Origin of the sequence: Sphingobacterium sp. UBA5996, assembly GCF_002429765.1 — a bacterium.
GTDB lineage: Bacteria > Bacteroidota > Bacteroidia > Sphingobacteriales > Sphingobacteriaceae > Sphingobacterium.
In genome coordinates this window covers 115,343-230,685 of the sequence record NZ_DJAS01000014.1, presented here as the reverse complement: position 1 = coordinate 230,685, position 115,343 = coordinate 115,343, and the positions used below count along the sequence as shown (strand labels likewise).

Genomic DNA, 115,343 nt, shown 5'->3' with positions numbered 1-115,343 from the left:
CCGATACCAAAAATATAGGTAAGGCCGATCACACCTCTTTTGTTTTTAGGTAAATCAATACCTGCTATCCTTGCCATATAATATTAAGCTATTATTTTTTTAATGAATTAACCCTGACGTTGTTTAAACTTAGGATTCTTTTTGTTGATTACAAAAACTTTACCTTTGCGACGGATGATCTTACAGTCCGCGCTACGTTTTTTTATTGATGCTCTTACTTTCATGATATTTATTTTTTCAAAAGCTTGTGCTAATACAAGGGCTTACTGCTATTTGTAGCGATAAGTAATCCTTCCTTTAGTCAAATCATACGGAGACATTTCCAATTTAACTTTATCACCAGGTAAAATTTTGATATAGTGCATACGCATTTTACCAGAAATATGGGCAATGATTTCATGTCCATTTTCCAACTCTACCCTAAACATAGCATTAGAAAGTGCCTCTCTAATTATACCGTCTTGTTCTATTGAGGCTTGTTTAGCCATATATTCTCGATTAAATTTAATTTAAAAGCCTGCGAACAGGAGTGCAAAGATAAATAAAATAATTGAAAACCAATTACTTTTTACCCAAAACTTTCTCAACATGTTCGAATGTCAGCAACACATCGGGTTCTCCTTTTCGGATTGCAACCATTTGTTCAAAGTGCGCTGATAATTTTCCATCCACTGTACTTACTGTCCAACCATCGTCCCAAAAACGAACCCCAGCACGCCCTGCGTTGATCATCGGTTCGATACAAATGACCAAACCTTCTTCCAGTTTTGGGCCAGCACCTCGTTTCCCATAATTAGGAACCTCAGGTTTTTCGTGTAAGTGGTAACCTACACCATGTCCTACCAGTTCCCGAACAATTCCGAATCCGAATTTGCTCACATATTCCTGGACAGCCGAAGAAATATCTCCAACACGCTTACCAGCAACAGCCTGCTCAACACCTTTGTACAATGATTCCTTTGTTACATCCAACAACAATTGTGCTTCCTCAGATATTTCACCTACACCAAAGGTATAAGCAGAGTCACTGATAAAACCGTTCAAATTAACACCTCCATCGACTGAAACAAGATCTCCGTCTTTAATTTCGTAATCGCTGGGAAAACCGTGTACAATTTGATCGTTGACAGATATACACAAAGAATATGGAAATCCCTGATAATTTAAGAACGCTGGCGTCCCTCCATTATCATGAATATACTCATAAGCTAATTTATCAAGAGATATAGTCTTTACCCCGGGCTTAATCACTTTTGCGATTTCACCAAGCAATTGCGAAAGAACATCTGCTGACTTTCGCAATTGCTCTATATCTTCTGCTGACTTATAAAATACTTTAGACATCTAAAGAAATTAAATTGCCGAATGATCCATTCCCTCAACAGACGCAGCCGAACGGCCTTTAATACGACCTGTTTTCATTAATCCATCGTAATGACGCATCAACAAATGAGATTCAATCTGTTGCAAAGTATCCAACACCACACCTACTAAAATCAATAAAGACGTACCTCCATAGAAGTGCGCAAATTGATTATTAATACCAAACAAACTTGCAATAGCAGGAAGAATAGCAATGATCGCTAAGAAAATCGCGCCAGGAAATGTAATATTTGATATTACGCGGTCTATAAAATTACTCGTCTCTAATCCCGGTTTAATACCCGGAACAAAACCTCCGTTCTTCTTCATGTCGTCCGACATCTGTTGAGGATTCACCATGATTGCTGTATAGAAAAACGTAAATGCGATAATTAACACCGCAAATGTTACGTTATACGCTACAGAAGTATAGTTACTCAACGAAGTCAAAAACTCCGATTGAAGATTTGGGAAGAACTGCCCCAAACTCATCGGCACAAACATAATTGCCTGCGCAAAAATGATAGGCATTACACCTGCAGCATTTACCTTTAAAGGAATATACTGACGCACCCCACCGACTTGCTTGTTTCCAACAATTTTCTTCGCATATTGCACAGGGATTTTACGAACCCCCTGTACGATCAAGATCGTAAAGATCACAACAAAGAACAAAGCCACAAATTCGAGCAACAATGGAATTGGACCACCACCACCTTTCGCCATTCTCGAAACCCATTCCGCAGTGATACCACTTGGCAATTGAGCGATAATACCAGTCATGATGATCAAAGAAATACCATTACCGATACCTTTATCTGTAATTTTTTCCCCTAACCACATCACAAATAAAGTACCGCCTGTCAAAACTACTGCAGTAAGAATAGTGAACAATGGATCTGCAATTGTCTTAGCACTTGGCTCGATCTGAGTACGCACATAGGCAAAAGCTTGAAGCAAAGTAATCCCTAAAGTTAAATAGCGAGTAATTTGGTTCATTTTTTGACGACCACTTTCCCCTTCTTTCTGCATCTTTTGGAAATAAGGAACCGCGATGCCCAGCAATTGAACAACAATGGATGCCGAAATATATGGCATTACCCCTAAAGCAAAGATAGCTGAACGGGAGAATGAACCACCCGCAAACATATCCAGTAAGCCCAATAAACCCTCTTTCTGACCAGAAGCCAGCGCATGAGGATTTACACCTGGTAATACCACGTGACATCCAATACGGTAAATCAAAAGAAAAAGTAAGGTATTTAGAATACGCGTACGTAAATCATCGATTTTCCAAATATTGGTTAAGGTTGTGATTAGTTTCTTCATTTATTAAATTTTAACGATAGAACCGCCTGCAGCTTCAATAGCTTTTTGAGCAGAAGCAGTAAACGCGTGCGCTGTTACTTCAACTTTAGCTTTCAACTCACCGCGACCCAAGATTTTAACTTTGTCATTTTTAGACACTAAACCATGAGCTTTCAATGCGTCGAAATCTACAGCTGTCAAATTGTATTTCTCGATCAACGCTTGTAAAGTATCTAAGTTTACACCATTATACTCAACACGGTTGATGTTTTTGAAACCAAATTTAGGCACACGGCGTTGCAAAGGCATTTGACCACCTTCGAAACCGATTTTCGTAGAGTGACCTGAACGAGAACCAGCACCTTTGTGACCACGTGTTGAAGTACCACCACGACCAGAACCAGTACCACGGCCAATACGTTTGCTACTTTTTACTGCACCTTTTGCAGGTTTTAAATTACTTAAGTTCATTTTTAAACTAAATTGTGCTAGCCCTTCGCTCTCACTAAACAGGTACTAGCGATTAAAAAATAATGATTATTAATAACAAGTAATGGAAGAAGTCAAAAGACCTCTTCCATATGCTAATATTAAATAGTTTCGATAGCTACTAAATGGTTTACTTTACGTACCATTCCAATAATTGATGGAGTAGCTTCAACTTCTACTGAGTGGTTGATTCTTTTCAAACCTAATGCCTCAATAGTTTTCTTTTGGCGCTCGCTTCTGTCGATAACGCTCTTTATCTGGGTGATTTTGATTTTTGCCATGATAATTAACCGTTAAATACTTTGTTCAAATCGACACCGCGGTGTTGTGCTACTGTATATGCATCACGCATATCTGATAAAGCTGCTACAGTTGCTTTTACCACGTTGTGCGGGTTAGAAGAACCTAATGATTTAGCCAATACATCTTTGATACCAGCAGACTCCAATACTGCACGCATTGCACCACCAGCCAAAACTCCTGTACCACCTACTGCTGGTTTAATCAAAACTGAACCACCAGAATATTTACCATATTGTGCGTGAGGAACAGTACCTTTGATAATAGGAACTTTTACCAAGTTTTTCTTTGCGTCATCGATACCTTTAGTGATTGCTTCAGTTACTTCTTTAGCTTTACCTAAACCATAACCAACAATACCGTTTTCATCACCTACTACAACAATTGCAGAGAAGCTGAAAGTACGACCACCTTTAGTAACTTTTGCTACACGTTGGATACTTACTAAGCGATCTTTTAATTCAATTTCGCTTGATTTTACTCTTTTTATATTGCTTAATGCCATTTTTTTCTATGATTAAAAGTCTAAACCGCCTTCGCGAGCACCTTCAGCCAAAGATTTGATACGGCCATGGTATAAGTACCCATTACGGTCAAAAACTACTTTATTAATACCTGCTGCTACTGCTTTTTCAGCAACCAATTTACCGACAGCTTTAGATTGTTCCACTTTGTTACCTGATGCAGCAAATTCTTTTGATAAGCTAGATGCAGCAACTAATGTTTTACCTGCATTGTCATCGATGATTTGCGCATAGATACCTTTGTTACTTCTAAAAACCGATAAACGTGGACGTTCAGACGTTCCAGCAAGGTTTTTTCTGATTCCTTTTTTGATTCTCTCTCTACGAGATGCTTTTTGTCCTGCCATGATTATTATTTTTTAGCTGATTTACCTGCTTTTCTTCTCAATACTTCACCTGCAAACTTAACACCTTTTCCTTTGTAAGGTTCTGGTTTACGGAAGCCACGGATTTTAGCCGCTACTTGTCCGATCAATTGTTTATCGGCACACTCTAAAGTGATTGTAGGGTTTTTACCTTTTTCAGCAGTAGTTAATACTTTAACTTCGTTTGGCAATACAAAAACAATCTGGTGAGAGAAACCTAAAGTTAACTCTAATACGTTACCAGTACTTGAAGCACGGTAACCTACACCGACTAACTCTTGCGTAGTTTTGTAACCTTCAGTCACACCGTGAACCATGTTAGCCAACAGGGAGCGGTATAGACCGTGTAATGCTTTGTGTTTCTTTTGATCAGTTGGACGTGTTACAACGATATTGCCTTCTTCTTGAGCAATCGTGATGTCACGGTCAACTTGTTGTGTTAATTCGCCTTTAGGACCTTTTACTGAAACTAAGTTTTTGTCCGAAATAGTAACAGTTACCCCAGCAGGGATAGCGATAGGCGCTTTTCCAATTCTTGACATTTCTTTGTGCTTTTACCTAGATTAATAAACGTAACATAAAACTTCACCACCAACATTTTGAAGTCTAGCTTCTTTATCTGTCATTACACCTTTAGATGTTGACAAGATAGCAATACCTAAACCATTCAAAACACGGGGCATAGTATCAACGCTTGCATACTTTCTTAAACCAGGTTTACTCACACGTGTCAACGTACGAATAGCCGGAATTTTGCTAATTGGGTTATATTTCAATGCGATTTTGATCGTACCCTGTACGCCATTCTCATCAAATTTGTAATTAGCAATGTAACCTTTATCAAAAAGAACTTTAGTGATTTCTTTTTTTAGGTTCGATGCAGGAATTTCAACAACCCTGTGGTTGGCCTTGATGGCATTCCTTACTCGTGTAAGGTAATCCGCAATTGGATCTGTAGTCATTATATATGAAAATTTGTGACAGCGGTTTCCCTCCCAACCGTTGGTATGGGACCTTCTATCTGTTAAACGATTTTAAAATGCAAAAAACCCGGCAATCCTAAGTTGAATTGCCCGGGCAAAATTAAGTATTTTTTTTTAATTACCAAGAAGCTTTTTTCACCCCTGGGATTTTGCCATCTAAAGCCATCTCACGGAATGTTACACGAGAGATACCGAATTGACGCATATATCCTTTAGGACGGCCAGTCAATTTACAACGATTGTGTAAACGTACTGGAGAAGCATTTTTAGGCAATTTATCTAATGCAGCGTAATCGCCAGCAGCTTTTAATTCTGCACGTTTTGCTGCATATTTAGCTACCAATTTAGCGCGTTTTACTTCGCGTGCTTTTAATCCTTCTTTAGCCATTGTTATTAGTATTTTGATTTTTAAATGGTAAACCGAATTGTTTCAACAATTCTAAAGCCTCGACATCATTTTGAGCAGAAGTCACGAAAGTGATATCCATACCTTGGATCTTGTTGATTTTGTCAATGTTGATCTCAGGGAAAATGATCTGTTCAGTGATACCTAAGTTGTAGTTACCACGTCCGTCAAAGCCTTTATCGTTAATACCGCGGAAGTCACGAATACGTGGAAGCGATACGGCTACCAAACGATCCAAGAACTCAAACATATTGTTGTCACGCAAAGTAACACGTGCCCCTACAGGCATACCTTTACGTAATTTAAAGTTCGAGATATCTTTTTTCGATTTTGTAGCGACAGCTTGTTGACCTGTAATTAAAGTCAACTCAGCGATAGCGTTATCGATTAATTTTTTGTCAGCTGTTGCAGCTCCTACGCCTTGTGAAACAACGATTTTCTCAAGTTTAGGAACCTGCATAATACTTTTATACTGAAATTTTTCTTGAAGTGCTTTACGGATTTCCTCCGCATATTTCACTTTTAATCTTGGTACGTAAGTCATTATTTAATTTCCTCCCCTGATTTTTTAGCGTAACGAACTAATTTACCATCTGCGTTTAACTTACGACCTACACGTGTAGTTGCACCCGTTTTAGGATCGATAACAGCTAAATTAGAGATGTGAATACCAGCTTCCTTCTCAATGATACCACCATTAGGATTAGCTGCACTTGGTTTAGTGTGTTTTTTCACGATGTTAGCGCCCTCAACGATAGCTCTATTTTTATCCACTAAAACAGTTAATACTTTTCCTTGAACACCTTTAGAGTTACCAGCGATAACTTTCACTAAATCACCTTTTTTAATTTTGATTTTGTGCGTAGTTGTTTTTGTTTTCTGTGCCATAATTATAAAACCTCCGGTGCTAATGATACAATTTTCATGAACTGTTTCTCACGCAACTCTCTAGCCACAGGGCCAAAGATACGTGTACCACGTGGTTCATCATTATTATTTAATAATACAGCGGCGTTGTCATCGAAACGGATATATGAACCATCTTTACGACGGATTTCCTTTTTCGTTCTAACGACTACTGCTTTAGAAACGGAACCTTTTTTCACGTTTCCTGAAGGCATAGCGCTTTTCACCGATACAACAATCTTATCTCCGATTGATGCATAACGCTTGCGCGTACCGCCCAATACACGGATTACTAAAACTTGTTTAGCACCGCTATTGTCAGCTACATTAAGTCTTGATTCTTGTTGTACCATGTTATTTAGCTCTTTCTATAATTTCAACTAATCTCCAGTTTTTTGTTTTACTCAGCGGACGAGTTTCCATAATTAATACCGTATCGCCGATACCGCAGGTATTAGTTTCGTCATGAGCTTTAAATTTAGTAGTTTTTTTAACGAACTTACCATAGATCGGGTGTTTCACTTTACGCTCCACTGATACCACGATAGATTTGTCCATCTTGTTGCTAACTACTAAGCCGATTCTTGTTTTTCTTAAATTTCTTTCCATTTCGACTTTAAATTTATGCCTCAGAGGCTGTTTCATTTTTAGCTGCAGCTTTGCGTGCACTGATCTCTGTACTGATACGAGCGATAGTTCTGCGTGCTGCTTTGATCACGTTAGGGTTCTCAATAGCTGAAACAGCATGTGCAAATTTCAATTTTGTAAGGGCTGTTTTCTCTTCTACAAGACGAGCTTTTAAGTCCTCATTAGATAATTCTAAAATTTCTGAATTTTTCATGTTTTTTCAGTTGTTATTTGGGTTATCATCGGTTTATATATAGCGTTAGGGGTAACGGCCCTAACGCTTAAATGATGACATTACCAAGATTTTATGCTTCAACGTAGTCTCTACGAATCACAAACTTAGTTTGAACCGGAAGTTTTTGAGCGGCAAGGCGTAAAGCTTCTTTGGCAATTTCCAAAGGCACACCTTCTGCTTCAAATAACATACGGCCTGGGCGTACTACTGCTACCCAGTATTCTGGAGCACCCTTACCTTTACCCATACGTACCTCTGCAGGTTTTTTCGTAACCGGTTTGTCAGGGAAAATACGAATCCAAACTTGACCTTCACGTTTCATATAACGTGTAACCGCAATACGAGCTGCCTCGATTTGACGACTAGTGATCCATGCTTGCTCCATTGTTTTGATACCGAAAGAACCGAAAGCTAACTCCGCTCCACGAGAAGCGTTACCTTTCATGCGGCCTTTCTGCATCTTTCTGAACTTCGTTCTTTTTGGCTGTAACATGTTCGTATACTTTTTAAATCTGCTTCTTCAGCAGGTTTTTGTTGTAATCTAAATAAAACTATTAATCTTTTTTCGGACCACGGTTGCTTCCACCACGGTTGTTTCCACCACGGTTATTTCCACCGCGACCACCTTTGTTATTGCGGTTGTCACGACGTTCGCCACCACCTTCGTGGTTGCCACGTGATTTTACACCAGATGCTTGACCAATGTTTGGAGATAAGTCACGTTTACCGTAAACCTCACCTTTACAGATCCAAACTTTGATACCAATTTTACCGTATGTAGTCAATGCTTCAGCTAAAGCGTAGTCGATATCAGCACGCAATGTGTGCAAAGGAGTTCTTCCTTCTTTGTATTGTTCAGTACGCGCCATTTCAGCACCGCCTAAACGACCAGAACACATGATTTTGATACCTTCTGCACCCATACGCATGGTAGAAGCGATTGAAGTTTTCATTGCACGACGGAATGAAATACGTGCCTCTAATTGTTTAGCGACACCTTCTGCTACTAACTTAGCATCTAACTCAGGGCGTTTGATCTCGAAAATGTTGATTTGAACATCCTTTTTAGTCAGTTTCTTCAACTCTTCTTTGATCTTGTCAACTTCTTGACCACCTTTTCCGATAACGATACCTGGACGAGCAGTGTGAATTGTAACAGTGATACGTTTTAACGTTCTTTCGATAACAACTTTAGCTACACCACCTTTTGCGATACGAACAGAAAGATATTTTCTGATTTTTTCGTCTTCAACTAATTTATCGGAATAGTTTTTACCTCCGAACCAGTTAGAATCCCAACCTTTGATGATTCCTAATCTGCTACCTATTGGATTTGCTTTTTGTCCCATTTCTCAATAAATTAGTTTTGTTCAACGTTTAATTTGCTATCAACTACCAACGTAACGTGATTTGAACGTTTACGAACTCTGTATCCGCGACCTTGAGGAGCCGGACGTAATCTTTTCAATTGACGACCACCACCTACTGATACTTCTTTTACAATTAGTTCGCTTTCTTCCACTGATTTACCTTCGTTTTTGGCTTCCCAGTTTTTGATTGCAGATAATAATAATTTTTCTACACGAGCAGCAGCTTCTTTACTTGAGTGTTTTAAAATGTATAATGCATTTTCAACACGTTGACCACGAATTAAATCTACCACTAAGCGCATCTTACGAGGCGAAGTCGGGCAGTTCAATAATTTGGCATCCGAAGCTCCTCCTTTTTGAGCTTTCTCTTGCTCTTTGCGTTGTCTAATTAAGACAGACTTTTTAAGTTTTTTTGTTGCTTCCATTACCTATTATTTTTTCTTTTCTGCGTGGCCTCTGAATGTACGCGTAGGAGCGAATTCACCAAGCTTGTGACCTACCATATTCTCTGTTACATAAACAGGGATAAATTTATTCCCGTTGTGCACTGCGAAGGTATGGCCAACAAAATCAGGGGAAATCATTGATCTACGAGACCATGTTTTGATAACTGACTTTTTGTTAGTTTCATTCATAGAAAGAACTTTTCTCTCTAAGTTGTGATCGATATAAGGACCTTTTTTAATTGAACGAGCCATTATTTTTTCCTTCTCTCAATGATGTAACGATTCGATGTTTTCTTCTTGTAACGTGTTTTGAAGCCTTTAGCTAATACACCTGTACGTGAGCGTGGGTGACCTCCTGAAGTACGGCCTTCACCACCACCCATAGGGTGATCTACTGGGTTCATCGCAACACCACGAACTCTTGGACGACGACCTAACCAACGTTTGCGACCTGCTTTACCTAACACTTGGTTAGATCTTTCATGGTTCGATACTGAACCAATCGTAGCAACACAAGTCAATAAGATCATACGTGTTTCGCTCGAAGGCAATTTGATGATGGCATATTTACCATCACGAGCAGACAATTGAGCATAAGTACCAGCCGAACGAGCAATTGAACCACCTTGACCAGGATTTAATTCAATGTTGTGGATGATAGAACCCAATGGAATGTTTGCTAATGGTAATGTATTACCAACTTCTGGGGCAACTTTATCACCTGCTATTACAGTTTGACCAACTACTAAACCAGCTGGAGCAAGAATGTAACGTTTTTCACCATCTGCATAATGCAACAATGCAATACGAGCCGTACGATTTGGATCGTACTCAATAGTAGCTACTTTTGCAGGGATATCTTTTTTATCGCGTTTGAAATCAATTAATCGGTATACTTTTTTATGTCCCCCACCGAGATAACGCATAGTCATTTTACCGGAGTTATTACGACCGCCTGATTTCTTGTTGATTTTAACTACTAACGATTTTTCAGGAACGTTTGTAGTAACATCAGAGTAGTCTGCGCCTACTCTAAAACGAGTACCAGGGGTTACCGGTTTGAATCTTTTAACTGCCATTTTTTATTATATAGTACTGTAAAAGTCAATAGTTTCGCCGTCTTTAATAGTAATGACAGCCTTTTTATACTTAGGAGCTCTACCAGATACGAAACCTGCTTTTGTGTAACGGCTTTTTGCTTTACCAGCTACTACTGCAGTGTTTACAGCAAGAACTGTAACACCAAACATAGCCTCAACAGCTGCTTTGATCTGGATTTTGTTTGCTCTGTGATCTACTTTGAAAGCGTAACGGTTTAATTTTTCCGTTAACAAAGAAGCTTTCTCAGTCAAGATAGGTTTTTTAATAATTTCCATATTACTTAGCTAATGCTTCCTCCAAAGATTTAACAGAATCTGTTGTCAACAATAATTTTGTTGCGTTCAATACATCATATGTATTTAAATCAGATGCAACAATAACTTTTGCTTTTTTCAAGTTTCTGCTTGATTTATAAACAATTTCATCGTAAGCTGGCAATACCAACAATGTTTTCTCATCAGCTACATTCAACGCATCGATTAAAGCAACATAGTTTTTAGTTTTGATAGCATCGAATTTCACTTCGTCCAATACCACAATGTTATTATCTTTTGCTTTGTAAGACAACGCTGATTTACGTGCTACTTGTTTCAATTTCTTGTTCAATTTGAACGAGTAGTCACGAGGTTGAGGACCGAATACACGACCACCACCATTAAACAATGGAGATTTGATAGAACCCGCACGAGCACCACCAGTACCTTTTTGTTTGTGTAATTTACGAGTAGAACCCGCGATTTCGTTACGTTGTTTAGATTTGTGAGTTCCTTGGCGTTGGTTCGCTAAGTATTGTTTCACATCCAAATAGATCGCATGATCGTTAGGCTCTAACCCAAATACCGACTCAGGAAGTTGCACCTTGGCACCTGTTTCTTTACCTGATAAATTTAAAACTTTAACTTCCATCTCTACTATTTGTCTACGATTACATAAGAACCTTTAGCTCCTGGAATGGAACCACTAACAACGATAAGGTTTTGCTCAGCGTAAACTTTCAACACCTGTAAGTTTTGAACTTTAACTCTGTCACCACCTGTACGACCTGCCATGCGCATACCTTTGAATACGCGTGAAGGCCATGATGAAGCACCTAATGAACCTGGAGCACGTAATCTGTTGTGCTGACCGTGAGTCGCACCACCTACACCACCAAATCCATGACGTTTCATTACACCTTGGAAACCTTTACCTTTTGAAGTACCGACTACATCTACGTACTCGCCTTCTTCAAAAAGAGTAACGTCAACTACGTCACCAAGTTGTTTTGCATCTGGGAAAGTTTTAAACTCTACCAACTTACGCTTAGGCGTTGTATTTGCTTTCGCAAAGTGCCCTTTCAAAGGAGCTGTCGTGTTTTTCTCCTTAGCTTCGTCGAAACCAAGTTGAATTGCCGAGTAGCCATCCTTTTCTTCCGTACGTATCTGCGTAACCACGCACGGCCCGGCCTGAATCACTGTACAAGGAATATTTTTCCCATCAGCGTTAAACAGGCTCGTCATTCCTACTTTTTTTCCAATAATACCTGACATGTTGTAAATTAATTAATTAAAAGTCCTTCGAAGCAGTAGGGCTTCGCTCAAGACATACTTTCCCCTTTAAGGGATTGCAAAGTTACAAACATTTTTATAACTGTCAAATAATTAATGAATTATTTTTTTTATTTTATCCTGTAGCAGGAAAACTGCCTTAACCCCTCCTGCCCCCCTTCGCCTATCAACAAGAATCACAAGGTTCGAAGAAAAAGAAATAAAAAAAATGAGTTTCAAAATTTATACTGCCATACAGTTGTCATTGGGCCACCTAAATTTGTGGCATATTACAACGCAAGAGGCGATGTAAATTTTTAAATTTTAAATACGAAAAAATGAGTACAGCGATCATTTCGAAACAAGAATTACTTGAACACTGGTTGGGCCATAGAAAACTGACCCGCCAAACTATTGAAAAATTTCCCGAAGAAGAATTGTTCAATTATAAAGTAGAAGGCATGCGAACTTTTGCGGATATGCTGAAAGAATTATTGGCAATTGCCGTTCCCGGCCTACAGGAGATCGTAGATAACAAAAGTGGTGAGCTAAACGAAAATTTCAGCTATTCAACAAAAGCCCAGCTTTTACAAGCGTGGGACGAGGCAACTCCAATACTCATCGATCTATTTAACAAGATCTCGGAAGAACGCTTTGCTGAGGAATTCAATTTGTTTGGACAGTACAAATCGCCGGTCGTCCACAGCATTCTTTATTTTATAGATAATGAAATCCATCACCGCGGGCAGGGATTTGTCTACCTGCGCTTGCTCGGCATTCAACCACCGTTTTTTTGGGAAAGGGGATAATTTCGGGCATACCCCGATCAGAATACTTGCCTGGATTCAACAGGGAGAACCTAGCAAGTATTCTTTCCCACTTCAATACAGCTGAAGCCTGCCTGCACCTTGTCATGATTAAGCTGTTCTAAAGCTGATGACAGCAATCGTTTTACCACTCCTTTCAACGACTCGGGCTCGATAATATTTCCTTTGTCAGCAAACATCAAATACCAACGTGCAAATCCATTTTCCATATTTACACATTCGAAATGCATTTCAACATAATCTTCCGCAATCACTTCCTGCTGAAAGCCGAAATAATGACGGTCCCATTCCATATACCTTGCCATTTCCTTATCCACCCGTACCACGACTTTAGTAGTCGGATCTTCATGTCGTTTGTTGAGAAAGAAAGATAGCTCAGGATGTTCTTTTCCAAAATCATCTGTAAGTATTCGGATATTATTTATACGGTCCAATCGAAATTGCCTATAATCCTTTCGTAGTTTACAGAATGCGAGGATATACCAGAATTTACTTTCAACAAAGATACCAACAGCTTCAATTTCCCTTTTCTCAGGATTTTTGTCCGATGGTTTGGTATAATAAATCTCTACGCACTTTTTTGCAGCGATACTTTCGATCAATATGTTGGTGCCATGCGTTAGCTTTTCGTTGAACTGATGTCGCCCACCCCGAACCAGAAATTTATCTCCGACTAGGGCAACTTGCTCTTTTTCGTTGCCTCTCAGTATCGCCTTCATTTTAAGCAATGCTGTGGCAAAATGATTGGCAAGATTCCGATCCGTATATTTTTCAACCAGTTTCTCTGCTGCGACAAAACTTAATGCTTCTTCTTTTGTAAATTGCAAGGGTGGCATTTTATACCCCTCCACTAAAGAGTATCCGCTTCCGGCTTCGCCATAGATTGGAACTCCAGCCTGCATCAAAGAGCGGATATCACGGTAAATCGTACGCTGGCTCACTTCAAAGCGTTCTGCCAAAGCCCCCGCTGTCACAACAGGTTTGGCCTGTATATGCATATAAATAGCGAGTATACGATCAAATCTTTTCTGGATATCCGTCATTGGGATAAAGGTACGAGTTATTCTATTTTCTTTAACTAATATAAAGATATGTTTTCACAGGTATAGCGCTGAATACTTTTTCAATTCATCACTCAAATCTCGCACAAATTCCCTTGAATTAATAACGAATCCAGCCTTGGAATCGATATCTCTCGCCTTCATCTATATAGTCGCCGTCTCATTGACATCTGTATTAAATCCGAAGCAGGCACCCTACTTTTAGTTAACCAATCCAATAAAGAAGAAATTGCTAAGGGGGATGAGTTCCTGCTGCGCAATTGGAGCTACTACGGGTTGATCAAATAATCAAATACAAGGCCAGCATGGCTGGCATAAACGTTATCGTTGAATAATTCAAAAATGGCAAAGCTTTACATCATAAAGCCTTGCCATTAAACTTATCTTTAAGCATAACACTTTATCTTTAAGCATAACACTTTTCTAATCCAGCTTATGTATTCCGTCGAAAACAATTATATAACCCCACAATAAATGGAATTCGAAAAGTCGTCTTGGAGTGTATCCCATACACCGACATAAACATGGCAATCGAATGCTTTCTTGCTTATCTCCTCAACTTCAAATGAGCAGGAACCCTGATTTACATTGGCAATAGATATTTTCAACCGCGACTCGCCCTCTATGTCTATCAATCCCACATTGATTTTATATATACTACTTCTATATTCATCATCTACAGTCCAGCTAAGATCAATCCGATCGCCATCCAAACTTACTTGACAGTTAGCTAATGGGTTAAGCGGACCTGAAAACAGGAGGAGCTTTTCAGGATTCACAAAAGGCTTATTATCTTCACCTAATTCAAGAGTTTCTTTAAAAATGTGGCGCTGCGCCAATTGGAAAGCTCCTACACGACTTCCTTTTGTCGCGAGTGATTGATAACCAAACTCTAGAATTACTTTATTGGCGCCAGCAAACTTACCTGCAACTTTTTGTTTTTCTCTATTTAAAAGTTCGGCCTCGCTCGGCGGAGACGTTCGTTTTTTTCTTTTGCCGCCACGTACGACATTTTGGCCTTTCAATAGATAAGCACTCACCGAACCAAATTTCCCAACAATAGCACCGTTCGGACCATTTTGTAAAATTGCCATAAGATTTTTCTCCTTTTGTCTATAATTGATGGTATATAACTTATTACTAATATAACATCAAATTCCCCATTAAAAGAGGAGTAACACTACTTTTACAAAGTATTAACAGGGGGTTAACAGGGGTAATATCCCTGTTATCCCCCTGTTATCCCCCTGTTAACCCTCTATAAATCCCTTGTCAATATAGGAATTGGTGTTAAATTGGTAGTCATTTGAGCGCACGAGATGGATGTACGAAATAAGTACTTCACTTTTTCCACAGGATGTTAACAACTTTGTTGAAAACTCAATAATCCTCTCGTCAGGGCTTGATAACCTTCTCTCCACGGAGCAATCGGTCATACCGCACCAATGCCTCCACATAGTAGTAATCGGCATAGGTCAAGGGCACATCAACTTCTGTTTTATGTGGGATAGAACCGACACTATGTTTTAAAATATACCCTCCGGCTTCTTTATAGTCTGCTTTGTAGGGTTTAGCAGAAAGCGACCGCAGCATTTGTTCAGCCTTTGATATATAGAGCTGGCTTTCACTACCTGTTGTGTATTGTGCCAGTTCCAGCAGAGCCGAAGCGGTCACCGAAGCGGTCGATACATCACGAAGATCTTTCTGGCTATAATATTTACTATCCGGAGTAAGCTTGTTCTGGTCCATATCCCAATAAGGTATGAGATCTTTTGGAAGATTGGGATGATTCAGGTAAAACTGCGCAATATGTCGAGCGTGCTCCAAATACCTCCTGTCGCCGGTCTCGCGGTACATCATCGTATAACCATAAAGCCCCCAGGATTGCCCTCTGGCCCATGCAGACTCATCAAAAGCTCCTTGCGCAGTCTTTCTCGAAATAATACTTCCATCTTGCGGATTGTAATCCACGACATGGTAGGAACTATAATCTTTTCGGTAATGGTTGACCATCGTTGTATTGGCATGCTGCACCGCAATATCCCGATAACGCTGATCACCTGTCATCTTGGAAACTTCCGTCAAAAATTCCAGATTCATCATATTGTCGATGATCACCGGATAGGTCCAAGACTGGCCATCCCAGTTTTTGCCACCGTCCCATGAACGAATCGTTTTCGGTGCTTCATGGAAACGTGTTGCCAACGACGCTGCACCAGTACTTAAAATTCCTTTATAGGACACCGAATCACCCGTCAAGCGCAATGCATTCCCAAAGCTACAATACAACATGAAGCCCAAATCATGTGTTCCTTTGTTATATTTTTCTTTCTCCAGTTGCTTCAGTTTACTTTTGGCTTCCGTCAAAAGCTTTTCATCCTTGGTATACTCGTATAGATAAAGCACTGTACCGGGATAAAAGCCAGAGCACCACCAGCTCGAACCCCAATTTACATATTTGCCATCTTTATAGGTTGTAGGCATATCCGATTCACCGATCGATGCTGCGAGATAGGCGATTTGTTTGTGTGCATCTTCTAAATTGGAGCGGACAAATTCTTTGTCGAGCGCCAATTTCACCGCCGTCAAGTTCCGCTGACTGGAACAGGAGACTCCCTGCATTCCCAGCCCAATTATCAAAGCCCCCGTAATATAGTGTTGTATATTCATTTTATCCAGTCCTTAATCTTTTGCTTTTTTATTCCTTTTTCGTTTTAATAACTTACATAATAGTCCTTCGGAAATTGCTCGGCACGCCAGCATTTTTGGGAAGTCCATGGTTGTGGAGCACAGGTCCAGAACTCATCCTCTGCCGGTAACCCCAAGGGCAGGAAAGAAAGGGAGGCCACATACATTGAACCTGCATTTGTATAGTAATCTGCGAGATTGGATTGTTTATCACCTACCACGCCCATACGCAGCCATCCCGAGGGCGCAAAGGTTTTGTCAATATAAATATGACGAAGTATCGTGGTTAATGCAGCCCTGACCTGTCCTTTCGAAATGTCTTCAGGCAACTTATTTTCCAAAGCAACTGTTGCCAGCGGCTGGAATGCGGCATTCTTATACGTTGAGGAACGTCCAACAACGACATAATGGCCTTCCGGCGATATCATGCGTTCCAGATGATGCGCATAGCGCTGCATGCGTTTATAGGCCCGCTCATACATCTCCTTGTATTTTCCACCAGCTGGGATATTATGACGCAGCGACTCCACCTGCATACAATGGATCACATAACCATTGTAGTGGTCAAAACTAAAATGGGCACCATCACTATACCAGCCATCTCCCACATACCATTCCTGATCAAATTTATTGACCGCATAATCGATCTTTTCCCGTACACATTCCTCTCCTATGCTGTAAAGAAACGTTTCTGTCATTGCGGCAAACAGCAGCCAATTGCTCTCATTCGGCTTAATCTTGCGCAATAGTTTGAACTCTTCAACGACTCTTTTTTTAGTCACTTGGTTTAAAGGTTCCCATAAAGCTTTTGGAGCCCTCAAAAAAGCCAGTGCAAGATGCGCTGCATCCACAAGAGTCTGAGAGGAAGGTCCTCGCCAAGTAAAATAATCCGGAGATTTGGGGTCTACCCCATATTGTATACCGAGCAGCGCCTGTTCTCTCAATTTTTTTCGCAGTTTCCCTTCCTCAGTTAGGTCATCCGGTAGGGCCAACCAAGGTGCCATTCCGGCCAACAAGCGCCCGAAGGCTTCCAGATATCCCACTCCGGGATCCCTGCTATCAAAAGTTGGACTTACCTCCATCGGCATATTTTTACGCCACTGTTGTTTACTAATATTGCTCAATATGGGGGCTGCCATCTTATGTAAGATAGATACCCAATAAGCCCGGTCATTTTCGGTCAAATTTCTTTTATCGTCTAAATTGTCTGCTTTTGCTTCGATTGGTAAAGACGCCGTTAATACGCCTACTCCAGCTCCGCCTAACAATTTTAATAAGGATCTTCTCTTCATTGATAAGGGTTTATAAATTAAAAATATCTATTGTACATAAAAATACTAGCCGAAGTAAACCAATCGCCCCAGCAAACGGCTGCATGAGCGATTGATAACAAACTTCCACCTTAATAAATCCATCCTGGTGTCGGTTTCAGATTTCTATTTAATTCTATTTCAGCCTTTGGAACTGGCCAAGTGTACCATTGATCACCTATCCATTCATAAGTAGTACCTCCAGTGTTCTCACTACCTCCCCACGCATGTTGCGAAAATTTCTGATCAAACTTTGTCTCTTTCAGCGTCTTCCAACGCATTTCATCAAAAAAGTTAACGCCCTCCCCAATTAATTCACGACGTCGTTCATCTCGTACATAATTACGTGCATTAGTTTGATTTGAAAAAGAAGAAGCCATTGTTGGAATTCCAACTCGATCCCTGACTTGTTTTACTTTTGCCATAGCACCGGATAGGTCATTCATCTCTACTAATGCTTCTGCCCACATCAACAAAACATCGGCATAACGAATAATAGGCTCGTCTACCGGATTTTGCTCACGACGGGCATATTCTAATCCTTCGCCCACAAACTTACGATGGATATACTTAAACTCGGCCTGTGCATTTGCACTTCCCGAAGTATAATAAGTGCTGGGCAAACTAGTATTCAAATTGGGTTCAGCTCCAGATTGGTCTACATAATACTTACCAGTGACGGGGAATCTATAGGTATACACACCTGCAGCAGTAGAATTGCTATTTACGCCTTGAAAAGATGCATAAGGTGTCAAGACATTATAAGCTAACCTTGGATCTCTATTTGCGTAGGCTGCTTTCAGTCGCGCCTCATTACCTTCTGGCAGATAAAATGCCCGCGCAGTACTATTCAATTTATTTAATTCCGTATTGATTACTGTGGTCACTGTTGGGTGAACATCATTTCCATTAACTTTTTGATCTCGTATAAAAAAGACTTTTCTATTGGGAGCGCCTAAAGCATTTACTGTATTCCATTCAGGAATGTAATCCGACCAACTAAACGGACGGACAGTAGTTCCGTCAATAATTTCCTCATATAAATTGACCAAAGCTGGAGTTACTTGTAAATCTGTCCAACATCCTCGACTATCTTTTGCTCCCTGTTGAAACGCCGCTGTGTATTTCTGCACAGCTGAACCATATCCCGATGGTTCCTCAATATACTGAACGCTCAAAATCATCTCTTCACAACGTTCATTTGCTACTTTGAACAATTGCTTATAATTGGCGAAAAGTTTATAACCACTCTCACCAACCTTTGCAAAGTCAGCGACAGCCAAATCATATTTTTTTGTCATAAGATAAGCACGTCCACGTAATGCATAGGCCGCACCTTTACTTACTCTCCCCTCCCCTTGAATTTGATTGTTTGGCAAAGCGCTTTCATTGATTGCATCAGTCAAATCCTTAATAATAAGCGCCCAAACCTCTTCTTCTGAACTTTGGCCTTTATTACCTTCTGCTGGACTAATAGGCTCGGTGTAAATAGGAACACCCAAACCATTCCGGCCATACAGTTCATTAAGCCGCATGTAAAAGAATGCCCGCAAGACTTTGCATTCAGCGACCAGCTTATTCTTTTTTTGCTGATCCATCGCTGCATCTGGTATGTGAACTATAGCATCATTAGCACGATGTACCCCATCATACAACCATTTCCATTGGAATGAAAAATAGGAATTACTTGGATTAACGGCACTGGAAAAAAGGTTGTTTAAATTATATTCCCCTTGTCCAGTCATACCAAAGGCCTCATAAGCATAATACCCAATATTGGCAGAGGTCCCTACAATTCCATCACTTCTTACCGGACGTTGTAACGAATAATAAACGCCTATTACCCCCTGATCAACCAACGTTTCAGATGACCACATTGTTCCCGACGATATTTTGTCATTAGGTGTAAGGTCCAATATTTTTGTACAAGACGATAAAGAACTTGCTATACCAATTGCTATGACAGATTTTAATATTTTTTTCATCTCTATTTTTATTTTATTTGACTAAACAGCGTTTAAGACGAAGACGTTAGTCTAGTCTTACGCTATTGAAAACTCAAATTAACTCATCCTTCTGTTCGGAGATTAAGTTAAAAAGTTACCGATACCCCAGCGGAATATAGCTTCGCAATCGGATAAACGATCAGTGAACCGCCTAGTTCCGGATCCACTCCCGGAAAATCTTTATGTTTAAAAGTCAACAGGTTTTCTCCTGTTACAAATACCCTTAAGTCCTTAATTTTAGCTTGATTTATCCATTTCTTAGGAAATGTATAGCCTAATTGCAAAGACTTTAACTTTAAATACGAGGTATTGTACAAATAGAATGTATTAGCCTGCATGATTGAACTTGAGGAAAGCAAACGTGGATATTTACCATTGATATTTGCATTTGGATCTGTAGCAGGATCATAATTATCATAATCGCTATTTGCTCTTACGGCATCATAGGAATAGTATTTTGTCCAAGCGTCTGCTGGCAATTGGTCACCTGTATTCGCTAATATTGATCCGTTTGATCCACGCTCATTAATATAATGGTAAGAGCCAACGCGACCAGCCAACAACATATTTAGATCAAATCCTTTGTATGCGGCTGTCAGATTTAGGCCAAACACAAATTTGGCAACAGAAGACTTCCCGGTGAATTCACGGTCATCATCATTACCGTACTTACCATCACCATTCGCATCTGCCATAAGCATTTGTCCATACCAAATATTTGCTGCCCCAGGCCCCACTGAATTGTTATTGAAAGAATAGTTTGCGGCAATCATGGATTTTACCCATTCCAGGTCGGCTTTAGTACGAATCATTCCATCTGTAGGTCCTCCATTGGGATCTACACTTCCATCAGATTTCATATAAGTTCCAGTACCGGCGTAAGGCCTCCTCAAAAACCATTCATCAAGCATATGCTGTTCTACACGACGTTCGTTTCCTCCCGTAGATACATCGGCTAAATTCGTATAGCGCCAAGTTGGATTACCCCAAATATCGAGGGTCGATGGATCTTGCTCATACTTTAATGTGCCTTTAAAACCCGAAACTCTGTTCATGTTATAGGAAATATTACCATTTACGCCATACCTAAACTCTCCAATTTTATCGTTCCAACCCAGATTAAGCTCTATCCCTTTATTATTCATTGAAGCAGTATTGGACATCGGTGCTTTGATATTACCCATTGTCAAATAAATAATAGCTGCAGTTAAGATATCAGAAGTTTTTCGGGAATACATATCGGCCTCGACACTCAAACGACGATTTAAGAAACTGGCTTCTAACCCAACATTGTATGTCGTTAGCTTCTCCCATGATAAACTTAGATTTTGGATAGTTTGCTGAATAACCCCATTCGCAACCGACTCGTTAAATACATTATTCACTTTCTGATAAAGAGTCTGCCAATCGTAATTTCCACTTATCGTGTTTCCTAAAGTTCCATAGGACCCTCTAAGCTTTAAGTAGTTAACCGTTGTTTTGGCTGGATCAAAAAAACGTTCGTTACTGATAACCCAACCCGCCGAGAAAGANNAAGAAGGAAAAAATCCGGTGCGATGTCCTGGAGCAAACTTAGATGACGCATCCGAACGAAAGTTTCCTTCGAACAAATATTTACCATCATAGGCATAGTTTACCCGACCGAAATAAGAAACCATGGCATTTTCCGCCCTTGCATTATCTCTTTTATTGTCATCAGATCCACCAATGGATTCCATCGCTCCCCCCGAATTTATATCTGTTACACTCCAATCAAGTAATCCACGTTGAGTAGCATTAAAACCACTTGTCTTCGAGTAATATTGTTCATAACCTGCTAATCCACCAACATCGTGTTTTCCAAAAGTATGCGCATAACGCAACAATGCATTCGCTGTATAACTGGATGATTTATAAGAAAAACGGTAAGTTGTTGCCTGATCCAAATTTCCTATCCCCTCTTTAGGCTTCTCAAAGCTTTCTCTAAAACTATACCTCGGCAAATTTTGGGAATAATTTTCATCCTCACGCATATACTCACTGTAGTTAAACCGTGCTTCCGCGACAATCCCTTTCCATAGATCAGCATTGGCATACCATGTACTATTGATACGTGTGTAATTGTTTTCACCTCCATTTGACGCTACCTGTTGTAGAATATTATCCTTATTTGTTGTGTTGGGATCTTCACTTGAGCCATATTTTCCCTCATAAATTGGTGTCATTCCAGGAAAAGCTTGCAGCAAATAGGTCATTGAGGTGCTACCTGGCTGCTTATACTCCTTTGTAGCATAGGTTTGTGTTCCAAAAGTAATTCTATCCGCAATTTTTGTTTCCAAATTGGTCCGAATGTTGAATCTTTTCATTCCCGTATTTGCCAACGTTCCAGGATTATTTTGGTATCCGGCGGACATGAGATAAGAAGATTTATCACTCCCTCCAGTTACCGAAACACCATATCGTTGATAATATTGTGGTTGAAAGAGAACCTGTGCCCAATCTGTATTTGGATAAGCTAACCAATTTGGAATACTATTCCCAGTGATTGGATTTGTATAAGTCCCGTTAGGATCGGCATTTGCTTTACGCCAATCTTCAATAGTTGAAAGTGTATAGTCTGGAGATGTTGAAGTTGGGTTTGCATTCACTTTAGCGATATTGTGTAGTTCCATCCAATCCGCTGTACTCGACATAAACTTTAAATCAGTTTGTGCTTGTTCACGTGCATATAAAGCGTTGAATGTTATTTTAGGCGCTTCACCTTTCTTTCCTTTTTTGGTGGTCACGAGAATTACACCATTTGCAGCACGAGATCCATAAATCGCTGCCGAAGCCGCATCTTTCAAAATGGAAATATTTTCGATATCATCTGTATTTAATGGAACCATATCGGCCACTGCACCGTCAACAAGAATCAGCGGATCATTATTATTAAATGACCCAGTACCACGAACACGAATAGAAACAGACTCACTTCCAGGATTACCATTCCCCTGCGTAACACGTATACCCGGCGCCGTTCCACCTAAGGCCGCCGCAAGGTTCATAATTGGCCTATTGGTGAGCTTATCTGCACCAACAGTAGCGACAGATCCTGTCAAATTGACTTTTTTCTGTGTACCATAACCTACAACGACAACTTCATCAAGCGCCGAAGTATTTCTTTCTAGCGTAACATTAATGACCGAACGTCCTTTAGGATTGATTTCTTGATCCTGATATCCTATGTATGAGATCAAGATTGTACCATTTTCTGAAACAGAGAGGGTATACTGACCCACCTCATTTGTAGAAGTAGAAGCACTTCCACCCTTTTCTCGAATCGTTACACCAGATAAAGGTGCTCCTTGACTGTCTGTAATCCGCCCCGTAATTGAAATTTTCTGCTGTGCCATACTCGCACCCACAGTAAACATCATCATAGCAGACAGTCCAACTTTGTAAAACTTTGCCATACTTTAGGAAATTAGTTTTATAATAAAAATTGGTTGTTTAATAAGCCAAAGATGAGTCTATGAGCAAATTATGGGGGGTAAAAATCTTAAATATTTGGGGGTAAAATCTTAAATTTGACACAAAGACCCCATAACCATGAGCATACTACCTATCTTGTGCCGACAATTTCTGCTGTTGATATCCATCATTTCCTTTTGTTATGCCCAAGATCTTAAATTTGAGACACTAAGCCAGGATAATGTATTGGATAAACAAGCGATATTGACAATTGCTCAAGATAGACAGGGTAAACTTTGGTTTGGCGGCGGAGCCAACCTTTTTGTATACGACTCCCAGAATATCACTAATATTTTAGTGCAGGATACTGCTTTTAAAAAAGTAGATTATATTAATAAGATTGGTATCAATGCAAAGAATCACCTGTTTATCGCTACGGCAACTCAATTATTTATTTTTGACATCGACAAACGCAAAGCTGTATTGAAACAGGGAAAACCTTTTCAGGAAAAAATCGTCGTCACCGACATCCAATTTTTATCAGACCAAATATTTCTATGCACGGACAAGGGACTCTTTCTGGCAATACCGACCGCCGGGACCTACAATCTCCAAAAAATTCTGGACCGTCCCTATGTACAATCCATTATTCAAACCAGCCCCACTACTTATATAATAGCAAGTTACAAAGGCATTGAGTCTTTTTCTCTGCAAAATGATCAGATCTCCCATATCCGGAATCTAATGCTGCCCCCGCTCCCCTTAAGAGAACGTATTTTCAGTACCCTATATCTTCATCAAAATGTGCTTTGGCTTGGGACAAAATTGCATGGAATATTCCAATTTAACTTCACGGATAACACCTGGAATAATTTGAATGAAACCAATAGTAATCTATTGAGCAATAACGTCCGGAAAATTGTGCCGACAAAAAATGGTGAACTACTGATTGGTACCTTAAAAGGACTCTCAATCTTTAACGGATCGGCACAGTTCGTAAACTATAAACATAATACTTCCGTCAAAAACTCATTGAGCCAAAATTCGATCTACGATATTTTTATCGATCGGCAACAAATCACTTGGATAGGAACCTATTTTGGTGGAATAAATGCTATTTACCCCAATCTTATCCCCATACAGCATTATTCAACCCGTTCGCTTTTTGGTCTTCGACTCAATAGCGATATTGCCAGTAGTTTCGCAGAATCAGAAAACGCCTATTGGATCGGAACGGAGGAAGAAGGAATCAATAAAATTGACAAGCGAACAGAAGCCACCTCTCCATTATCACAATTGACCCAGTCGAATCTGATTAAGGACTTATACACAAAAGATAACAAAATCTACGCCGCACAATATGGTGGCGGTTATTCCATTATCGATGCCCAATCTGGAAATGCGCAACACTTTTATCTGGAAAAAGATCGCCTAAATCTCAAAAATAACATCTACAGTATTTACGTCGATCCTGCGCATCGTATTTACCTCGGAACCAATAAAGGACTCTACACCGTGGACCCAGGGAAACAGCCGCAATATAATCCCGTTTTAAAGACAGCTACAATCGATGATATACAAGCTGATGCTAAACAGTACATTTACTTTCTGAGCGGGGGTTCGCTTTTTCGAAGAAAACCTAATGACTCAAACATAAAAGCGATACAACAATTGGATACATTGACGGTAGGAGGATTTTATGTTCATCCGAATGGGGATATCTGGTTAACATCCAACCAATATTTATATCATTTTGATCAGCATAGTCACTTAACCAAGGTATCTTACTTTCCAAGCAACGCACTAGGTTGGCCCATCTATGTGAACAATAAGGTATGGCTTACCAGTAAAGATGGTCTCATTTGCTTTGATCCCGAGACAAAACATAGCTATCTGCTCAATCAATATGATGGTTTACCGGTTAAAAATCTTCTTGGAGCTAAGGTCTTCGCCAGCAAAACAGGAACATTATTTGTCACCACACTCAACGGTGTAATTTCCCTAGATACTCGAAAAATAACCTTCAATCAAAACATCCCCAATGTCCTCCTCCGAAATATCTTCCTCGAAGAGACTCCACTAAACTACGGAAGGATTCAGAAAATGGAAGATGCAAACAGCTATCAGCTCAGCCTCCGACACGATGAAAACTTTCTTACGATTAATTTCTCAGGTTCTAATTTCATCAAACCGCAAAAGAATAGGTATCGATACAAACTCGACGGTTTTGACAAGGATTGGATCGAAACAAGTAATCCTTCAATACGATATACGAATGTTCCAGTAGGTACACATAGACTGACCATATTCGCGAGTAACAATGATGGCATTTGGAGCAGTACACCGCTACGGATTAATATCGACATTCAACCTCCATTTTGGAGAACGTGGTGGGCCTATCTAATATATGCAGGATTATTTTCTCTGGGCGTACATCTGGTTATTAAGTTTGTTGTCGAAAGGAAGATGTTAATCAATTCGGAACGGGAGCAGGAAAAGAAAATAAAATTCTTCACGCAGATATCTCACGAAATTCGTACTCCGTTGACTTTGATTACTGCTCCGTTAGATGAAATTATATCAGAAACAGCTCATCTTACCGCTACCCAAAATAAAGTAAAACGAATAAAAAAGAATGCCAACAAACTCCTAGGAGTCATCAACGAATTACTCGACTTTAAAAAGTTCGACGACAAGCACTTTGTCCTGAAAAAAACGGACATCTCTTTTAGGGAATACATAGAAGACACCTTCTACCTATTAAATGATCTTGCCAAAGCAAAGCATCTCAACTATTACATCAGGCAGTTGGATTCCGTAGGCTTACAATCCATAGATACAATACAATTTGATAAAGTCATGTTCAACCTGCTGTCAAATGCGATCAAGTACACACCTGAACAAGGCACTGTTTATCTGGATTTGGTCGATAACAACCATACAATAACTATTAACATCGTCGATAATGGAATTGGGATCGCAAGCGATAACCAATTCAAAATATTTGAAGAGTACTATCGCGAAGAACAAGCTCAAGATGCAATAGGCACTGGAATCGGACTTGCGTTAACCAAACATATTGTACAACAGCACAAGGGGGATATCTGTTGCCTTACACAGGACGATGAAAAAGGAAAATGGACTGTGTTTACCATAAATCTACCGAAAGATCTTGGACACAAAACAGATAATCAGCCAGATACTCAGCTCATAGAGACTCCTGCAAAGGAAATAGAAGACGTTAGAGTACCAGCCCCAAGCATCCTTGATACCTCCGTTCAAAAAACTATTTTAATTGTTGAAGACAATAAAGAATTAATAGCAACAGTGGTGGGTCTGTTTCAAGATGCCTACACGATCATTACAGCTCACAATGGTGAAGAGGCTCTTTCGAGGGCATTGGAATATGTCCCCGATCTAATTATTTCGGATCTGATGATGCCTTATATGGATGGTGCTCAACTGTGCGAAGCCATTAAAAAAAATATAATCACTAGCCATATCCCATTCATCTTGCTGACCGCAGTTACTGATAGCAACACGCAGACTTTAGCGTTGGAAAACGGCGCAAATATCTATTTGACAAAGCCTTTTGATAATAAACAACTCTTTCTTTCTGCGCAAAATCTCCTCGCTATCAGTCAGGCGAAAAGTAAGGCGTTTCAGGTCAAGACCACTACTTTCGACAATGAACTTGATGCACAATTCATTTCCTCCTTAAATCAATTGATCGAAAAAAATCTTCAATCGGACGGTTTTGATGTCAATTTTATTTCTCGAACAATGGGGATGAGTGCGCCAATCCTCTATCGTAAGTTGAAAGCGATATCCAATTTATCGCTCAATAACTATGTGAAAATGTATAGGCTAAACAAAGCGAAAGAATTACTGAATTCGGCCATGAACATCAGTGAGGTTGCCTACGCTGTAGGATTTTCGGATAGAAAATACTTCAGTAAGGAATTTAAAAAACAGTTTGGACATAATCCATCAGAACAAACAGCAAATTCGAGCCAGACGACTAAATCTTAGGTATATTTTCAATGAACTCGCCATCCTGTTCCACAAAAAAGAGATGCTCAGAGCATCTCTTTTTGATCTATTCCGGAGTCATTAAAACGAGTTCATCTCCCAAGAATTTGCCTTATTTTTTGATCGCTTTATTTAGCAATCGCTTTAATCATTGGTTCACCATCCAATAAACGTTGATACCGCACCAAAGCCTCCACATAATAATAATCTGCATAGGTCAATGGGACATCGATTTCCGAATTCAAAGGTAGTGCTCCAACACTATGTTGCAAGATGTAACCCCCGTTTTGACCATAAGGAGCGAGATAGGGTGCCTTCGAAAGGCTTCTAAGAATCGTTTCCGCCTTATTAAAATAATCCAACGCTTCAGTTCCCTTTGTATATTGTGAGAGCTCCAATAATGCTGAAGCATATAATGCTGCCGCAGATACATCCCTTAGATCTCTGTTCGGATACATTTTATCCGACTTCGCAATTTTATCTTTATCAAAATCCCAATATGGAACCAAATCAGCAGGCAGATTTGGGTTGCTTAGTATGTATTTTGCGATTTGCTGTGCCTGCTTCAAGAATTCTTTCTTTTTTGTTTCACGATACATCATGGTATAACCGTATAGTGCCCATCCCTGTCCTCTTGCCCAGGCCGACTCATCAAATGCTCCTTGATGTGTCTTTTTTCCGATGGCCTTACCGGTCTTCTTATCATAATCGATCACATGGTAGGAACTATAATCTTTTCTGAAGTGGTTTTTCAAGGTTGTTTCAGCATGAGATACCGCAATATCATAGCATTTTTTATCTCCAGTCACCTTAGATACCTGTGTCAAAAACTCCAAATTCATCATATTATCAATGATTACCGGATATTGCCATGATCCATGATCCCAGGAACGGATCGCTTTGGTAATAGGACTATAGCGAGATGCCAAAGAATTCGCACCAGTGCTCAATATGGGTATATACTTTAGCGTATCACCGGTAAGACGAAGCGCATTACCAAAACTACAGAAAAGCATAAAACCCAAATCATGTGTGCCTTTGTTGTTCTTTTCTTTCTCCAGATACGTCAATTTTTCTGTTGCTTTCTCCAATAATGCTTTTTCTTTGGTGCCTTCATATAGATACAATAACGTCCCTGGATAGAAACCCGAGCACCACCAGCTCGAAGAAGAAAATACGTGTTCACCCTGCTCAAAGGTTTTCGGAAATTTTTCTGCAGGAGTTTCTGCCGCAAGAACCTTTATCTGATTCGCAGCAGCGTCCAGCTGTTCCTGAATAAAGGCTTTGGACAAATTCGGTTTTACTGTTTGCGCCTGAACAATCGGGCATATGCCCAACGCGGCTAATACTAACACAAAAGATTGATTTAGTTTCATTATCTATTAGATTTTTAGTCAGTCGATGCCCGCGAATCAATTCGATCGGACATAATTCCCTTTCTCCCTAACACAAATTGAATTGATTAACAAATCATGGAAGTGCAGTTTCTAGCTACATCCATATGATTTTACAACCTATTCTACAATCCAAAAAATTGGTGTTCTTGAATTCATTTTTTAGGATTTGCTATCAGAGTGACAATAAAGATGCTGCAATATTTTACCGGAATCAAGCCCCTTTTACGAAAACGATTAAGTATAATTGAAACTTACTGGACTAGCACATTGTCGCGGCGGCTTGCCACTGTACTGAAATGTAACAATTCTCAGACAAAAATGACATCATAGGTAAAAAATCGCCTACTATATTGGAAAGAAATGGATTTACAGCTACTCTTTTGCCATTTTTTAATAAAACCTAAATAAACAATACGTAAAATTTTAGTTATCAGTTTACATTCACCAGTTTTTTATCTATTTTTAAGACTAAATATCCAATGCCGTTAATTTTAACAGCCTAATAAAGGATCAATTATAAAACAACTAATCCAACCAAAATGAAAGAACAGAATTCATCAAGGCGTGATTTCATAAAAAAATCCGTGGTCGGTGCTGCGGCATTTTCTATCGTACCACGCTTTGTACTCGGAGGACAGGGCTATCTTGCTCCGAGCGACCATCTAACCAAAGGTGTCATTGGTGTCGGCAATATGGGCCGTGGACACTTTGGCTACGCCGGAACTAAAACAGTAGCCATTTGTGATGTGGACAAAACTCATCTGGCGGCAGCACAAGCAGACTTAGGCGGTGGCGTGAAGGAATACCATGACTTTAGGGAGTTGATTAAATCTCCGGAAGTAGATATTGTGCATATCGCTACTCCCCCACATTGGCACGGATTGATGTCTATTGAAGCAGCAAAAGCAGGAAAGGATATCTGGTGTGAAAAACCCATGACGCGAACTATTGGTGAGGGTAAAAAAGTGAAAGAAGCCATCGCTCAGCACGGCAATATCTTTCGTCTAAATACCTGGTTTCGTTTCAAGGACGACTTTTATGGCATGAATGTTCCCGTAAGCAAAATCAAAAAATTAGTTGATACAGGCATGTTGGGCTGGCCATTGAAAGTTACGATAAGCAAACATACAGGCTTTGACTGGAAATTCTATTGGGTAGGAAAGGAAAATTTACCTGAGGAGAATGTACCGGCGGAACTTGACTACGATTTTTGGTTAGGTCCAGCGCCATACAAACCGTACAACAAGCACCGTGTACACACCACTTTTAGAGGCTATTGGGATTATGATGGCGGTGGCCTTGGAGATATGGGACAACATTATATGGATCCTGTTCAATACTTTTTAGGTAAAGACAATGAAAGTCCCATTACTGTCGATGTTGATGCTCCGCAACAACATCCGGATGCTGTGGGTACATGGCGACGCATTACATTTACTTATGCAGATGGTTGCCAGATTATTCTAGACGGCGATGCAAAGGATGAAAAGGCAGCCTATATCGAAGGACCAAAAGGTAAATTATATAAAGGATTTCAATCTGATATACCCGATTTGGAAAGAAAGCTTGCACAATACCCTGAACCTGCACCACAGATTGTCGACTTCCTGGAATCTGTACGCACAAGAGAAAAGTTTGCACTGAATGAAATCAATGGACATCGTTCTTGTACTTTGGTCAACATGGGATTAGCAGCATTGCGACTAAACCGATCACTAAAATACGACTCCCAAAATGAGCTATTTATTAACGACGATGCCGCAAATAGATTAATTCACCAACCAATGAGAGGCCCTTGGTCTATTTAAAAAGATATCCTAATGAAAAGAATATTCAATTCGCTGACTGTATTGCTTCTTATATCTGGTGCAACCTACGCTCAGCAACCACAAAATAGAACGACTGCAACCAAAATAGCAGACGTATTGGCACAGCAGCCTGCCGAAGAAAAAGAAAAGTTTTTGCTTGCAATGCATGAGCTAGAAGGCTTCTCTGCTGACGATGTTGTCACTTTCCTTAAGAGACTTAAAGCACCAGGTAGCAATAATGCTCCGATAGAATTTGCGGCAAACAGCTATTCGTTCTATGTAAATCAGCCCGGCAAAGAACAACAAAAAAGAGTTTTTGTTGAAGGATTGGCGAAGGCCATATCACAATTGGACGAACCGACAAATCAAGTTTTTGCGTTACGCCTGTTGCGTCAATGTGCCGATAATGCAGCTATACCTGCTGTCGCAAAGTGTTTAACAAATGATTATCTGGCCGACGCGGCAGCAAGAACGCTGGTATCTATCCGTACCCCTGAGTCGACAGCAGCATTAGAAAAGGCTTTGACTTCGTCAACGACAGAGAAAACTGCCACCGCCATTGTTACAGCTCTCGGCGATCTAAAGGATAAAAATGCCGAAAATGCCATTTTAGGACTAATACAAAAATATCCATCGGAGGGTTTCCAACGGACTACATTAATTGCATTAAGCAAAATCGGTGGCACAGCTTCTCAATCGCTATTCGACGAAAAATTGAATGCAGCGGGATACAGCTATGATAAATTGGATGCGGTTGGACTTGGCATTGACTATGCCCAAGCACTGATCGATAACAAGCACGACCAAGATGCGATCAAGTTTCTGAACAAATTTTTCCAGGAATCCCAAAAAGCAAAATCGATCAACGGTCAGATTGCATCGCTCAAATTATTGACAACAATTGACCCCGCGAAACAGCGAAAGAACTTATTGGCTGCAGTAAAGAGCGATAATGGTGCCTACCGGAATATCGCATTGCAATTACTCGGAAAATATGGCAAAGGCAGTGACGCAAAAAGCTTGCTTGCTTTAGCGAGCAAAAGTACACCGGAAGTTCAAGAAAGTGTATTGAACTATTTAGCGCACAATGGTTCTGCAAGCAGCTTAAAGCTAATCCATGGGTTAGTCAATAAGACTGAGTCTCCGGCAACTAAATTGGCTGGATTGAGTGCATTAAATACGCTTTCACAGGGAAAAGAAACCAATACTTTAATCCAAGCTCTTAATACCGACCAACAATTCAACAATTCGGTAAAGGCATTGATCCTCTCATCTAAAGATGCAAATGTCGTTACCGATGTCAACAATGCCCTTGCAAATGTAGACGACGACAAGAAGATTCAATTGCTGGACATTTTGAGTAAACGTTCCAATAATGCGTCATCCAAAGCTGTATTGGCAATAAAAAGTGTAAATCCTGCTGTAGAAGAAGGGATCAATAAAGCTCTCCCCAATGTAGCGCAGGAAGCAGATTTAGAAGAACTCTTCAATAGATTAAACAATACGACAGACAGTAAATCTGCTGCGCTATTGCAACGTGCCCTAGTTAACGTGATTCGGTCGAGCGCAGATTCAAAAGGATTAACTGAAAAAATCGCCGCTCGCCTATCGAACTCAGCAGCGACAAATACCGCCAAATATTTCCCTATTTTTGCTGGACTGGGCGACGCACAGTCATTGAAAGCTGTAACTGCATATCTTAACAACTCTAACACAACTCTACGATCAGCAGCAATCGAGTCGTTGGCGACCTGGTCTTCCGCAAACGCTTTACCAGAATTAATAACACTATCCAGAACAGAAAAAGACGATAATCTTTTCAATACAGTATACAGAGGATTGATCAAATCAATCTCTTCTTCTTCAAATACACCTGAGCAGAAAACTTTATTGTTGCGAGATGCATTCAGTGTCGCCAAAACAACAGAACAGAAAAGAGCTGCGCTATCGGCATTGCAACCAACAGGAACATATCAGTCTTTCGTTTTCGCAGCTGACTTGATGAACGATGCTCAACTTGCCGGAACAGCAACTAATGTAGCGATGAACATTGCAATGGACAATAAATTCTACGGTAAGAAGGTCAGAGAAGTTTTGGAACAGGTAATCGGTAAATTGTCCGGTAGCGAAAGTGGATATCTCAAAGAAGCTGTTGTTCGTTATCTTGCTGAAATGCCCATCAAAGAAGGCTATGTCGCACTTTTCAACGGAAAGGATCTCACTGGCTGGAAAGGATTGGTCGCCGACCCGATCAAACGCAGTAAGATGAACGAAAAAACTTTAGCGACAGCGCAAGCTAAAGCGGACGATATCATGCGCAAAGGCTGGACAGTAGCCAATGGTCAAATTGTATTCAGCGGAAAAGGTGACAATCTTGCAACCGTAAAACAATATGGTGACTTCGAAATGCTGGTAGACTGGAAATTGGAAAACTATGGTGGAATAGAGGGTGATGCTGGCATTTACCTGAGAGGCACGCCACAAGTACAAATTTGGGATATCGCCAATACAAGAGTAGGCGCCCAAGTGGGATCTGGCGGATTATATAACAACCAGAAAAATGAAAGCAAACCCCTGAAAGTTGCCGATAATGCTACTGGCGAATGGAATACATTTAAAATCAAGATGGTGGACGATAAAGTCACAGTTTGGTTAAACGGGCAGTTGGTAACCGATAATGTCCCTCTCGAAAACTACTGGGATAGAAACCAATCAATCTTCCCCACTGAACAAATTGAATTACAAGCGCATGGTTCGGTAGTCTATTACAGAGATCTCTTTATCAAGGAATTCCCAAGAAAACAAATCTTTAAGTTGAACGATCAAGAGAAAAAAGAAGGTTTTGAAGTACTTTTTGATGGAACAAATCTCGACAAGTGGACAGAAAACCAAGCTTATGTGATCAATGACGAAGGTTATATCTGGGTATACCCAAATGCAAAATTTGGTGGCAATCTTTATACAAAAGAAGAATACGCTGACTTCATTTTCCGCTTCGACTTCAAATTGACTCCCGGAGCCAACAATGGCGTAGGAATACGAGCACCTTTGGAAGGAGACGCCGCCTATGAATCCATGGAGATCCAGGTGCTGGATGATGATGCAGATGTCTATAAAGACTTGAAACAGTATCAATATCACGGTTCAATTTATGGCGTTGTTCCTGCTAAAAAAGGCTACTTAAAACCAGTTGGTGAGTGGAACGCTGAAGAAATAATCGTGAAAGGGAATCGCATCAAAGTTACCCTGAATGGTACTGTCATTGTGGATGCAGATATCGCAGAGGCAAGTAAAAACGGTACCCTGGACGGAAAACAACATCCTGGACTTAAACGTACGTCTGGTCATATCGGATTCTTGGGGCACGGTACTGAAGTATTCTTCAAAGACATTCGGGTAAAAAAACTCAAATAGTATAGATGTATAAGCAGCGGGGGGATAAGGTATCTTATCCCCTTTTTGCTAAATAGCCAACTTACTTACCGATTAAGAAAATAACCAAATGATTCCAAAACTTTTGCTAAATTAAAGCCCTGAGGATTCTATTTCAAAAATATGATGTTTTATGACTAAAGCCGTAAATTTACTGATTAACAAAAAATTGGAGAGTAAACCTGAAAAGAAAAATCTATTCAATAAACTCTCCATTATAAAATTAATAGCCGAATTAGGATCTGTATCGGTAAATGACATTGTTAAAAACCTATATTTAAGCCTGCCTACAGTGAATAGCTTGATCGCAGAATTACTGGAAGATGATTTTATACGTCAATTTGACAAAGGAGAATCTATTGGTGGGCGCAAACCTAATTTATACAAATTACGGGATGGATTGTTTCAGGTTTTATCAATTGAGCTTCAACGCTTTTCGATTACTATGAGCATCATGGATAATAATCAACATGTAATTGCAGAAACGATCGAGCTTGAAAATGAATTGTCCCGCAATGCAGAAAATCTAGTAACCATTACACAAATTATTGATCAATACCTGATCGACAAATCTGTTGATATCGAAAACTTGACAGGATTGATTATTGGCATGCCTGGATTGATCAATGCAGAAGAAGGTACCAATGAGACATTTTTACACGATGAAAATCAATCTATTTCGGACTATTTCGAGCTTAAATATAAAAAGCCAGTCTTCATTCTGAATGATGTTAAAGGTGCAGCGTACGCTGAATTGAAATTTGGTTTGGCAAAAAACACCAAAAACAGCCTGATTATTTTAATGGATTGGGGAATAGGTTTAGGAATTGTATCAAATGGTGAAGTCTATCTTGGCCGGGATGGCTACTCTGGTGAAGTGGGTCACATGCCTTTTATCGACAACGGTGAACTTTGTTACTGTGGCAAAAGAGGCTGCCTAGAGACTGTTGCTTCGGGCATCGCGTTGGTTAACAATGCCAAGCAGGAAATCCAAAAAGGAGAACTGACTAAATTAAATGAATTACTAGCAGAAGATTTACAACATTTAACACCAACTCATATTATTGAAGCTGCAAATAAAGGGGATCAATTTGCAATCAATCAGATTTCCAAACTGGGCACAAATCTTGGAAAAGCATTCGCATCACTGATACAATTGCTCAATCCGGAATTAATCGTGTTAGGTGGAAAAATTGCAAAAGCAAATGAATTGATCACTATTCCGATACAACAGGCTATTAATTCGTATACTATGGCAATATTGAAAGAACACTGTGAAATAAAAGTTTCCAGCTTGAATCTGGACAGTAATACTGTGGGTCTTACAAACTATTTTATCACAAAGTACTTATCGGTTGAACTACTTCGGAAATCCAAAGTCTAAAATTGTCCTGTACTCAATAAAACCAGGGTACAGGCTCTTTCAGTTTTAATACCGTGCTCCATTGCGAGCTGCTCTAATTCAGGATTCTCTGCGCCTGGATTGAATATAATCCGTCTCGGTTTCGTTGCCAAAATATAGTCATAATATTCTTTCTGATTATGTTCACCGACGTACATCGTCACAGTATCAATATCGGGGTAGACCTCGCCTTTCTTTTCAATAGAAACTCCAGCTGCTTCACCACCACTCAGACCAATATTAACAATATCATGTCCATACCTATGCAGCATATTTGCGGCTTTATTCGAATAACGAGAAGGGTTGCTACTAGCACCCAAAATCAATGTCTTTTTCATTTTTATATTCGTTTATATCACCTATTGATCGCCCCGGGAAACTTACTCATCAATGATAAAATCACCGTGACTACTATAGGCATTTTTACGCAATATGGGCATTCCCAATATTTTATATAGCTCGTCCAATTTAACCAAACTTCCATTAGTCATATTAGAAAGCAGAACAATAACAATATTTCTTTTTAAATCTCTTACGTAAATATGTCTAAAACCGTGCCACCAACCTGTATGGTAGACAATATGTTCATTGCCATGCTCAAACGTACGCCAGCCATAACCATAGCTAAAAATCCCTTTTTTCGCATCGGGATATCCTCTGTATGCCGAATCTAATGTGGACTGTTTTAACAACCTTCCATCCCTCAAAGCGAGGTCAAAGCGATAAAGATCACGAACGGTACTATAGATCCCCTTGTCACCGAGTGGTCCATCCTGAAAATTTTGTACAACGGATCTCCTCCATATCTTATCGTGTCCAATAACGTTGGTAGGAATCTTATCATATACAGCCTTTGAAAGTGCAGCCGTATTTGTCATCCCTGCAACATTGAACACACTATCTTTCATATAAGTAGCGTAGTCTTGCTTTGACACCTTCTCTATAATAGCTCCTAAGACCATAAAGTTCGAGTTATTATAAAAAAAACGTCCCCCTGGTGCCCCATAGCGATTAGGCTTAAACTCGGTCAGCATTTTCATTACATCCTGATTAGTCATCCCCTTCTTACGATCAGGCCAGTGTTTTTCTGAAAAGTAGACATAATTAGGTAATCCCGAACGATGAGTCAATAACATTTTTATGGTAATGCCTGGATATGGAAAATCAGGATAAAAGTCATTGATCGTTTGATCGAGGCGCAACTTTCCAGCCTCCACCAACTTTAAAGTCCCCACGGCTGTAAGCGGTTTAGAAACGGAAGCCAACTCAAATTTGTCGTCAATTTTTAGGCTATCCCGTTTTAGGTAATTAGCCCAGCCAAATGTATTTTGATATAAAATTTTTCCATCTTTGGCAATAAGAACATTTCCGTTGAATGCAGCTTTTGAATGAAGATTCTTCATAAAAGCATCGATTTTCAGATCTGCATTATTGGGATTATAAACCAGTCTTGTACTATCTACTTTTGCCTGCGCTATTGCTGCTTCCTTCTGCTTTTTCTCTTTTGAGCTACAGGCAACTGTAGATGCCAACAAAAGAGCGACCATTCCCTTTAAAAAAAATAATTTCACTATATGATGTCTCCCGGATTTTTGTATTATCTGTATTGTATATCAATAAATATCACCTATTTCTCTTCTATTAAATGATATAAAATTATCGAAGTTAGTAATCGAAGATCAAGCGTATTGATAATAATGCTAAAATGAAGATTTTAGTATAAAAAAACGAATTTTTTCCTCACTATATTGTTATTCATCGTTTATGTTACCTAGTCTACTTGCTACGGTCTTCCTTTTAAAAACATTCAAGCCTTTTTAGGTGCAACATCTCGATGGCATTCCCAAGATTAAATGGCCAGCCTTTCGCTTCAACGAGCTTAAACTAATTAAAAAAACAAAAAAAGCCACTTTATTGCTAAAGTGGCTTTCATTCCTTTGTTAAAGGACTATGCTAACAATCTTACTGGATTTTCAACCAAAGATTTTAATGTCTGTAAAAATGCAGCTCCAGTTGCGCCATCTACCACACGGTGATCACAGCCCAATGTTACTTTCATTACATTACCCGGAACTACTGCGCCATTTTTAACAACAGGAACAGCCTGAATTGCTCCAACAGAAAGGATTGCCCCATCTGGAGAGTTTATGATGGATGTAAATTCGTCAATTCCGAACATCCCTAGGTTGGAAACAGTAAATGTAGATCCTTCCCAATCGGCAGGTTGTAATTTTTTAGCTTTCGCTTTTTGAGCGAAGTCTTTTACTTCTGCAGAGATATGAGACAATGATTTGCCATCTGCGAACCGTACAACAGGAACTAATAAACCATCCTCAACAGCCATGGCTACGCCAATGTTGGTATGCTCATTGAAACGTATTTTATCGCCTTGCCATGAAGAGTTTACAGCAGGATGTTTTTTCAATGCAACAGCGACAGCTTTTACAACGATGTCATTGAAAGAAACTTTTACTGGAGCAACTTCATTGATTTGAGCTCGAGCAGCCATAGCATTATCCATGTCTATAGATACTGTCAAATAGAAGTGCGGTGCGGTAAACAATGACTCAGCCAAACGACGCGCAATAGTTTTACGCATTTGGTTAACTGGTTTTTCCGTGTAACGTTCTTCCCCAACATACGTAGGTAAAGTAATCGCTTTTGCTTCTGCAGGGGCAGCTGCGGATTTAGTCTCTACAGGTTGTGCAGCAGCAGGAACGAATGACTCAACGTCTTTCTTCACAATACGGCCACCATCTGCAGACCCCTTAATATCACTTAAGTTGATCCCTTTTTCTTGCGCAATTTTACGTGCTAAAGGTGAAGCTTTCACCCGAGAATCGTCGTTGCTAACAGCCGGTGCCGCAGGAGATGATGCAGTTGAAGTAGCATCAGCTTTAGGAGCTTCAGTCGACTCGGCCTTTGGCGCATCAGATTTTTGATTCAACAAAGGAGTAATGTCAGTTCCAGCAGGACCAACGATTGCTATAATGTCATTAACCTTTGCAGCTTCTCCAGCTTCAAGACCTACATATAACAAGGTACCGTCAGCATAGGCAGTAACTTCCATCGTAGCTTTATCCGTTTCTACATCTGCAATGGCATCGTCAGATTTGATCGTATCACCAACTTTGAAGTTCCATTGCGCAATAACACCTTCTTTCATGGTATCACTCAACAACGGCATTGTGATTACGGTACATCCTAATTCCTCAGGAGTTACTGTGCTTGCCGAAGATTCTGGAGCAGAAACTTCTTCTTCTTTTTTGTCTTCAGTTTTTTCTGGTGCTTTCTCAGCTTCAGGAGCATCTCCGCTCAACAGCGCTTGAAAATCCTCTCCTGGTTCTCCCAAAACTGCAATAACAGCGTCAATAGCTACTGCTTCGCCTTCTTTAGGACCAATATATAAAAGAGTTCCTTCTTGGTAAGACTCAAAGTCCATAGTAGCTTTGTCCGTTTCGATCTCTGCTACTAAATCGCCAGAATTCACTTTATCACCAACTTTTTTGTGCCATTTCGCGATAACCCCTTCGGTCATTGTATCGCTCATTTTCGGCATTCTTACTACTTCAGCCATTCTTTGTTATATTATCAAGTTAAAGAGTATTAATCTAAAATAAATGGATAGTCTTGTTGTACATAGACATCTTTGTACAACTCATCTACAGTTGGATAAGGAGATTCCTCTGCAAATTTAACCGATTCCTCAACTACTTTTTTCACATCAGCTTCTACTTCAGCAAACCAAGCGTCATCAGCATAGTTGTTTTCTAAGATAGCATGTTTAGTCGACAACAATGGATCACGGTCTTTATAAGCTTCCAGTTCTTCTTTAGTACGATACTTCGCTGGATCAGACATCGAGTGTCCTTTGTAGCGATAAGTACGAATTTCCAAGAATGTAGGTCCTTCGCCCGCACGAGCACGTTGAACAGCCTCATCCATCGCGTTATGTACAGCAACAACATCCATTCCATCTACTGGAGCTGAAGGCATATCAAAGCCCAAGCCCATCTTGTAAATATCCTGCATATTAGTTGTACGTTGTACAGACGTACCCATAGCATAACCATTGTTTTCACAAACAAAAATAACAGGCAATTTCCACAACATCGCCATGTTAAGTGTTTCGTTGAATGCACCTTGACGTACAGCTCCGTCGCCCATATAACAGATGTTCACATTATCTGTACCAAGATATTTCTCAGCAAATGCAATACCAGCACCTAAAGGAATCTGACCACCAACAATACCATGGCCACCCATGAATTTATGCTCTTTGGAGAAGAAGTGCATAGAGCCTCCTTTACCTTTGGAACAACCTGTGATCTTTCCATATAATTCAGCCATACAAGCATTGGCAGAAACGCCTTTAGCCAAAGCGTGGGCGTGATCACGATAAGCAGTGATTAAAGAATCTTCAGGTTTAATAACCGACATCGTTCCAGCGACAACTGCTTCTTGTCCTATGTACAAGTGACAGAAACCACGAATCTTTTGCTGTCCGTAAAGTTGACCTGCTTTTTCTTCAAACTTACGCATAAGTAACATCGACTTATACCACTCCAAATATGTCTCTTTTGTTATAGGTGTTGAACTCATTTCAAAGTTTTGATTTTCTTACTATTCTAGACTACAAATCTAATAATTTTGGACGAATTTCCTTGTCCAAAAATCAATTTTATTTCTACTTTAAGACACTTCTAAGACATTTGATTTAAAGTATAAAGCATTTGATTACAAATAAATGAACGGCACAACCAAATAAATCAAAAACTTATGAAAATAAAAAAGCCAAACGACTTAATAATCATTTGGCTTAATCTATTTTACACAAACTGCTCGTTATCGAAGTTTTTGGATCAGCTCACTTTCAGTAAGCTTTATTTGCTCACCACTTTCCATGTCTTTTAAAGACAATTGCCCCGAAGCAGCCTCTTCTTCCCCTACCAATAACACATAGGGAATTCCTTTACCATCCGCATACCCCATTTGCTTTTTCAATTTTACAGGAGTAGCATAAAGTTCCGAAGCAATATTTTCTTGACGAAGTTTGTTCAGTAAGCGAAGTGTATACACTTCGAGTTGCTTATCAAAATTAATAATAAGAAGTTTTGTGGTTTCTGCTTTACCGGTTGGAAAAAGATTCAATTCTTCGAGTACATCATAAATTCGGTCAGCACCAAAAGAAACCCCGACTCCGGTCAACCCCTTCAGTCCAAACATCCCTGTGAGATCATCATAACGACCGCCGCCACCGATGCTTCCCATAGCAACCTCATTGGTCTTGACCTCAAAAATACAACCCGTGTAATAATTTAGACCACGAGCCAATGTAATGTCCAGATCTATGATTTGATTAAGCAACTTTTCTTCAGCACCTAATTTGCCGACATAATCAAATACTTCTTCAATTTCCGCAATACCGATTAAACCGACAGCAGAAGTTGCTAAAATAGCTTTTAAGGAAGACAGTTTCTCTTCATTCGAGCCTTCCAATAAAATGATAGGTTTTAAAATAGCAAGATCCGCCTCTGTAAAGCCTCTCTCAAGCAATTCTTTGTTGACTCCATCCAAGCCGATTTTATCCAATTTGTCGATCGCTACAGTCATATCGACAATCAACTCCGGCTTTCCGATAATTTCGGCAATACCTGATAGAATTTTCCGGTTGTTGATTTTAATAGTAAAGTCTTTCAGTCCAAAACGCTCGAAGGCCTCTTGATAAATCAGAATGAACTCTGCTTCATTCAGTAAACTTTCAGATCCAACCACATCCACATCACATTGATAAAACTCACGATATCTTCCGCGCTGTGGACGATCAGCACGCCATACGGGTTGTACTTGAAAACGCTTAAATGGTAAAGCAATATCATTCTGGTGCATTACGACGTAACGTGCAAAAGGCACAGTAAGGTCATATCTTAGCGCTTTCTCTGAAATATGTGGAATGAGTTTATTGGAATTTTTATCTTGAAGCAGGCTGTCTGGCGCTTTTGCCATGTAATCACCCGAATTAAGAATCTTAAAGATCAGCTTATCACCCTCATCGCCATATTTACCGGTAAGTGTTGTTAAATTTTCAAATGAAGGGGTCTGTATTTCACTATAGCCATATTTTCTGAATACCGTTTTCAGTGTATCGAAAATATAGTTGCGTTTGATCATTTCGGAAGGCGAAAAATCACGCGTTCCTTTTGCCAAAGAAGGTTTTACTACTGCCATATTTGGCAAAGTTAATAAAATCCTTTATTCTACTTCTAGAATTTTAAGGAATTCACAGGCTTTCTCCGCAGCTGATTTCTCTGCAGATTTTTTATTGAAATCGCGACCTAGTCCGCATACCACACCATCAACGACGGCTTCAATACTAAACATTTTAGAAGATTCACCCTGCGGATTGTCTGTTTGCTGAAATACGATCTCTTTGCCCGTATGCTGACACCATTCAATCAACCTACTTTTAAAGTTTGTTTCAGTCTGTTCCAATAGAAGAATATCAACATGCTGCTTAATGATTCTATTTAGCAGGAAGCTTTTTGTAAAAACATAGCCTTTATCGAGATATACGGCTCCTATTAATGCTTCGAAAGCATCGCCTAGTAACGACCCTTGTTTATTCGGAAAACTGATCATTCGTGCATCGAACTGAATCAGTTCATTAAATCCTAATTTTCGGGACAGCTGATTCAGATTTGCTCTACTGACAATCTTCGAGCGCATTTCGGTCAAGAAACCTTCATCTTTATAAGGATATTTCTTAAATAACAATTCGGCGACAACCGAACCCAAAACAGCATCACCTAAGAATTCCAAACGTTCGTTGCTATTCTTTGCGCCCTCTTTAATTGTAATAGCCACAGACTTATGTCTGAAAGCCATTTTGTACAAGTGTACATTTCCGGGCACAAATCCAAGCAGGTTTTTTAGTTTTCTAACGTATTCCCGCTCCGGCGAAATATATAATTTATATATCCTAGCAAAAGGCATCTCTTCTAAAAATAAGGCGACAAGTCCTAATTAAAGAACCTGTCGCTAGCTCATATTATCAAACCATGTTTGAAGGATCAAACATTAAGCTTTATATTTTTTCACAATAACGGTAGCATTATGCCCTCCGAAACCAAATGTGTTACTCAATGCTGCGTTAACAGTTCGTTTTTGCGCTTTATTGAATGTAAAGTTCAATTTATTATCAATTTCTGGATCATCCGTAAAGTGATTGATTGTCGGTGGGACAATATCATTTTGGACAGCAAGAATAGAAGCAATAGTTTCTATCGCTCCTGCAGCTCCCAAAAGGTGCCCAGTCATTGATTTAGTTGAACTGATATTCAGTTTATATGCGTGTTCACCGAACAAATCGACAATAGCCTTAGTTTCACTAATATCACCAACAGGAGTAGATGTTCCGTGAACATTGATATAATCAATATCTGAAAAATCCATCTCTGCATCGTTGACTGCCATTGTCATGGCTAGTTTAGCACCCAAACCTTCAGGATGCGAGGCCGTGATATGATGTGCATCAGCACTCATTCCACCACCAGCAATCTCTGCATAGATTTTTGCTCCACGTGCCAAAGCGTGCTCTAAACTTTCTAAAATCAAAGCACCTGAACCTTCACCAGAAACAAAACCATCTCTATCCTTATCAAAAGGGCGTGAGGCTGTTTTTGGATCGTCATTCCGAGTTGACAAAGCGTGCATTGCATTAAATCCACCAATTCCAGCTTCATTAACTGTTGCCTCGGATCCACCCGTAACAATCACATCAGCTTTCCCCATACGAATATAGTTGAAAGCATCTATCATTGCATTGGTAGCTGACGCACAAGCCGACACTGCAGAAAAGTTAGGTCCACGAAGACCATGACGCATAGAAATATGTCCTGGAGCAATATCAACGAGCATCTTAGGAATGAAGAAAGGATTGAAACGCGGGGTTCCATCTCCTTTTGCAAAATTTGCAACTTCTTCAGTAAAGGTTGTTAAGCCCCCAATTCCTGAACCCCAAATTACTCCGATACGGTTTGTATCTAATTTTTCAAAATCTAAGCCAGCATCTTTAATTGCCTCATCCGTTGACGCAATTGCATACTGTACAAAAGGATCGACTTTACGAGCTTCCTTACGATCCATAAAATCATGTGGATCAAACCCCTTTACCTCACACGCAAACTGAGTTTTGAATTTTGACGCATCAAAATGCGTAATAGGAGCAGCCCCGCTTACACCATTTATTAAAGCCTCCCAGTAAGCTGAGACGGTATTACCAATTGGTGTAAGGGCGCCTAATCCTGTTACTACTACTCTTTTAAGCTCCATTTATTACGATTAGCCTAATTAAATTAGTTAGTTAACGTTTTTTTCTAAATAAGCGATTGCTTGACCAACAGTACCAATAGTCTCTGCTTGATCATCAGGAATAGCAACGTTGAATTCTTTTTCAAACTCCATGATCAACTCAACAGTGTCAAGTGAATCAGCACCTAAATCATTAGTGAATGAAGCTTCTGGTGTTACTTCGTTTTCGTCAACACCTAATTTTTCAACGATAATTGCTTTTACTCTTGAAGCGATATCTGACATGATTTTATAGTTTAATTGTTTAATAAATCTGTGCAAAGAAAAATAAATTTCATCAAAATTCAAACCTAAATTGATATTTAGATGAAAGTCACCATGTTAGGCGACCGAACTAATTCGCGTATTATACTAGCTAACCCACTCTATATTAACTTAGTTCAAGTATAACAAAAAATATTTTGTATTCCAAACACTCAGCTAATTAACTCAAATTTTACACAAAAAGTATATTCCAACCTTAAAATTATTAGTACCTTCGTTATAAAAGGGAGATAAATTTAAGCATTAAAGTGGTCAATAAGTTAGTAACAAGATTAGACATGGACATGGAAGAAGAGTTGGATTTCACCCTACTCGCCATCACCTGCCCGTTGAAAGATTACCGACTCTGTCACTTCATCAACAAGGAGACTAACCTGAATTTTTCCAGAGGCAAGGAGAGCAAATATGATCATGACGGACGACAAAAAAATAAATCCGAAGAGGAGCTAGAATATCATATTGTCTTTGACCCAAAGAAAAAAATCAACTACCACTTCACTGCTTTTCATTATCTTATACCCGACGCTGACACAGAATATTTCCTAATCAACAATAAGAGCATCGAAGGAACTTATTTAATTCCTGAAAACCCGCACTTTGATTTTTTTATCATTATCAAAAACTTCATCTGCGAAGAAGATGTAGCGCATATGATCAAAAGGATCAGCAAATTACCCGAAGTCGTCATCGCAAAAGAAATATCACCAAAAATATTGAAATCTAAAGAAAATCTCATATTTTAGCAAACTGTAGGTTAGTGTAGCAAATACACTTCCGTTTAGATCTAAATTAATTCGATTTAGTTTTGACAAAACACAACAACATAGCTCGCTATCTGTTGTGATTAATGAAGAACATTTAAAATACAAAATAACAGATGGAAAAAGTTCAAAAAAGGACTAAAATTGTCGCAACATTAGGCCCTGCCTCGGCAGACAAACAAGTTTTGACCAACATGATTGCTAAAGGGGTTGATGTGTGTCGGTTGAATTTCTCTCATGGCAGCCAGGCAGATCACCTTAAGGTAATCGAAACTATAAATGCAATAAATAATGAAACAGGATTCAATGTTGCCATCTTAGCCGATTTACAAGGTCCGAAAATTCGGATCGGAAAAATGAAAGAAGGTGGAGCTGTTCTGGTTAACGGTTCAAAAGTTGAAATCACCACACACGAACTTATCGGAGACGAAAACAGAATTTACATTACATACGAAAACTTTCCAAACGATGTTGAAGCCAACGAAATCATTTTACTTGACGACGGAAAACTTCAACTTCGTGTTTTAGAGACCAATCATAAAGATACAGTTACTTGTGAAGTCGTACACGGTGGTGTCCTTACTTCGCGTAAAGGTGTTAATTTACCAAATACCAAAGTATCTATTCCTTCATTGACAGAAGAAGATTTAGATAACCTGAACTTTGCTTTGGACCATGGTGCAGACTGGATAGCCATGTCATTTGTACGCTCAGCAGAAGATATTGCCCAATGTAAAAAAATCATCGCAGCAAAAGGAAGTCATGCGCGCATAATCGCAAAAATTGAAAAGCCTGAAGCGATCGAAAATATTGATGCAATTATCGAAGCAACAGATGCTGTTATGGTTGCTCGCGGAGATCTAGGTGTCGAACTTCCCATGGAAGAAGTACCAGGACTTCAAAAGATCATTGTACAAAAATGTAGAGATCTTTCTAAACCAGTGATCATTGCAACGCAAATGTTAGAAAGCATGATCACTACACCTCGTCCTACACGTGCAGAAGTAAATGACGTAGCCAACTCTGTATTAGATGGGGCTGACGCCGTTATGTTAAGTGGAGAAACTTCTGTAGGTGAATTCCCTGAAATTGTGATCGAAACAATGAGCAAAATCATTATTCACGTGGAACAAACTTCTTATCCTTATTATAATGAGAAAGTTAGTGAAATCCACGATGGTACACTTATTCCTGATGCTATCTGTGCTTCCTCAGTCTATCTTGCTCAAAAAACAAATGCTTCTGCAATTGCTGTATTGACATCTTCAGGAGCAACAGCATTTGAAATTACCAGTTATAGACCAAATGTTGATATTTTAGTTTTTACAGGAACACAAAAATTGCTAAAACAGCTCAGCTTACTTTGGGGCGTAAAAACTTTTATTTATGACAAGTTCGAAAGCACCGACGGATCTATCCATGATGTTAACAAATTTATTGTAAAAAACAACTACGTTCAGCCCGGAGCGATCATTATTAATACCGCTTCAACTCCGTTGATCGAAAAAGGTAAAACAAATACAATCCGTGTTTCCCAGTTGTAGAAGGTAAACATATGGACAAAAAAAATAGCGTTCTATTTGGAACGCTATTTTTTTTGTCTGTTTTTATATAAGGTATCTATCTTTAATTTAAAGCCCTCCATCTTCAGTGAATCGCTTATTCGTTTGAGCGGAAGATCAGCAGCTTGTCCATCTGCTTTAGGCATCTTTTCCGTCCCGGGCATCGGAGCTAGACTATCCATACGCCTTAACTTTTTAACGGGCATGTGATACTTCTCATCTGAGGAGTCTAATTTTAGAATAGGCATTTTCGATTTCTTTTCCTCCACTAGAGGAAGCTGCGGTTTCACCTTAGCTTCTTGCCCCAAAGCAACGGGACCGATAGAAGCCAATACCAATGATAATACGTAATTTTTCATCTCTATATCCTTTTTTTTAAGAGTCCCAAAGCTCATGTGGGATCAGCATATGCTTTATCCATGCTTATTGACTCTTGGTTATCTTAAATTGAAATGAAAATAGCTTACATTAGCTTAATTAGATTATATATCTATAATACGGTAAAATTCTTCATATAAGCTATTACCCACACTAATTTACAAACAACCACATCTATTTTTAAATAGATCGCTGTTAAACATTGTTAAAACGGCTTCAAAACACATTAGCATCTTTATATTTGTAACAATTTAGAAAATGAGCTGTCAATCATGGGGCTATCAGAAGTAGGCCTCAGGATAAATATGCAAATGGAAACAAACGATACGCTATAAACTTTGTGATACAGTAAAAATTATATTTATTTAACCCTCTATTCAAATGAAGAAAAATAGCATTGTATTAATCATTGGACTGATGTCATTGGCCCTTATCGGTGTTTTGGCTATGCAATTCTATTTTTTAAGAGATTCTTATCGTCAAAAATCCCAATTGTTTGATGAATCCGTGAATGCTGCGATAACAGCTGTTGCGGGAAAGTTGGAACGGCGGGAAGTTGTTGACTTTGCTAAAGTTCAACAGGAACGAAATCTTGAAAAATCCAAACAAGAGCAGGCAAAACAACGCCTTTTAGCCGAGCAACTCGAAATCCAATATAGAATTGAAGAGTTAAAAAACAAGCAGCATACTATTTTCTCCAACTTCAAAGAGCAAGAAGATCAATTACGTGCGTTATATCCGAATGTCATCGAAATTAAAAATTCATTTTATGAAACATACATCAAGAGACCGGAGTACCAAAAATACATCAAATTTTCTGTTTCAAATGAGCTTACCGATGACAATTTAGTACAAGCCTTCATCATGCTAAACGCATCGAAGGTAGATGATCAGGTGAGCGGAAAAGATGATAGTACGCGCTTTGTTATTCCTTTGCTCGATGGCCTGGTTGATCAGCAAACCAAATTCAGGGTAGCCACCTTACCTCCAAGAGAGAATGCAAAACTTACAAAAACGATCGCTGATTTAGAAAAAAGACTGGATGTGCTTAATAAAAAGAACTCTTGGTCGGGGTTTAACGTTTATGATTCTGTTGCCATGTTGGGGGGTAAAAAGGCTGACTATATTGAAGATGTCGCTATTGGAATGGAATTAGCTAAACGCCCATTGAAAGATCGACTGAATATTATCATCGTTCAAGAGCTTATCAAAGAGGAATTGGCTCAACGCGACATTAAAGCGCCATTTAATATCGAAATATGGAGCACAAACAATATTTTACTCAATAATATCCTTGACGAAGCGGCTTTAAAAAATCCTTCAAATACAACCCGGTACTCCACTGCTCTCTTTAAAGGCGACATTGGTGCTGCACCGGGAAAATTAACGATTTATTTCCCAAACAAAAAGGCGATCATCGCAGATAATATGGGTTATCTACTTTTGCCTATGCTTGCGCTACTTTTTTTATTGGTGGGGTGTTTTGCATACACGCTGATTATCATCTTTAGACAAAAGAAAGTTTCGGAGATGAAAACCGATTTTATCAATAATATGACACATGAGTTTAAGACGCCAGTTGCGACTATCATGATTGCTAGTGAATCGCTTAAGGACCCCGATATCAATGCCGATCATAAACGCGTTCAAAAATTAGCCAATATCATCTACGACGAGAACGTTAGGTTAGGAAATCACATTGAACGTGTACTTGATTTAGCCCGATTAGAAAAAGAAACCTTAAAACTAGATCAGGTAGATGTTCATATTAACGATCTTGTTTCTGCTGTTACGGACAGTATGCAACTGAGAATGCAAAATATTGGCGGAAAATTCAGTATTGATCTGGCAGCCACGAAAGATGTCGTCGTTGGCGACGAACTGCATTTCTCAAACGTATTTTATAACCTATTGGATAATGCAATTAAATACAATAAAGGTGATCTACATGTGAGTATACAATCAAAAAACGTCGGTGATAGTATTGTGGTCACTATAGCTGACAACGGTATCGGTATGAGCCGAGATCACCTGCAAAAGATTTTTGACCAATTTTACCGGATACCGACAGGCAATGTCCACAATGTAAAAGGATTTGGTCTTGGTCTAAGTTATGTACAAGATATTCTGAGGAGACTGAACGGAAAAATTACGGTTAAAAGCGAAAAAGATAAGGGCACGACCTTTGAAGTAATTTTGCCTACAAAAAAATAAAAGGTTCCTTTTTTGTATATTTCCTCTGTAAAAGAATTTCAAAGGTAGAGGAAGCTGATTTATCAGCATCAAGGGAATTCGTTAAAATTAAAGTATTCATTATGCAAAAGATATTATTAGCAGAAGACGATCCTAATTTGGGGGATCTTTTAAAAGACTATCTCGAATTAAAGGGAAAATTTGACGTCACACTATGTACAGATGGTGATGAAGCAATATCCCAGTTCAAGAAAAATAACTATGACCTCTGCATCTTCGATGTCATGATGCCTAAGAAAGACGGCTTCTCTGTTGGACGTGAAATCAGAAAAACAAACAATACTGTTCCAATAATCTTTGCCACAGCGAAAGGTATGATGGAAGATAAAACTGAAGCTTTTGAACTTGGAGGGGATGATTATATCACTAAGCCGTTTCGGGTTGAGGAATTGTTACTTCGCATCAATGCCCTGCTAAAACGCAGTGTTCGGGATAAAGAAGAAGAGGTAGTTGCAGACAAATTTGAAATTGGCGATTATTTCTTTGATTACACAAGTCAGCAGATTTCCTATAAAGGGCAGATGCAGAAACTATCGACTAAAGAAGCTGAACTTTTACGCCTGCTCTGCCTAAAGAAAAATGATGTATTGACAAGAGAGGAGGCTTTATTAAAAATATGGCATGATGACAACTATTTTACTGGTAGAAGTATGGATGTCTTTCTCAGTAAACTTCGAAAATACCTGAAAGAGGATAGTAAAGTTGAGATTGTAAATGTGCATGGAAAAGGTTACAAACTTTTGGTAAGCTAAAAACAGTGGGAATGAGTCATACGATCATTCCCATTTTTTTGTCTGTAATGCATTGAATTATGAAATAAAGGAATGATTCGATGAAAAGAAGAGAAAAAAAGAATTTCATTCTTAGTAGAATATAAAAAATAGGTGCACTTTCATAAAAAATTTGCATTTTTAAAATAATTGCGCTACCTTAGCATCGCTTATAGAGAAAGGCAGAGGGAATAGACCCGATGAAGCCTTAGCAACCTGTCCCTTGACAAGGTGCTAAATTCTACCCATTAGTATATGGGAATGATAAGCCGAAGTCACCAAATTCTAGTGTGTCCTTCTCTCTCTAGCAAGAAATATAGTTGAAAAAAAATATTAAAAACATTCATTATGTTATTGACTAACAATTTAGGTTACCCTCGTGTGGGCGCGTTCCGCGAATTGAAAAAAGCCAATGAGGCCTATTGGGCTAAAAAATCTTCTGTTGAGGAATTATTGGACACCGCAAAAAAAATACGTGAAGGCAATTGGAAAACACAAAAAGATGCTGGAATAGATTTAATCCCTTCCAATGATTTCTCTTTTTACGATCAAGTATTGGATTTAACCCTTACGGTTGGTGCAATTCCTGCCCGTTACCATTCCTTATTGAATAAAGTAGACAACAACTACAGCTTAGACTTATATTTTGCAATGGCCCGCGGTTTCCAACAAGAAGGAATTGACGTAACTGCAATGGAAATGACCAAGTGGTTGGACACAAACTACCACTACATGGTACCAGAATTCACAAAAGATCAAGAATTCAAATTGACTTCTGAAAAATTCTTAAATGAATACAACGAGGCAAAATCATTGGGCATTGATACTAAACCAGTTTTACTTGGTCCGATCACTTACCTATTGATCGGTAAAGAAAAAGAAGCTGGCTTCGACAGGATCGATTTATTGGATAAACTTGTCCCTGTATATGAGCAAATATTGTCTAAACTAGCTGAAGCTGGTGCGCAATATGTTCAGATTGACGAACCGTTCTTAGCATTGGATTTAGATGCTAAAGTAAAAGCGCTATATCAGCCTACTTTTGAAAAATTAGCTGCTGCAGCAAAAAACATCAAATTAATCGCTACCACTTATTTCGAAGCGTTAAAAGATAACGAAGATATCGCGGTTAATTTGCCTATTCATGCTTTACATTTGGATCTTGTCCGTGGTGAAAACCAACTGGATACCGTTTTAGCTAAAGTTCCCGCTTCATTGACATTATCTTTAGGTATTGTTGAAGGCCGTAACATCTGGAAAAACGATTACGAAAAGTCATTGGTTAAAATCAAGCAAGCAGTTGATGCATTAGGAAAAGACCGCGTTTGGGTGGCTCCTTCTTCATCTTTACTGCATGTTCCTTTTGACCTAGATAATGAGCATAATGAACAATCATTACCTGCTGAAGTAAAAAATTGGTTAGCCTTTGCCAAACAAAAATTAGCTGAAGTGAAAGACTTAGCTGTACTGGCAGAAGGCGAAGTTGATGCGAAAACAGCGAAACGTTTTGAAGCGAACAAAGCTGCTGCTGAAAGCCGTCGCACTTCTCCATTAATTCACAAACCTGAAGTTAAAACACGTACAAGCAATATCACTGATGACGATGCAAAACGTACTTCAGCATTTGCAGACCGTAAAGCAGCGCAACAAGCGAAATTTAACTTGCCGGCATTCCCTACCACAACGATAGGTTCTTTTCCACAAACAAAAGATGTTCGTAAATGGAGAGCAGATTTGAAAAAAGGTGCTATTACTCAAGCGGAATACGATAAAGCAATCGCAGAAGAAACTGAAAACACCATCCGCCTTCAAGAGCAATTGGACATCGATGTTTTGGTACATGGGGAATTCGAGCGTAATGACATGGTGGAATACTTCGGTGAACAATTAGCCGGATACGCTTTCACACAAAACGGCTGGGTTCAGTCTTACGGTTCTCGCTGTGTTAAACCTCCAATTATCTATGGTGATGTCTACCGTCCAGAGGACATGACTGTACGTTGGTCATCTTACGCACAATCATTGACAAACCGTCCGGTGAAAGGTATGTTAACAGGTCCTGTAACAATCTTGCAATGGTCTTTCGTTCGTAACGATCAACCGCGTTCAACAACAACTTACCAAATTGCTTTGGCCATCTTGGATGAAGTACAAGCTTTGGAAAAAGCAGGTATCAAAATCATCCAAATTGATGAACCAGCTATCCGGGAAGGATTACCTTTACGTAAAGCTGATCAAAAAGATTACTTGAACTGGGCAGTACGTGCTTTCCGTGTTTCTTCTTCAAATGTAGAAGACGATACACAAATCCACACACACATGTGTTATTCAGAATTCAATAATGTAATCGAAGATATCGCTGCAATGGACGCTGATGTTATCACGATCGAGACTTCTCGTTCTCAAATGAAATTATTGAATGCTTTCGCTGGCGACTTTAAATATCCAAATGATATTGGTCCAGGTGTTTATGATATTCACTCTCCACGTGTACCCAGCAAAGACGAGATGGTAGATCTATTGCGTAAAGCAAAAGCAGTAGTTCCGGCAGAACAACTTTGGGTTAATCCTGACTGCGGATTGAAGACCCGTGCTTGGCCAGAGACCAAAGCAGCTTTAGAGTCTATGGTAGAAGCTGCCAAAATCTTAAGAGCAGAATAATTCTTAAACTATATTGATAAAGCCCTGGGTGAAATTTCACCTAGGGCTTTTTTATTGTACTCATATTAATCTAAAATTGTATCTAGATCGTGATCCTATTTACGAACAGTATTACTTTCTTTCTTACTATTTTTCCCACTTCCTTTACTAATTTCCTGTTTCCCTTTAATCCGATCCTCAATCGACTTCAAGCTTGATGAAAAATCAAGATCAACATTTTCAAGTTTCGCCATCTTTAACGCCTTCAACGCCTTTTTGTATTTTCTCATTTTTTCAAATAGAAGTGCTTTCTTTATCCAGATCCCTGCCAAGGGCATCGCCGGAAGTGTCAAAGCAAATTTAATCGTCTTTTTTGCAGCTTCATATTCTCCCATATCAATCAATGTCTGAATAAAATAAGGATATACTTCCACTGCCTGCACATTATGCACCAAAGCTTCCTGGAAATACCTTTTTGCCTGCTCATAATCAAACAACTGCTCGGCGTGAACTCTTCCCATCAAACATAGCGCCATTGTATTGGACTCATCATAAGACAGTGCATAGGATAAGGACTCCATGGTCTCCTCCAAATATATAGGATAGTTATCCAGCGCCTGAAGGACATATTTATTTACTGAATTCATAAAATTTTCTAAAACATAACATTCATATCCAGCTTTCATAATAACACTTGAAAGTAACTGGATTTTTAAAATTCCATAATAAGCTAAGCACATTGGAAAAATGGACTACTATTTAGAGCGCCAAGTTTTAGCCAATAGCAACGTAGGTTATTTAACGTATTAAGAAAGAAGATTAGGAAAGGGCCGTATTCCGAAGAATATTCCCGAGAATCTTCTCTGTGGACGAAGCGGGATTTTCTAATATAGCAAACATATTCTTCCGTTTTTATTAATTAATCTATTGAATTACAAAGATTCAAAATATTTACCAAATTCCCAAAAACTTGTGATTATTAATCGCTTAAATCCTACAAGGTGCTATTGGCGCATTATTGTCGCATCAATTTCGCTAAAATTTAACGACTATTTCCTCATATTTGGACTATGGAAAATCAATCAGCTAATCAATTCATCAAACTATCAAGAAAACGTAAGGGATTAACGCAACAGGAACTCGCCGATCAAGCAGGGGTATCGCTAAGAACGGTGCAACGCATAGAAAAAGGCACTGAAGAAATTAGTGGATTTAGTCTCAAACAAATTAGTCAAATTTTAGAAATACCTCTAGAACAACTCATTATGCCAAATGTAAATCAAATCAGTATCGACAACAATCAAACAGGAAGTATTAAAGCTTTATATTTAGCATCGCTTACCTTTCTGATCAATCCATTATTAGGTTTATTGGTCCCAGCAATTATGGGCTATACGAAACAAAACAAAGACGCTTTATACAGTAAGCACCTAAAAAGAATAATTGTAATACATGCTGTTGGACTATTTTTTCTAGGAAGTTTCATAGGCTATATCATTATTGCAGATTTTTTTAAGATTGCACTACCGTCTTTTTTAAGCGATATCTTCAATAGTGCCTATTTTTTACTCATCCCGGTATGCTATTACATCGTGATTCTAGCGTTTACTATTTCTAATTATATCGCAATAAGAAAGGCCAAGCTCAGTTCTGCAAACTAAACCAATACAAATGAATCTATTGCAGTCAAAATCACAGCGGCTTCTTTTGAACGATTAACACCCAATCTTTCTCAAGCAACAGATAGCCTGTTTCATAAATAAACTGGTAAGTTTGACCTTTGTTGTTGGAAAAAATATGAGTATGGAATTTAAAATCAAACCCCAATTGTTTTAACTTTTCACGCTGTATTTTGACCATCCCCTCCCCGTTCAAGGTATCTAACAATATACGGCGGTTTTTTCGCAGGATATTATTCACGTTACGCACCAAATTGGTTTGGTCGCTATTTAATTTATTATTATAGGCATTCCGACAAGCATCATCACAAAATCGCTTGTCAGAACGGCCACGTATACCCTTGCCACATTCAAGGCAAACTCTCTCAACAGAACTCATAGAAAATTACTAAACGACAACAAACGGTTACAATCGACTACAGTCGAATACAAATGGTAAATAGACGAATAAGATGTATGTCCCTTCTCATCTTTGCTCTAGATCATTCGGTGTCAAAAGCCAATGAACATCAACTAAAATAAGAATTATTAAAAACATTTAAAAATTAGACACATGAGCACATTACGTAACAAAGTACAGTTAGTAGGTCATCTTGGAAATGACCCGATCATCAAAACAACTTCCACAGGTACAAATTATTCCATATTACGTCTCGCCACCAATGATCTATTTAAGAACAAAGCCGGAGAATGGGTCGAGGAAGTCCAGTGGCATACACTCGTAGTATGGGGAAATCAAAATACGACCATAGAAAAGAAATGTCAACGCGGAACGAAGCTGATGGTTGAAGGTAAGCTCACCTATCGCAACTATGAGAACGCAGAAGGAGTAAAACAATATGTCACTGAAATTAAAGTGGATAGTTTCATGGTTTTATCAGACCCTAACAGCGCTAAAGAAGAACCTCCTACCCTTGAAGATGAAAGTGAAGATGATCTCCCCTTCTAATAAAAGAAAAAGGTAGGACAAGATATTAGTCCTACCTTAAACTACATATCCATTGCTGATACATTTGTTTTTAAACGGTAAACACCCTTAGCCACTGAAGACTTGCCCTCATCAGATACGCTCATATTTACCATATAACTTCCAAAAATATTCTTTCTCAGTCAATATAAAATCAACTTTCTTCCAAGCATTTAGGACCAGATTAATTTCCTTATCCGCTAAACTATATTTCCCAATAAAAAATTCTTGAGCGGAGAAGTATAAACCAAAAGCGTTGTCCAGGGTATGCAAACTTTCGATATCGACCTCTTCGAAAAACAAAATTACATGCGAGTTCACTATGAAATCACTTGGCGCGGGAATAGCATCCGAAAACTCAATAGCTATACATCTATTGCGGGTTTGCACAGGAAATTCAATTATCGGAAGTTCGTTGAATTTTGAAAAATGAGCGCTCGCTTCGAGAACAGCTTCCCTCTCCAAAAAAGGAATTTGCAAAAACCTCTTATTCCCGATCACCGGTACATTAGCCTGAAAATAATCATTGAAATTGAGAATTTCATTGACAGAAAGATTCCTTTCAATGAGGTGCTGCACAGGAATGCCAAAATAATTTGCAATTTTTAGAACAATTTCAATTTTCGGCTCTGCACGCATTTCTTCGTAAGAAGAAATATTCCCTCTAGTAAGATTAAAAACATCCCCGAAAGCCTGTTGGCTCATTCCTTTCACTTTTCTTAATTTCTTAATGTTGTTTCCTACGTGACTCATTTTAAAAAAAAATTGAATTATTTTTGCAAAATATTTTTGCATTTTATTATCTTTATGCAAAGAATATGTGCAATATATAAAAAACTTGATTATGTACTTCTCAAAAATTGAAAATTATATCGCCAATATTGGTTATACCATTACTCATAAGGATAAAAAAGAGGGGGTTTTTGTCATCGAAAATGAAGATGATGGAATTCGTAACCTCATCGTAGGCGTTGCACAACCCATCGTTATTTTTGAGCAATACCTTTTTACCATAAGCAATGAGAACATCGATATGTTCAAATCATTATTGATAAAAAATAGAGATATTATCCACGGCGGTTTTGCATTGACAGAAGACGGTACCAAAGTTATATTTCGATATACATTACAAATACACAATCTCGACCAAAATGAATTTGATGCTGCCATCAATTCGCTGAGTCTTTTAATGAGTGAATATTATAATCAGTTAATAAGTTTTTCAAAATTATAGAATAATGAATATTTTTAAGAGAATTTTCAGAATCGGTCAAGCAGAAATTCACGCGGTCGTGGATAAAATGGAAGACCCCATCAAAATGACGGAACAAGGTATCCGTGAGATGAAAGAGGACCTAGAACAATCGTTGGAAGCCTATGCCAAAGTGAAAGCGTTGGCCATACGCACCCAAAACAATGGTGAAAAGAAAAAAGAAGAAGCCCATGAATTTGAAAACAAAGCTATTCTTTTACTTCAAAAAGCACAAAAGGGCGAGCTGACAACAGAAAAGGCAGAAGGCTTGGCAAAAGAAGCATTGCTTTTGAAAAAACAGTTATTAATCGAAGCTGGAGAATTAGAGAAACAAGCAGTGATTCATCAAAGTTCAGCCGACGAGCTACACAAAAATGTAGACATTCTAAAATTCAACATATCGAAGTGGGAAAGTGAACTTTCAACTTTAAAAGCACGTGTTAAAGTTTCCAATGCAGCCAAAATGGTCAATAAACAGCTCGCTAATATCGATTCTAACAGTACAATTTCTATGTTGGAGCGCATGAAAGAAAAGGTCGAAGAAGATGAAGCCTTGGCCAAAGCATATGGTGAAATCGCAACGAGCAACAAAAGCAAGATAGATGAGATCAATGAGAACCTCAGTGGTTCTGACTCCGTCAACAATGAATTGGAAGAGTTAAAACGAAAATTAAATGGCGATGCGGAGATTTGAGTATAAAACAGTCAAAATCGAGCCCAAAGGTTTCTGGGGAACCAAATTGGATCCGGACAAAATCGACGAGATCCTGAATGATTTAGGTAATCAGGGCTGGGAATTAGTTGCGATGCAAGACTTGGAGGTCAATGGTCACTCTTGGTCGTTTCATTACACGTTCAAACGAGAAAGAATTTAAAAGAAAAATACGATGACAGAACTAATCAATATCTTATTTAATCCATTATCTAATGGAATTATGACAGTACTAACAGGCCTGTCTGTAGTGTATTGGTTATTTATGTTTTTGATGGGTGACGGAGTGAATTTCTTTGATGCAGATGCAGATATAGACCTTCACCCTACCCCCGATGTTACTGATGTTGACGGCACCCATGATATCGCACCTGAGGGATCCGATCATGCAAACCATCATCATACAAATACCGATAGTCATGGAGAACCAGGTTTCTTCGCAAAGGCGATGGATTACATCAATGTTGGAAAAGTGCCGATCATGCTGATTGTGACCTTGTTTAAATTTATAGGCTGGATTATTACCATCGTTTCCTCACTCTTTATCGACGTTGCTTCATGGGGTATAAAGTCGGTCTTAATCCTAATACCGGTATTCATTATCACCTTTATTTTAATGCATTTTCTCACTAAGCCACTAGCTAAAATGTTTAAAAGCATCGGTTACAATGGCGAAGAAAGCCATGATTTCCTTGGTCGCATGGGCAAAATGCGCGCAAGCATTGAAGGTAAAAAAATAGGCTCCGCAGAATTTATCATTCAACAGGATCCCATCCGCCTCAATGTAGTCAGCCACAATGGGGAGAAAATCGCTTATGGAGATGACGTTATTATTGTCGACGAATCTAGGGACAAAAAATATTATTATGTCACAAAGGAAATCACCATAGACAATATTTAAAATCGATGCGGAAAACAGAATCGCCGTGTCATTCAGAAGCTTCTGCAAGCAAAATTTAAATACTAAAATCTAAATAAATACGAATCATATGCTATATCAACCTCTTTTATTTTTAAGCGGCTTAAACGGAATTATATTGCTGATTGTCGGTTTAACTGTCTTTTTAATCTTTGCATTCTTTGTTGTACTGAGTGCATTCTATAAAAAAATACCACAGGGTAAGGCGATTGTCAGGACAGGTGTCGGCGGCACGAAAGTTGCCTTCAACAAGGGTATGTATGTCGTCCCGGTTTTCCACAAGATGGAGATCATGGACATCTCCATCAAAAAAATTGAGATTGCCCGGATGCAAGGCGAAGGACTGATCTGTAAAGACAATATACGTGCTGATATTAAGGTGGCCTTTTTTGTCCGCGTCAACAAAAATGTGGACGATGTAATCAACGTTGCCCAGAACCTAGGCTGTGATCGTGCCAGCGAACCTGAAACATTAAAGAGCATCTTCGAATCTAAATTTTCTGAAGCACTCAAGACTGTAGGGAAGAAATTTGACTTCATCGAATTGTATGAAGCCCGTCGTGAGTTTCGCGATGAAATCCTCGACATCATTGGCACAGACCTGAACGGTTATATCCTTGATGACTGTGCGATCGACTATCTCGAACAAACAGATATTGAACACTTAAATCCCAGCAATATCCTGGATAGTGAAGGTATTAAGAAAATTACCGAGCTGACTGCAAAACAAAATATCAATGCCAACTTCATCCGTCGAGATGAAGAGAAACTGATTAAAAAGCAGAACGTCGAAGCGCGCGAGGCTATCTTAGAACTGGATCGCCAACTTGCTGAAAAAGAAGAAAAACAAAAGCGTGAAATTGATAATATCAAGGCACGGGAAGAGGCGGAGATCGCAAAAGTACGTGAGGAAGAGCGCCTGAAATATGAAAGCGTCCGCATTTCGACCGAAGAGCAGCTGGCCGTACAGGAAGAAAATAAACTACGTCAGATCATCATTGCCGAGAAAAACAAACAACGGACAGATGCTGTCGAAGCAGAACGTGTAGAGAAAGATCGTGCATTGGAACAAACCGAACGTGAGCGTATAGTCACCTTGGCTCAGATTGACAAAGAACGTTCGATTGAGACCGAAAAGAAAAGCATCCAAGGGGTTATTAAGGAACGCGTACAATTGGAGAAGGGTGTTATTGAAGAACAACAGGGAGTCCGAGATATTGAAGTATTCCGCGAAGTAGAACGGAAGAAACAAGCAGGCGTTATCGCAGCATCACAAGAAGCCGAAGAGAAATTAATTTCTACGGTAAAAGCTGCTGAAGCAGCGAAAATTGCGGCAGAACAAGAAGCTGAGAAAAAAGTGATCGACGCTGAAGCAGCACGTAAGATTGCTGAAAAACGTGCACAGGAATTATTAATAGACGCCGAAGCGAAAAAAGAAGCGTCACTCAAAGAGGCTGAAAGCCGTAAGATCATAGCTGAAGCGCAGGCGAAAGAAGAAGCCGCATTAGGCTTGTCAGAAGCCGAAGTAATGGTGGCAAAAGCCGAAGCCGAAGAAAAGCAAGGTACAGTACAGGCAAATGTGATCGAGAAAAAAGCCGAAGCGATGCGCAAAGAAGGTTTAGCACAGGCGGAAGTTGTTCGTGAAAAAGCACTTGCGGAGGCAAAAGGTATCGAAGAGAAAGCCGAGGCCATGAAAAAACTGGATGGTGTGGGTAAAGACCACGAGGAGTTCAAATTACAGTTACAGAAAGAACGTGACATCGAACTTGCACAGATCAATATCCAAAAGGATATTGCACAAGCACAGGCTGGTGTATTGTCCGAAGCACTTAAAACAGCGAAGATTGACATCGTTGGTGGTGAAACCATGTTCTTCGAAAACATTGTACGTCAGGTATCCAATGCCAAAGGTTTTGACCATCTGATCGACAATTCTAAACATGCTACTGATATCAAGAATTCACTATTGGGCCCAGACGGCAAAGGTGATCTTGCTGAAAAAGTACGTGGATTAGCAGATAAATATGGGATCTCATCCAATGACATCAAGAACTTAACAGTTTCTGCTGCGTTGATCAAATTGCAACAGGCAGCTACAGATGCCGAGAACGGTGAAGATGCAGGCTTTATCAATTCCCTATTTGGGTTGGCAAAAAACTTAGGCATTTCAAACAAGAAGTTGTCTTAATACATGTTAAGCCAACACATACTGCGTGTGAGATAAGCGAAAACTTCTCACACGCACTACATTGATTTTTTCACAGCAATACAGTAGAGAACTGTCCATTTTATGCCAGAAGAAAACGTAATAAATCAGAACGATAGCCTTGATCAAGGTGCATATGAGATTATCCGAAAACGACTTCTTACACAAAAAGAAGAACTTGCGACCAAGCTCCAACAGTTGAATGAAGCCCGTAAAGAAGTCTTCAATTCAACGAGCTTTGTCCTCAAGGCCAATCAACGGATCACCACAGAAAACAACTGTGTTGCCCGCGGCATTCTGGCCTTGGATAATCAATGTATTTTTGGGTATAATGTGCACTTCGGACTGCGGACCGAGATTAAGCTGGAAGATGTTTTCAGTGTTTACGCATTTGAGAATAATCAATTTATTCCGCAGCCCCTCGACCTGATCAATGATCAAAATTTCATCTCAGATTATCAAAATCTATATAAATACTATCGGGACTCCATATTCTCCAAATTTCGTAGGACGGAGAATTATTTGTACATGATCTTTCAGACCAGCAAAAATCCCGCTGATCTGAAAGCATTCAAATGGTTAATCAAAGATGGTCAGCTCCAATATCAGGATGACCGCAGCATTCACGAAGTCAAATTGCCCAATCAATTTGAATTTGACTGGACGAAAACCACGCTTGAAGACCGTCGGCTCGGTAAGCATCCCCATATATCGATTATGGATAAGATCTTTATCGAAGCAATCAATGGTGACATCACCTTCAAGATCGAAAACAACACAGACAGCGGCAAAGGGATCTATTCCGAAAAAGTGGTCAATGCAGACCAACAACTGGATGATGCAGATTATTACTATGCTGATCTTGGCAATCTTATCGCAGTTCGCATCAAGCCTTATCAGGAAGATTTCAGAGCCTTTGTCTATAACCAACGGACTAAGGAAGTTGTCAACCTCAAATCACTGAATGAATCCGCAATATTGTTACCAGACAACCAAGGGATTATTTTCTCGAATGGATATTACTTACAAAATGGTACACATAAAGTTTTTGACGCCCAATTTGAACAGGTATCTTTTCTACGAAGGATAGCCTCTCCCAATGGTGAAGATTTTCTGTATATATTCTGTCAGGAAGAAACCAATACCTATATCCTACTGTCCTATAACATTATTCAGCAACATGTAGAAACTCCGATCATCTGTAATGGCTTCACACTGTTTAAAGATGGTAGTTTAATTTATTTCCGTACCGAGGCGGAAGCCACCAGGCATCATCAGGTGCAGATTTGGGAAACACCTTATATGGCCATGCTCAAAGAAAATGAGCAGAAGAAAGATGACCCCCTTTATAAAGTAGGCAATAAACAGATCGTGCAGGCGATGGCCGAGGCACAGGAGGTCATACAACTGATCAATAAAGAGGACAGTTACGAAGGTTTATACGAAGATATCCTCAAAAAGTCCACAGTTTTATTGGATTCCTATTTCTGGATCAAAGATGACGCTTTATCAAATCTTGGCAAGCCATTAACACAGATCAAGGAAGTCGCCAATACCGCTATTGATGAGTTCTTCAAAGTACAGGCGCAACGCAAACATGCCGCAGAATTAAATATCGCAGCGGAAAAGAAGATGGAAGAACTCACCTTCTCCATCAATAGTACCGTTGTAGACAAACTCGATCAGCTCGTTCATCAATTGGCCGACTCCCGTCGTCTTCAGGGTGAAATCATTGACCTTAAAAATGTAAAATATATTGATACGGTCAGGATAGATAACCTATTGGAAAAACTGCAGGACATCACATCTGAGCTAGCCGAAAAAACCATTGCTTTTCTGCTACGTGATGAATCGCTGCTTCCCTATGAACAGAAAGTAGAACAGCAAAAGAAGAATGTGGAGGCCATAGTGAAGGTCTACGATGCCAAAGCGATTGAGGAAGCCAATTCGGCCATTTCAAGTGAACTGGAACTATTGATTGATATCCTCAATAGTCTAAGAATTGACGACTCCACGCAGACAACCAAAATCATTGAAAAGATTTCGGTTATCTTCTCCTCCTTAAATGAGGTTCGTGCACAGCTTACGCGAAAACTAAATTCATTAAAGAGTACAGAGGCAATAGCCGAATTCTCGGCACAGCTAACGCTGTTGGAGCAATCCGTGACCAACTACCTCGAACTGTCAACGACAACCGAAAAGGTAGACGAGTATTACACGAAAGTGATCGTTCAGCTGGAGGAACTTGAAAGTAAGTTTTCCGAATTTGAAGATTTTGCCCTCAAGATCGCGGACAAACGTGATGAGGTTATCAAGGCTTTTAATTCCCGCAGAGAACAAATCGTTGAACAGATCAACAAGCGTACGTCCTCGATCGAACAGATCGGTCTTCGTGTATTAAAGAATATTGAGAACAAATCCAAGACATTTGCAACGCGGGAAGAGATCCTCAGCTTTTTTGCCTCGGATCTGATGATCGACAAGATCAGACAGTTGGTACAGGAGCTAAAAACACTGCAGGATGTCTCAAAAGCGGAAAATCTTGAAAACCTATTAAAGAAATCACAGGAAGACGCTTTACGGGTTTTACGGGATAAGAATGACCTCTTTGTGGACGGCGAAAATATCATCGCGCTGGGCAAGCATAAGTTTGCGGTCAACAACCAATCCCTTAGCCTTACCTTACTACGCAGAAATGACGAACTGTATTTCCACCTGACTGGGACAAGTTTCTATCAAAAGGTGCAGGCCGAGGAAATCAACAGTTTTCAGGACATCTGGGATCAGGAACTTGTCTCTGAAAATAAGGAAGTCTATCGTGCAGAATACCTTGCATACAAAGCTTTCATTGCGTCGAAAGGACAACAAAATTTTGATGCGCCGTTGTTTATTACACAGACCGTGGAGCAAAGTTATTCGGAAGGTTATGTCAAAGGAGTTCACAATGTGGATGCACTGTTGATCTATGATACGGTCAAACAGTTGGATACCAAATTGGATCTGCTTCGCTACGATCCCCTATTGCGTACGATGGCTCAGCTATTTTGGCAATCCCTTTCAGATGATCAACGGACAAAGCAGCGGGCACTGATACATTCTACCTACACGATATTAAAAACGTTTCCAACTTCAAATCGTTACCAGTCTGTCATTGATGAACTGACCAAGTTATTCAATGCATGGGAGACACATTTGGATCGCTCCAGCATTCATGGTCCTGACCTGGCTACTTACCTTTTTCAGACGTTTACGAGCTACAATACCTTTGTCGTCAGTGAACAGTCCGATGAACTGAAAAAGGCTTTTATTCGATTGCTGGAATCCAAGAAAAGTTACAAGCTTTTTGAAGCGGATATTCAGAACGAACAATTTAGCTTGGTAGATCGCTTTTACCTGACCCTAAACTGGCTCAACTCCTTCGTTGATGAGCATCCGGAATATCTTACACTACGCAAATATATTGAAGAAGCAGCGATCATGTTGCTATATCCGACCCATGAATATCACCTGATCATCGCAAAGGACCAGGCGCATATCAGCGGATTAAAAGGCAATCATGCGATCCTGAACAATGGAGAAGAACATATCCAATATCATGAATTTTTAGCACGTCTCGCGCAATTCAGTGCGTATAATGTACCTCGTTTTGTGGCTTTCTCCACATTGAAAGAGCAGCTTGCGAAGTCCTATGCCAAAGAACTAAAGATCGGTGAGTTTGAGCCCAAAGTACTGACTTCCTTTGTACGTAATAAGCTGATCAACGAAGTTTACTTTCCATTGATCGGAAATAACCTCGCGAAACAGCTGGGAGCTGCAGGTGACAACAAGCGTACGGCCCGTATGGGCATGCTTCTGTTGATCTCGCCTCCGGGTTACGGTAAGACCACCTTAATGGAATATCTTGCCAAAACTATGGGTTTGCATTTTGTCAAAATCAATGGCCCAACCATTGGTCATTCGATTACATCCATTGACCCGATTGAAGCGAAAACATCCGGAGAACGGGAAGAGCTCAAAAAGATCAATCTTGCATTTGAGATGGCTGACAATGTCATGCTATATTTGGACGATATCCAGCACTTAAATCCGGAGTTTTTACAGAAATTTATCTCTCTGGCCGATGGTCAACGTAAGATTGATGGTATTTTTGAGGGTGAGAGCAAGACCTACGACCTCCGTGGCAAGCGCTTCTGCATTGTGATGGCCGGAAACCCGTATACCGAGAGCGGCTCTAAGTTTCAGATTCCCGACATGCTTGCCAATCGGGCCGACGTGTACAATCTCGGCGATGTGATCGGTGATACCGAAGCATTATTCAACCTCAGTTTGATTGAAAATGCGGCGATTGAAAACAGTTACCTCGAGAAGATTGCAAGCAAGTCGTTTAATGACTTCTATGCCCTAGTCAACTATGCACAGTCTGTTATGGATCAATTGCCCAATTTAGAGGGAAACTATCTGAAACAGGATATTGATGACTTTATCGCTGTGCTACGGCATGTGCTAAAAATCAGAAATGTCGTGATCAAAGTGAATCAGAATTATATTCAGAGTGCAGCGATGCAGGATAATTACCGTACCGAACCGCCATTTAAAATGCAGGGATCGTATCGGAATATGAGCAAACTGGTTGCACAGGTGGTCCCTATGATGAATGAGCAAGAAATTGATCAGGTTCTTCTCGCACACTATGAGAGCGAATCGCAGACACTAACTGCGGACACTGAAAGTAACCTTTTAAAACTAAAAGAGCTTGCCGGACTACTGAACCCTGTCGAGCAGGAACGTTGGGAAGCCATCAAAGAAATCTTTCGCAAAAACAATAAACATGGAGGACTGGCCAAAGACGATAAAGTCTTCGGTCAGCTACTGGACTTCAATGAAAATCTGGAAGGTATTATTCAGGCAATTCGGGAGTATAAGAACTAAAACCACATACCCGATCACTCTCCATTGACTTGAATAGAGTCAATGAGAGAATTTGAACAGCAGAATATCATAAGGTAATTGACCTGTAAATTGTTAGCATGTTTTAAAACTAGTATCTTTGTAAGAGTTTGACTAGCTGTAATTTTTTAACAAGTAGATCACGCTAGTTGGATAGCAGATTTATGCAAAGGATCTTTGGATAAATATTTAGCAGAAGAACAAACTTAAAGGACTTAATCATGGAAGCAATACTTTTACATCCGCAAAACAAAGAGCAACTTGAAGCAATCAAGGCAATTGCCAAAGCATTGAAAATGAAATTTGAGACTACCACTGTAGAAGGCAGTACCTATAATCCAGATTTTGTAAAAAAGATACAAAATGGCCGAGCTGATGTTAAGAACGGCAAAGGGACTAAAATCGGCATTGATGATCTATGGAAATAATTTATACTCCGCAAGCGGTATAAGATTTAAAATTCTGGAAAAAATCAGGTAACAAAATAATCCAGAAGAAGATTCAAACTCTTATTCTTTCTATATTAGAAACACCATTTGAGGGTATAGGCAGACCAGAAGCGTTGAAATATGAATTATCCGGCTCGTGGTCACGATGAATAGATCAGGAGCACAGACTTATCTATGAAGTATACGAAGAAAATGGAGAAACAATACTCGAAATACAGTCTCTTAAAGGCCATTATCTGTAGATAATAAACTCAGCGAAAATACTGGATGGAAGCAAAACTTATTAAAACTGAAGAAGATTATGCACAGGCTTTAGACCGCCTTGAAGTAATATTTGATGCTAAAATAGGTTCAAAAGAAGGAGATGAATTGGAAGTTTTGGGGCTTCTCATCGATAAATATGAGACCGAACATTTTCCTATTAATCTCCCTGATCCTGTTGAGGCCATCAAATTCAGAATGGAGCAACTAAATTTTACACAGAATGATCTTGCTGATGTTCTTGGTCAAAAAAGCCGTGCAAGTGAAATATTAAATCGAAAGCGGAAACTCTCTCTTGAGATCATTAGAAAACTTCACGAAAAACTCAATATCCCTACAGATGTACTTATACAAGTGTACTTATACAAGCATATTAGTAATTACTACTAGGCTATAAGCTTTTCAATCTTTTGAGCTAATTTTTGTTCTCTTCTCCGCTAAAGCTCTCTTCAAGATATTCTATTGTCTTCTCCAGCTCGTTTAACATATTTGGAGTATATAGATATTACAACTACTTTTCGTAGATCTTTCGAGCTGAAAAGTGGAATAAAGTCTTTTTGTCAAACGGATTGGATCTGCATTTCTGAGCAATGGAAGCAGAAAATGGGTTATTTTGCGTAGACAAGGGGGTCAACTTGCGCCAAATCCATAGCTTAAACACTATCTATTTAGCACACCCCCTATGCTGTTCATTTCATACGTACAATCCTATTAACCAAGAACATGAAAATAATTTAACAGCTTACCTGGTTACGATTCTATATACAGATCGTTCGGAAATACGATTATCCGGCTTTCACAGTCCCCGAAGAAACGGTAAATATCCCGTAATCGTCAATAAGCATCCGCTCCTTGTGCACACCATTGTAAGCCATAATCCGATCCAATTCTTTCTGGGACCGTCGGCGCATGACCCAGTCTTTCTTCTGATGACTATTCAGCACATAAGCGATCATTTTCAACTGTGGATGCCATGGCTGTCCGGTATAGACCAGATGGCTGTTTTCCTCACAAATGGAAGTCGCGCCATGTACAGCCCTGCTCGCCATTTCATTGTTACCAAACAATTCGAAAATACCCGAGATCACCACAATATTAGGGACAAAATCCAGTTTTGCGTAAGTCTCCGGATCAAAACAGTCGTAATTGCTGAAACGTATTCCGTGGAGCCCTTTCCTCTTAATGATTTTCTCACCGACTGCAATATTTGACAACATAAACTCATTGATCACGATCTCCACTTCTGGGTATTTTTCTTTGATATCAAACAAATAATTTCCGGTACCGCCAGCAATATCCAGAATTTTCACAGGTCGGCCTGTAGACTTGACCTGCTCAATGTTCTCTTCTAATAGACGTAATAGATGCTGTTTGCGTAAACGTATTCCTTTCCATCCAATCGCCTCCAAGTACCCTTTATCGATGATTTTACCTAGTCCCAACCTACCCTTTGGCTCGTTGCGATAAACGTAATCCAATGAAATTCCTGAATCAAAGCCAAATTGAAGACCTAAGTTCATCCCATGACTCAATGATCCGATCTTGCCTAAAGTCCATTTTTGGAAAGCATAGTTTAGCTTCTCAGCCGCAGGCATCACCTTATGATACAATTTCTCATATTCCTTTACGGAAAATTCGTCGGGCTCAAGCCCCTGTTCAGGCTTTTGCCTTGCATAGGCTTTCGTAATAAAATCTTTTAAATAGGTATAGACTTTCTGTCTGTTGGATTCAAACAGGATACCATGATAAAAATTGCGCAGGGTAATAAATGTCTTCAGCTTGGAAGCAATGGACACGAAGAATTGCTTTTGCACTGAGTTTTTGACCACATAGTCCTTTTCGGCGGATAGTACAATCACGGGAATATCGATTGCAGCCGCATCATCGACAATACGCACACCCGCTTTCAATAGGTCGACCAATAAGGCGCCATTAATGGATTTTGAGATCAGGGGATCAGCATCATAAGCCTGTTGTTGCTCAATATCATGGGTCAGTACTTTCGCCTTAACATAGCTTTGGATAACGAGATCCTTTTTCAGCTTGGTTCCAAGTGCAATCATTTGGCTGGCTAATGGTACATACAGTTTAATCTCAAAGGCAGGGGCCAATAAAGCCATACCTGCGATCGGAGGGGCAAAATCATGTACCCAAGCACTTACAATGACCCCAGCAATACTATTGGCGATGACAAAGACGTCCTCGGTGTCAACTGCATATTCGGTACGCATATAGGAGACAAAATAATCCAGATCGCGCACATTATCCATGAATACTGATGATACGGGCACTTTAGTATGGCCATGGCCCCGCAAATCAAATGCAAAGATGGAATAATCGGCAAACTGCGGATCGGTCGCCATCTCCTGCAGGCGTTCTGAATGTTCATGCCCACGGTGCAATACAACTAAAGCTTTTTGGCCCTCTTGATAATTCCAAACACGATATAGCAGTTCCCCCTGATCGAAACTCTTAAAATAACCTGATTTCATCTTTTTATAATTTATCCCATCTATACAATGGCGTATGTAAGTATGTAATTTCCGTATCTATTCAGCTGTGACTACTAAAAACAAAGATCAAGCCACCATTTTTTGATCAGGATCGGCCAGCGACTATAATTTTCATCAACTGGATCGCATGACTTCGCAGTACCATATGCCTATTGATCGACTTCACGTGATCTATAGCATTATTTAAGTCTAAAGATAAAAATTCCCGCGTCATAAGAATAGCAAAAATCATACTTCTACTATATCCCATGGTACAATGAATGACCATATTTTCATGCGCATTCAAGTTCCGGTAAGCAGATAGCATTGCGTCTATGATCACATGGACATCTTCCACATCGACCTCCGCAACATCCAGTAAAGGAAAAGAATAATATTTTCCCATGGCACCTAAGAGTTTTACCTCCTGCAGTTCAGCTGCGAGGTCAAAAACAACCAGATCGCGACCTAGTCCCAAGTATACAAGCTCCGAATCACTCAATCTTGGTCCCACGTAACAGCGCGGAAGTAACTCCATCAGCGGCGGATTATTTCTCTTTCTAAAAAAACGCCACATCAACCAGTAAGCAAATTGGTAAGGAGCATAAAATACTTTCTTTATCAGCGGTATTCGACCCTGATGACCCTTTAAAAACCCCGTATTATTGCGCAGGTAACTGTAACCTACCGCAAAGCAGACAAAAGCTATCCAAGCAAAAACAATCAAGGGCAACACATATGCCTCGCAGAGGAGTGCTAGCAGCGTGAATATCCACCCGACGAGGTAATAACTATTCGCTATAGACACCCTTTGTGCCGATTGTTCAATGGCATTCGGGAAGAGGATAAAACTGAACTGAACCAGTATACAAGCTGTCAATAGGTCGATCACGTGGTGCTGATATACAGTCAATGTCCCTAAGCCCATCATCAGTATCCAGATGCCCAAGATTATTTTCTTCCATCCGTTGAACCTCCGGCGCAGCACCGACCAAAAAAGACAGGCATAAGCGACATGAAGGGAGGGTGCCTGATTGAAAGGCGAATCATGTTCCGTTAAGAAGGAAAAGAAAATTGCAAATAAAGGATTTTCGACCTGCGACCGGTCAAAAGAAAACCGCAGCGGAACGAGAAGAAAACATAGAGCTGCAATCAAGGTGACAAACGTAAATCGCTTTGCATAGCACAGAAGTTCCTTCTTTTCCCCACAGTAAAAGGGCACAATGCAAAAAAAAAGTCCACTGCTCATATAAGGCAAAATCATCCATGGAATGAACGGAATATGCTGTTCAAAGTCGAATACAAAAGAAGGGACCGCAGCTAAACCAGACGCGTAGGCTGCTGTAAAGGGATAGGTAAATTGAAAAAGCAACAGGCAATAGATGGCAACAAAGAGCTGCCCTCCTACTTTATTTAATCGTTTTTCATCCATTTGGCTTTCCTAAACATGATTTTACTTAATAATACATGGGGGATAAGGCCTAAAAATCCCATCAGCCATTTCATACGCTTCGGAAAAATCACGATTTCTTTCTTTTGCTGTATCGCTTTTAAGATGCGCTGCGTGGCATCATCTACATCGATCAAAAAGGGCTTTTTGGAGAGATCCTGCTGGTTAAGCTGACGGAGCTTGGCTGTATCCACATACCCTGGTGCGATGACTGTCACTGCAATCCCAAGCGGAAGCAATGCCCTCCGATAAGCATCAGCCACTTGGATTGCGGCTCGTTTTGTTTTGCTGTACAAACTGGAATTCGGAAAATCTAAAGTTCCCGAGACGGATGCTATTGTTGCAATTTGCCCCTTTGATTGTCCACGCATGACTTCGCGGGCGACTTCAAAACAGTTTAAGGTACCCAACATATTGACTCGGAGCATAGCACTTGCCTCCTCATAACTGATGCACTGTGCTACATCATCGGCATAGCTTCCTGTACAATTGATAAAAAGATCCAATGTTTCATGATGACAGAAAGAATCAACAGCAGCAGCCAAAGCATCCCGATCACATACATCTGCTTTAAACTTGACGAGCGCATCGTATGCTGGCTGATTAGTCAGCCTTGAAAGGTCCCGGCCACATACGGCAACTTCCGCCGCCTGTTGGAGGTAGCTTTTTGCTAATGCTAGACCTATTCCACTTGTTCCACCTGCGATAAATACCTTCATATTAAAAGAATGATCAAATCATATACTATTTCCACCTCTTCAGAACCTCCCCCGAATTCCACTTATTCCAATCCGTCGTGCCTTAGCCCATCCCCAGTTCCATCGTCTTGCTATATCCATAATTCCACTGTGTTTCCATAGCAGCCGCAAATTCATCCAGACTGGTCGGCAGGGACAATGTTATTTCAAATTTACGCCAATCTATACCTTTTCTGCAATAGCTTCCTACCAGCTGTTCCGCAGCATCCCTTGTATCAATCCATCGGATTTCCCGAAATTGCTGATTAATATCCCTCAGACGTTGATTCCCACTGAAGCCTAATACAGCTCTGACCAATCCTTCTTCCTGCAATTTGTATAGCTGCTTCCGTTCACCGATCACTTCTGTCGCCAAAGACTGCGCGAGCTCCACAGGCACCAGATCAATGGCTCCGCCGGCATAATACTCCCCATTCCGCTCTATTGGCTCAATATAAAACATATCGGACATCGAAATACGAACAGCCTCCAACAATGTTACCGTTCTATTGATCACTGTCGTTGGAGCAACAGCACTTTGTGCATAGTTTACACCTTGGAGTTGAATACCATCCAGATTTACGTTCGACAGGGCAGTTGCATTCCCCATCAGGACTTTCTGATAGAGCTTACGTTCGCCACGTCTCTCCCCAACTTCCGAACGGTCAAAAAGCATTCTCGAACCAATAATAATTGAGGGTATTTCCTGGGAAAATGGGCGGTTCAAAGTCGGTAATAAGGGGGAAAGATCATGTTCCATCTTGACCAGGTAGCGATCAAAGACATCTTCCAGATAAGGAGCCGATCGTTTATCCCATTGCTTTTTCAATACATATAAACCAAGTTTGCCCAGATGGCGCTGCTCCGTAAGCTGATGTCCACAGAAGAAGCGGTAAAACTCTTCGGACTGGAGATAGGATTTCCGTTCTGCATCCCTTTCAAAAGCCTGAATAATCGCAGCAGCCAATGATCCACCGCAGGTAGCTATCAGTAAATCCGGTTTTAACCCCAGTTCGCCCAACGCCGCATACATTCCTAGGTACAAGCCAAAACGAGTACCACCACCTGAAAATAAAACTGCCCGTTGATAATGCATTTCGCGATATATTAGATGTGCGTGTATCCTTTTACAAGGTCAAGACCTAATCCCAATTTTTTAGTCACCATTACAAATTCGTCATTTCTATCAAACAAATCAAACCATAGAAAACAGGCGCATTAAAAAGTAGGCTATCTATCCGATCCAACAATCCACCATGTCCGGGGATTAATGTTCCCGTATCCTTGACTCCCGTCCTACGTTTCAAAAAGGAAAAAAGCACATCACCGAAAAAGCCTAAAACACCAAAGAGTAGACCTAACAAAGAAAAGCAGATAAAATCTCCGAAGGGTAATAACAAATAGCCCAAGATATTACTCAGAATTATCGTCACTCCGATACCGCCGATACATCCGACAACAGTTTTATTTGGGCTGATGCGCGGAACGATCTTTCGCTTACCAAAGAATTTGCCCATGAGGTATTGGAATACATCATTCAGTTCCGTTAAAACGATGATATAGGCCAAAAGCTGCAATCCCATCCACTCATTCTGATGAATTTCTACTGCCCGGATAAAGGTCAGCTGGCTGAATGCAAGCAAGCAGGCAGCCGCTCCAAAAGTCATTCCGATCGCGGCGCTCACCGTTGTTTTCTGTTCCAACCGAAAAAAAAGCCCAATCCCTATGCACAACAGTGCAGCCCATAACAAGTAAGCTCCATACGAGCAGTAGATTAAAAGTAGCAATTGCAATAGACCAACGACAACAGCAAAGGGCAACGCAAAACTAAAATTGGGCACAAACATCTTCATAAATTCGCGCAGGCCCTGAAAGGTAAGCCAAGAAACAAACAGCAAAGATGTTGTCTGGGGGACGAAAGCAATCGCCAATACAAGTACAATGTAGCCCCAGCTTCTGACTCTTACAGGGACATCAGCAAACTTGTCCTTCGGATTAGATACTTCACTCATGTGCCACCAATGCCTTTCTCAATCGCGTTATGGAACTCAAGACCAATAACAAACATAGCACCGCAAAAAAATAGCTCGAAAATGCAGTGATCGAAATATGCAACAAACACAAAATCCCGTATAACCCCAACAGCAGTGCACGGTCACTTTTCCCCATGGGCCCGTCATAACGACGGTCATTGGCAACCACTTTTCCAATTAGACCACAGAATTCATTAATCACGCTCAGAATAATAAAGCATACAACCAGGTATAAACTCTCGGGATGAAATTTCAGCAAAGGGAAAAAGATCAGGACATCGGAGACAATATCGCCCACCTCGTTCAGAACTTCACCTGTTTTACTCATCTGATTGAAAAGACGGGCCATCATACCGTCCAATGCATTCAACGCCATTCGTAACAATAATCCGACTGGCAATGCCAAAAAGAAAACCGGGAAACGATCGGCATACCAAAACAGCAGCGCTATAAGAATAGACAGTGCGATCGACCCGATCGTAATTTGATTTGCAGTCACCTTTTTTCGATGCAAAAAGTTCAAAATGGGCATCAACAACTGCTGAAATTTTGGTTTTAATTTATAAACAGAAATCATAGTGTACGAGCTATAGCTCTCTTTTTTATTTTTTTTAAAAAAAAATTTGCATAGTGTAATAAATACACTATATTTGTATCATCATAATTTAGGTTTATAATTGGTTATTTAAGGTTTTCATTCTCCCCGTTTGAAAACCTTTTTTTTTGTCCTTAAATTATGGATTACCATCGTCCGCCGGCACCTCCGCCGCCAGAAGATCCACCGCCAAAGCTACCGCCACCACCGCTACTACTAGATCCACCGCCAGAACTGCTTGATGTAGACCGCACCTTCACAGGAATTGAATGCTCCCCATGAGATACACGATGTCCACAATTCTTACAGAGGTCAAAACGTTCTTCTAGCCCTTGTGAACTATAGGTTGCGGCTCGGATCGTTTTAGTACGCCCTGTTTCAAAGGTTCTATAATGGCATGCAGGACAATCGACAAAGCCAGCATTTTCATCCCATGGAACCAGCTTGATTTCATTGCTTGTCTGGTTTATCCAGATCTCGTAAGATCGACTGCCAATTTTCTCTTCCAAAAGCTGGCCAGCATCCAGATATGCGCTTTCTCGCGTAGATACATCATCCTTATTCATCCGTAACCAACGTCCTGAATTATCAGGCGGGGCCAGCCGCAGTTCATTTTTCCGAATCCGTTTATTCAATCCAATAAGATCAAATAAGGCCAATGGACTAAGCAATAGTGGTACAAGTCCCCACACACGAAATTTACGTAAGGCCCGCTGAATATTCTCCTCATCGCGATAGGAGTTAACAATCTGTGTGCGGCTAGCATTATATTTCATCGCCAAAGTGATGCTGCCAAATACAAATATAAAATAGGGTAAATTTTTCCACTGATAAACCACCTCAAAATTGTTTAAGGCAAAGGCACAGATAAACACACTGATAAACATGAGTATCCCCATACAGCCACATCCGCTTACCAAAGGTGGAAAATACTTACTCTTTTTCGTAAGCTGCCCCTTTATTGCTCTAGTCACCTCACCCAGCCAGATATAACATATTGCAAACAAGCCCAAGACCAAAAGAGAGTTGCGCAGGATAGGACTTTTAAAGCTCCAAACAGGTATCGCTTCCGGCATTAAGCGCTCCAGTTCAGCCCTGCTGTCTGCGGCCGTCAGTATTGTTTTTATAAAACCCGAAGCTTCTAAAACACCGCGATCATAATCTTCATTTCGGAAGTTGGGTACGAGATACTTCTCTCCTATACGTTTAAGATAAGCATCTGGCAAGATACTCTCCATACCATATCCAGTAATAAAGCGGTATTCATGCCTCTCTTTTGCAATAAACAATAAAAGCCCATTGTTGCTTTCTTTCTTACCGATACCCCATGTATTGAATAATTTTAAAGCAAATTCAAAATCACTGTCACCCATATAATTGTTAACAACAACGATGGCAAATTCACTTTTTGTAGCGGCCTCAATCTGTGACGACAAACCATCTAACTCAGACACAGCACCCGAAGATAGAATCCCATCGGGATTGGACACAAAATAATCCTGCCCCTTTATTTTTGGATTGGGCAAATTATCTACTGTATAAGCAGTAGATTGTCCAAAAGATGTTAGTCCAGTTAGGAAAGTTCCCAACCACAACAAAAAAAAGATATAAAATCGATGTAACTTCAGCATAATTTTAGAACAGCAAAATTCGGTTCATTTTCACGATATTAAGAAAAAAAAATTTATGTTGTTTATTTAAAGGGCGATGCCTAGAAAAAGGGTGAAAGTATCCGTATGAAACTATTTCATCGCTGTCAATGACCAAGCCAGTGTAAAATCAAGACACCGATCAATCCAACAACAGAGACGAGCGTTTCCATCACAGTCCATGAGCGAAACGTATCCTTCATGCTCACTCCAAAATAAGATTTAAACATCCAAAATCCCGGATCGTTGACGTGCGAGAACATGAGACTACCCGCTCCCGTCGCTAGCACCATTAATTCGGGAGTAACATCGCCTGCCTGCACAATGGGAAGCATAATGCCCGCCGCCGTTAGCCCAGCAACACTAGCCGAACCAATCACTAGACGGATGATACCAGCTATCAACCATGCAAGCACAAGAGGTGACAAGCTCAGGTCTGCGGTTAGGTCAGCGATGTAGTTCGCTACACCACTATCTACCAAAATTTGCTTGAAGGCGCCTGATGCTGCAATGATAAAAAGGATCATCATGATCCCGCGGATTGCTTCTTCCACACTTGCGGACTGGTCCCGCAAACTTTTGCCTTGACGAATACCCATTGTGTACATCGCCATTAGCGATGCGATCATTAAAGCCACCACTGGGTCACCCAAGAAACGTAGTGCCGTCAACCAAGAAGAACCTGCTGGAAATATGAGATGTGAAAATGAACCAAAAGCAATTAAAACTATTGGAAAAAGACCCGTAAATATGCTAATTGCAAATCCGGGGAGCTCTTTTCTATCTGCGTTATTCTGTTCAGGAAAAAACTCGGTCGGTGGGTTGGTCGGAATGTGCTTAAGCATCCTGCCAAAGAGTGGTCCTCCGATAATTATGGCAGGAATGGCCACAACAATGCCATAGGCCATCGTCAACCCGATATCCGCATTGTAAGTAACCGCTATGGCTGTAGCTCCCGGATGTGGCGGCAAATACCCGTGCGTCACGGAAAGCGCTGCGAGCAGCGGAATAGCGACATAAAGTAAAGGCATTTTATTGGAAGCACATACCATGAAAACAAACGGAACCAAAACGATAAAACCGACATTGTAAAATAAGGGAATCCCTACTAAAAAGCCCGTGAGAACCATTGCCCACGGTAAGTTCTTTCTCCCAAACACAGCCGTTAATACCGTTGTAATCTTCTCTGCAGCACCACCCTCCGCCATCAATTTCCCGAGTAAAGACCCGAAAGCCAACAAAAGTGCCAACTGGCCCATGGTACTGCTCACTCCGGTTTCAACAGATTTAAGGATATCGACAGCACTCATATTCATAGCAAAACCGACCGCAACAGAAGTTATCAGTAATGAAAAGATCGTGTTTAATCTGACGACAGTAACTAAGAGAAGTAATAAAGCTACTCCCAAAATAACGATGATTAGCGGCATAATAATTTATATCTAGTTAAAACTCACCTTCCAATATATGGTACAGGCGTTCAAATTTCTGGAAGTTTTTCATATATACGGCGTGATTCTCCTCACTCGGTCTATAATAGTGTTCGGGATCTAGCTTTCCTTGCGCTTGTTTGCTTTTTATAGTGGGCTCACCTCCCTGTATACCCAATGCTTCCAAGCCGATCAATGCTGCTCCCCATGCAGAGCTTTCTACTGTATTTTTGGTGAATACAGGTTTATTGAAAATGTCTGCAAGCATCTGCACCAACAATGATGAACGCGCCAGGCCGCCACTTGCGAAAAGCGTATGAATTGGCCCGGTGTTCTCCTCTAATGCGATTCCTACACTGTAAATTGCAAACAACATCCCTTCCATCATGGCACGTGCGAAGTGTGCCCTGCCGTGATGCAACTGTATTCCAAAATAAACGCCCTTTGCATTGGAATTCCAATGTGGTGCCCGTTCACCAGTGAGATAGGGCAAGAATATCAAGCCCTCTGCCCCGGGAACGACGGAGTCGATCAAAACATCTAACGACGCGGAAGGATCTCCATCTGCTTCCATTTGAATAAATTCGCGTAAAAAGTTGTCTCGAAACCAGTTGCGTAATACACCGCCATTGTTGACCGCGCCACCAATTATATATTCATTTGGTCTCAGTAGGTAGGTAAATAGCCTTTGCTTTTTTTCTTGATTTGCCTGCGAACTCGCTACGCGAATAGCTCCACTCGTACCGATAGTTACCGAAGCCACTCCAGGACGTATAGCTCCTACACCGAGATTAGCCAAACAACCATCGCTACCACCTATCACAAAAGGGGTATTTTCAGGGATGTGCATCAAGGCCGCAATTTCTCGGTTAGGCATATTTAAAACATGATCGACCGGAACTGGAGATGCTAATTGCTCTTCAGATATGCCGGCCAACCTTAACGCCTGATCAGACCATGTTAATTGATGTATGTCGAAAAGCCCTGTTGCAGACGCAATGGAATGATCGACCACATAAACGCCAAAGAGCCGGTAAAAAAGAAATTCTTTGATACCGATAAACTTGTGCGACTGAGCAAATAATTTTTGATCGTTGGACTTCATCCACATTAATTTGCAAAGCAAAGACATGGGATGTATTGGCGTTCCTGTCCGCTGATAAAGCAGTCGGCCCACCTCACTCGTCTCTAAGGCAACCGCGATATCCTCGCTTCTGCGATCTGCCCATATCATGCAATTGCTAAGTGGATTCCCTGTCGCGTCAACAGCGATCAGCCCGTGCATAGCACTACTCACCGCAATGCACACAGGTCTCGGTATCTCAGCAATAGATCGCTTTAGGCTAATCATGACATACCTAATAGAATCAATACATGCGTCATAAACAATCTCTGGATCTTGCTCATACCAGCCTTCCGACGGATTTAATATGGGATAAGATATACTATGCTGTGACAAGATGTTCCCCGCGTAGTCAAATGCAACAGCTTTCGCAGATGATGTACCAATGTCTAATCCAATAATCATAAATAAAATTGATGTTTAGGAGAGTTCAATATACGGATTATCTGTGGGTTTACAACAAAAGCTTCATTACCAGCGGAGTAATTGAAGGGAGAAAAACGCCTTATAACGATCTGCTGATAATTTGTCTTTCATAGTATCAACAAAAATGGTAAATTTCAAATTAGAAAAACGATATTAAACGATGAGCATAGATAAAAAGAATAACTGCGATTTTGGAATAGTTGGACTCGGCGTAATGGGACGTAATTTATTGCTCAACATCGCCGACAACGGTTTCGCGGTAGCAGGCTTAGACCTCGATCCACGCAAAGCTGAGTCATTGGAAGCTGAAGCAAGTGAAGGACATCGCATCAAAGTGACAACCCAAGTAGAAGAGTTTATAGGAGTTTTGCAAAAGCCCAGAGCAATTATGCTGTTGGTGCCGGCCGGAAAGCCGGTTGATATGGCGATTGCCAGTCTTGTTCCGCTTTTAGATAAAGGAGATATAATCATCGACGGCGGAAACACATACTTCGCGGATACAGACAGAAGATTTAATGAACTTTCCGTTAAGGGTATACATTTCTTCGGAATGGGCATATCTGGAGGAGAAAGTGGCGCTCGTCGTGGCCCAAGCTTGATGCCCGGAGGCGACAGAAAGGCCTACGAAAGACTAAGGCCAATATTCGAGGCGGTTTCGGCCAAGGTAGCCGACGAACCCTGTGTGGAATTTTTAGGCAACGGGTCGGCCGGAAATTATGTAAAGATGGTACATAACGGTATCGAATATGGTATCATGCAGTTAATTGCAGAGACCTATGACCTGATGAAAAAATTATATGGTTTTGATACCCAAACCATACAGCAGACCTTCGAAGAATGGAACAAGGGCGATTTAAACGCATTCTTGCTTGAGATTACCGCTCAGATTCTGAAGAAAAAAGAGGGCGACCAGTATTTGGTGGACCTGATTTCAGATTGGGCAAGATCAAAGGGAACGGGTAAATGGACTTCGCAAAATGCGATGGATCTACAGGTGCCAGTGCCGGTGATTGATGCAGCGGTCAATATGCGCGATATGTCCAAATACAAACCCGAACGTGTGGAGGCGGCAAAACTACTTAAATGGGATGGACAGCCTATTGATCTGCCCGCCGAAACGCTTATTGCTCGCTTAAAAGATGCATTGTACTTTGTGATCATCACGACCTATGCGCAAGGTTTGGCACAGCTCACTGTCGCATCAGAGAACTATAGTTATGAGCTAGATTTACAGGTGGTAACCAAAATTTGGCGAGGCGGCTGTATCATTCGCGCGTCTTTGCTCGAAGATTTTAGAAAAGCCTATGCGACTAATCCGGGCTTACGCAATATCCTACTTGATAGCACCATTGCACAGAAGCTACTGAGCACGCAGGCCAGCGTTCGCGAGGTAGTCAAAGATGCTATCGCAAACGGGATCCCCGTATCCGGATACGTAAACGCACTCGCTTATTTTGATGCCTACCGATCGGAGAAATTACCGACAAATCTGATACAAGCACAACGAGACTATTTTGGCGCACATACCTATGAACGGATTGATCAAGAAGGCATCTTTCATACACTTTGGGATTAAACGAAAAAAGCTTGAAGATTCAATTGAATCTTCCTTTGAAATGCAAAAAAGCGGCTCTTTTATATAAAAGCCGCTTTTTACAACTGAATCCCTATCGGTTTTATATGCCGTTTATCTAGAGGCTAACGTTCGATATCCTTTAAGCTGCTCATTTTCTTGTATTCCAAGAAACCTTTGATATCCTCGAAATGCTCACGTACACGCTTGTTTCCAAATTCAAAAACTTTCTCGGCTAAGCCATCCAAAAAGTCACGGTCGTGCGAAACAAGGATCAACGTACCATCAAAATCTTTTAAAGCATCTTTAATAATGTCCTTGGTCTTCATGTCTAAATGGTTGGTCGGCTCATCGAGGATAAGTACATTCACCGGTTCCAACAATAATTTTATCATGGCTAAACGTGTTCTTTCTCCTCCAGATAACACTTTCACCTTTTTGGTCGTATCATCGCCACTAAACATAAAAGCGCCCAAAAGATCTTTCATCTTAACACGTACTTCACCTACTGCGATTTGATCAATGGTATCAAAAACGGTCATTTCACCATCCAGCAATGCCGCCTGATTTTGTGCAAAGTAACCAATTTTCGCGTTGTGCCCAACCTTTAACGTCCCTTCGAAATCGATTTCACCCATAATTGCTTTGATCATCGTCGATTTACCCTCACCGTTTTTCCCTACAAAAGCCACCTTTTCTCCACGTTCGATAACCATATTTGCTTTCTGAAAGACGACATGATCGCCATAAGCTTTCGTCAGATCTTCCACAATAACCGGATATTGGCCCGAACGTGGAGATGGCGGAAATTTAAGGCGCAGCGCTGAAGTATCCACTTCATCAATCTCAATAACTTCCAATTTTTCCAGCATTTTTACACGCGACTGTACTTGCAAAGTCTTTGAATATGTACCCCTAAAACGGTCTATGAACTCCTGGTTGTCCGCAATAAAACGTTGCTGCTCTTCATACGCTTTTAACTGATGCTGACGACGCTCCTGACGTAATTCCAGATAATGACTGTACTTGGCGCGATAGTCATAAATCCGTCCCATCGTCACCTCGATGGTCCGATTCGTAATATTGTCGACAAAAGCCCGGTCGTGCGAGATCACAATAACTGCTTTCGCCGAATTGACCAAGAAGTCCTCAAGCCATTGAATACTCTCAATATCCATGTGATTGGTAGGCTCATCCAATAAAATCAAATCTGGCTTTTTTAGTAATATCTTAGCCAACTCGATGCGCATACGCCAGCCCCCGGAAAATTCAGAAGTCTGTCTAGTAAAATCCGTACGCTCAAAACCAAGACCCTTCAAGACCTTTTCAACCTCCGCATCATAATTAACTTCCTCAATCGAATAGAACTTCTCACTTAATTCAGATACCCGTTCGATCAATTGCATATAATCATCAGATTCATAATCCGTACGAATATTCAACTGCTCATTCAAGCCTTCCAGCTCATCACGCATTCCGTAGACTTCTTCGAAAGCCTTAGATGTCTCTTCAAAAACAGTCACATTATCCTGTGTCAGCAAATGCTGCGGTAAATAGGCTATAATCGCATCCTTTGGCCCCGAAACATGACCTGTCGTAGGCTTTCCTGCCCCCGCTATAATTTTCAACAAGGTAGATTTACCAGCACCATTTTTGCCCATCAATGCGATCTTGTCATTCTCATTAATCGAGAAAGACACATCTGAAAAAAGAGTCGTTCCCCCAAAGGAAACGGAAATATTATTTACGTCAATCACTGTATGTTCACTTAATTTTGGCACAAAGATAAGCGAATCAATCTTATAAATAGACAATGGTGCATTTTTGTGTATCTTTGCGCCATGCGTTTTGATATTATTACGGTCTTACCAGACCTACTTGAAAGTCCATTTGCACACTCAATTTTGCAACGAGCGAAGAATAAAGGTTTGGCTGAAATACATGTTCACAACTTAAGAGACTATTCAACCAATAAACACAAAAGTGTCGATGATTATCCCTACGGCGGCGGATCCGGTATGGTTCTTCAAATCGAGCCTTTTGCAAAGTGTATTGAGCAACTGCAATCCGAACGTGTATACGATGAGATCATCTATATGACTCCAGACGGTGAAACATTCAATCAGGATATTGCGAACGGACTATCTACAAAAGGAAATATGATGATCCTCTGTGGACATTATAAGGGAATTGACCAACGTATTCGTGATATCTACGTAACAAAAGAAATTTCGGTCGGCGATTACGTGCTATCTGGAGGAGAACTTCCGGCCGCAATTGTTACAGACGCTATTATCAGATTAATCCCTGGAGTATTATCAGACGAAACTTCCGCTCTTTCCGATTCATTTCAGGATGGATTGCTCGACGCACCTATCTATACACGCCCTGCAGAGTGGAAAGGCCATAAAGTACCCGATATTCTACTCAGCGGTCACGAAGCAAAAATTGCCGCATGGAAAGATGAACAACAGTTGAAAAGGACACAAGAAAGACGCCCTGATTTATTAAATGATTAAGAAATAAGCGGAATTTTTGTTTTTTTGTCACAAAAAGTTTGCTTATTTATTTTTTTTTATAAATTTGTGTAATAATGACACGAAGATATACAAATACAAATTGGTGGTGGCCTGGAGCAATAAGCATCGGGAATCAATTGGTATTGTTATAATATTTCATAATCAACCAAAACCATTTATGGAAATTCCAACCCCGATGCTAACCAGTATCGGGGTTTTTTTATGCATGAATTTACAACAAGAAGATAAGACACATAAAATGAAGTATACATTCAAAACACAAAGCAGAAAGTTGCTTGCGGATACAACTACGCCAGTGAGCATCTATCTTCGTCTAAGAGATATCTTTCCAAACTCATTGCTATTGGAAAGCTCCGACTATCATAGTCGCGACAATAACATTAGCTACATCTGTTGCCAGCCAATTGCTGGAATCCAGCTCGATGAAAAAGAGCTAACGCTTACGTATCCTAATAGGGAGCGTATCGTAAAAAATGCGAAAGAAATTGAATTACGTCAGGAAGTATCCGATTTTAGGAATTCCTTCGAAGACCATACAATCGCCGAACTTAACCTCATTTCCAATGGCTTATTTGGATATTTCACCTTCGATTGTATCGAACACTTTGAAGATATCAAACTGACCACTTCGCCAGATCCGGCGCGGAAAATACCATTTATGCAATATCATATCTACAAATATGTTATTGCTATTGACCACTTCCGAAACCAACTCTACATCTTTGAACACCTGCTGGATGACGAAGAATCAGAACTCGAAAGAATGCAGTTTCTAATTCAGAACAAAAACTTTCCTGAATATTCCTTTAAACTTGCCGGTGAAGAAAGCTCCAATCGTACCGATGAAGAGCACCGTCAGTTGGTCAAGAAAATGAAAGAACATATCCAACGTGGCGATGTTTTTCAGATTGTTCCATCCAGAGGGTTTAAAACACCGTTCTCTGGTGATGAATTCAATGTCTATCGTGCATTGCGATCCATCAATCCCTCACCTTACCTTTTCTATTTCGATTACGGTGATTTTAAACTTTTCGGATCCTCGCCAGAAGCGCAATTACGCATTCACGGAAAACAGGCAACCATCTTCCCCATTGCAGGAACATTCAAACGTACGGGCAACATGGAGGAAGATCAGAAAATTGCCTCTAGACTCAAAGAAGATCCAAAGGAAACTTCTGAACACGTTATGCTTGTCGATCTTGCCCGCAATGACTTAAGTAGACATTGTACACAAGTTAAAGTTGAGTCCTATATGGAACCGCAATATTACTCCCATATTATCCATCTGGTCTCCAAAGTAACGGGCAGATTGAAAGATAACATCAATCCGTTTGACATTGTAGGCGATACATATCCCGCCGGCACATTGTCGGGGGCACCAAAACATATGGCGCTGACCTTAATCGATCGCTATGAAGGATTGCAACGTTCTTTTTATTCCGGTGCAATTGGATTTATGGGTTTTAACGGAGACTTTAATCACGCCATTATGATTCGTTCCTTCCTAAGCAAACAAAACACCTTACATTACCAAGCAGGCGGTGGTATTGTTCTCGATTCAGATCCTGAAATGGAACTTCAAGAAGTAAATAACAAAATCGCTGCATTGCGAAAAGCACTACAACTAGCAGAAACATTATGATCAGACCATTGGAATACTGCGTCGATAAGCATCATATCCGCACGTCAATAGATACCATTGATAACCGCATTGTGGAGCTATTGGCCCTGCGAAAATCCTATATTGACAAAGGCAAATCGCTAGATGATGAGCAAGCAGAAGAACAGCCACCAATTCGGAATTTAAACAATCATTATGGGGTACTAGCAAAAAAATTTAATTTGCCTACTGAATTTATTCAATCCATATTCCAAGAAATTGAACACTACATTCATCAAGATTTTATAGCAAAAGGTTATGAGCAACAATAAAATAGTCGTTATAGATAACTACGATTCCTTCACCTACAACTTAGTCCATTTATTACAGGAGTTAGACCAAGAGTACGTTGTATGGAGAAATGATAAATTTAAACTGGAAGATATTGATGCTTTCGATAAAATACTTCTTTCGCCGGGCCCTGGTATTCCAGAAGAGGCGGGGTTATTGCTTGACGTCATCCGTACATATGCTCCTCACAAAAGTATATTGGGTATCTGCTTAGGTCAGCAGGCTATTGCAGAGGTTTTTGGTGGGACCTTGTTCAATATGGAAAAACCTTTGCACGGTGTAGCAACAAATATCACCGTTGTTGACCAATCGGAAAAATTGTTTCAAGATTTTCCAAAAGATTCGAAAATAGGGCGATACCACTCCTGGGCAGTTAGCCAGGATACTCTTCCAACCTGCCTCAAAGTAACAGCCGTCGACGAAAATGGCATTATCATGGCCTTGACACATACCGAATACGATGTCCGAGGGATGCAGTTTCACCCCGAATCGGTATTGACGACGAATGGAAAAAAGTTAATTGAAAACTGGTTGGGAATCTAAAATTTATAAAAATGACTATACTGGATAAAATCATTGAAAGAAAAAAGATAGAAGTGGAAAAAGCAAAAGCTTCAGTTCCCTTGGAGGAGTTATTAAACTATCCCTATTTCAGCGTTGCTTGCCTATCGTTGAGGGAGTCTATTCTTGATCCTGAAAAAACAGGAATAATAGCCGAGTATAAAAGAGCATCACCATCAAAAGGAGAAATCAACAGTACCTCCACCGTAGAAGATGTTGTTAAGGCCTACGAAGAAGCCGGTGCTTCAGCAGTTTCTGTCCTCACTGATGGAGAGTTTTTCAAAGGAAATTTAGCGGATCTATCTAAAGCGCGTGAAGCAATCAGTATCCCTATTTTAAGAAAAGAATTTATCGTGGATAAATATCAGATTACTGAAGCTAAAGCCTATGGTGCAGACGTCATCCTTTTAATCGCTGCATGCCTGAAAAAGGAAGAAGTACAGGAATTCGCCGCATATGCTAAACAAATTGGCTTAAATGTCTTGCTCGAAGTACACAATGAACAGGAGCTATTAGACAATCTTTTTGACGACATTGATGCAATTGGTGTCAATAATAGAAACCTGAAAGACTTTTCGGTGGATCTTCAACATTCTTATAATCTTTTAGACCAAATTCCAACAGAATATATCCGGGTATCGGAGAGCGGTATATCGGATCCTTCAACCATTAAAGCACTTAAAAAAGCTGGATTCCAGGGATTCTTAATTGGTGAAAATTTTATGAAGACAGCCGATCCTGGTCGAGCGATCAAGGAATTCGTAAAAGAAATCTAAAAACTTATTTAAAACCAATCTAAATAAAACTATCTTTGCCAAAGACATATGCTAAGGTCTTTGTATTTTGGAAACGGATTTTTTTATTATCGATAGAAAGAGTTTTGAGCAAATATATCTTCGCCACTGGGAAGGTATGTTTGCTTTTTGCCTTAGCAATATCCACGATGAAGAGCATTCAAAAGAAATTGTACAGGATGTTTTTAAATCACTTTGGGAGCGCAAGGAAGAACTCCGTCTGAGGGAGGTTGAGCGCTATTTGATCCGATCTGTCAAACTCAAGACTTTTGAATATATACGTAATAAAGTATCCCGCCAACAACATCTGAACAATATTTCAAACATAACGGAATCTCAATATTCAGACAATACACTGATTGCCGAAGAACTTGCAGACAAAATTTCCTATCTGGTAACCACATTGCCTAACCAATGCCGAAAAGTATTTCAGATGAGTAGAGAGCAAGGACTCACAAATAAGCAAATTGCAGAGAAATTGGTAATATCTGAAAGAGCTGTAGAATATCATATTTCTAGAGCCCTAAAAACATTGAAGACAGAATTAATAGAATATATATCATAAGTTGTTGATGCAGAAAAGAGAAATCTCGTACTTTTGTTATTGAGTTGAATATACGGATGAAAATAGATCATAAGTTAATAGCGAAATACCATTTGGGGCAATGCTCTCCAACAGAAAAACTGCTGGTAGAAGAATGGCTGATGGATGATACGTTCGAATCCAACCCAATACCGATTTCAACAGCTAAAAAAAATAAATTGGAAAACGATATCTGGGCAGATATCAACACCTATATCGAGACCGCAGAAGCTCCGATAGAAATTAAGAGCAAAAAATACCCGCTTAAATATGTTGGCATTGCAGCTTCCTTCCTAATCCTGCTTAGCTTTGGCCTCCATCAGTTCAATAACATGAAGGAGAAAACTGATGCAACATTTGACAACGCGCGGAATGGGAACTTGAAATATATCAATCAACAAAATTATAAAATAGTTTTGGGTAAAAATGCGACGGCTCAGATCAATACCGATACAGGGATAATTAAGACTACAGGCAATATGCTCTTTATCCCCAAAAGGAACTTTGCTTTTAGCATGCCGGGGGCTGATAAAAAGAAAGAATTAAAAACGGGCGAAATCTATTTTGTTCTGCAGCCACAAAAAAATGGGAAACAGGTTATTATTGCAAAATCCGAACTAACCTTTCTGGCGCCGACATTACAACACGAACTTAAATTGCAATTTAACATCATTTAATCGACAAAACTCCACCACCCATAGTACTATGCTATCAAGCCGCCTTATCTTATTTCTCCCACTTTTGCTTTTTGGCTTAATGATAAGTTGCCAATCAGAACATAGGGAGAAGAGCTTAGTAGGCAAATATAGCCTCTATACAATGGATAAGGATTTAGGTAACACTATCGTCACGACTAACAGCATGAATAGCGGAAAATTGACTATCCACCAAAATGGAGTGGCTATTCCTACGCAGGAGTTCGATCGCAGTATCATTGTTAAAAATGGTAAATTTTATTTCCTCAATGAAGGGAAATTCAAAAAATATACACTCGAAAAATCAGGTCTAAAAGAAATTGGACAACTGCCAATGCCCGACCAGCATATAGAAAATATCAACTGGATAAATAACGATACACTGCTCTTATTTACATCAGACAACAAAACTAACCGGCGTCTATGGTACACAAAGATCACTATCAAACCTTTTAAAATCGTTCAGCAACAAGAATTAAAAATACCTTCCTCAGCTCCTGACTTTAATATTATCTCGGTTGGTTTTAGTACCATACACCAGCAACAGCTGCTAATTGGTTACACGTTTAATAAAATTATCAATGAAACAGACTTTACCACAATAGATACCCTATATGTGGCTACCCTAGATAAAACAACACTAAAGCTAAAGGGAGTCCAAAAAGATACCCGATCTACTTATCCAGGTGGAATAAACACCGTCCAATCTTACAGTTTCAATGATGAAAACGGAAATTACTACTTTATGGCCTGTCCCGGTATTGCCTTGGGCAATATACCTTCAAAGCCCACAACAATCTTTAAGATTGAGAAAGAATCCACACAGATCGATCCAAATTACTTCTTTAATGTAACAGCACAAACCCACAATCACGCCTACGGAATCTGGTATTTAGGTAACAACCAAGCTATTATACGAAGCGAACGCAAAGATCGTTATACAGATTTCAGCGACCACCACTCAACCTATCAATTCGAATATTACCGCATTGACCTCGTCAAAAAGACTACGCACAAACTTGACCTCCCTTTCGACAAAGGAACCCGCAAAGAATCTGTTCTCGTCGAAAATGGCAAAGCCTATATTGCTATCGACGACAGCTCAGACCGACATCAGGTCTGGATCTATGATATAAAATCAGAAGAGATAAAGGCGGGGCTTCAACTGGATCAGGCTACGGACTTTATCGTAAGGATAGATCGACTAAATTAATTCCACCTGTAAAACAGGTGATTACAATAAATATTCTTTTTTTTCAACGCAAGACCTTCGGTAAATCTAGGCATACGCTACTTAGTTAATATGTATTTAATCTAAATAAGTGTATGTCAAATTTTAGAGCGATATCTACCTGTGCATTGCTATCGTTTTCTTCCGCACTCTTTGCACAACAATACGGCGTATTGCAAGGACAAATAAAAAGCTCGAAAGATGGGAGCTTATTACATTCGGTTAGTATCAAAATAAAAAATACGCAACTAGGAACAACATCCGATGCATCGGGAAATTTTCAACTGCCGCATATTCCCTTCGGGAAATATAAAGTACTTATATCTACCGTAGGTTACGCTAGTCGAGAAGTTCAAATTGATATATCTGCTATTGCTACAAAAAAATTAAACATTGATCTCGATCCAACAGCGCAACAATTGGGTACAGCTCAAGTGGATGGAAAATCGGAAAGCACCAAACTGAAGGAAACAGGCTTTGCTGTTAATGCGATAGAAACAAGACAATTTGCCAATCTAAATCTCGACATCAATCAGGTATTATCCCGCAGTCTCGGTGTAAATATCCGCGAATCGGCGGGTCTCGGTTCTGATTTTAAATTTTCTATCAATGGACTTTCAGAAAAACAGGTTCGCTTCTTTATTGACGGCATTCCAATGGAAAACTTCGGATCAGGATTGACGTTAAACAACATACCTGTTAACCTAATTGAACGCATCGAAGTATTTAAAGGTGCCGTTCCAGCATATCTTGGTTCGGATGCACTCGGCGGTGCCGTCAATATCATCACCAATCAGTCTGCCGGCAATATGCTGGATGCCAGCCTTGCTTATGGCTCCTTCAATACCATGCGTGCTGCAGTAAATGGTCGATTTACAGATCACAAAACTGGCCTGTCCATTCAATTAGGAGCCTTCCATAATCTTTCCGACAATAATTACTGGATGCGCAACAATCCTAAAAATGAGGCACCGATTAAAGTGATTGAAAATGAAAAAATCATAGAACGCGATGCCAAACGCTTTCACGATAGGTACCGTTCCGATATGGCACAATTCGAAATATCCTTATCCGACAAAGCTTGGGCAGATAAGATTTCATTCGGATTGACATATTCGGACTTCAACAAAGAAATACAGACCGGTGCTACCCAAAATACGGTATACGGTGAACTCCGTACTGTGGGCAACTATATAATGCCTTCTTTCAAATACAAAAAAGACAACTTTTTGATCGAAAAGCTAAATATGAACGGCTATGCTTCTTATGGTATCGACAGATACCGTGTCATCGATACAGCTAGCCAAAGCTATGGCTGGGGCGGTGGAACAGGAATCCCATTAGCAATTTCGGGAGAACTCAATGACATCAAAACCATCTATCATTATAAAAACAAAAGCGCACTAATACGTACAAACTTTAGTTATGAGTTGGACGAATTCAACGCGCTCAACCTCAACTATAATTTTGCACATAGCAGCAGGTCGGCAGAAGAAGAACTTGGTAATGCGAAAAGCAATCCATTGGGAACTCCCAACACCATATCCAAAAATATTTTAGGACTTGCCTATCAAAATCTTACACTGGACAAACGTCTTAGTACATCCATTTTTACGAAGTTATATAATTTGGGAACATTTGCCCGAGACGTCGTCTATTTCAGTGGCAGCGATGGCAACGGTTATACAAATAAAGACAACAGGTTCAATAAAAACTATATCGGTTATGGTCTTGCCTCCCGGTTCAGCCTAAGGCAGAATCTCGGAATCAAGGCATCCTACGAACGCACCTATCGTCTCCCGGAATCGCAAGAAATGTTTGGTAATGGGATCAATATCATTGCCAATAACAAGCTAAAACCTGAGAATAGCAACAACATCAATGCTGGGCTCTATCTCAATCAACACTTCGGTAGACACAGCCTTAACTTTGAAAGTTCCTATTTCCTACGGTATGCAAGCGATTTTATCTATTTCAAGCCCACGGGTGGAAAGTTTTCCAGTTACCAAAATTTGGACAAGACTACAATCAATGGCCTTGAAGCAGAATTAAAATATCAGTATGCTAATTTGCTGGACTTTTCGATCAACGGTACGTACCAAAATTCAACGAATAAATCCAAATACATTGATGGGCAAACCGCTAACCCCGACATAACCTATAACGACAGAGTACCCAATCAACCTTGGTTGTATGGGAATCTTAATTTGAGCATCTATAAAAATAATTGGTTGGCACCGGATACGAAATTGCAGTTTATCTGGTCCTCAAATTACACCCACTGGTATTACTTGGATTGGGAAAGTGTGGGTAGTAAGGAATCTAAAAACCAAATACCTACACAGTTTATCCACAATGCAGCTCTCTCCTATTCTTTTGCAAAAGACAAATACAATATTTCTGTCGAATGCAGAAACCTGACCAATGAGCTGGCTTATGACAACTTTAGGTTGCAAAAACCAGGGCGTTCATTTCACGTCAAACTCCGATATTTCTTAAATAGCTTTAATCACAATTAATTATGTTTTCAAATTTAAAATCCACAGCAGTTCTCTTTAGCGCGAGTCTTATGGTAACATTGGCCGCATGTTCCAAAAGCAATCCCGGTAGCGAAGTAGAGCCTCCTGCGCAGGAAAGTGCAACATATGGTTTTGTTGTCGAGGCAGGAACACCAGCCGCAACTTACAATCTTGTTGCCAACTCCCTAACAGAAGGAATCCTTACCACTGCCGCTAACGGTGCAAAATCCAATTACGCAGCCATAACCTCAAAAGGTGAATTTTATTACGGGATAGACACAGATTCTAAAACATTAGTCAAATACACAAGTGATAACTCCAAAATTACAGTTGTCAAAGAAATTCCATTTCCTGCAATAAGCTGGGCATATTACTCCAGTTTCTATAAATGGAAAGATGACAAAACACTGGTCTTGTTTAGTTCAGATGCTGCAATTCAATTTGAATATGCTATCCTCGATGTCGAGAATATGAAAATTACCAGCAGTGGTAAATTGAATATTCCCGGCCTAATGGACGGATATTATTTCTGGGCTTACAATGCCGCTTTTATTGGTGATAAATTGTATTTATCCTACACACAGGAAAACAATGATACAGGCATCTCTGTAAGCAAAACGTATCTGGCGAGTATGGACTATCCTTCGATGAGCAACATTACAGTGACACAAGATGACCGGTTCACCTTCCCAAGTCATTACACCCTGAATGTACAATCCTCATTCACGCAAGATCAGACAGCTTATTTTATTACTTCACCTACAATTTGGTCAACAAAAACAACGGGTGAACCTTTCGGAATCTTTAGGGTACAGAACAATTCAAAAGAGATCGATCCAACCTATTTCTACGAATTGACCGACCGCACAAAAGAAGAAGCTGTTGGACTTACCTATGTCGGTAACAACAAGGCTGTTGTTAGAATCTTGGATAAAACTAAAATTAAGGACTCAGATTCTTATGGAACAGCATATATCACAAGCTTCTATTTGGTTGACGTAAAAGCACAGACCAAGTCAAAAATCAATATCCCTTTGGCCAAAGGAACTCCTTTTGCCGAAAACGTAGTGTCGGATGGGGATAATATTTACATTGCTGCGAATACAGCAGAGGGCTACTATGTGTATCAATACAACACTTCTTCTCAAGCTGTCTCTAGAGGACTAAAACTTGAAGGTATAAATGCCGTCAATAAAATGGTCAAATTATAACTATAATTAAAGAAAGTCACTTTGTAAGCATGATGGAAACACTATTCCTAATGCCTACAAAGCGACTTTACCTCAGTCCTTACTGGGCGACGATGATCAAATCCGTCAATTATGCTAAGTAAAATTAATGCCTGGCTCCATCTTTGGTTAGGGCTTGCTGCCGGTATACCCGTTATTATATTAGGAATTACAGGCTGCGTACTTGTCTTTGAACATGACATCAAAGAATTAACAACAAACTATATCCACATCGAACCACGAAGGGCAGATGAGCAACTTCCACCTTCAGCGATTTACAAGGCCGTAAACAACATCCTTCCAGATAAAGAAATTGCAAGTTCATGGTATTATGGACTTGATAAATCTGTCAAGGTCAGTTTGGATCATTCCGACAGTCTGGTGTATGTAAACCCCTATACAGCGGAAGTATTGGCTATTGTCGATCATGAAGATTTCTTTCATTTTATGGATGAAGGGCACCGCCATCTATGGATGCCTGTTAAAATAGGCCGGCAGGTTGTTGGATGGAGTACTTTCATTTTCTTTATCTTGCTGATCACAGGACTTATTCTGTGGTGGCCAAAAAAATGGAATAAAAAATCAAAAGAACAAAGTTTTAAAATCAAATGGAAAGCTAAGTTTAAGCGAGTCAACTATGATTTACATAATGTACTCGGCTTCTATTCACTTACATTAGCTTTTGTCATGTGTTTAACAGGACTCATTATGAGCTTTCCTTGGATAAGAAATTCTGTTGTTTGGCTGACAGGCGGTTATCCTCAGGACAAGAAAATAGAAAAAGTAGACCACAGCAGTCAAATCGATCAGCCTTTAAATGACGCGCTACAAGTTGCCGACCAAATTTGGTATAAGGTACGCCATGAGTATGCCAAATACAACAAAGAAGCAGTTATTGTCCATTATCCCGAGAGCGAAGACAAAACAGTATACGCATGTACCGATATGGAAGGCGGCACCTGGCGAGATCTCAATTTCGATCGAAATACACTTGAACTTACAGGCCGGAAACAAGGACCCATTGATGAGGCCAACGCGACAGAATGGTTGATGCGATCCAACTATGCGCTTCACACGGGTTTTATCGGTGGAATGACAACCAAAATCATCTACTTTGTTGCCTCACTTGTATGCGCAACTTTACCAATAACAGGATTTTATATCTGGTGGGGGAAGAAAAGAAAAGCGATAAAAAAACGAAACGCACTCCATTAGCAACACCCTAAATTATAGCAATACCGTAACTATACCATTATGCTCTACTTCAATCATCATATCTTTAGTCTACTATTAATTTGCACAGTATCCAGTAGCTTTGCCCAAAAAAGAAGCCACATCAAAGGTCAAATTATCGGTGAAGATAAGCAGGCAATTCCATATGTGAATGTCAGCCTTCATCAAGCGAAAGACAGCACATTAGCAAAAACTATCACCGCTGATAGTACCGGGCATTTTATTTTCGGTGACACAAAGGCAGGCCGTTATTATATAAAAGTAAAAAGCATCACACACCAAGAGACCTTTAGTCCACATTTCAGTTTGGATGAACAACTCGGTGGATACGACCTGGGTCAGATTGTATTGCTAACAAATAATGAATACTTAGCCGAGGTGCTTGTGGTACGCAAAAAGCAATTTATTGAACAGCAACGGGATAAACTAATATTTAATATTGAAAATTCCATGCTTGCGGAGGGAAATAGCGGGCTTGAATTGCTCAACAAGCTACCGGGCGTAGTAGCAGATGACAACGGAACATTATTCATTAAAGGGAAATCAGGTGCAACGGTAATGATCAATGGAAAACTGACTTATCTTTCTGGTGACCAATTGGCCAATCTATTACGGAGCACATCTTCCATTGATATCAGCAAAATTGAAGTCATGACTAATCCTAGTGCCAAAGAAGATGCGGCCGGATCGGCCGGAATCATCAATATTGTTTTGAAAAAAGGAATAAGAGAGGGATGGAATGGTTCTATTTCCCTCAACGGTGGTGCAGGCCGAGGGCCGCATTTTGGCGGAGGTATTAATCTTAATTACCGCACTGAAAAACTAAATGTATTCGGAATCTATAATCAGTATCATCAGAACCTGGAGTACTTTAATTCCCTCACACGCTACTTCTATACGGATCAAGGTAACCGCCCCGAATCTTATACACAACAGGAAAATAAGATACAGCCCAAACTTCGATCTAATAACTTTAGAGCTGGTATAGATTACAACATAGATTCCAGACAAACACTGGGCGTGCTGATTAATGGTGGATTCGGCAAATACCCGAAGTATGAACCCACGACAAATAGCTTCAGTACCTTTGACGATAATCGATTAATATGGTCTTCATCTACGATAACGGAAGGAAAAGAACGCTGGCGGGATATGCTTTATAATTTCAACTACGGCATTAAATTTAATGAGAAAGGACACGAATTAAAAATCGATCTTGATCTTGTAGACCATTATTCCAAAATGGATCAAGAACTGAACACCAACTATATAAAAGCAGATGGCACTCCGCTCAATCGGCCTTCTTCACGTCGAGGCGACATCCCCTCAGACAATAAAGTGTACGTCGCCAAGTTGGATTATACACTGCCCCTAACCAAAGCGTATCAACTGGAGGCTGGCTGGAAAGCCAGTCATGTCCGTACAGAAAATGACCTACATTACGATACCTTACAAAATGATCAATATGTCTCTGACCTGACAACAAGCAATCATTTCATTTACAAAGAAACCATACAGGCAGGCTATATTAATCTTTCCAAAAGTTGGAAAAAAATTTCGGCTCAGGTTGGCTTGCGGGGAGAACACACACATACATCAGGCCATCAAATTACGCTGAATGAACACTTTGAAAAATCCTATTTCAAACTATTTCCATCAGCATTTCTAACTTACGCTGTCAATGAAAAAAACAAATTGCAGACAAGCTACAGCTACCGTGTGCAAAGACCATCATTTTGGGATCTCAATCCATTTCGTGTATACACCGATCCTTTCTCCTATTCGGAAGGCAATGCCCGTCTGAACCCTGCATATGAACATGCATTTGAGCTGGGATATACTTTTTCTAACAAATATATTTTCACACTGAATTATGCTTCACGAACTGACGTTGTCAACGACATCCTAGGAAGGGATTTATCCAATCCGTATATAACTTACGAACGGCCAGAGAATATCGGCTCATTCAAAAATTTTGGCGTTTCTTTTATCGCTCCGACCCAATTGACAAGTTGGTGGTCAGCCACGCACTTCACAAACTACTACCGTAATGAATATGAAATTCCACAGGACGGCATACTGATTAGCCGTAAAGGCAATACGCTGACCCTGAATAGCCAGAATACATTCAAACTACCGAACGACTGGTCCATAGAAGTGGGCGGGAGCTACACCTCCGGATTGACGATAGGGTTAAGCCAGATCAAGAGCTATGGCCAGTTATATAGCGGCATCCAAAAAAACTTCCTCAATAAAAAAGCCACGCTGAAATTAGTGGTTAATGACATTTTCAGAACCAATAATCGACGATATGAAACGATCTCGCCAACGATCAGGCTCATTGGTAGATCTAATCCCGACAGTAGAACTGCCATCCTATCTTTCAGCTACCGTTTCGGTGGTTCTCAAAACACAACGGCACAACGCACTACGGGTTCCGAAGAAATCAAAAGTCGACTCTAAACTCATGACAGTTCGCTAACTTTATACTAATACCAAATTTTGTACCTTTGTAAAAAAAAATTGAAGATGTCGGTCAAGATTGGTGAAAATATTGATTTGGGTGAATTCCCTTTGTTACTTGCTCCGATGGAGGATGTCAGCGATCCCCCATTTCGGTATGTTTGCAAACAAAATGGTGTTGATTTAATGTATACTGAATTCATTTCCTCAGAAGGGCTGATTCGTGATGCGGCTAAATCTGTTCAAAAACTTGATATTTTTGAATATGAACGGCCTATCGGTATCCAGATATTCGGTGGAGATATTGAAAGTATGCGCCAATCAGCTGAAATCTGCACAAAAGCAAATCCAAATCTAATCGACATCAATTACGGCTGCCCTGTTAAGAAAGTGGTCTGTAAGGGAGCCGGCTCTTCCTTATTGCAAGACATTGATAAAATGGTTGCCATGACCAAAGCTGTTGTTGAAGCAACTCATCTACCCGTTACAGTAAAAACACGTCTTGGCTGGGATGACAATACCAAAAATGTATACGAGGTAGCAGAGCGATTGCAAGATGTTGGCATAAAAGCATTAGCAATACATGGCCGTACCCGTGCGCAATTGTACAAAGGTCAGGCTGATTGGTCCATGATCCGTGACATCAAACGCAATCCGCGCATTCAGATTCCAATTTTTGGTAACGGTGATGTGGATTCGGTGGAGAAAGCCGCGGCCTGGAGACAAGAATATGAGGTTGATGGCATTATGATTGGTCGTGCTGCAATTGGTTACCCATGGATCTTTAGAGAAATCAAACATTTCTTCCACACAGGTGAGCGCCTGGAGGGGCCTACTATTGCCGAACGTGTCGAGGTATGTAAAACACACTTAAACAAATCCATTGAATGGAAAGGTGATAAATTAGGGATTTTTGAAATGCGGAGACATTACGCAAATTATTTCAAAGGAATTCCAAATTTCAAAGAATCCAGAATGAAACTTGTCAGCTTACAAACGCAAGACGAGATTTTGGATGTACTCCATGATATTGAACATACCTTCGAAACTGAAGTATTTTAAGATTTTTCAATACATAAAAAAGGCGANNTCGCCTTTTTTATGTATTGAACAAACCAGCTATTTTCTTCGAATTAATTTCATCAGCCCATTCTTTTCAAGAATAAAAGTGAAGCCCAATAATAACAATAGCATCCCATTGCCTATCCAGATGTTACTATGAAAAACTTGAAAGCTCATCCATGAAATCAGAAGCCCTACCCCAAGATAAATGGCAATTTTTATCAATTTATAAGGTATAGGATAATACATCTGACCCCAGTACAGTGAAAAGCCAATCATCACCAAGTACACCACTGTCGTAGACAAAACAGCCCCAACATAGGAATACACTGGAATCAGCCAAACATTCAGCATAATCGTTAATAAAGCTCCTATTCCTGAAATATAGAGTGCATATCGTGTCTGGTCTGTCAACTTGTACCAAATTGACAGGTTCATATATATCCCTAGTAGTACATAGTTAAACAGTAGAATTGGAACAATTTTGAGTCCGGTCCAGTAGACAGCAACTTCCGATTCATTTCCTTTAATGAAGTACTTAAGCCAATCGAGATTAACGGTTAGTCCAACCATTGCAATGACCATCAAAATAACAAAATACTCCATGATTAGCGCATAGGTTTTCGATGCATTCTGATTTTTCGAATACGAAAAGAAAAATGGTTCTGCCCCTAGCCTAAAAGCCGTAACAAATAAGCTTAGAAATACGGCCAATTTGGCAACCGCACCATAGATACCTAATTCGTCTTTCCCAGTCTCTCCGGGCAACAATTTCAGAAAGAACATTTTGTCTAGATTCTCATTAATAATAAATGAAATATTAGCGACTAAAATTGGGAAGCTATACGTTAACATTTCATGCAGTAATTTTCGATCTAGATTGAATCGGAAAGTGAGCAACTCGGGCAGTAGTAGGATTAATGTAACAATACTCGCGAAAAGGTTGGAAATAAAGACATAGCCAATCCAGCCTTCTTTAAACCATGTTCCGGCAAAATCAGCCCAAAAGCTATACTGGTGAACCCAATCAGGCAAGAAATAAATGAAGAACAGGTTTGAAATCACCGTAACTCCAATATTAACGAATTTTAGTGCGCTATATTTATAGGGCCTTCCTTCAGCGCGAAGTTTTGTAAATGGGATAACGGCAAGCGCATCAGCAACAAGAATAAAAGCGAAATATTTAATATATCGCTCATACAGATCAACATCGCCACCATCTGCAAACCATGCTGCAATGGGCCGCGTAAATACAAAGACAGATAACAATAAAATAAACGAAGTGACTAACGTAATAAAGAAACTATTATTGTATACTTTAGATCTATCTTGTGTTTCGACCTTTTGCAAATAGCGAAAATATGTCGTCTCCATACCAAATGCCAGCACAGCATTCAACATAGACATCCAGGCATAAAAATTAGAATAGATGCCGTAGACTGCCGCATCTTTAAATTTCCTCAGATAAAGCGGCGTCATCAAAAATCCTATCATTCTTGAAACGATAGTCGTTATACCGTAAATGAAGGTATCGCTGAGAAATTTTTTGATCGTAGACACTGGGCTTAGGATTGAACTCTTTTAACTACTTCAAAATTAGAAAAGCTTTTCAGTTCGCCTTCCTCTATTTCTACACTTTCAACAATTGCACCTTCGGGGCCTTCTTGGCAGAACTCCAACAGTGAATCCAGTGCAAAATCATCGCCCTCAGCTTCAATATAAACGGAACCATCTTTTAAATTGACCACAAAGCCCCTGACACCAACTTGATCAGCAACTGCCTTGGTTGTCAATCTAAAAAAGACCCCCTGTACTTTACCTCTTATTGAAATATTCAAATGTTTCATCTGTAACTTATTTTTTCTTCCATCTGTCAGATGGAGCAATCCATGACTATAATTTCATTCGTATAGTCATGGGTTGTTCATTAAAAACAAAAGTACAGAAGTTTTGGGGAATAAAATACTAGGCTAAGCGTTTTACCTTCACATCATCAGTCAAGCGCATATGTTCCATCCCCTGAAGCAATACAACACCTGGCTTTTTACCGACCTCCAATGATCCAAATTCGTCCTGAATATTTAACGCAATAGCACCATTAATCGTGGCCCATTGTATAGTCTGTAAGAAATCAAGATCCTCGAAGTGTGCATGTAACACCTTTAGTTCCTCCAGAATGGACAGTGTATCGTTGGAAGCTAAACTATCGGTTCCGATCACAATACGTTGTCCTGCATTTAAAAAATTCTGAATTTTAGGTAGAACCCCCTCAATATAAAGGTTAGCTTTCGGACATAAACACCACGTGACGTCACGCCCCATACGCTCAACAAAATCAAGATCTTTTAAAGACGTATAGGTATTATGAACCAACAACAATTTATTTGGGTAAGGCAAATAAGGCAAATAAGATTGAATTGAATTTCTTGCCTGCGCTTTTATCGTATCTGCATTTTTTCCAATACTTTTATAAAAGTCTAAAAATTCGCCCATTTTATAACGGAACAACTTATTCTCTTCCTCACTTTCCTGATTATGAATACTGATAATGTTTGTTTCCGGAACTATTTTCTTGAATTTTTTAAAAAGTACCTTAGAGCAAGAATAGGGAGCATGTGGCGTGATAGATACATGACCATTCCTAAACTCTTGGATCAATGATTTCGCTTCCTTCAACTTAAAATCAGCTTCGTCTGGCTCAATTCCCATCACCTCTACAAACGTGTGATACAGGATTTCAGAATCCTCCTTCAATTTTGAAGAATTATCCGTATTAGCATGATCACCTACTGCGACAATACCATTTTCGTACATCTCTCTGTCGGCTTTTGCCATCGCTTCATCTATTTTCTTCATCGAAGCCGAACGCGTTGTCATCACCTTACTCAAAAAGCTCGGAAGACCTGTACCTTTGGCAACAATACCTTTCATATGCGACAATTCAATGTGGCAATGTGCATTGATAAAACCCGGAATTATAACCCCTTCGTATTTCTCGACCTGACCGTTATCCATCGGTGTAAATGACGTTGGGTCAAAGATCCCTTGAATTACCCCCTCCTCATCTACCGCAACAATACCATCTTTTATCGGCATCGAGCTAATCGGTAGAATATAATTAGCGCTTAAATATTTTAACATTTTATCTCCTCACTATCGATTTAGTAACTAAAATTTTGACCTGTATGAATACATACCACTAGTAGAAAATTTCATGCCAAGGTACCTAAAAAGAACAATATATACCAAAAACAACAATTTACATAAAATATTAACCAAAAAGAAATAACAACAAACATCTTCCTTGTTTAATTTGTCATAAAATACTTCTTTATATAACATTTCAATTTTTAATCTATATATTCGCAGCATCAAATAGGGGTGCCTTGTTTTGTCAGGAACACAAATACAGGCTGAGATTATACCCAACAGATTAAATTCTGTACACCTGATCCAGATAATGCTGGCGTAGGGAGAGGTTAGTTAAATAGTGCGATCATAGTAACCCCTTGCTATGATTTGTTTAACTCAAACAAAATACATTACCATGATCAAATTTTTGATTTGTAGCTCTTTAGCTACTATTTCGACCCAAATTGCCATTGCGCAGCAAAATCTGACAATTAAAACTGTAGATAAGACCAGCCAAAACCCTTTACAAAACGTTTCCGTATCCATTGATGGACAAGCTTCCTTCAACGGTCAGTCAGACAACCATGGAATAATTAAGCGCTATCATCTCAATACCGGGCAACATCATATACAGATTTCCTCTGTCGGATATAAAACATGGATCCGCAATGTAAACGTAAAAGATAATATGGAACTACTGGTCGAATTAGAACCCACTACCATACAAATGGAAGAGGTACTTGTCCAATCCACACGTGCTAAAAGAAATGCTCCTACAACCTTCAAAAACATCTCAAAAGAGGAAATTACCAAAAACAACCTCGGACAGGATATCCCTTTTCTTCTTAACCAAACACCATCCGTACAGGTAAATTCAGATGCTGGAGCCGGCATCGGTTATACCGGGATGACCATCCGCGGATCAGATAATCAACGAATCAACGTAACATTAAATGGCATTCCACTAAATGACGCGGAGAGCATGGGCTCATTTTTTGTCAATCTTCCTGACTTTGCATCTTCCACAGAGAGCATCCAAGTTCAACGTGGCATTGGCACCTCAACGAACGGCGCGGGATCATTTGGAGCCTCATTAAATATTCAGTCCAACACACTGGCCGAAAATCCCTATGCAGAACTTAATAATTCTTTTGGTTCTTACAACACGTGGAAAAATACAGTGAAGGTGGGCACTGGACTAATAAATGACAAATTTGCATTCAATGCCAGATTATCGCGAATCAGTAGCGATGGCTATATTGAAAGGGGGAGTTCAGACCTACAATCTTTCTATGTGGATGGTGGTTATTATGGTAAGAAACACATCCTAAAAGGAATTGTATTCTGGGGAAAAGAAAAAACATATCAGGCCTGGAATGGCGTTCCCGAACCGTTAATTACTGGAGATCGGTCACGTATGGATGACTATGCCGATAACGCGCTCGAAATATCGGGAGCTGAAAAAGATCGGTTTATGAATGCTGGTCGAAACTATAACCTGTACACCTATAAAAACCAAACTGATAATTATACGCAAAAACATCATCAGCTTCATTACACCAATATCTTGAGCGACAAGTTAACATTTAATACCGCCCTCCATTATACCAGAGGTTATGGCTACTATGAAGAAATGAGACCTGGCGATAAATTGAGTAAATATGGCCTGCCCAATGTGATTATCGGAAAAGATACCATACAAAAAACAGATCTAGTCCGCAGAAGATGGTTGGACAACTATTTTTATGGCCTGACCTACTCCCTCAATTATAAACCCAACGATCAGCTGGAGATTACCTGGGGTGGAGCCTACAATCAATACAGAGGGAAGCATTATGGTCAAGTCATATGGGCACAATATGCCTCAACAGGATTTTTGGATGACAACTACTACTTCGGAAAATCACAAAAAAATGATTTCAGTAATTTCCTAAAGATCGATTACAAATTGGACCAATGGATTCTTATGGCTGATGTCCAATATAGAAATGTAGACTATCACATATATGGCGATGACGATAAGGTCAAAAACTATAACTATCACCCAAAATTCAATTTCTTAAACCCAAAAGCGGGCGCAACTTATCTCTTAAATGATTATTCAAATGTGTATGCTTCCTATGCCTTTGCGCAGAAAGAGCCTGTTCGCAAAGATTTTATAGAAAAAAACAGCAGTTTACCTGATCCAACACCTGAGAAAATGCAGGATATAGAATTTGGTTACCGATTTGCAAACGAAAAACTTAACATCGGGTTGAACGGATATGGGATGTTTTACAAAAATCAGCTGATTCCAACTGGCGAAATCAGTGATACAGGCTCTCCGATTCGCCAAAATGTCAACGATAGCTATCGGATTGGCATCGAGTTCGATGGTTCATGGACCATCAGTAAACAGCTCAACTGGAAAGCAACTGCGAGTTTTAGCCAAAATAAAATCAAAAACTTTGAAGAGGTAATTGGTGATACACGAATTTTTTATACAAAAACGGACATCGCATTGTCTCCAGCAACTATCTTGTCAAGTAATTTCTCTTATAGCCCTATAACACCGCTTACATTTTCACTTTTATCCAAATTTGTAGCTAGACAATACTTGGATAATTCATCTACAAAAGAAAGAAGCATTTCCTCTTATTTTGTCAACAATCTTTTGGCAAACTATAGCTTTACAGCATTGGGCTTTAAAAACATCAGTGCAACATTACAGGTCAACAACATATTGAACGAGAAGTATGAGGCTAATGGCTACACTTTTGGCTGGATGGAAGGTGATAGCCGGAAATACTATAATTTTTATTTCCCACAAGCACCAACGAATTTCCTATTGGGCCTTAACTTCAAATTCTAGCATATTTTTATAAGAACTTGATCATCCCAAAGCCGATAACATCGGACAAACCGCACTGAAGATGTTTTCTGAACAAACACTTCTAAAAGAAATCTCTCTTTTCTCCGAAGGAAAAAAGAGAGATTTCTTTTTATATGGTAGATAAAATTAAATTTCTGATCGCGTTTGACAATTGGAATTTTTACCTTTGGTTTTATACTTTTCATTATGCGCGCAGTTATACAACGAGTTACCAAGGCTTCTTGTACAGTAAATAATCAGATTACAGGCCATATCCAAAAAGGACTAATGATCTTATTAGGAGTTGAAGAGGCTGATACGATAGACGACCTCAAATGGCTAGGGCAAAAATTTATCAACTTGCGCATTTTCGAGGATGAGCAGGGTTTGATGAATAAATCAATACAAGATGTAGACGGAAATATCCTACTCATATCACAATTCACGCTCTTTGCCCAAACAAAAAAAGGCAACAGACCTTCCTTCATCAGAGCGGCAAAACCTGATAAAGCTAAACCAATGTATGAAGAAATGGCTTCACTACTGAGTCACTTACTTCAAAAAGAAATTCAGCTTGGTATCTTCGGTGCCGATATGAAAATAGACCTTTTGAACGATGGCCCAGTTACCATCATCATGGATACAAAAGATAAGGAAAACTTTTAATTTTTTATTCAACAATATGACCATCAAAGAAGCACAGTTAGTTATTGACAAATGGATCAATAGTACCGGAGTACGTTATTTCAACGAATTGACAAATACAGCCATACTGATGGAAGAAGTTGGTGAAGTTGCACGCATTATGGCAAGGCAATATGGGGAACAATCGTTCAAAAAATCTGATAAAGAAGTTAATTTAGCAGATGAGATGGCTGATGTATTATTCGTTTTGATGTGCCTTGCCAATCAAACTGGCATCGACTTGACGGAAGCCCTGGAGCAAAATCTTCAAAAGAAATCAATTCGGGATGCCGACCGGCATAAAAATAACACGAAGCTCAAATAATGACTTAATAAGATGATTTCTACAACTCCCTGAGATGCTATTTAAAATTGTAAATCGGATACGATGCATAAATTCATAACCTATTCGCTCATAGCTAGCGTGTTCATTGCTTCTTGTACAACAAAACAGCGGCTAAATTCCAGCGTTGAGCAACCCAGTACATTTAATAAGGCGGCAGTAGTAACTGCTCACCCTTTGGCTTCAGAAATTGGTGTAAAGATCTTAAAACAAGGTGGAAATGCAATAGATGCTGCAGTTGCCGTACAATTTGCCCTTGCAGTGGTTTATCCAAATGCCGGAAATATTGGCGGCGGCGGCTTTATGCTCTATCGTGATCATAATGGCGAATTAGATGCGCTGGACTTTCGCGAGAAAGCTCCTTTAAAAGCAACACGAGATATGTATCTTGATGCGCAAGGTAATGTTGTTCCAGAGCTGAGCCTGTATAGTCAATTAGCATCAGGTATTCCTGGTTCTGTCGCGGGTATGTGGGAAGCACACAAAAAGTATGGTAAATTACAGTGGAAAGATCTCCTACTCCCCGCAATCCAGCTAGCCAGAAAAGGTTTTAAAATCAGTCAAAGACAAGCCAATGAGTTTGAAAGCCATAAAGATCGTTTTGTCAGGCTAAACCCGTCTGGCGCGGCGATTATCAAAACGACCTCATGGAAATCGGGAGATCTATTTCTTCAAGAGGAACTTGCAAAAACACTGGAAAGAATTGCAGATGAGGGTCGAGATGGCTTCTATAAAGGGAAAACAGCAGACTTACTGGTCGCTGAAATGAGTCAAGGAAAAGGAATTATTACGCACCAAGACCTCTTGGAATACCAAGCAATTTGGCGCAGTCCAATTCATACAAACTATCGAGGATATAAAGTCATTTCGATGCCGCCACCATCTAGTGGAGGAACTTCTCTTTTAGCCCTACTCAAATCCGTTGAGCAGTTTCCGCTACAACGTTGGGGGTTTCAGACCGATTCAACTATTCGTGTTATAGTGGAGGCCGAACGCTATGTCTATGCCAATAGAGCGAAGTATCTCGGGGATCCTGATTTTGTTAAGGTACCTATCCAACATCTCATAGACTCCAGTTCCAATGCAAGTAAACTGCATGCATTTAATTTCCATAAAGCGGCATTGAGTAAAGAGATCAATGCTGACATCATACCTGGCTATGAAAGTGAGCAAACAACGCATTTTAATATTGTTGATGCACAAGGTAATGCGGTGTCTATTACAACGACACTTAATGATTCGTATGGATCGGGCGTATTTGTAGCCGGCGCAGGCTTCCTATTAAACAATGAAATGGACGATTTTTCGGTGAAAGCCGGCGTACCTAACATGTACGGTTTGACAGGTGAAAAGGCAAATGAGATTCAGCCAGGTAAAAGAATGCTCAGTTCGATGACACCTACTATTGTAGAAAAAAATGGCAAGCTATTTATGGTTGTCGGCACCCCAGGAGGATCGACGATTATTACGTCTGTTTTTCAGACTATTCTAAACGTCATCGACTTCAGAAAGAACGCACAGGCAGCTGTTAGCTTGCCAAGATTTCATCATCAATGGCTTCCTGATCATGTCGATGTCGAGCATAATGCCATTGATGCCAACCTGCGTAATCAATTGGCAAAAGATGGCTATACGATAAATCAGAGGGGGGCAATCGGTCGTGTGGAGAATATCGTGGTATTACCGGACGGTAAATTACAGACCGGAGCCGATCCGCGTGGAGACGATACGGCAAAGGGTTACTAAGGTCAAAAAAAATACGGGCTCTTTTNNAAAAGAGCCCGTATTTTTTTTTAAAGTGGATGATCTTACATCATGCCACCCATACCACCACCCATTGGAGGAGCACCAGCACCTACAGGGTTTTCTTCAGCTTCGTCAGCTAAAACACACTCAGTAGTCAATAGCATTGAAGCAACTGAAGCAGCATTTTCTAGCGCTACACGAGATACTTTAGTTGGATCAATTACACCAGCAGCAATTAAGTTTTCATAACGGTCTGTACGCGCATTGTAACCGAAATCTGCAGTTCCTTCTTTTACTTTTTGAACAATTACTGCACCTTCGATACCTGCATTGTTACAGATCTGACGTAACGGCTCCTCAATCGCACGTTTGATGATATCAATACCAATTTGCTCATCTTCATTTTCACCTTTTAGATCTAACAAAGCTTCAGTAGCACGGATAAATGCAACACCACCACCAGCGATAATACCTTCTTCAACAGCAGCACGAGTTGCATGCAAAGCATCATCAACACGGTCTTTTTTCTCTTTCATCTCAACTTCAGTAGTTGCACCTACATACAATACAGCTACACCACCAGACAATTTAGCCAAACGCTCTTGTAGTTTTTCACGATCGTAGTCTGAAGTTGTTGTTTCAATTTGTGAACGGATCTGTGCAACACGTGCTTTGATATCTTCCACATTTCCAGAACCATTGATGATGGTTGTATTATCTTTATCAACCTGAACTTTCTCAGCTTGACCTAAGTAAGATAACTCAGCATTTTCTAATTTGAAACCTCTTTCTTCTGAAATCACCGTACCACCAGTTAAGATCGCAATATCTTCCAACATGGCTTTACGACGGTCGCCGAAACCTGGAGCTTTGACAGCTGCAACTTTCAAAGAACCACGGATTTTATTAACCACCAAGGTCGCCAAAGCCTCACCATCTAGATCTTCAGCAATGATCAATAAAGGTTTGCCCGTTTGAACTTGTTTCTCCAAGATAGGCAGCAATTCTTTCATGTTGCTGATTTTCTTGTCATAGATCAAAATATATGGATTATCCAATTCTGCTTCCATCTTATCGGAATTTGTCACAAAATATGGTGACAAATAACCGCGGTCAAATTGCATACCTTCGACAGTTTTAACTTCTGTTTCAGTACCTTTAGCCTCTTCTACAGTGATAACACCATCATTACCAACTTTTTCCATCGCTTGTGCAATTAACGAACCAATTACTTCGTCATTGTTAGCTGAAATTGTAGCAACTTGTTTGATTTTATTGTTATCTTGACCAACTTCTTGAGATTGTGATTTCAAGTTGGCAACTACAGTAGCAACCGCTTTGTCAATACCACGTTTTAGATCCATTGGGTTAGCACCAGCAGCCACAGACTTGATACCTGGAGCAACGATTGCTTGCGCTAATACTGTAGCAGTAGTGGTACCATCACCCGCTTGATCAGCTGTTTTGGAAGCTACTTCTTTTACCATTTGCGCACCCATATTTTCTAAAGCGTCTTTCAATTCGATTTCCTTCGCTACCGAGACACCATCTTTAGTAATTACTGGAGCACCAAATTTCTTTTCAATAATTACGTTACGTCCTTTAGGACCTAATGTTACTTTAACTGCATTTGCTAAAGTATCTACACCTTTTTTAAGGGCTTCACGAGCCTCAACGTTATATTTTACTTGTTTTGCCATTTTTTATAAGTATTAAGTATTTCAAGAAGTGTAATGAAGATATTATACTAAACCGCAAACCGGTTTTATCTTTTAACATCCAAATTTACAGCTCCACTAAAATAAACTTGAATTTTTAACCGAGCCAGTAAGCTCTTTTTTAAATAATCTTTTGTATGAATTAGATGACCGCGTAAATATCAGACTCACGCATAATTAAGTACTCTTTTCCTTCGTAAGTAATTTCAGTACCTGCGTATTTTCCGTATAATACTTTGTCACCAACTTTCACAGTTAACGGTTCGTCAACTTTACCTGTACCTACAGCAACTACTGTACCTTGAGATGGTTTTTCTTTTGCTGTATCGGGGATATACAACCCTGAAGCTGTTTTTTCTTCTGCTGGAGCAGCTTCTACTACTACTCTGTCTCCGATAGGTTTGATACTTAATGCCATAATTAATTTACTTTTATCTGTTTTGAATTTATTTTTATGTTATAATCGCTATAAGCACATCATCTTTTATGCCAATTGTAATTGGAAGGGCTTTTAAGACAATTTTTCACACAAAAGTTAACATCCGAATCGACAAAAATTCATTTTGCTGTCACACTGTCATTTTATGTCTGCCAGTCTTACTTCTGCTTACCGAATATCCATTCGATTTAATACGCTTAATCCGCTTAGCAAAACCTTCACGAACCACTCATTGACAACAACGTCTAAAAAATACAGAAAACAAAAAGCCCCGTTTGCTTTCACAAACAGGGCGTATAATTTTTTATTGACACCTATTTTTTAGCCTCTTCCGCTGGTTTCGTGGTAGGCGCTGTCGCTGGTACTTTTTCCTGAGATTGAGCCGGAGCTGTTTGCTCTTGTCCAGCAGGAGCACCAGCAGGATTTTGTCCAGTACCTAAGTTCAATGGACCTTGCTGAGCAGGCGCTTCAATTTGCCCCCCCAATCCTCCTTTGGATGTGCTTGGCGATGTTCCAATAATATTTACACCCAAGCTAAACACCATGATGGCAATAACCATGATCCAAGTACCTTTTTCCAAAATGTCACCTGTACGTTTTACACCCATAAGATTCGTTCCACCCGAAAAACCAGATGACAAACCTCCTCCTTTTGGATTTTGGATTAAAACCAAAAACGCTAAAATAATACTAGCCAATATGATTAGACCGATTAATAATCCTTGCATCTCTTTATGTTATTAATTTAATTTCTTTTCTAATTCTGTTATGCGTGCCGCAAAGTAAGCATTTTTTTCTGGATATTTCAAAACTAATTTTTTGTAAACCTCTATTGCCTTTGGATATAAGCCCTGTTCCACATAGATTTTTGCAAGCGTTTCGGTAACGAGTGAGTACTGATCTTCCGAACTTTTCCTGGCTTTATTCTCTAAATCCAACTTCTCCGCTTGTAGCGGTTGAATGATAGGTTCTTCGCGAATAAACTTCTCAATGACCTTGTCAGACTTGCGCGGTATCTGAAAAGCGACTGTTGTTTTAACCTCATCACTTAATTTCGCCTCAGGCGGTTGCAAATGAAAAATATTCTCACGAATCTGTTGATCTAATAGCTGACTATCTAATTTTTCGTGAATTTTAGCGACATCATCACTTGATGGCTTCATTGGGCTCAAAGGTGATTTAACGTAGGGCTGATAAGTATGAGCATACTCCAATCTTGTTTTATGTAGCCACCACAAAAAACTGTATGGCATCGTATCATCATCATAAACAGAAACATGCTCTTGACTATCATTACTTTCGTTGGCAACAGATTCCTGAGGAGCCGTGGCCACAACTGGAGACTCCTGCAAATCACCCATAGCTACATCCTGTTGATTATTCGACCGAAAATAATCTGTTGCAACCCCAACCTCAATCAAACGATTCAACTCATCCTCCTCTATTCCTCCATCGGCCGCAATTTCGACAACACGATCATCGCCAATAGATTCCTCATCCACTAATAATTCATCCGATTGCGTTATTGCTTCAGAATCTACGGCAGATTTAACATGCACAAATTCATAAAGCCAACTCGGGGAACAAGCATATAACAGCGTGGAAGATAAATTCTGAACAGTTTGATGTTTCTCAAAAACTTTACGTTCATAAACGAATCGTAAGCTCTGTGCATAAGGGTATTTTTCAATCAAGGCCAAAATCAAATCTTCCTCTACCGTATCAGGGTAGTTGAGTGCTCGAAAAAAAAGCTCCTTATTGGGTAATGATACATTAAGATTCATCTTATAAATAGAGTTACCAATTAGCAAAAGCTTTATTGTATATATCTTCCGTTAACATTTGAATAATTTCCTTACCCAAAGTCTCTTCCTGTGCACTCTGAAGGTTTCCAGCGAACTCTTTAAAACGTGTAAATGGCTGTTCAAAGTCGTCCTTAGGATTAATTTTATTATGATAAGTCACTTTGACTGTGATCGTCAATCTATTCATAGCAGCACGATCAGTCCCCGCTTCAACAGCAGCAGGACTTATCGTATACTCCGTGATAAACCCCTCAAAGTTAGCGTCACCATCCTGGTTCACCTGACTCAATCGAGACTGATTACGAATACGCTCTTTAAGTGCCTCCGTAAAATTCTGACTTAATGTCGGGTAAACTAATGGAGCGATATTTTCGAAATATTGAATATTAACGGTTTTCATTCCCTCAGGAATAGACCCACCAGTAAATCCATATTTTACCCCACAACTATTCATGACAAACAAAAAGATTGTCGTGAGAAAAGTATATACTATTTTTTTTGACAACATCTGTAACCCCTAATCTAAATTTAAGTCTTTAATCTTTCTATACAAAGTTCTTTCAGAAATTCCCAACTCTTGTGCGGCAGCTTTACGCTTACCACGGTGTTTTTTCAACGCCTTCTTGATTAAATCAGATTCCTTATCAACAAGTGATAAAGATTCCTCCACCTCTTCTGCATCCTGCAGATAGTCATCCTTTGAAACAGGATTTTTTAACACATTTGCAGCATTTGCCGGCGAATGTATCGTCAAAGTCGGTGTTGTATAATTTTCCGGCTCCGATTTCAAGTGTGGCTCGATCTCTTGATATAATTGATTAATGTATGGAGAATTTTGATCAAATGTGCTAGAGTCAACGCCCTTCTGAATCAATTCAACCACCAGTTTTTTCAGATCAACCATATCTTTCTTCATATCAAATAAAACTTTATACAGCAAATCTCTTTCTGAAAAATCCTCCTTCCCTCCATTATTTGACGGAACCACTGCAGGAAGACTCGTCCGGGATTCATTGGGCAAATAATTTTGAAGTGTATACGCATCTACAACACGTTCTTTCTCCAAAACAGCGATTTGTTCGGCAACGTTTTTCAGTTGACGCACATTTCCAGGCCAACTATAGTTGCGTAGCATATTCTGAGCATCGTCCGTCAATTGAACGCCCGGAGTACGGTACTTTTCAGAAAAGTCCACAATAAACTTACGGAATAACAAGTTGACATCTTCAGGACGCTCACGTAAAGAGGGCACACGCAAGGGTACAGTATTTAAACGATAATAAAGATCTTCGCGAAATCTACCTTTTTGTACAGCTTCAAAAACATTCACGTTTGTAGCGGCAACTACACGCACATTTGTTTTCTGCACTTTGGATGATCCGACCCTTATATACTCACCTGATTCTAATACGCGTAACAATCGTGCTTGCGTACCCAAAGGTAACTCACCCACCTCATCTAAAAAAATCGTTCCACCGTCAACAACTTCAAAATAGCCTTTTCTAGCTTCATGTGCTCCCGTAAAAGAACCTTTTTCGTGACCGAACAACTCAGAGTCAATGGTTCCTTCTGGTATAGCCCCACAGTTGACCGCAATAAAGGGGCCATGCTTACGTGAACTCAATTGATGGATAATATGCGAAAAAACTTCTTTACCACTACCACTCTCACCTTGTATTAATACGGAAATATCAGTCGGAGCCACTTGCCGCGCAATATCAATTGCCCGATTCAACAATGGCGAATTACCGATAATTCCAAATCTATTCTTTATATCTTGGTTATCCATAAATTTCCAGTTGGAAATAAAATAATCTAAGTTAGCTTAATCAACAATTTTCCCTAACAGCGTCGCAGATGTACATGATTCAACAAGGACATTCACATAATCACCTTGCTTAAATCGAGGATCTATTGGAAAGACAACTAATGCATTTTGGTCGTTACGTCCACAAAAATCAAACTCAGATCGTTTTGAAAACCCTTCAATGAGTACCTTACAGACTTTTCCAACAAATTGTTGATAACGATATAAACTATGATCGCGTTGTTTATTGATAACTTCCGTCAAGCGCCGTTTTTTAATATCTTCAGGAATATCATCTGCATATCTTTTCGCCGCCAATGTGCCCGGTCTTTCCGAATAAGCAAACATATAAGCGAAATCATACTTCACATAGTCCATCATAGAAAGTGTATCCTGATGCTCTTCTTCCGTTTCGGTGCAGAAACCAGTAATGACATCGGTAGAAATAGCACAATCCGGTATAATACGACGAATTGCATCCACACGCTCCATATACCACGCACGATCATATGTACGGTTCATCAATTCCAATACTCTGGAATTCCCAGACTGCACGGGCAAGTGAATATAATTACAGATATTTTCATGTGATGCTATCGCATACAATACCTCATCTGTAATATCTTTTGGATGAGAAGTTGAAAAACGAACACGCAGAAGTGGACTGATTTCCGCAACCATCGTAAGCAAAGTAGCAAAAGTGACAGTTTCGCTGGGAACATCGCCTTCTGCTACTGGAGCAGTATATTTATAGGAATCGACATTTTGTCCCAACAACGTAACTTCCTTATAGCCCGCATTAAAAAGATCTTGAGCTTCTTTCACAATAGACTGCGGATCACGACTACGTTCGCGACCCCGTGTGAAAGGAACCACACAGAAAGAACACATATTATCACAACCGCGCATAATTGAAATGAAAGCGGTGACGCCATTTGAATTCAAACGAACCGGATTGATATCAGCATACGTTTCCTCTCTTGATAATAAAACGTTTACGGCTTTAGCACCATCGTCAACCTGATCAATCAAATTAGGCAGATCACGATAAGCATCTGGTCCCACCACAACATCAACCAATTTTTCTTCTTCCAGAAACTTCGACTTTAGACGCTCGGCCATACAACCCAATACACCAACGATCATTCCAGGATTCTTTGCTTTAGCAGCTTCAAACTCCTTTAACCGGTTACGAACACGTTGTTCGGCATTCTCGCGGATCGAACAGGTATTAATAAAAACAACATCAGCCTCCTGATAATTCTTGGTAGTCTCAAATCCTTTATCCAACAAAATAGAAGCAACAATCTCACTATCCGAGAAATTCATCTGGCAACCGTAACTTTCAATATAAAGTTTACGTCCAGTGCTTAAAGTCGGATCCTGTTCCAATAATAATGCCTCACCCTGACGAGATTCGTCGTGTTCCTTAGTGGTATGTGTTAAATCTAGCATAGCTCGCTATTCAATAGAATATAATTTTTATTATTTAATGAAGTCAACCCGTTCAGAAATCCATAATTTGATGAATTAATTTCCAACCAATAGTTGTTTCAAAGATTACAAAGTTAGAAATTTAAATCCATATAATGACAGTTTGTCAGACAGAAATATGATTTATGATTTATCACATTTCAGGTCTAAATGAATCACATTAGAAATTTTTACCCACTTTATTCCAAAAAAAAAAGCGTTGAGTTTATCAACGCTTTTTTATGATTGAACATCAAATAGAACAAATCGGAAAGACGAACGTCTTAAATCGAGTTATTGTCCTGCTTGTTGCTTCGCTTCTTTTTTCATTTGATCGCCCGCTACGATGACGATCTCGACCCGACGGTTTTGTGCACGTCCAGCTTCTGTATCATTACTTGCAATTGGTTCAGAGAAATTTCTGCCTTCAGTACGGATACGTGATGAAGCCAAACCTTTAGATACTGCAAAAGCACGCACTGAATTCGCACGGTCCAAAGACACTTTTTCATTTGCAGCCAGTGAACCTACATTATCGGTATGTCCGATTACCAAAATTTCAGTACCCTGTTCTTTATTCAATGTAGTGACCAAATTAGCAATATTATCTTTGGCTGACGCTTTAAGGTCTGATTTATTAAAGTCAAATAAAATACCTGAATCAAACTTAACAACGATACCCTCTGCAGATTGCGTAACTTCGGCTCCTTCAACAGTTTTAGAAATCTCAGCTGCTTGCTTATCCATTTTTTTACCAATCAATACACCAGCAGCGCCACCGATTGCAGCACCGGCCAAAGTACCAATTGCCGTATTACCGGCTTTCCCACCGATTAATGCACCTAATGCACCCCCGGCAACACCACCAATGACTCCGCCTTTAGTGGCATTATTCGTATTTTGGATGGTAGAACAACTTCCAAATAACATAGCTGAGGTTGCGACTGTCAAACCAAATACAGCCAATTTTCTATTCATTTTCATATGTATGCGATCTAAGACTTTATATTTAAACTAATACAGCTCTACTAAAATCAAACTAAGTGCCAAAAGATATTTTTATCAACTTTTTTGTTACCAAACGAGGAAAAAAGCGCTATTAAACTTCCTCCATGCAGTCAAAACGCTACATTATCTACTCATATTTATTTAAAATAGAACATGAGCTCGAGCATAAACTGTTCTACTTCTCCTGTGTCTTCACTTCAATATCTGGCAATAATGAACCTTTAGGTCTCCCCTTTGCATCAAAATCTTCCATAGACTGTTGCACGTAATGCATCAGATCGTATTGTCCCCAATGTTCAGCGAGATCAAAAGATGGGCGATAACGTATCATAAAAGCATCCAGCTCAGCACTATCCAGTTTCGTTAGATTCTTAACAGCTTCACGGGAAAAAATACGGTCAACTTGCAACTCCTCTTTCTCTCTATCCATGAATCGTCCAAAGCGCTTTGCGTTTTTAGCCTCTCGCCCAAAAAGATTATAAAGTGCAGTGGCAGGGCTACCCAAATAAGTTCCAAACTTATTTTTACCGCCATTATAAACACCCTTTTTGGAATAGTTATTCATAGCATCGTTTAATTCAGCTTCTTTCGTTTTCCTTTCAACAATGACAGTCTCCAATCGTATGCCCTCTTGCAATTCCACATAAAACTCATTCAAATTGGTTAACACGGTTTTTACAGGGGAATAACCCACTTTAGTGAAAGATAACGAATCTCCTACTGATGCATCGATGGTAAAAACACCAAAAGAATTGGTCAGCGTTGATCTGTGCGTACGGAGATTAATTACCACCGCATCTCCAATGCGATTACCGTTACCCTTTTGTAAAACCATACCCGAAACCTTCTGCTGTTGCTGAGCAGTAGCGCCGAAATAGGTAAATAAAAGTAAAAAAAAACCTACTATCTGTATCTGTAATATTTTCATCCTATTAGCTCTCTTCAATTATCCCGATTAGTTTTAGCGTGTAGCAGCAGTTTCATTGAATCCAATAGCGCATGCTCAAGATCGCATGCACACTTATTTTCAATCGTACAATATTGTAATTTACACGTTACCTATTGGCTAAAATTAATAATAGTTGGACACTTGTACTGTTAAAAAAGTTTAAATATTCTTATGTCCGCTACTTGTAAGGATAAAAAACAAAATTGGCCCCCTCCGCAACGACAACAAACAGACACATAAAATCTTTAGCAGGTTTATAGTTCTGAATGAAGGACGATTTGCGATCCTCCTGTATGATATCCATCGAAACGAACTCTTCCAATGTAGACGCATTAATTGTCCATTTTGTATCCAGCTCTTTGCGATCCAATATAACCTCGCCAACAGAGACTTCATGCTGATGAGCTATAAAAATGGGATATTCAGAATACCCTTCTTCCACAATTTCTAACGCTACCTCGCGGATTGATTCACTATAAAAATCGAGATCGACCTGCAGGCTCTTTAATGGACTTTGTCCTGTAGATGTTGTATTTTCTTCTCTTGCAGACCCTGCAAATAAATCTTCTACTTCCATAATGGTACAATTACTTTTTCAACTCCAATAAGACGACATTCTCAACATGTTGCGTATGCGGAAACATATCCACCGGTTTAATACGCTTTACCTCATATTTCTCCGCTAACAACAAAAGATCTCTCGCTTGCGTCGCAGCATTACAACTCACATATACGATACGCGGAGATTCCATTTCCAACAAACGTGCCACAACATCGGCATGCATTCCTGCACGTGGCGGGTCTGTAATCACTACATCAGGTTTACCATGTTCGGAAATGAAGGAAGGGGTCAAAACATCCTTCATATCTCCAGCATAGAACTTTGTATTCGTAATATTATTGATGGACGAATTGACTTGTGCATCTTCAATAGCTGTAGGAACGTACTCTACACCCACAACTTCTCGAGCTTGCTTAGCAACAAAATTTGCTATCGTACCAGCACCCGTATACAAATCATATACCAATTCATCGCCATTCAGACCGGCAAAATCACGGGTGATTTTATATAACTCGTAAGCTTGTGCAGAATTCGTTTGATAGAAAGATTTAGGTCCAACTTTATACCGTAATCCTTCCATCTCCTCATAAATAAAATCACGCCCCGCGTAGATATGGATATCTTGGTCAAAGATCGTATCATTGCGTTTCTGATTGACAATATATAATAGCGAAGTGATTTGTGGGAACTTTTCTTTGACATCATTCATCAGCAATTCTACCTG

The 115,343-nt window shown here is 39.8% G+C and carries 106 protein-coding genes, 1 pseudogene and 1 riboswitch (2 of these 108 running past the window's edge); of the genes and pseudogenes, 39 read left to right on the top strand and 68 right to left on the bottom strand.

All coding sequences use genetic code 11. The annotated features are described in order from the left end of the window. The 25 genes from rpsM to rplC form a co-directional block, all read right to left on the bottom strand. A protein-coding gene (gene rpsM, locus B3E00_RS11485) for a 30S ribosomal protein S13 (protein ID WP_209577713.1) crosses the window boundary here: on the bottom strand, window positions 1–77 show its 5' end (the start). Its footprint begins 301 nt before the window's first position; the window shows 77 of its 378 coding nt (coding positions 1–77); the start codon lies at window positions 75–77; its stop codon lies off the left edge, out of view. 30 nt (window positions 78–107) lie between these two features. Next, the gene (gene ykgO / locus B3E00_RS11480) at window positions 108–224 is read right to left on the bottom strand and encodes a type B 50S ribosomal protein L36 (protein WP_013665024.1); all 117 of its coding nucleotides are present in this window, start codon (window positions 222–224) and stop codon (window positions 108–110) included. A gap of 45 nt (window positions 225–269) precedes the next feature. Further along, window positions 270–488, bottom strand: a complete 219-nt coding sequence (infA, locus tag B3E00_RS11475) for a translation initiation factor IF-1 (RefSeq protein WP_002997456.1) — start codon at window positions 486–488, stop codon at window positions 270–272. A 73-nt stretch (window positions 489–561) separates the two neighbouring features. After that, complete coding sequence (map, locus tag B3E00_RS11470; protein WP_209577710.1) at window positions 562–1,344, bottom strand: type I methionyl aminopeptidase; 783 nt, start codon at window positions 1,342–1,344, stop codon at window positions 562–564. A 9-nt stretch (window positions 1,345–1,353) separates the two neighbouring features. Continuing rightward, entirely contained in the window at window positions 1,354–2,691 is a 1,338-nt protein-coding gene (gene secY / locus B3E00_RS11465; RefSeq protein WP_209577708.1) for a preprotein translocase subunit SecY, read from the bottom strand. A 3-nt stretch (window positions 2,692–2,694) separates the two neighbouring features. After that, window positions 2,695–3,141, bottom strand: a complete 447-nt coding sequence (rplO, locus tag B3E00_RS11460) for a 50S ribosomal protein L15 (protein ID WP_046674881.1) — start codon at window positions 3,139–3,141, stop codon at window positions 2,695–2,697. Window positions 3,142–3,260: 119 nt separating this feature from the next. After that, window positions 3,261–3,440, bottom strand: a complete 180-nt coding sequence (rpmD, locus tag B3E00_RS11455) for a 50S ribosomal protein L30 (RefSeq protein ID WP_046674880.1) — start codon at window positions 3,438–3,440, stop codon at window positions 3,261–3,263. A 5-nt stretch (window positions 3,441–3,445) separates the two neighbouring features. Next, on the bottom strand, window positions 3,446–3,949 hold the full coding sequence (rpsE, locus tag B3E00_RS11450) for a 30S ribosomal protein S5 (RefSeq protein WP_307188052.1): 504 nt from the start codon (window positions 3,947–3,949) through the stop codon (window positions 3,446–3,448). Window positions 3,950–3,976: 27 nt separating this feature from the next. Next, window positions 3,977–4,339 carry a 50S ribosomal protein L18 gene (gene rplR, locus B3E00_RS11445; RefSeq protein WP_370877906.1) on the bottom strand — a complete coding sequence of 121 codons (363 nt, stop codon included), beginning with the start codon at window positions 4,337–4,339 and terminating at the stop codon, window positions 3,977–3,979. Continuing rightward, window positions 4,336–4,890 (bottom strand): 50S ribosomal protein L6, encoded by a 555-nt coding sequence (gene rplF / locus B3E00_RS11440; RefSeq protein ID WP_209577702.1) that lies wholly within the window; start codon window positions 4,888–4,890, stop codon window positions 4,336–4,338. Before rplF ends, rplR begins: the two co-directional genes overlap by 4 nt. Window positions 4,891–4,911: 21 nt before the next feature. Continuing rightward, entirely contained in the window at window positions 4,912–5,313 is a 402-nt protein-coding gene (gene rpsH / locus B3E00_RS11435; RefSeq protein WP_223584601.1) for a 30S ribosomal protein S8, read from the bottom strand. 136 nt (window positions 5,314–5,449) lie between these two features. Further along, window positions 5,450–5,719 carry a 30S ribosomal protein S14 gene (rpsN, locus tag B3E00_RS11430; protein WP_209577701.1) on the bottom strand — a complete coding sequence of 90 codons (270 nt, stop codon included), beginning with the start codon at window positions 5,717–5,719 and terminating at the stop codon, window positions 5,450–5,452. Next, window positions 5,712–6,281: a 50S ribosomal protein L5 gene (rplE, locus tag B3E00_RS11425; RefSeq protein ID WP_046674875.1), complete on the bottom strand. Its 570-nt coding sequence runs from the start codon at window positions 6,279–6,281 to the stop codon at window positions 5,712–5,714. Before rplE ends, rpsN begins: the two co-directional genes overlap by 8 nt. Then, on the bottom strand, window positions 6,281–6,625 hold the full coding sequence (gene rplX / locus B3E00_RS11420) for a 50S ribosomal protein L24 (protein ID WP_070570406.1): 345 nt from the start codon (window positions 6,623–6,625) through the stop codon (window positions 6,281–6,283). Before rplX ends, rplE begins: the two co-directional genes overlap by 1 nt. 2 nt (window positions 6,626–6,627) lie before the next feature. Then, window positions 6,628–6,996 carry a 50S ribosomal protein L14 gene (rplN, locus tag B3E00_RS11415; RefSeq protein ID WP_046674873.1) on the bottom strand — a complete coding sequence of 123 codons (369 nt, stop codon included), beginning with the start codon at window positions 6,994–6,996 and terminating at the stop codon, window positions 6,628–6,630. Window position 6,997: 1 nt separating this feature from the next. After that, entirely contained in the window at window positions 6,998–7,252 is a 255-nt protein-coding gene (rpsQ, locus tag B3E00_RS11410; RefSeq protein ID WP_046674872.1) for a 30S ribosomal protein S17, read from the bottom strand. Between the two features lie 13 nt (window positions 7,253–7,265). Next, window positions 7,266–7,484 (bottom strand): 50S ribosomal protein L29, encoded by a 219-nt coding sequence (gene rpmC / locus B3E00_RS11405; protein ID WP_153844935.1) that lies wholly within the window; start codon window positions 7,482–7,484, stop codon window positions 7,266–7,268. A gap of 91 nt (window positions 7,485–7,575) precedes the next feature. Continuing rightward, window positions 7,576–7,998 carry a 50S ribosomal protein L16 gene (rplP, locus tag B3E00_RS11400; RefSeq protein WP_046674870.1) on the bottom strand — a complete coding sequence of 141 codons (423 nt, stop codon included), beginning with the start codon at window positions 7,996–7,998 and terminating at the stop codon, window positions 7,576–7,578. Window positions 7,999–8,059: 61 nt separating this feature from the next. Continuing rightward, complete coding sequence (rpsC, locus tag B3E00_RS11395) at window positions 8,060–8,854, bottom strand: 30S ribosomal protein S3 (protein ID WP_046674869.1); 795 nt, start codon at window positions 8,852–8,854, stop codon at window positions 8,060–8,062. A gap of 11 nt (window positions 8,855–8,865) precedes the next feature. Further along, window positions 8,866–9,300 carry a 50S ribosomal protein L22 gene (gene rplV / locus B3E00_RS11390; RefSeq protein WP_070570408.1) on the bottom strand — a complete coding sequence of 145 codons (435 nt, stop codon included), beginning with the start codon at window positions 9,298–9,300 and terminating at the stop codon, window positions 8,866–8,868. 6 nt (window positions 9,301–9,306) lie between these two features. Beyond that, the gene (gene rpsS, locus B3E00_RS11385; protein WP_002997495.1) at window positions 9,307–9,573 is read right to left on the bottom strand and encodes a 30S ribosomal protein S19; all 267 of its coding nucleotides are present in this window, start codon (window positions 9,571–9,573) and stop codon (window positions 9,307–9,309) included. Then, on the bottom strand, window positions 9,573–10,400 hold the full coding sequence (gene rplB / locus B3E00_RS11380) for a 50S ribosomal protein L2 (protein ID WP_046674867.1): 828 nt from the start codon (window positions 10,398–10,400) through the stop codon (window positions 9,573–9,575). Before rplB ends, rpsS begins: the two co-directional genes overlap by 1 nt. 6 nt (window positions 10,401–10,406) lie before the next feature. Continuing rightward, window positions 10,407–10,697, bottom strand: a complete 291-nt coding sequence (gene rplW / locus B3E00_RS11375) for a 50S ribosomal protein L23 (RefSeq protein WP_046674866.1) — start codon at window positions 10,695–10,697, stop codon at window positions 10,407–10,409. Window position 10,698: 1 nt separating this feature from the next. Then, a complete protein-coding gene (rplD, locus tag B3E00_RS11370) occupies window positions 10,699–11,328 on the bottom strand; it encodes a 50S ribosomal protein L4 (RefSeq protein ID WP_209577699.1) in 630 nt (209 codons plus the stop codon). A 5-nt stretch (window positions 11,329–11,333) separates the two neighbouring features. Further along, window positions 11,334–11,951, bottom strand: a complete 618-nt coding sequence (gene rplC, locus B3E00_RS11365; protein WP_046674864.1) for a 50S ribosomal protein L3 — start codon at window positions 11,949–11,951, stop codon at window positions 11,334–11,336. Between the two features lie 335 nt (window positions 11,952–12,286). On the opposite strand from rplC, the gene B3E00_RS11360 reads away from it, so the two are divergent. After that, window positions 12,287–12,757: a DinB family protein gene (locus B3E00_RS11360; protein WP_209577697.1), complete on the top strand. Its 471-nt coding sequence runs from the start codon at window positions 12,287–12,289 to the stop codon at window positions 12,755–12,757. Window positions 12,758–12,807: 50 nt separating this feature from the next. On the opposite strand, the gene B3E00_RS11355 is transcribed toward B3E00_RS11360, so the two are convergent. The 6 genes from B3E00_RS11355 to B3E00_RS11330 form a co-directional block, all read right to left on the bottom strand. Further along, on the bottom strand, window positions 12,808–13,818 hold the full coding sequence (locus B3E00_RS11355; RefSeq protein ID WP_293938478.1) for a helix-turn-helix transcriptional regulator: 1,011 nt from the start codon (window positions 13,816–13,818) through the stop codon (window positions 12,808–12,810). A 473-nt stretch (window positions 13,819–14,291) separates the two neighbouring features. Then, window positions 14,292–14,930 carry a hypothetical protein gene (locus B3E00_RS11350; RefSeq protein WP_293938476.1) on the bottom strand — a complete coding sequence of 213 codons (639 nt, stop codon included), beginning with the start codon at window positions 14,928–14,930 and terminating at the stop codon, window positions 14,292–14,294. 301 nt (window positions 14,931–15,231) lie between these two features. Continuing rightward, window positions 15,232–16,506 (bottom strand): glycoside hydrolase family 88 protein, encoded by a 1,275-nt coding sequence (locus B3E00_RS11345; protein ID WP_293938474.1) that lies wholly within the window; start codon window positions 16,504–16,506, stop codon window positions 15,232–15,234. 44 nt (window positions 16,507–16,550) lie between these two features. Beyond that, window positions 16,551–17,816, bottom strand: coding sequence for a DUF2264 domain-containing protein (locus B3E00_RS11340; RefSeq protein WP_293938472.1), 1,266 nt, complete (start codon window positions 17,814–17,816; stop codon window positions 16,551–16,553). Between the two features lie 110 nt (window positions 17,817–17,926). Continuing rightward, window positions 17,927–19,819 carry a RagB/SusD family nutrient uptake outer membrane protein gene (locus tag B3E00_RS11335; protein WP_293887605.1) on the bottom strand — a complete coding sequence of 631 codons (1,893 nt, stop codon included), beginning with the start codon at window positions 19,817–19,819 and terminating at the stop codon, window positions 17,927–17,929. A gap of 107 nt (window positions 19,820–19,926) precedes the next feature. After that, on the bottom strand, window positions 19,927–23,214 hold the full coding sequence (locus B3E00_RS11330; protein ID WP_422663661.1) for a SusC/RagA family TonB-linked outer membrane protein: 3,288 nt from the start codon (window positions 23,212–23,214) through the stop codon (window positions 19,927–19,929). Between the two features lie 196 nt (window positions 23,215–23,410). Between B3E00_RS11330 and B3E00_RS11325 the strand changes: the two genes are divergently transcribed. Then, window positions 23,411–27,304 carry a hybrid sensor histidine kinase/response regulator transcription factor gene (locus tag B3E00_RS11325; protein WP_293938468.1) on the top strand — a complete coding sequence of 1,298 codons (3,894 nt, stop codon included), beginning with the start codon at window positions 23,411–23,413 and terminating at the stop codon, window positions 27,302–27,304. A gap of 128 nt (window positions 27,305–27,432) precedes the next feature. On the opposite strand, the gene B3E00_RS11320 is transcribed toward B3E00_RS11325, so the two are convergent. Continuing rightward, window positions 27,433–28,680 (bottom strand): glycoside hydrolase family 88 protein, encoded by a 1,248-nt coding sequence (locus B3E00_RS11320; protein WP_293881488.1) that lies wholly within the window; start codon window positions 28,678–28,680, stop codon window positions 27,433–27,435. Between the two features lie 560 nt (window positions 28,681–29,240). On the opposite strand from B3E00_RS11320, the gene B3E00_RS11315 reads away from it, so the two are divergent. The 3 genes from B3E00_RS11315 to B3E00_RS11305 all read left to right on the top strand — a co-directional run bounded on the left by B3E00_RS11315 (window position 29,241) and on the right by B3E00_RS11305 (window position 35,325). After that, entirely contained in the window at window positions 29,241–30,509 is a 1,269-nt protein-coding gene (locus tag B3E00_RS11315) for a Gfo/Idh/MocA family oxidoreductase (protein ID WP_293881487.1), read from the top strand. A gap of 12 nt (window positions 30,510–30,521) precedes the next feature. Next, window positions 30,522–33,923: a DUF1080 domain-containing protein gene (locus B3E00_RS11310; RefSeq protein ID WP_293938466.1), complete on the top strand. Its 3,402-nt coding sequence runs from the start codon at window positions 30,522–30,524 to the stop codon at window positions 33,921–33,923. Between the two features lie 151 nt (window positions 33,924–34,074). Further along, window positions 34,075–35,325 (top strand): ROK family transcriptional regulator, encoded by a 1,251-nt coding sequence (locus B3E00_RS11305; RefSeq protein WP_293881485.1) that lies wholly within the window; start codon window positions 34,075–34,077, stop codon window positions 35,323–35,325. Here the strand turns inward: B3E00_RS11305 and B3E00_RS11300 are convergent. From B3E00_RS11300 to B3E00_RS11265, 8 genes are all read right to left on the bottom strand, one after another. Continuing rightward, window positions 35,322–35,681 (bottom strand): CoA-binding protein, encoded by a 360-nt coding sequence (locus B3E00_RS11300; RefSeq protein ID WP_293881484.1) that lies wholly within the window; start codon window positions 35,679–35,681, stop codon window positions 35,322–35,324. The two genes, B3E00_RS11305 and B3E00_RS11300, sit on opposite strands and share 4 nt — an antisense overlap. Before the next feature lie 42 nt (window positions 35,682–35,723). Further along, window positions 35,724–36,914 carry a serine hydrolase domain-containing protein gene (locus B3E00_RS11295; protein WP_293938464.1) on the bottom strand — a complete coding sequence of 397 codons (1,191 nt, stop codon included), beginning with the start codon at window positions 36,912–36,914 and terminating at the stop codon, window positions 35,724–35,726. Window positions 36,915–37,291: 377 nt separating this feature from the next. Beyond that, on the bottom strand, window positions 37,292–38,920 hold the full coding sequence (locus B3E00_RS11290; protein WP_293881482.1) for a pyruvate dehydrogenase complex dihydrolipoamide acetyltransferase: 1,629 nt from the start codon (window positions 38,918–38,920) through the stop codon (window positions 37,292–37,294). Between the two features lie 29 nt (window positions 38,921–38,949). Next, the gene (pdhA, locus tag B3E00_RS11285) at window positions 38,950–39,945 is read right to left on the bottom strand and encodes a pyruvate dehydrogenase (acetyl-transferring) E1 component subunit alpha (RefSeq protein WP_209577668.1); all 996 of its coding nucleotides are present in this window, start codon (window positions 39,943–39,945) and stop codon (window positions 38,950–38,952) included. 243 nt (window positions 39,946–40,188) lie between these two features. Next, a complete protein-coding gene (hisS, locus tag B3E00_RS11280; protein ID WP_209577667.1) occupies window positions 40,189–41,571 on the bottom strand; it encodes a histidine--tRNA ligase in 1,383 nt (460 codons plus the stop codon). Between the two features lie 24 nt (window positions 41,572–41,595). Then, a complete protein-coding gene (rnc, locus tag B3E00_RS11275) occupies window positions 41,596–42,336 on the bottom strand; it encodes a ribonuclease III (RefSeq protein WP_209577664.1) in 741 nt (246 codons plus the stop codon). Window positions 42,337–42,420: 84 nt separating this feature from the next. Further along, window positions 42,421–43,674, bottom strand: a complete 1,254-nt coding sequence (fabF, locus tag B3E00_RS11270) for a beta-ketoacyl-ACP synthase II (protein WP_209577662.1) — start codon at window positions 43,672–43,674, stop codon at window positions 42,421–42,423. Window positions 43,675–43,701: 27 nt separating this feature from the next. Further along, window positions 43,702–43,938 (bottom strand): acyl carrier protein, encoded by a 237-nt coding sequence (locus tag B3E00_RS11265; protein ID WP_028070665.1) that lies wholly within the window; start codon window positions 43,936–43,938, stop codon window positions 43,702–43,704. A 317-nt stretch (window positions 43,939–44,255) separates the two neighbouring features. Here B3E00_RS11265 and B3E00_RS11260 point away from each other — a divergent pair, with 317 nt between their 5' ends. Continuing rightward, window positions 44,256–44,720 (top strand): IPExxxVDY family protein, encoded by a 465-nt coding sequence (locus tag B3E00_RS11260; RefSeq protein WP_209577660.1) that lies wholly within the window; start codon window positions 44,256–44,258, stop codon window positions 44,718–44,720. Window positions 44,721–44,854: 134 nt separating this feature from the next. Next, a complete protein-coding gene (gene pyk, locus B3E00_RS11255; RefSeq protein ID WP_209577658.1) occupies window positions 44,855–46,282 on the top strand; it encodes a pyruvate kinase in 1,428 nt (475 codons plus the stop codon). 44 nt (window positions 46,283–46,326) lie between these two features. On the opposite strand, the gene B3E00_RS11250 is transcribed toward pyk, so the two are convergent. Continuing rightward, the gene (locus B3E00_RS11250; protein ID WP_293938462.1) at window positions 46,327–46,659 is read right to left on the bottom strand and encodes a hypothetical protein; all 333 of its coding nucleotides are present in this window, start codon (window positions 46,657–46,659) and stop codon (window positions 46,327–46,329) included. Between the two features lie 400 nt (window positions 46,660–47,059). Between B3E00_RS11250 and B3E00_RS11245 the strand changes: the two genes are divergently transcribed. The 3 genes from B3E00_RS11245 to metE all read left to right on the top strand — a co-directional run bounded on the left by B3E00_RS11245 (window position 47,060) and on the right by metE (window position 52,362). Further along, complete coding sequence (locus B3E00_RS11245; protein WP_209577654.1) at window positions 47,060–48,892, top strand: sensor histidine kinase; 1,833 nt, start codon at window positions 47,060–47,062, stop codon at window positions 48,890–48,892. 101 nt (window positions 48,893–48,993) lie between these two features. Continuing rightward, on the top strand, window positions 48,994–49,683 hold the full coding sequence (locus B3E00_RS11240; protein ID WP_209577652.1) for a response regulator transcription factor: 690 nt from the start codon (window positions 48,994–48,996) through the stop codon (window positions 49,681–49,683). A gap of 185 nt (window positions 49,684–49,868) precedes the next feature. Continuing rightward, window positions 49,869–49,972, top strand: a riboswitch (SAM riboswitch). Window positions 49,973–50,049: 77 nt separating this feature from the next. Continuing rightward, window positions 50,050–52,362 carry a 5-methyltetrahydropteroyltriglutamate--homocysteine S-methyltransferase gene (gene metE, locus B3E00_RS11235; RefSeq protein WP_349676341.1) on the top strand — a complete coding sequence of 771 codons (2,313 nt, stop codon included), beginning with the start codon at window positions 50,050–50,052 and terminating at the stop codon, window positions 52,360–52,362. A 95-nt stretch (window positions 52,363–52,457) separates the two neighbouring features. Here the strand turns inward: metE and B3E00_RS11230 are convergent, their stop codons facing one another. Beyond that, on the bottom strand, window positions 52,458–52,988 hold the full coding sequence (locus B3E00_RS11230; RefSeq protein ID WP_293882026.1) for a hypothetical protein: 531 nt from the start codon (window positions 52,986–52,988) through the stop codon (window positions 52,458–52,460). Between the two features lie 423 nt (window positions 52,989–53,411). On the opposite strand from B3E00_RS11230, the gene B3E00_RS11225 reads away from it, so the two are divergent. Continuing rightward, complete coding sequence (locus B3E00_RS11225; protein WP_209577648.1) at window positions 53,412–54,002, top strand: helix-turn-helix domain-containing protein; 591 nt, start codon at window positions 53,412–53,414, stop codon at window positions 54,000–54,002. 31 nt (window positions 54,003–54,033) lie between these two features. Here B3E00_RS11225 and B3E00_RS11220 read toward each other — a convergent pair whose 3' ends face one another. Continuing rightward, window positions 54,034–54,399 carry a hypothetical protein gene (locus tag B3E00_RS11220; protein ID WP_209577646.1) on the bottom strand — a complete coding sequence of 122 codons (366 nt, stop codon included), beginning with the start codon at window positions 54,397–54,399 and terminating at the stop codon, window positions 54,034–54,036. A gap of 174 nt (window positions 54,400–54,573) precedes the next feature. Between B3E00_RS11220 and B3E00_RS11215 the strand changes: the two genes are divergently transcribed. Next, window positions 54,574–54,969 carry a single-stranded DNA-binding protein gene (locus B3E00_RS11215; RefSeq protein WP_209577645.1) on the top strand — a complete coding sequence of 132 codons (396 nt, stop codon included), beginning with the start codon at window positions 54,574–54,576 and terminating at the stop codon, window positions 54,967–54,969. A 111-nt stretch (window positions 54,970–55,080) separates the two neighbouring features. Here the strand turns inward: B3E00_RS11215 and B3E00_RS11210 are convergent, their stop codons facing one another. Further along, the gene (locus B3E00_RS11210; RefSeq protein ID WP_293938460.1) at window positions 55,081–55,740 is read right to left on the bottom strand and encodes a helix-turn-helix domain-containing protein; all 660 of its coding nucleotides are present in this window, start codon (window positions 55,738–55,740) and stop codon (window positions 55,081–55,083) included. Between the two features lie 91 nt (window positions 55,741–55,831). On the opposite strand from B3E00_RS11210, the gene B3E00_RS11205 reads away from it, so the two are divergent. The 9 genes and pseudogenes from B3E00_RS11205 to B3E00_RS11165 all read left to right on the top strand — a co-directional run bounded on the left by B3E00_RS11205 (window position 55,832) and on the right by B3E00_RS11165 (window position 66,123). Next, the gene (locus B3E00_RS11205; protein WP_209577641.1) at window positions 55,832–56,221 is read left to right on the top strand and encodes a YbjN domain-containing protein; all 390 of its coding nucleotides are present in this window, start codon (window positions 55,832–55,834) and stop codon (window positions 56,219–56,221) included. Between the two features lie 4 nt (window positions 56,222–56,225). Then, complete coding sequence (locus tag B3E00_RS11200) at window positions 56,226–56,933, top strand: PspA/IM30 family protein (protein ID WP_209577639.1); 708 nt, start codon at window positions 56,226–56,228, stop codon at window positions 56,931–56,933. Beyond that, on the top strand, window positions 56,920–57,114 hold the full coding sequence (locus B3E00_RS11195; RefSeq protein ID WP_293882039.1) for a DUF4177 domain-containing protein: 195 nt from the start codon (window positions 56,920–56,922) through the stop codon (window positions 57,112–57,114). Before B3E00_RS11200 ends, B3E00_RS11195 begins: the two co-directional genes overlap by 14 nt. A 12-nt stretch (window positions 57,115–57,126) precedes the next feature. Beyond that, the gene (locus B3E00_RS11190; protein ID WP_209577635.1) at window positions 57,127–57,852 is read left to right on the top strand and encodes an OB-fold-containig protein; all 726 of its coding nucleotides are present in this window, start codon (window positions 57,127–57,129) and stop codon (window positions 57,850–57,852) included. An 88-nt stretch (window positions 57,853–57,940) separates the two neighbouring features. Further along, entirely contained in the window at window positions 57,941–60,058 is a 2,118-nt protein-coding gene (locus B3E00_RS11185) for a flotillin family protein (protein WP_209577633.1), read from the top strand. Window positions 60,059–60,160: 102 nt separating this feature from the next. Then, window positions 60,161–65,005, top strand: a complete 4,845-nt coding sequence (locus B3E00_RS11180) for a DNA repair ATPase (protein ID WP_293938456.1) — start codon at window positions 60,161–60,163, stop codon at window positions 65,003–65,005. A gap of 239 nt (window positions 65,006–65,244) precedes the next feature. After that, entirely contained in the window at window positions 65,245–65,451 is a 207-nt protein-coding gene (locus B3E00_RS11175; protein ID WP_108636245.1) for a DUF2683 family protein, read from the top strand. Between the two features lie 35 nt (window positions 65,452–65,486). Beyond that, window positions 65,487–65,621 (top strand): annotated as a pseudogene (locus B3E00_RS11170) (type II toxin-antitoxin system YoeB family toxin); the annotation flags it as partial. A 118-nt stretch (window positions 65,622–65,739) separates the two neighbouring features. Then, window positions 65,740–66,123: a helix-turn-helix domain-containing protein gene (locus tag B3E00_RS11165; RefSeq protein WP_293887590.1), complete on the top strand. Its 384-nt coding sequence runs from the start codon at window positions 65,740–65,742 to the stop codon at window positions 66,121–66,123. A 395-nt stretch (window positions 66,124–66,518) separates the two neighbouring features. On the opposite strand, the gene B3E00_RS11160 is transcribed toward B3E00_RS11165, so the two are convergent. The 9 genes from B3E00_RS11160 to B3E00_RS11120 all read right to left on the bottom strand — a co-directional run bounded on the left by B3E00_RS11160 (window position 66,519) and on the right by B3E00_RS11120 (window position 77,647). After that, window positions 66,519–68,225, bottom strand: coding sequence for a bifunctional alpha/beta hydrolase/class I SAM-dependent methyltransferase (locus tag B3E00_RS11160; protein WP_293882053.1), 1,707 nt, complete (start codon window positions 68,223–68,225; stop codon window positions 66,519–66,521). 106 nt (window positions 68,226–68,331) lie between these two features. Beyond that, a complete protein-coding gene (locus tag B3E00_RS11155; RefSeq protein WP_293882055.1) occupies window positions 68,332–69,657 on the bottom strand; it encodes a phosphatase PAP2 family protein in 1,326 nt (441 codons plus the stop codon). Next, entirely contained in the window at window positions 69,639–70,394 is a 756-nt protein-coding gene (locus tag B3E00_RS11150) for an SDR family NAD(P)-dependent oxidoreductase (RefSeq protein ID WP_293882057.1), read from the bottom strand. Before B3E00_RS11150 ends, B3E00_RS11155 begins: the two co-directional genes overlap by 19 nt. An 82-nt stretch (window positions 70,395–70,476) precedes the next feature. After that, window positions 70,477–71,508 carry a patatin-like phospholipase family protein gene (locus B3E00_RS11145; RefSeq protein WP_293882059.1) on the bottom strand — a complete coding sequence of 344 codons (1,032 nt, stop codon included), beginning with the start codon at window positions 71,506–71,508 and terminating at the stop codon, window positions 70,477–70,479. A gap of 70 nt (window positions 71,509–71,578) precedes the next feature. Further along, the gene (locus tag B3E00_RS11140) at window positions 71,579–72,424 is read right to left on the bottom strand and encodes a phosphatidate cytidylyltransferase (protein ID WP_293938455.1); all 846 of its coding nucleotides are present in this window, start codon (window positions 72,422–72,424) and stop codon (window positions 71,579–71,581) included. Next, window positions 72,417–73,022 (bottom strand): CDP-alcohol phosphatidyltransferase family protein, encoded by a 606-nt coding sequence (locus B3E00_RS11135; RefSeq protein ID WP_293938453.1) that lies wholly within the window; start codon window positions 73,020–73,022, stop codon window positions 72,417–72,419. Before B3E00_RS11135 ends, B3E00_RS11140 begins: the two co-directional genes overlap by 8 nt. Before the next feature lie 164 nt (window positions 73,023–73,186). After that, window positions 73,187–74,671, bottom strand: coding sequence for a TPM domain-containing protein (locus B3E00_RS11130; RefSeq protein ID WP_293938451.1), 1,485 nt, complete (start codon window positions 74,669–74,671; stop codon window positions 73,187–73,189). Between the two features lie 125 nt (window positions 74,672–74,796). Beyond that, window positions 74,797–76,119, bottom strand: coding sequence for a gluconate:H+ symporter (locus tag B3E00_RS11125; RefSeq protein WP_293882067.1), 1,323 nt, complete (start codon window positions 76,117–76,119; stop codon window positions 74,797–74,799). Between the two features lie 16 nt (window positions 76,120–76,135). After that, window positions 76,136–77,647 (bottom strand): gluconokinase, encoded by a 1,512-nt coding sequence (locus tag B3E00_RS11120; RefSeq protein ID WP_293938449.1) that lies wholly within the window; start codon window positions 77,645–77,647, stop codon window positions 76,136–76,138. 181 nt (window positions 77,648–77,828) lie between these two features. Here B3E00_RS11120 and gndA point away from each other — a divergent pair, with 181 nt between their 5' ends. Then, a complete protein-coding gene (gene gndA, locus B3E00_RS11115) occupies window positions 77,829–79,244 on the top strand; it encodes an NADP-dependent phosphogluconate dehydrogenase (protein WP_293938448.1) in 1,416 nt (471 codons plus the stop codon). 122 nt (window positions 79,245–79,366) lie between these two features. Here the strand turns inward: gndA and B3E00_RS11110 are convergent, their stop codons facing one another. Beyond that, entirely contained in the window at window positions 79,367–80,998 is a 1,632-nt protein-coding gene (locus tag B3E00_RS11110) for an ABC-F family ATP-binding cassette domain-containing protein (RefSeq protein ID WP_293882120.1), read from the bottom strand. Between the two features lie 84 nt (window positions 80,999–81,082). Here B3E00_RS11110 and trmD point away from each other — a divergent pair, with 84 nt between their 5' ends. The 13 genes from trmD (at window position 81,083) to dusB (ending at window position 96,102) form a co-directional block, all read left to right on the top strand. Continuing rightward, the gene (trmD, locus tag B3E00_RS11105) at window positions 81,083–81,760 is read left to right on the top strand and encodes a tRNA (guanosine(37)-N1)-methyltransferase TrmD (protein WP_209577610.1); all 678 of its coding nucleotides are present in this window, start codon (window positions 81,083–81,085) and stop codon (window positions 81,758–81,760) included. A 259-nt stretch (window positions 81,761–82,019) separates the two neighbouring features. Further along, window positions 82,020–83,423: an anthranilate synthase component I family protein gene (locus B3E00_RS11100; RefSeq protein WP_293938447.1), complete on the top strand. Its 1,404-nt coding sequence runs from the start codon at window positions 82,020–82,022 to the stop codon at window positions 83,421–83,423. Continuing rightward, entirely contained in the window at window positions 83,420–83,713 is a 294-nt protein-coding gene (locus tag B3E00_RS11095; protein WP_293882078.1) for an isochorismate pyruvate-lyase, read from the top strand. Before B3E00_RS11100 ends, B3E00_RS11095 begins: the two co-directional genes overlap by 4 nt. Further along, window positions 83,700–84,275: an anthranilate synthase component II gene (locus B3E00_RS11090; RefSeq protein WP_293938446.1), complete on the top strand. Its 576-nt coding sequence runs from the start codon at window positions 83,700–83,702 to the stop codon at window positions 84,273–84,275. Before B3E00_RS11095 ends, B3E00_RS11090 begins: the two co-directional genes overlap by 14 nt. A gap of 11 nt (window positions 84,276–84,286) precedes the next feature. Then, complete coding sequence (trpC, locus tag B3E00_RS11085) at window positions 84,287–85,069, top strand: indole-3-glycerol phosphate synthase TrpC (RefSeq protein WP_293938444.1); 783 nt, start codon at window positions 84,287–84,289, stop codon at window positions 85,067–85,069. 67 nt (window positions 85,070–85,136) lie between these two features. Beyond that, the gene (locus B3E00_RS11080; protein ID WP_293882084.1) at window positions 85,137–85,652 is read left to right on the top strand and encodes an RNA polymerase sigma-70 factor; all 516 of its coding nucleotides are present in this window, start codon (window positions 85,137–85,139) and stop codon (window positions 85,650–85,652) included. 56 nt (window positions 85,653–85,708) lie between these two features. After that, complete coding sequence (locus B3E00_RS11075) at window positions 85,709–86,347, top strand: hypothetical protein (protein WP_293882086.1); 639 nt, start codon at window positions 85,709–85,711, stop codon at window positions 86,345–86,347. 142 nt (window positions 86,348–86,489) lie between these two features. Then, window positions 86,490–87,578 carry a hypothetical protein gene (locus B3E00_RS11070; protein WP_293938442.1) on the top strand — a complete coding sequence of 363 codons (1,089 nt, stop codon included), beginning with the start codon at window positions 86,490–86,492 and terminating at the stop codon, window positions 87,576–87,578. Window positions 87,579–87,691: 113 nt separating this feature from the next. Continuing rightward, window positions 87,692–90,115, top strand: coding sequence for a TonB-dependent receptor (locus B3E00_RS11065; protein WP_293938440.1), 2,424 nt, complete (start codon window positions 87,692–87,694; stop codon window positions 90,113–90,115). Between the two features lie 2 nt (window positions 90,116–90,117). Next, entirely contained in the window at window positions 90,118–91,326 is a 1,209-nt protein-coding gene (locus B3E00_RS11060; protein ID WP_293938438.1) for a hypothetical protein, read from the top strand. Between the two features lie 111 nt (window positions 91,327–91,437). Continuing rightward, window positions 91,438–92,559, top strand: coding sequence for a PepSY-associated TM helix domain-containing protein (locus B3E00_RS11055; protein ID WP_293938436.1), 1,122 nt, complete (start codon window positions 91,438–91,440; stop codon window positions 92,557–92,559). Window positions 92,560–92,598: 39 nt separating this feature from the next. Then, the gene (locus tag B3E00_RS11050) at window positions 92,599–95,040 is read left to right on the top strand and encodes an outer membrane beta-barrel family protein (RefSeq protein WP_293938434.1); all 2,442 of its coding nucleotides are present in this window, start codon (window positions 92,599–92,601) and stop codon (window positions 95,038–95,040) included. 66 nt (window positions 95,041–95,106) lie between these two features. Then, window positions 95,107–96,102, top strand: coding sequence for a tRNA dihydrouridine synthase DusB (gene dusB, locus B3E00_RS11045; protein ID WP_209577593.1), 996 nt, complete (start codon window positions 95,107–95,109; stop codon window positions 96,100–96,102). 57 nt (window positions 96,103–96,159) lie between these two features. On the opposite strand, the gene B3E00_RS11040 is transcribed toward dusB, so the two are convergent. From B3E00_RS11040 to B3E00_RS11030, 3 genes are all read right to left on the bottom strand, one after another. After that, a complete protein-coding gene (locus B3E00_RS11040; protein ID WP_293938432.1) occupies window positions 96,160–97,596 on the bottom strand; it encodes a lipopolysaccharide biosynthesis protein in 1,437 nt (478 codons plus the stop codon). A gap of 71 nt (window positions 97,597–97,667) precedes the next feature. Then, on the bottom strand, window positions 97,668–97,949 hold the full coding sequence (locus B3E00_RS11035; RefSeq protein WP_209577591.1) for an acylphosphatase: 282 nt from the start codon (window positions 97,947–97,949) through the stop codon (window positions 97,668–97,670). A gap of 118 nt (window positions 97,950–98,067) precedes the next feature. After that, on the bottom strand, window positions 98,068–99,243 hold the full coding sequence (locus B3E00_RS11030) for an amidohydrolase family protein (protein ID WP_209577589.1): 1,176 nt from the start codon (window positions 99,241–99,243) through the stop codon (window positions 98,068–98,070). A gap of 406 nt (window positions 99,244–99,649) precedes the next feature. Between B3E00_RS11030 and B3E00_RS11025 the strand changes: the two genes are divergently transcribed. From B3E00_RS11025 to ggt, 4 genes are all read left to right on the top strand, one after another. Then, a complete protein-coding gene (locus tag B3E00_RS11025) occupies window positions 99,650–102,085 on the top strand; it encodes a TonB-dependent receptor (RefSeq protein WP_293938429.1) in 2,436 nt (811 codons plus the stop codon). Between the two features lie 207 nt (window positions 102,086–102,292). Continuing rightward, complete coding sequence (dtd, locus tag B3E00_RS11020) at window positions 102,293–102,751, top strand: D-aminoacyl-tRNA deacylase (protein ID WP_293938427.1); 459 nt, start codon at window positions 102,293–102,295, stop codon at window positions 102,749–102,751. A gap of 16 nt (window positions 102,752–102,767) precedes the next feature. Continuing rightward, window positions 102,768–103,094, top strand: a complete 327-nt coding sequence (locus B3E00_RS11015) for a nucleotide pyrophosphohydrolase (RefSeq protein WP_209577584.1) — start codon at window positions 102,768–102,770, stop codon at window positions 103,092–103,094. Between the two features lie 63 nt (window positions 103,095–103,157). Next, window positions 103,158–104,858: a gamma-glutamyltransferase gene (gene ggt, locus B3E00_RS11010; RefSeq protein ID WP_293938425.1), complete on the top strand. Its 1,701-nt coding sequence runs from the start codon at window positions 103,158–103,160 to the stop codon at window positions 104,856–104,858. A gap of 62 nt (window positions 104,859–104,920) precedes the next feature. Here the strand turns inward: ggt and groL are convergent, their stop codons facing one another. The 11 genes from groL to rlmD form a co-directional block, all read right to left on the bottom strand. Further along, window positions 104,921–106,558: a chaperonin GroEL gene (gene groL / locus B3E00_RS11005; RefSeq protein ID WP_209577580.1), complete on the bottom strand. Its 1,638-nt coding sequence runs from the start codon at window positions 106,556–106,558 to the stop codon at window positions 104,921–104,923. Window positions 106,559–106,718: 160 nt separating this feature from the next. Then, a complete protein-coding gene (locus B3E00_RS11000; RefSeq protein WP_028070710.1) occupies window positions 106,719–106,994 on the bottom strand; it encodes a co-chaperone GroES in 276 nt (91 codons plus the stop codon). Window positions 106,995–107,329: 335 nt separating this feature from the next. Then, on the bottom strand, window positions 107,330–107,743 hold the full coding sequence (gene secG / locus B3E00_RS10995; RefSeq protein WP_209577578.1) for a preprotein translocase subunit SecG: 414 nt from the start codon (window positions 107,741–107,743) through the stop codon (window positions 107,330–107,332). A 12-nt stretch (window positions 107,744–107,755) separates the two neighbouring features. Beyond that, window positions 107,756–108,799, bottom strand: coding sequence for a hypothetical protein (locus tag B3E00_RS10990; protein ID WP_293938423.1), 1,044 nt, complete (start codon window positions 108,797–108,799; stop codon window positions 107,756–107,758). Between the two features lie 13 nt (window positions 108,800–108,812). Next, window positions 108,813–109,274 carry an LptE family protein gene (locus tag B3E00_RS10985; RefSeq protein ID WP_293938421.1) on the bottom strand — a complete coding sequence of 154 codons (462 nt, stop codon included), beginning with the start codon at window positions 109,272–109,274 and terminating at the stop codon, window positions 108,813–108,815. A 63-nt stretch (window positions 109,275–109,337) separates the two neighbouring features. Then, window positions 109,338–110,609 carry a sigma-54 interaction domain-containing protein gene (locus B3E00_RS10980; RefSeq protein ID WP_209577572.1) on the bottom strand — a complete coding sequence of 424 codons (1,272 nt, stop codon included), beginning with the start codon at window positions 110,607–110,609 and terminating at the stop codon, window positions 109,338–109,340. Between the two features lie 36 nt (window positions 110,610–110,645). Next, entirely contained in the window at window positions 110,646–112,082 is a 1,437-nt protein-coding gene (miaB, locus tag B3E00_RS10975) for a tRNA (N6-isopentenyl adenosine(37)-C2)-methylthiotransferase MiaB (RefSeq protein WP_209577570.1), read from the bottom strand. A 312-nt stretch (window positions 112,083–112,394) separates the two neighbouring features. Beyond that, complete coding sequence (locus B3E00_RS10970; protein ID WP_409050314.1) at window positions 112,395–113,090, bottom strand: OmpA family protein; 696 nt, start codon at window positions 113,088–113,090, stop codon at window positions 112,395–112,397. 193 nt (window positions 113,091–113,283) lie between these two features. Continuing rightward, entirely contained in the window at window positions 113,284–114,036 is a 753-nt protein-coding gene (locus tag B3E00_RS10965) for a hypothetical protein (RefSeq protein WP_209577564.1), read from the bottom strand. Window positions 114,037–114,235: 199 nt separating this feature from the next. Further along, the gene (locus tag B3E00_RS10960) at window positions 114,236–114,634 is read right to left on the bottom strand and encodes a hypothetical protein (protein ID WP_209577563.1); all 399 of its coding nucleotides are present in this window, start codon (window positions 114,632–114,634) and stop codon (window positions 114,236–114,238) included. Between the two features lie 10 nt (window positions 114,635–114,644). Beyond that, window positions 114,645–115,343, bottom strand: the 3' end of a protein-coding gene (gene rlmD, locus B3E00_RS10955) for a 23S rRNA (uracil(1939)-C(5))-methyltransferase RlmD (RefSeq protein ID WP_293938419.1). It continues 711 nt past the right edge of the window; the window shows 699 of its 1,410 coding nt (coding positions 712–1,410); the start codon falls outside the window, past its right edge; it ends in the stop codon at window positions 114,645–114,647.

Coding starts and splice junctions, on each gene's coding strand:
- B3E00_RS11000 (WP_028070710.1), bottom strand. CDS start 106,994: ATGGCATTAAGTATCAAACCTATCGGAGACAGAGTAGTAGTAGAAGCT.
- B3E00_RS11225 (WP_209577648.1), top strand. CDS start 53,412: ATGGAAAATCAATCAGCTAATCAATTCATCAAACTATCAAGAAAACGT.
- miaB (WP_209577570.1), bottom strand. CDS start 112,082: ATGCTAGATTTAACACATACCACTAAGGAACACGACGAATCTCGTCAG.
- B3E00_RS11205 (WP_209577641.1), top strand. CDS start 55,832: ATGTACTTCTCAAAAATTGAAAATTATATCGCCAATATTGGTTATACC.
- B3E00_RS11060 (WP_293938438.1), top strand. CDS start 90,118: ATGTTTTCAAATTTAAAATCCACAGCAGTTCTCTTTAGCGCGAGTCTT.
- rpsN (WP_209577701.1), bottom strand. CDS start 5,719: ATGGCTAAAGAAGGATTAAAAGCACGCGAAGTAAAACGCGCTAAATTG.
- B3E00_RS11325 (WP_293938468.1), top strand. CDS start 23,411: ATGAGCATACTACCTATCTTGTGCCGACAATTTCTGCTGTTGATATCC.
- B3E00_RS11140 (WP_293938455.1), bottom strand. CDS start 72,424: ATGAGTGAAGTATCTAATCCGAAGGACAAGTTTGCTGATGTCCCTGTA.
- B3E00_RS11335 (WP_293887605.1), bottom strand. CDS start 19,819: ATGAAAAAAATATTAAAATCTGTCATAGCAATTGGTATAGCAAGTTCT.
- B3E00_RS11345 (WP_293938474.1), bottom strand. CDS start 16,506: ATGAATATACAACACTATATTACGGGGGCTTTGATAATTGGGCTGGGA.
- B3E00_RS11035 (WP_209577591.1), bottom strand. CDS start 97,949: ATGAAACATTTGAATATTTCAATAAGAGGTAAAGTACAGGGGGTCTTT.
- B3E00_RS11015 (WP_209577584.1), top strand. CDS start 102,768: ATGACCATCAAAGAAGCACAGTTAGTTATTGACAAATGGATCAATAGT.
- B3E00_RS11040 (WP_293938432.1), bottom strand. CDS start 97,596: ATGATAGGATTTTTGATGACGCCGCTTTATCTGAGGAAATTTAAAGAT.
- trpC (WP_293938444.1), top strand. CDS start 84,287: ATGACTATACTGGATAAAATCATTGAAAGAAAAAAGATAGAAGTGGAA.
- B3E00_RS11260 (WP_209577660.1), top strand. CDS start 44,256: ATGGACATGGAAGAAGAGTTGGATTTCACCCTACTCGCCATCACCTGC.
- B3E00_RS11215 (WP_209577645.1), top strand. CDS start 54,574: ATGAGCACATTACGTAACAAAGTACAGTTAGTAGGTCATCTTGGAAAT.
- B3E00_RS11125 (WP_293882067.1), bottom strand. CDS start 76,119: ATGCCGCTAATCATCGTTATTTTGGGAGTAGCTTTATTACTTCTCTTA.
- B3E00_RS11265 (WP_028070665.1), bottom strand. CDS start 43,938: ATGTCAGATATCGCTTCAAGAGTAAAAGCAATTATCGTTGAAAAATTA.
- pyk (WP_209577658.1), top strand. CDS start 44,855: ATGGAAAAAGTTCAAAAAAGGACTAAAATTGTCGCAACATTAGGCCCT.
- rpmC (WP_153844935.1), bottom strand. CDS start 7,484: ATGAAAAATTCAGAAATTTTAGAATTATCTAATGAGGACTTAAAAGCT.
- rplD (WP_209577699.1), bottom strand. CDS start 11,328: ATGGAAGTTAAAGTTTTAAATTTATCAGGTAAAGAAACAGGTGCCAAG.
- B3E00_RS11025 (WP_293938429.1), top strand. CDS start 99,650: ATGATCAAATTTTTGATTTGTAGCTCTTTAGCTACTATTTCGACCCAA.
- rplW (WP_046674866.1), bottom strand. CDS start 10,697: ATGGAAATTATTAAAAAACCTATCTTGACTGAGAAAGCTTCTTTGTTA.
- B3E00_RS11200 (WP_209577639.1), top strand. CDS start 56,226: ATGAATATTTTTAAGAGAATTTTCAGAATCGGTCAAGCAGAAATTCAC.
- B3E00_RS11300 (WP_293881484.1), bottom strand. CDS start 35,681: ATGAAAAAGACATTGATTTTGGGTGCTAGTAGCAACCCTTCTCGTTAT.
- fabF (WP_209577662.1), bottom strand. CDS start 43,674: ATGGAGCTTAAAAGAGTAGTAGTAACAGGATTAGGCGCCCTTACACCA.
- rplV (WP_070570408.1), bottom strand. CDS start 9,300: ATGGAAGCAACAAAAAAACTTAAAAAGTCTGTCTTAATTAGACAACGC.
- rplE (WP_046674875.1), bottom strand. CDS start 6,281: ATGACTTACGTACCAAGATTAAAAGTGAAATATGCGGAGGAAATCCGT.
- ykgO (WP_013665024.1), bottom strand. CDS start 224: ATGAAAGTAAGAGCATCAATAAAAAAACGTAGCGCGGACTGTAAGATC.
- dtd (WP_293938427.1), top strand. CDS start 102,293: ATGCGCGCAGTTATACAACGAGTTACCAAGGCTTCTTGTACAGTAAAT.
- groL (WP_209577580.1), bottom strand. CDS start 106,558: ATGGCAAAACAAGTAAAATATAACGTTGAGGCTCGTGAAGCCCTTAAA.
- B3E00_RS11315 (WP_293881487.1), top strand. CDS start 29,241: ATGAAAGAACAGAATTCATCAAGGCGTGATTTCATAAAAAAATCCGTG.
- rplF (WP_209577702.1), bottom strand. CDS start 4,890: ATGTCAAGAATTGGAAAAGCGCCTATCGCTATCCCTGCTGGGGTAACT.
- B3E00_RS11350 (WP_293938476.1), bottom strand. CDS start 14,930: ATGGCAATTTTACAAAATGGTCCGAACGGTGCTATTGTTGGGAAATTT.
- B3E00_RS11250 (WP_293938462.1), bottom strand. CDS start 46,659: ATGAAAAATTACGTATTATCATTGGTATTGGCTTCTATCGGTCCCGTT.
- rplX (WP_070570406.1), bottom strand. CDS start 6,625: ATGGCACAGAAAACAAAAACAACTACGCACAAAATCAAAATTAAAAAA.
- B3E00_RS11220 (WP_209577646.1), bottom strand. CDS start 54,399: ATGAGTTCTGTTGAGAGAGTTTGCCTTGAATGTGGCAAGGGTATACGT.
- B3E00_RS10965 (WP_209577564.1), bottom strand. CDS start 114,036: ATGAAAATATTACAGATACAGATAGTAGGTTTTTTTTTACTTTTATTT.
- B3E00_RS11245 (WP_209577654.1), top strand. CDS start 47,060: ATGAAGAAAAATAGCATTGTATTAATCATTGGACTGATGTCATTGGCC.
- B3E00_RS11030 (WP_209577589.1), bottom strand. CDS start 99,243: ATGTTAAAATATTTAAGCGCTAATTATATTCTACCGATTAGCTCGATG.
- B3E00_RS11055 (WP_293938436.1), top strand. CDS start 91,438: ATGCTAAGTAAAATTAATGCCTGGCTCCATCTTTGGTTAGGGCTTGCT.
- B3E00_RS11090 (WP_293938446.1), top strand. CDS start 83,700: ATGAGCAACAATAAAATAGTCGTTATAGATAACTACGATTCCTTCACC.
- B3E00_RS11210 (WP_293938460.1), bottom strand. CDS start 55,740: ATGAGTCACGTAGGAAACAACATTAAGAAATTAAGAAAAGTGAAAGGA.
- gndA (WP_293938448.1), top strand. CDS start 77,829: ATGAGCATAGATAAAAAGAATAACTGCGATTTTGGAATAGTTGGACTC.
- B3E00_RS11240 (WP_209577652.1), top strand. CDS start 48,994: ATGCAAAAGATATTATTAGCAGAAGACGATCCTAATTTGGGGGATCTT.
- B3E00_RS11190 (WP_209577635.1), top strand. CDS start 57,127: ATGACAGAACTAATCAATATCTTATTTAATCCATTATCTAATGGAATT.
- B3E00_RS11100 (WP_293938447.1), top strand. CDS start 82,020: ATGAAGTATACATTCAAAACACAAAGCAGAAAGTTGCTTGCGGATACA.
- B3E00_RS11065 (WP_293938440.1), top strand. CDS start 87,692: ATGTCAAATTTTAGAGCGATATCTACCTGTGCATTGCTATCGTTTTCT.
- rnc (WP_209577664.1), bottom strand. CDS start 42,336: ATGCCTTTTGCTAGGATATATAAATTATATATTTCGCCGGAGCGGGAA.
- B3E00_RS11070 (WP_293938442.1), top strand. CDS start 86,490: ATGGATAAGGATTTAGGTAACACTATCGTCACGACTAACAGCATGAAT.
- B3E00_RS10985 (WP_293938421.1), bottom strand. CDS start 109,274: ATGAATAGTTGTGGGGTAAAATATGGATTTACTGGTGGGTCTATTCCT.
- B3E00_RS11135 (WP_293938453.1), bottom strand. CDS start 73,022: ATGATTTCTGTTTATAAATTAAAACCAAAATTTCAGCAGTTGTTGATG.
- B3E00_RS11145 (WP_293882059.1), bottom strand. CDS start 71,508: ATGCATTATCAACGGGCAGTTTTATTTTCAGGTGGTGGTACTCGTTTT.
- rpmD (WP_046674880.1), bottom strand. CDS start 3,440: ATGGCAAAAATCAAAATCACCCAGATAAAGAGCGTTATCGACAGAAGC.
- B3E00_RS11290 (WP_293881482.1), bottom strand. CDS start 38,920: ATGGCTGAAGTAGTAAGAATGCCGAAAATGAGCGATACAATGACCGAA.
- map (WP_209577710.1), bottom strand. CDS start 1,344: ATGTCTAAAGTATTTTATAAGTCAGCAGAAGATATAGAGCAATTGCGA.
- B3E00_RS11165 (WP_293887590.1), top strand. CDS start 65,740: ATGGAAGCAAAACTTATTAAAACTGAAGAAGATTATGCACAGGCTTTA.
- B3E00_RS11230 (WP_293882026.1), bottom strand. CDS start 52,988: ATGAATTCAGTAAATAAATATGTCCTTCAGGCGCTGGATAACTATCCT.
- B3E00_RS10980 (WP_209577572.1), bottom strand. CDS start 110,609: ATGGATAACCAAGATATAAAGAATAGATTTGGAATTATCGGTAATTCG.
- secY (WP_209577708.1), bottom strand. CDS start 2,691: ATGAAGAAACTAATCACAACCTTAACCAATATTTGGAAAATCGATGAT.
- rplP (WP_046674870.1), bottom strand. CDS start 7,998: ATGTTACAGCCAAAAAGAACGAAGTTCAGAAAGATGCAGAAAGGCCGC.
- B3E00_RS11310 (WP_293938466.1), top strand. CDS start 30,522: ATGAAAAGAATATTCAATTCGCTGACTGTATTGCTTCTTATATCTGGT.
- B3E00_RS11180 (WP_293938456.1), top strand. CDS start 60,161: ATGCCAGAAGAAAACGTAATAAATCAGAACGATAGCCTTGATCAAGGT.
- B3E00_RS11185 (WP_209577633.1), top strand. CDS start 57,941: ATGCTATATCAACCTCTTTTATTTTTAAGCGGCTTAAACGGAATTATA.
- hisS (WP_209577667.1), bottom strand. CDS start 41,571: ATGGCAGTAGTAAAACCTTCTTTGGCAAAAGGAACGCGTGATTTTTCG.
- rplC (WP_046674864.1), bottom strand. CDS start 11,951: ATGTCAGGTATTATTGGAAAAAAAGTAGGAATGACGAGCCTGTTTAAC.
- rplN (WP_046674873.1), bottom strand. CDS start 6,996: ATGGTACAACAAGAATCAAGACTTAATGTAGCTGACAATAGCGGTGCT.
- B3E00_RS10990 (WP_293938423.1), bottom strand. CDS start 108,799: ATGAATCTTAATGTATCATTACCCAATAAGGAGCTTTTTTTTCGAGCA.
- B3E00_RS11130 (WP_293938451.1), bottom strand. CDS start 74,671: ATGCTGAAGTTACATCGATTTTATATCTTTTTTTTGTTGTGGTTGGGA.
- dusB (WP_209577593.1), top strand. CDS start 95,107: ATGTCGGTCAAGATTGGTGAAAATATTGATTTGGGTGAATTCCCTTTG.
- B3E00_RS11355 (WP_293938478.1), bottom strand. CDS start 13,818: ATGACGGATATCCAGAAAAGATTTGATCGTATACTCGCTATTTATATG.
- rpsC (WP_046674869.1), bottom strand. CDS start 8,854: ATGGGACAAAAAGCAAATCCAATAGGTAGCAGATTAGGAATCATCAAA.
- B3E00_RS11305 (WP_293881485.1), top strand. CDS start 34,075: ATGACTAAAGCCGTAAATTTACTGATTAACAAAAAATTGGAGAGTAAA.
- B3E00_RS11320 (WP_293881488.1), bottom strand. CDS start 28,680: ATGAAACTAAATCAATCTTTTGTGTTAGTATTAGCCGCGTTGGGCATA.
- B3E00_RS11195 (WP_293882039.1), top strand. CDS start 56,920: ATGCGGAGATTTGAGTATAAAACAGTCAAAATCGAGCCCAAAGGTTTC.
- B3E00_RS11160 (WP_293882053.1), bottom strand. CDS start 68,225: ATGAAATCAGGTTATTTTAAGAGTTTCGATCAGGGGGAACTGCTATAT.
- B3E00_RS11155 (WP_293882055.1), bottom strand. CDS start 69,657: ATGGATGAAAAACGATTAAATAAAGTAGGAGGGCAGCTCTTTGTTGCC.
- rpsS (WP_002997495.1), bottom strand. CDS start 9,573: ATGGCTCGTTCAATTAAAAAAGGTCCTTATATCGATCACAACTTAGAG.
- metE (WP_349676341.1), top strand. CDS start 50,050: ATGTTATTGACTAACAATTTAGGTTACCCTCGTGTGGGCGCGTTCCGC.
- secG (WP_209577578.1), bottom strand. CDS start 107,743: ATGCAAGGATTATTAATCGGTCTAATCATATTGGCTAGTATTATTTTA.
- B3E00_RS11120 (WP_293938449.1), bottom strand. CDS start 77,647: ATGATTATTGGATTAGACATTGGTACATCATCTGCGAAAGCTGTTGCA.
- B3E00_RS11360 (WP_209577697.1), top strand. CDS start 12,287: ATGAGTACAGCGATCATTTCGAAACAAGAATTACTTGAACACTGGTTG.
- B3E00_RS10960 (WP_209577563.1), bottom strand. CDS start 114,634: ATGGAAGTAGAAGATTTATTTGCAGGGTCTGCAAGAGAAGAAAATACA.
- rplO (WP_046674881.1), bottom strand. CDS start 3,141: ATGAACTTAAGTAATTTAAAACCTGCAAAAGGTGCAGTAAAAAGTAGC.
- rplB (WP_046674867.1), bottom strand. CDS start 10,400: ATGGCAGTTAAAAGATTCAAACCGGTAACCCCTGGTACTCGTTTTAGA.
- B3E00_RS11340 (WP_293938472.1), bottom strand. CDS start 17,816: ATGAAGAGAAGATCCTTATTAAAATTGTTAGGCGGAGCTGGAGTAGGC.
- ggt (WP_293938425.1), top strand. CDS start 103,158: ATGCATAAATTCATAACCTATTCGCTCATAGCTAGCGTGTTCATTGCT.
- B3E00_RS11175 (WP_108636245.1), top strand. CDS start 65,245: ATGGAAGCAATACTTTTACATCCGCAAAACAAAGAGCAACTTGAAGCA.
- B3E00_RS11150 (WP_293882057.1), bottom strand. CDS start 70,394: ATGAAGGTATTTATCGCAGGTGGAACAAGTGGAATAGGTCTAGCATTA.
- B3E00_RS11095 (WP_293882078.1), top strand. CDS start 83,420: ATGATCAGACCATTGGAATACTGCGTCGATAAGCATCATATCCGCACG.
- infA (WP_002997456.1), bottom strand. CDS start 488: ATGGCTAAACAAGCCTCAATAGAACAAGACGGTATAATTAGAGAGGCA.
- B3E00_RS11050 (WP_293938434.1), top strand. CDS start 92,599: ATGCTCTACTTCAATCATCATATCTTTAGTCTACTATTAATTTGCACA.
- B3E00_RS11075 (WP_293882086.1), top strand. CDS start 85,709: ATGAAAATAGATCATAAGTTAATAGCGAAATACCATTTGGGGCAATGC.
- pdhA (WP_209577668.1), bottom strand. CDS start 39,945: ATGAGTTCAACACCTATAACAAAAGAGACATATTTGGAGTGGTATAAG.
- rpsQ (WP_046674872.1), bottom strand. CDS start 7,252: ATGGAAAGAAATTTAAGAAAAACAAGAATCGGCTTAGTAGTTAGCAAC.
- trmD (WP_209577610.1), top strand. CDS start 81,083: ATGCGTTTTGATATTATTACGGTCTTACCAGACCTACTTGAAAGTCCA.